General features: G+C 50.3%; 79 protein-coding genes (2 of these 79 only partly in view). 53 read left to right on the top strand and 26 right to left on the bottom strand.

Annotated features, from left to right (window positions below; all coding sequences use genetic code 11):
- The 8 genes from IMY23_RS14885 to IMY23_RS14850 form a co-directional block, all read right to left on the bottom strand.
- A protein-coding gene (locus IMY23_RS14885; protein ID WP_192822854.1) for a gliding motility-associated C-terminal domain-containing protein crosses the window boundary here: on the bottom strand, window positions 1–12,738 show its 5' portion. 1,578 nt of this gene lie to the left of the window's left edge; only the first 12,738 of its 14,316 coding nucleotides appear in the window; the start codon lies at window positions 12,736–12,738; its stop codon lies beyond the left edge, outside the window.
- Window positions 12,739–13,710: 972 nt separating this feature from the next.
- Window positions 13,711–14,532, bottom strand: a complete 822-nt coding sequence (locus IMY23_RS14880; protein WP_192822853.1) for a membrane or secreted protein — start codon at window positions 14,530–14,532, stop codon at window positions 13,711–13,713.
- A 119-nt stretch (window positions 14,533–14,651) separates the two neighbouring features.
- Entirely contained in the window at window positions 14,652–15,065 is a 414-nt protein-coding gene (locus IMY23_RS14875) for a DUF1569 domain-containing protein (RefSeq protein WP_370589864.1), read from the bottom strand.
- 197 nt (window positions 15,066–15,262) lie between these two features.
- Window positions 15,263–15,856: a glutathione peroxidase gene (locus tag IMY23_RS14870; protein ID WP_192822851.1), complete on the bottom strand. Its 594-nt coding sequence runs from the start codon at window positions 15,854–15,856 to the stop codon at window positions 15,263–15,265.
- 187 nt (window positions 15,857–16,043) lie between these two features.
- Window positions 16,044–16,667 carry an SCO family protein gene (locus IMY23_RS14865; RefSeq protein ID WP_192822850.1) on the bottom strand — a complete coding sequence of 208 codons (624 nt, stop codon included), beginning with the start codon at window positions 16,665–16,667 and terminating at the stop codon, window positions 16,044–16,046.
- 20 nt (window positions 16,668–16,687) lie between these two features.
- Window positions 16,688–17,488 (bottom strand): formylglycine-generating enzyme family protein, encoded by an 801-nt coding sequence (locus IMY23_RS14860; protein ID WP_192822849.1) that lies wholly within the window; start codon window positions 17,486–17,488, stop codon window positions 16,688–16,690.
- Between the two features lie 88 nt (window positions 17,489–17,576).
- On the bottom strand, window positions 17,577–19,064 hold the full coding sequence (gene nirK / locus IMY23_RS14855; protein WP_192822848.1) for a copper-containing nitrite reductase: 1,488 nt from the start codon (window positions 19,062–19,064) through the stop codon (window positions 17,577–17,579).
- Between the two features lie 262 nt (window positions 19,065–19,326).
- On the bottom strand, window positions 19,327–21,636 hold the full coding sequence (locus tag IMY23_RS14850; protein WP_192822847.1) for a nitric-oxide reductase large subunit: 2,310 nt from the start codon (window positions 21,634–21,636) through the stop codon (window positions 19,327–19,329).
- A gap of 493 nt (window positions 21,637–22,129) precedes the next feature.
- Here IMY23_RS14850 and IMY23_RS14845 point away from each other — a divergent pair, with 493 nt between their 5' ends.
- Both IMY23_RS14845 and ric read left to right on the top strand, forming a co-directional pair.
- Window positions 22,130–23,392, top strand: a complete 1,263-nt coding sequence (locus tag IMY23_RS14845) for a hypothetical protein (RefSeq protein ID WP_192822846.1) — start codon at window positions 22,130–22,132, stop codon at window positions 23,390–23,392.
- Between the two features lie 311 nt (window positions 23,393–23,703).
- The gene (ric, locus tag IMY23_RS14840; protein WP_192822845.1) at window positions 23,704–24,663 is read left to right on the top strand and encodes an iron-sulfur cluster repair di-iron protein; all 960 of its coding nucleotides are present in this window, start codon (window positions 23,704–23,706) and stop codon (window positions 24,661–24,663) included.
- A gap of 20 nt (window positions 24,664–24,683) precedes the next feature.
- Here the strand turns inward: ric and IMY23_RS20355 are convergent, their stop codons facing one another.
- Window positions 24,684–24,731, bottom strand: a complete 48-nt coding sequence (locus IMY23_RS20355) for a lipoprotein (protein ID WP_225986659.1) — start codon at window positions 24,729–24,731, stop codon at window positions 24,684–24,686.
- Between IMY23_RS20355 and IMY23_RS14835 the strand changes: the two genes are divergently transcribed.
- The 5 genes from IMY23_RS14835 to IMY23_RS14815 all read left to right on the top strand — a co-directional run bounded on the left by IMY23_RS14835 (window position 24,730) and on the right by IMY23_RS14815 (window position 28,222).
- Window positions 24,730–25,224: a hemerythrin domain-containing protein gene (locus IMY23_RS14835; protein ID WP_192822844.1), complete on the top strand. Its 495-nt coding sequence runs from the start codon at window positions 24,730–24,732 to the stop codon at window positions 25,222–25,224. The genes IMY23_RS20355 and IMY23_RS14835 overlap by 2 nt on opposite strands.
- A gap of 91 nt (window positions 25,225–25,315) precedes the next feature.
- Window positions 25,316–26,134: a DUF2249 domain-containing protein gene (locus IMY23_RS14830; RefSeq protein WP_192822843.1), complete on the top strand. Its 819-nt coding sequence runs from the start codon at window positions 25,316–25,318 to the stop codon at window positions 26,132–26,134.
- Between the two features lie 2 nt (window positions 26,135–26,136).
- Entirely contained in the window at window positions 26,137–27,444 is a 1,308-nt protein-coding gene (locus IMY23_RS14825; RefSeq protein ID WP_192822842.1) for a hypothetical protein, read from the top strand.
- Window positions 27,425–27,733, top strand: coding sequence for a metal-sulfur cluster assembly factor (locus tag IMY23_RS14820; RefSeq protein ID WP_192822841.1), 309 nt, complete (start codon window positions 27,425–27,427; stop codon window positions 27,731–27,733). Before IMY23_RS14825 ends, IMY23_RS14820 begins: the two co-directional genes overlap by 20 nt.
- 39 nt (window positions 27,734–27,772) lie before the next feature.
- Window positions 27,773–28,222 (top strand): Rrf2 family transcriptional regulator, encoded by a 450-nt coding sequence (locus IMY23_RS14815; protein ID WP_192822840.1) that lies wholly within the window; start codon window positions 27,773–27,775, stop codon window positions 28,220–28,222.
- A 135-nt stretch (window positions 28,223–28,357) separates the two neighbouring features.
- Here IMY23_RS14815 and pbpC read toward each other — a convergent pair whose 3' ends face one another.
- Window positions 28,358–30,640, bottom strand: coding sequence for a penicillin-binding protein 1C (gene pbpC, locus IMY23_RS14810; protein WP_225986514.1), 2,283 nt, complete (start codon window positions 30,638–30,640; stop codon window positions 28,358–28,360).
- A 451-nt stretch (window positions 30,641–31,091) separates the two neighbouring features.
- The gene (locus IMY23_RS14805; protein WP_192822838.1) at window positions 31,092–36,527 is read right to left on the bottom strand and encodes an alpha-2-macroglobulin; all 5,436 of its coding nucleotides are present in this window, start codon (window positions 36,525–36,527) and stop codon (window positions 31,092–31,094) included.
- Window positions 36,528–36,818: 291 nt separating this feature from the next.
- Between IMY23_RS14805 and IMY23_RS14800 the strand changes: the two genes are divergently transcribed.
- From IMY23_RS14800 to IMY23_RS14780, 5 genes are all read left to right on the top strand, one after another.
- On the top strand, window positions 36,819–37,721 hold the full coding sequence (locus IMY23_RS14800; protein ID WP_192822837.1) for a neutral zinc metallopeptidase: 903 nt from the start codon (window positions 36,819–36,821) through the stop codon (window positions 37,719–37,721).
- A 1,340-nt stretch (window positions 37,722–39,061) separates the two neighbouring features.
- Window positions 39,062–39,958: a PD40 domain-containing protein gene (locus IMY23_RS14795; protein ID WP_192822836.1), complete on the top strand. Its 897-nt coding sequence runs from the start codon at window positions 39,062–39,064 to the stop codon at window positions 39,956–39,958.
- A gap of 6 nt (window positions 39,959–39,964) precedes the next feature.
- Window positions 39,965–41,287 (top strand): N-acetylmuramoyl-L-alanine amidase, encoded by a 1,323-nt coding sequence (locus tag IMY23_RS14790; RefSeq protein ID WP_192822835.1) that lies wholly within the window; start codon window positions 39,965–39,967, stop codon window positions 41,285–41,287.
- Window positions 41,288–42,526: 1,239 nt separating this feature from the next.
- A complete protein-coding gene (locus tag IMY23_RS14785; RefSeq protein WP_192822834.1) occupies window positions 42,527–43,120 on the top strand; it encodes a DUF6088 family protein in 594 nt (197 codons plus the stop codon).
- The gene (locus IMY23_RS14780) at window positions 43,087–44,142 is read left to right on the top strand and encodes a nucleotidyl transferase AbiEii/AbiGii toxin family protein (RefSeq protein ID WP_225986513.1); all 1,056 of its coding nucleotides are present in this window, start codon (window positions 43,087–43,089) and stop codon (window positions 44,140–44,142) included. Before IMY23_RS14785 ends, IMY23_RS14780 begins: the two co-directional genes overlap by 34 nt.
- Window positions 44,143–45,554: 1,412 nt before the next feature.
- Here IMY23_RS14780 and IMY23_RS14775 read toward each other — a convergent pair.
- The 5 genes from IMY23_RS14775 to IMY23_RS14755 form a co-directional block, all read right to left on the bottom strand.
- Complete coding sequence (locus IMY23_RS14775; RefSeq protein ID WP_192822833.1) at window positions 45,555–46,724, bottom strand: hypothetical protein; 1,170 nt, start codon at window positions 46,722–46,724, stop codon at window positions 45,555–45,557.
- A 363-nt stretch (window positions 46,725–47,087) separates the two neighbouring features.
- A complete protein-coding gene (locus tag IMY23_RS14770) occupies window positions 47,088–47,408 on the bottom strand; it encodes an HNH endonuclease signature motif containing protein (protein ID WP_192822832.1) in 321 nt (106 codons plus the stop codon).
- Between the two features lie 226 nt (window positions 47,409–47,634).
- A complete protein-coding gene (locus IMY23_RS14765; RefSeq protein ID WP_192822831.1) occupies window positions 47,635–48,510 on the bottom strand; it encodes a HEPN domain-containing protein in 876 nt (291 codons plus the stop codon).
- A gap of 15 nt (window positions 48,511–48,525) precedes the next feature.
- Window positions 48,526–48,714, bottom strand: coding sequence for a hypothetical protein (locus IMY23_RS14760; RefSeq protein WP_192822830.1), 189 nt, complete (start codon window positions 48,712–48,714; stop codon window positions 48,526–48,528).
- Entirely contained in the window at window positions 48,707–49,426 is a 720-nt protein-coding gene (locus tag IMY23_RS14755) for a hypothetical protein (protein ID WP_192822829.1), read from the bottom strand. The genes IMY23_RS14760 and IMY23_RS14755 overlap by 8 nt, the downstream gene beginning before the upstream one ends.
- A 122-nt stretch (window positions 49,427–49,548) precedes the next feature.
- Between IMY23_RS14755 and IMY23_RS14750 the strand changes: the two genes are divergently transcribed.
- The gene (locus IMY23_RS14750) at window positions 49,549–49,932 is read left to right on the top strand and encodes a helix-turn-helix domain-containing protein (RefSeq protein WP_192822828.1); all 384 of its coding nucleotides are present in this window, start codon (window positions 49,549–49,551) and stop codon (window positions 49,930–49,932) included.
- 626 nt (window positions 49,933–50,558) lie between these two features.
- Here the strand turns inward: IMY23_RS14750 and IMY23_RS14745 are convergent.
- Both IMY23_RS14745 and IMY23_RS14740 read right to left on the bottom strand, forming a co-directional pair.
- Complete coding sequence (locus tag IMY23_RS14745; protein WP_192822827.1) at window positions 50,559–51,035, bottom strand: hypothetical protein; 477 nt, start codon at window positions 51,033–51,035, stop codon at window positions 50,559–50,561.
- 7 nt (window positions 51,036–51,042) lie between these two features.
- Complete coding sequence (locus tag IMY23_RS14740) at window positions 51,043–56,661, bottom strand: DUF6443 domain-containing protein (protein ID WP_192822826.1); 5,619 nt, start codon at window positions 56,659–56,661, stop codon at window positions 51,043–51,045.
- Window positions 56,662–57,207: 546 nt separating this feature from the next.
- On the opposite strand from IMY23_RS14740, the gene IMY23_RS14735 reads away from it, so the two are divergent.
- Entirely contained in the window at window positions 57,208–57,462 is a 255-nt protein-coding gene (locus IMY23_RS14735) for a hypothetical protein (protein WP_192822825.1), read from the top strand.
- Between the two features lie 118 nt (window positions 57,463–57,580).
- Here the strand turns inward: IMY23_RS14735 and IMY23_RS14730 are convergent, their stop codons facing one another.
- Entirely contained in the window at window positions 57,581–60,784 is a 3,204-nt protein-coding gene (locus tag IMY23_RS14730) for an RHS repeat domain-containing protein (protein ID WP_192822824.1), read from the bottom strand.
- 638 nt (window positions 60,785–61,422) lie between these two features.
- Here IMY23_RS14730 and IMY23_RS14725 point away from each other — a divergent pair.
- From IMY23_RS14725 to mobC (IMY23_RS14705), 5 genes are all read left to right on the top strand, one after another.
- Window positions 61,423–62,163: a hypothetical protein gene (locus IMY23_RS14725; protein ID WP_192822823.1), complete on the top strand. Its 741-nt coding sequence runs from the start codon at window positions 61,423–61,425 to the stop codon at window positions 62,161–62,163.
- Window positions 62,164–62,173: 10 nt separating this feature from the next.
- Window positions 62,174–63,697: a T9SS type A sorting domain-containing protein gene (locus IMY23_RS14720; RefSeq protein WP_192822822.1), complete on the top strand. Its 1,524-nt coding sequence runs from the start codon at window positions 62,174–62,176 to the stop codon at window positions 63,695–63,697.
- A 929-nt stretch (window positions 63,698–64,626) separates the two neighbouring features.
- Window positions 64,627–65,037, top strand: coding sequence for a plasmid mobilization relaxosome protein MobC (gene mobC / locus IMY23_RS14715; RefSeq protein ID WP_192822821.1), 411 nt, complete (start codon window positions 64,627–64,629; stop codon window positions 65,035–65,037).
- 44 nt (window positions 65,038–65,081) lie between these two features.
- Window positions 65,082–66,257 carry a relaxase/mobilization nuclease domain-containing protein gene (locus tag IMY23_RS14710; protein WP_370589860.1) on the top strand — a complete coding sequence of 392 codons (1,176 nt, stop codon included), beginning with the start codon at window positions 65,082–65,084 and terminating at the stop codon, window positions 66,255–66,257.
- Window positions 66,258–66,288: 31 nt separating this feature from the next.
- Entirely contained in the window at window positions 66,289–68,304 is a 2,016-nt protein-coding gene (mobC, locus tag IMY23_RS14705; RefSeq protein ID WP_192822819.1) for a conjugal transfer protein MobC, read from the top strand.
- Window positions 68,305–68,541: 237 nt separating this feature from the next.
- Here mobC (IMY23_RS14705) and IMY23_RS14700 read toward each other — a convergent pair whose 3' ends face one another.
- Window positions 68,542–69,243 carry a T9SS type A sorting domain-containing protein gene (locus IMY23_RS14700; protein WP_192822818.1) on the bottom strand — a complete coding sequence of 234 codons (702 nt, stop codon included), beginning with the start codon at window positions 69,241–69,243 and terminating at the stop codon, window positions 68,542–68,544.
- A 369-nt stretch (window positions 69,244–69,612) separates the two neighbouring features.
- Window positions 69,613–70,401 carry a hypothetical protein gene (locus IMY23_RS14695; RefSeq protein WP_192822817.1) on the bottom strand — a complete coding sequence of 263 codons (789 nt, stop codon included), beginning with the start codon at window positions 70,399–70,401 and terminating at the stop codon, window positions 69,613–69,615.
- Window positions 70,402–71,157: 756 nt separating this feature from the next.
- Between IMY23_RS14695 and IMY23_RS14690 the strand changes: the two genes are divergently transcribed.
- The 8 genes from IMY23_RS14690 (at window position 71,158) to IMY23_RS14655 (ending at window position 80,322) form a co-directional block, all read left to right on the top strand.
- Window positions 71,158–71,634 (top strand): hypothetical protein, encoded by a 477-nt coding sequence (locus IMY23_RS14690; protein ID WP_192822816.1) that lies wholly within the window; start codon window positions 71,158–71,160, stop codon window positions 71,632–71,634.
- Window positions 71,635–71,690: 56 nt separating this feature from the next.
- Window positions 71,691–72,356 carry a hypothetical protein gene (locus IMY23_RS14685; RefSeq protein WP_192822815.1) on the top strand — a complete coding sequence of 222 codons (666 nt, stop codon included), beginning with the start codon at window positions 71,691–71,693 and terminating at the stop codon, window positions 72,354–72,356.
- 12 nt (window positions 72,357–72,368) lie between these two features.
- Window positions 72,369–73,154 carry a sensor histidine kinase gene (locus IMY23_RS14680; RefSeq protein WP_192822814.1) on the top strand — a complete coding sequence of 262 codons (786 nt, stop codon included), beginning with the start codon at window positions 72,369–72,371 and terminating at the stop codon, window positions 73,152–73,154.
- A 4-nt stretch (window positions 73,155–73,158) separates the two neighbouring features.
- Window positions 73,159–73,815: a response regulator transcription factor gene (locus tag IMY23_RS14675; RefSeq protein ID WP_192822813.1), complete on the top strand. Its 657-nt coding sequence runs from the start codon at window positions 73,159–73,161 to the stop codon at window positions 73,813–73,815.
- 150 nt (window positions 73,816–73,965) lie between these two features.
- A complete protein-coding gene (locus tag IMY23_RS14670; RefSeq protein WP_192822812.1) occupies window positions 73,966–74,724 on the top strand; it encodes a hypothetical protein in 759 nt (252 codons plus the stop codon).
- Between the two features lie 3 nt (window positions 74,725–74,727).
- On the top strand, window positions 74,728–75,636 hold the full coding sequence (locus tag IMY23_RS14665; RefSeq protein WP_192822811.1) for an alpha/beta fold hydrolase: 909 nt from the start codon (window positions 74,728–74,730) through the stop codon (window positions 75,634–75,636).
- A gap of 379 nt (window positions 75,637–76,015) precedes the next feature.
- Window positions 76,016–76,243 (top strand): hypothetical protein, encoded by a 228-nt coding sequence (locus IMY23_RS14660; RefSeq protein WP_192822810.1) that lies wholly within the window; start codon window positions 76,016–76,018, stop codon window positions 76,241–76,243.
- 338 nt (window positions 76,244–76,581) lie between these two features.
- Window positions 76,582–80,322: an SIR2 family protein gene (locus IMY23_RS14655; RefSeq protein WP_192822809.1), complete on the top strand. Its 3,741-nt coding sequence runs from the start codon at window positions 76,582–76,584 to the stop codon at window positions 80,320–80,322.
- Window positions 80,323–80,873: 551 nt separating this feature from the next.
- On the opposite strand, the gene IMY23_RS14650 is transcribed toward IMY23_RS14655, so the two are convergent.
- Entirely contained in the window at window positions 80,874–82,649 is a 1,776-nt protein-coding gene (locus IMY23_RS14650) for a hypothetical protein (RefSeq protein WP_192822808.1), read from the bottom strand.
- Window positions 82,650–83,127: 478 nt separating this feature from the next.
- Between IMY23_RS14650 and IMY23_RS14645 the strand changes: the two genes are divergently transcribed.
- The 3 genes from IMY23_RS14645 (at window position 83,128) to IMY23_RS14635 (ending at window position 84,607) form a co-directional block, all read left to right on the top strand.
- Complete coding sequence (locus IMY23_RS14645) at window positions 83,128–83,469, top strand: YegP family protein (RefSeq protein WP_192822807.1); 342 nt, start codon at window positions 83,128–83,130, stop codon at window positions 83,467–83,469.
- 354 nt (window positions 83,470–83,823) lie between these two features.
- Window positions 83,824–83,979, top strand: coding sequence for a hypothetical protein (locus tag IMY23_RS14640; protein ID WP_192822806.1), 156 nt, complete (start codon window positions 83,824–83,826; stop codon window positions 83,977–83,979).
- 427 nt (window positions 83,980–84,406) lie between these two features.
- On the top strand, window positions 84,407–84,607 hold the full coding sequence (locus IMY23_RS14635; RefSeq protein WP_192822805.1) for a hypothetical protein: 201 nt from the start codon (window positions 84,407–84,409) through the stop codon (window positions 84,605–84,607).
- Between the two features lie 245 nt (window positions 84,608–84,852).
- Here the strand turns inward: IMY23_RS14635 and IMY23_RS14630 are convergent, their stop codons facing one another.
- The 3 genes from IMY23_RS14630 to IMY23_RS14620 are packed head-to-tail and all read right to left on the bottom strand — an operon-like array spanning window position 84,853 to window position 90,382.
- On the bottom strand, window positions 84,853–86,016 hold the full coding sequence (locus tag IMY23_RS14630) for a tail fiber domain-containing protein (protein ID WP_192822804.1): 1,164 nt from the start codon (window positions 86,014–86,016) through the stop codon (window positions 84,853–84,855).
- A gap of 37 nt (window positions 86,017–86,053) precedes the next feature.
- Window positions 86,054–88,954 (bottom strand): hypothetical protein, encoded by a 2,901-nt coding sequence (locus IMY23_RS14625; protein WP_192822803.1) that lies wholly within the window; start codon window positions 88,952–88,954, stop codon window positions 86,054–86,056.
- Between the two features lie 27 nt (window positions 88,955–88,981).
- Entirely contained in the window at window positions 88,982–90,382 is a 1,401-nt protein-coding gene (locus IMY23_RS14620) for a T9SS type A sorting domain-containing protein (RefSeq protein WP_192822802.1), read from the bottom strand.
- 982 nt (window positions 90,383–91,364) lie between these two features.
- Between IMY23_RS14620 and IMY23_RS14615 the strand changes: the two genes are divergently transcribed.
- The 7 genes from IMY23_RS14615 (at window position 91,365) to IMY23_RS14585 (ending at window position 100,245) form a co-directional block, all read left to right on the top strand.
- On the top strand, window positions 91,365–91,907 hold the full coding sequence (locus tag IMY23_RS14615) for a hypothetical protein (protein WP_192822801.1): 543 nt from the start codon (window positions 91,365–91,367) through the stop codon (window positions 91,905–91,907).
- Window positions 91,908–92,393: 486 nt separating this feature from the next.
- On the top strand, window positions 92,394–93,917 hold the full coding sequence (locus IMY23_RS14610) for a PIN domain-containing protein (RefSeq protein WP_192822800.1): 1,524 nt from the start codon (window positions 92,394–92,396) through the stop codon (window positions 93,915–93,917).
- Window positions 93,895–94,278: an ASCH domain-containing protein gene (locus IMY23_RS14605; RefSeq protein WP_192822799.1), complete on the top strand. Its 384-nt coding sequence runs from the start codon at window positions 93,895–93,897 to the stop codon at window positions 94,276–94,278. The genes IMY23_RS14610 and IMY23_RS14605 overlap by 23 nt, the downstream gene beginning before the upstream one ends.
- Before the next feature lie 136 nt (window positions 94,279–94,414).
- Window positions 94,415–94,693 carry a hypothetical protein gene (locus tag IMY23_RS14600; RefSeq protein WP_192823843.1) on the top strand — a complete coding sequence of 93 codons (279 nt, stop codon included), beginning with the start codon at window positions 94,415–94,417 and terminating at the stop codon, window positions 94,691–94,693.
- 6 nt (window positions 94,694–94,699) lie between these two features.
- Window positions 94,700–95,410: a hypothetical protein gene (locus tag IMY23_RS14595; RefSeq protein WP_192822798.1), complete on the top strand. Its 711-nt coding sequence runs from the start codon at window positions 94,700–94,702 to the stop codon at window positions 95,408–95,410.
- Window positions 95,411–95,590: 180 nt separating this feature from the next.
- On the top strand, window positions 95,591–95,947 hold the full coding sequence (locus tag IMY23_RS14590; protein WP_192822797.1) for a hypothetical protein: 357 nt from the start codon (window positions 95,591–95,593) through the stop codon (window positions 95,945–95,947).
- Window positions 95,948–96,378: 431 nt separating this feature from the next.
- Entirely contained in the window at window positions 96,379–100,245 is a 3,867-nt protein-coding gene (locus IMY23_RS14585) for a TaqI-like C-terminal specificity domain-containing protein (RefSeq protein ID WP_192822796.1), read from the top strand.
- Here IMY23_RS14585 and IMY23_RS14580 read toward each other — a convergent pair.
- Complete coding sequence (locus IMY23_RS14580; protein WP_370589911.1) at window positions 100,242–100,907, bottom strand: TaqI-like C-terminal specificity domain-containing protein; 666 nt, start codon at window positions 100,905–100,907, stop codon at window positions 100,242–100,244. The genes IMY23_RS14585 and IMY23_RS14580 overlap by 4 nt on opposite strands.
- A 369-nt stretch (window positions 100,908–101,276) precedes the next feature.
- Between IMY23_RS14580 and IMY23_RS14575 the strand changes: the two genes are divergently transcribed.
- From IMY23_RS14575 to IMY23_RS14500, 16 genes are all read left to right on the top strand, one after another.
- Window positions 101,277–101,879 (top strand): master DNA invertase Mpi family serine-type recombinase, encoded by a 603-nt coding sequence (locus IMY23_RS14575; protein ID WP_192822795.1) that lies wholly within the window; start codon window positions 101,277–101,279, stop codon window positions 101,877–101,879.
- A 566-nt stretch (window positions 101,880–102,445) separates the two neighbouring features.
- Window positions 102,446–103,711, top strand: coding sequence for a S8 family serine peptidase (locus IMY23_RS14570; RefSeq protein ID WP_192822794.1), 1,266 nt, complete (start codon window positions 102,446–102,448; stop codon window positions 103,709–103,711).
- A 10-nt stretch (window positions 103,712–103,721) separates the two neighbouring features.
- Window positions 103,722–103,955: a hypothetical protein gene (locus IMY23_RS14565; protein ID WP_192822793.1), complete on the top strand. Its 234-nt coding sequence runs from the start codon at window positions 103,722–103,724 to the stop codon at window positions 103,953–103,955.
- Between the two features lie 417 nt (window positions 103,956–104,372).
- The gene (locus IMY23_RS14560; protein WP_192822792.1) at window positions 104,373–104,687 is read left to right on the top strand and encodes a hypothetical protein; all 315 of its coding nucleotides are present in this window, start codon (window positions 104,373–104,375) and stop codon (window positions 104,685–104,687) included.
- Window positions 104,688–104,884: 197 nt separating this feature from the next.
- The gene (locus IMY23_RS14555) at window positions 104,885–105,361 is read left to right on the top strand and encodes a hypothetical protein (RefSeq protein WP_192822791.1); all 477 of its coding nucleotides are present in this window, start codon (window positions 104,885–104,887) and stop codon (window positions 105,359–105,361) included.
- Window positions 105,362–105,503: 142 nt separating this feature from the next.
- Entirely contained in the window at window positions 105,504–106,586 is a 1,083-nt protein-coding gene (locus IMY23_RS14550) for a hypothetical protein (protein WP_192822790.1), read from the top strand.
- Window positions 106,587–106,675: 89 nt separating this feature from the next.
- The gene (locus IMY23_RS14545) at window positions 106,676–107,065 is read left to right on the top strand and encodes a DUF6232 family protein (RefSeq protein WP_192822789.1); all 390 of its coding nucleotides are present in this window, start codon (window positions 106,676–106,678) and stop codon (window positions 107,063–107,065) included.
- Between the two features lie 188 nt (window positions 107,066–107,253).
- Window positions 107,254–107,796 (top strand): hypothetical protein, encoded by a 543-nt coding sequence (locus tag IMY23_RS14540; protein ID WP_192822788.1) that lies wholly within the window; start codon window positions 107,254–107,256, stop codon window positions 107,794–107,796.
- A gap of 151 nt (window positions 107,797–107,947) precedes the next feature.
- Entirely contained in the window at window positions 107,948–108,631 is a 684-nt protein-coding gene (locus IMY23_RS14535; RefSeq protein ID WP_192822787.1) for a hypothetical protein, read from the top strand.
- Between the two features lie 134 nt (window positions 108,632–108,765).
- Window positions 108,766–109,260 (top strand): hypothetical protein, encoded by a 495-nt coding sequence (locus tag IMY23_RS14530; protein WP_192822786.1) that lies wholly within the window; start codon window positions 108,766–108,768, stop codon window positions 109,258–109,260.
- 312 nt (window positions 109,261–109,572) lie between these two features.
- A complete protein-coding gene (locus IMY23_RS14525) occupies window positions 109,573–109,896 on the top strand; it encodes a hypothetical protein (RefSeq protein ID WP_192822785.1) in 324 nt (107 codons plus the stop codon).
- Window positions 109,897–109,920: 24 nt separating this feature from the next.
- The gene (locus tag IMY23_RS14520; RefSeq protein WP_192822784.1) at window positions 109,921–110,064 is read left to right on the top strand and encodes a hypothetical protein; all 144 of its coding nucleotides are present in this window, start codon (window positions 109,921–109,923) and stop codon (window positions 110,062–110,064) included.
- Window positions 110,065–110,420: 356 nt separating this feature from the next.
- Window positions 110,421–110,732: a hypothetical protein gene (locus tag IMY23_RS14515; protein WP_192822783.1), complete on the top strand. Its 312-nt coding sequence runs from the start codon at window positions 110,421–110,423 to the stop codon at window positions 110,730–110,732.
- A 178-nt stretch (window positions 110,733–110,910) separates the two neighbouring features.
- A complete protein-coding gene (locus IMY23_RS14510) occupies window positions 110,911–113,340 on the top strand; it encodes a M4 family metallopeptidase (protein ID WP_192822782.1) in 2,430 nt (809 codons plus the stop codon).
- 290 nt (window positions 113,341–113,630) lie between these two features.
- Window positions 113,631–114,077 (top strand): hypothetical protein, encoded by a 447-nt coding sequence (locus tag IMY23_RS14505; RefSeq protein ID WP_192822781.1) that lies wholly within the window; start codon window positions 113,631–113,633, stop codon window positions 114,075–114,077.
- Window positions 114,078–114,562: 485 nt separating this feature from the next.
- Window positions 114,563–115,343: the beginning of an RNA-binding domain-containing protein gene (locus tag IMY23_RS14500; protein ID WP_192822780.1), read on the top strand. It continues 875 nt past the right edge of the window; only the first 781 of its 1,656 coding nucleotides appear in the window; its start codon is at window positions 114,563–114,565; the stop codon falls past the right edge of the window.

The raw sequence follows: 115,343 nt of genomic DNA, 5'->3' as shown, positions 1-115,343 counted from the left end.
CAGGGTAGACGCTGCGCTGGTGGCGCATGCACTCACTGCTTCCACAGAGATTTGCCCGCCTGTAGTACCCGCTCTAACTCTTACTGAGGCAGACCCTTGGCCTGCCAGTAAGGTCCAACCAGCAGGAACTGTCCAGGTATAAGAGGTAGCCCCATTCACGGCAGGCACTGTGTACACTAAGTTATTGGTACCAGGGCAAGTAGTGGTAATTCCGGTAATGGCGCCTGGTGTTGCCACCACAGCGCTGTTCAATTTCACGGCTAACACTTTGGTGCTGGTTCCGCAGCCATTAGAGGCTATTACACTAATATCACCTTCTGTGGTACCTGCCTGCACTGTGATTTGAGTTCCTCCTTGCCCGCTGATGATAGACCAACCGGCTGGCACAGACCAGGTGTAGGTAGCAGCTGCGGCTGAAGCTGCCATGGAGTAGGTTAATCCTGTAGCATTAGCGCACACGGTGGCTGCTCCCTGTATCTCTGAAGCCAAGACCGGTGCCTGCCCAATGGCCACGGCTACCGTTGCCGCGGCGCTGGTTCCGCAGGTATTGGTGGCGGTGACAGCAATAGTGCCACTTGCCGTACCTGCATTCACCTGTACCTGCGCTGTTCCCTGCCCTGACACAATGTTCCAACCGCCAGGGACAAACCACGTGTAGGTAATGCCTGCCACCGGATTTTGTACGGCGTACTGTACTTGCTGGGCATTGGCACAAACCGTTGTGTTGCCTAGAATGCCTGCCGGTACCGGCACCGCGGCAGGTGTTACCTGCAACTCAACCGCAGGCGTGTCGCCGCAACTGTTAGAGGCAAACACTCTTATAAATCCAGCGCTGTTTCCGGCTTTTACGGTAATTGCATTGGAAGTGCTTCCACTCACTATCGTCCACCCGAAAGGTACTGACCAGGTATAGCCCGTAGCTCCTGTTACCGCATTCACCGTGTAGGTAAGATTCTCCTCGCCACTGCAAGGTGCCTGTTTCCCAGCAATAGCCGACAAGGTCTCCGTGATTGGATCCTGGATGGTTACTGCCAAGGTACGGGCAATGGTTCCGCAACCGTTGCTGCCTTCCACGGTGATTGTTCCGTCAAGGGTGCCTGCATCTACCGTGATGGATGGCGTGTTCTGACCAGACCGAATAGTCCAACCTGTTGGAACAGTCCAGTTATAGGTAGCACCGGCAACGCCATTCACAGCGTACACCAAGGAGGTAGTACCACCACAGACAGACGTTTGACCCGACAAGGCTCCGGTAATAGCCGGCGTACCCGCATTTGGCGCGACTGCAAAAGCAAATGCAGGGCTAGTGCCACAACCATTAGAGGCCGTTACTAAAATATTTCCGGCGTTTGTGCTAGTGTTTACTTCAATGGTAGGTGAATTCTGGCCAGAGACAATGCTCCAGCCTGCTGGCAAAGTCCAGGTATAGGCGATGCCTTCTACAGGGTTCACAACAGAATAAATCAGCCCTTGGCTATTGCCACATGGAGCAACCTGCCCAAGAACACCAGTTGGTGTGGTAGGTGCCGCTTGTGACGGTGTCACGGCCAGACTGCTGATGGGACTATCGCCGCAGGCATTCGTCGCTTTCACGGTGATTTGCCCAATTGAAGTTCCAGCAGTCACTATAATAGCCGGTGAATTCTGGCCACTTTGAATGACCCAGCCATTCGGCACTGACCATGTATACCCTGTAGCACCCGGCACTGCCGAGATGGAATAGGTAACATTGGTTTCGTTCTCACACGGCACTTCATTGCCATCAATAGCTGGCAGTGCGGCCAATGGTTGCGCCACAGTAACAGCCAAAGTATTAGTAGTGGTGCCACATGTATTTATGGCCTCTACCTTAACTGTGCCACTTACGGTACCCGGTACCACGTTGATGGAACGTGAACCCTGCCCGCCAGTTATGGTCCAACCGGTAGGTACTGTCCAGGTATAACCAGCGGCACCGGCAACGGCAGCAATTGAATACGTTTGGCTGGCGCTGGTAGAACAAATAATGGAAGTACCGCTAATAGCACCTACTGCTGACGGCCTTGTACCTGGCTGATTAATAGCCAGGGTGGCAACCGGGCTGGTGCTGCAATTATTAGAAGCCACCACAGAAACGCTACCAGCAGATGCACCCATCTTCACAGTAATGGCCGAAGTTCCTTGCCCGTTGACAAAAGTAGCTCCTGCTGGAATTGTCCAGGTATAGGTAGTAGCCCCAGCTATTACCGGCACAGAATATGTGTATTCGCCATTCTCACAAACTGTGGCAGGTCCATTGATTGCCTGCATGGGCAGTGGTGCGCCCGAGGTGATAATGACTACCAAGCTGCGCGAGACAGTGGTACCACATTGATTGACTCCGGTGACTACTAAATTTCCTGAACCGCTGGTTGGTGCTGTTACAGTGATTTGAGTAGTACCTTGCCCAGAGAGCAATGTCCAGCCCGTTGGTACCGTCCATTGGTAATTTGTAATGCCAGCAGTTGAAGTCACAGCATAAGTAAGCGGCGTGGCAGCAGGGCAAACGCTGGCTGGGCCAGTGATTGGGTTCAAAGCAATTACCCCGGTGGTAGGTGTTACCTGTAGGTTCACGGCTGTTCCAGTTCCACACGCATTGCTGGCGCTTACGGTTACTTGTCCAGTGACACTTCCAACAGTCACTTGCACGCTGGCTGTTCCCGCACCCGAGGTTATAGTCCACCCTGTTGGCACAGACCAATTATAGGTAAGCCCGGCCACTGGGTTGACAACGGCATAGGTAGCCACTGCATTAGTACATGGGGCAGCCGGCCCCGTAATGCTTTGAGGAATGGCTGGCGGATTGGAGAATGGCGTTACGGCCAAGGTTGTGACTGGGCTATCTCCGCAGGAAGCAGAAGTTGCTTTCACAGACACGTTACCAGCAGTGCTTCCGGGGGTGACCGTAAGGCTGGTAGTTCCCTGTCCACTCACAATAGTCCAGGTAGCTGGCACAGACCACACATAAGATGTAGCTCCGGCAACCGCATTGGTGGCGTAAACAACATTTCCCAGACCAATACATGGTGCCGTAGTGCCGGTGATGGCATCTGGTGCCTCAGGGGTCTGCCCTGTGATGGAGACAAACCTAGAAGCTGCGCCATTGCTTTCGCCGCAGCCATTAAGGGTTTTAACCGAAATCAATCCGCTGGTGAGTCCTGGTCTGATGGTCACTTGGTTGGTGCCCTGGCCAGAAACTAATGTCCAACCAGCTGGCACTGCCCAAGTATAACCGGTTACCCCGGCTACAGGTTGAACAGAGTAAGTATAGGTAGCTGAAGAAGAACAGTATTCATCTAACCCAGTAATAGGGCCCGGGTCTGTAGGAGGTGCCGGTGACACCACCACATTTTTTGTAGAGGTTGTCGTTCCACACATATTTGTTCCGACCACAGAAATAACACCACTTGTTGGCCCAGGGGTTACCGTTACCTGTGCGGTTCCTTGGCCTGAGACAATATTCCAGCCAGCAGGGAAAGACCAGGCATATGTATCTCCCGCTACAGTGGCATTCACAGAATACGTCAATTGCCCAGCATTCGCACAAAGTACGTCAGTCCCTTGAATTCCTGTTAAAATCGGAGGACGAGAGGCAGTGACTGCCAAAACAAATGGCTCACTGGCACCGCAAGCATTAGAAGCCACCAATGTTAGGTTTCCTGGGCCAGGTCCACCAGTAATATCAACTTCAATAATAAGTCCAGCATTTGAAATGAAAGTCCAACCAGCAGGTAAAGTCCAGGTGTAAGTCACACCTGCCACTGGGTTAATCACTTTATACGTATTCCCGGTCACACCGCAAATCTGCGCCATCCCATTGATTCCGTCAGGGCGGGCAGGTACACTACCAGATGGGCTGACCACAAGGCTTGCCGCCGGGCTGTTGCCGCAGTCATTAGAAGCTACCACTGTAATGGAACCTGTTGTGCCGCCTGCTTTCACTTGTATAGAAGTAGAGGTAGCGGTTCCAATAATGCTCCAGCCTGCTGGCACTGTCCAGTTATAACCGGTAGCACCAGCTACTGCTGCAATAGAATACGTGACCACTTCATTCTCACAAGGCATAGGTTTACCGCTAATGGCACCCGGCGTCGTTGAGATAGGTCCGTTTACGGTAACAGCCAGTGATTGAGTGGAGGTACCACAATAATTCCAAGCTTCTACAGAGAGAGTGCCACTTTGCGTATTCGGCTTCACCGTAATACTGGTAGAACCCTGACCCGAAAGAAGGGTCCAGCCGGTAGGTATTGACCAGGTAAGGCTCTTGGCATTGGCTACCGGAGAGATGGAATACGTGCGGCTGGCATCAGTAGAACAGATTGTGGTTACTCCTGAGATAGCGGAGATTGGGCTAGGTGCCACTTGTGACAGCTCTACATTAATCTTAGCCACCCGGGTATTTCCACAAATATCCGTCACAGACACCAGCACTTCTCCAGATACAGTTCCCATTCTTACGGTAATGCTGTTCGTGCCTTGTCCAGCTTGAATGTTGGCGGTCAAGGGTACTTGCCAGGTATAGCTGGTAGCACCCGCAAGGGCCGGAATAGAATAGGTTTGTACTTCATTAGTGCAGCTTTCAATGTCACCTGCAATAGGTCCAATGGCCACGGGAAGAGCAGGGGCAACTGTCACCGCCAGAGAACGGCTAGTCGTTTGACCGCAGCCGTTCAGAGCGCTTACGCTGATAGAACCGCTATTGCCTACGTTCACCTGCACACTTGCCGTGCCCTGACCAGAAAGAATGCTCCAGCCGGCGGGCACAGTCCAGGTAATGGCAGAGGCGGAAGCGGAAACAGGAACTGTGTAGGTCTGCGTGGTGCCTTGGCAGAAGCCGCTGGAAGTACCGGAGATGTTGCCCGCCAGCGCTGGTGCATCAGAGGTCACAGTCACCGGTTTGCTAAGCACCGGGCTATTGCCGCAGGTATTTTGGGCTGCAACAGACACCGTTCCTGAAGAGCCGCTCACCGTCAACGTAATCTGCGCTGTCCCTTGCCCAGACACCAAGGTCCAGTTAGCCGGATAGTTCCAATTATAGGTAAGGCCTGACTGAGGATTATCTACTGAGAAGACTTGTTGACTATTGGCACAGATGACAGAAGCGTTTGAGATTCCTGAAGGCTGGGTTGGTGCGGTACCCGAAGGCGTCACAGTCAAACTAGCCGCTGGGCTTGCGCCACAATCATTGTTAGCAGTCACTGTAATGGCACCAGATAAGGAACCTGCTGTCAGAGTAATGCTTCTTGTTCCCTGTCCAGATTGGATGGTCCAGTCGGCTGGCATTGTCCACGTGTACCCAGTGGCACCGGCAATAAAAGGCACTGAATAGGTAAGACCTGTCTCACCAATACACGGCGTTAATTTTCCTGTTAAGCCCGTTGGGGCAGAAGCAATTGCCTGGTTAACCGTAATGCTCATGGTACGGGATGTTTGTCCACAACCGTTAGAAGCAGTTATAGTAGCCACCCCGCCAGTTGTACCAGGCTGAACTTCCACCGTAGTGGTTCCTTGTCCAGAAATGATAGTCCAACCTGTTGGGAAAGACCAAGAATAGTTGGTTGCCCTTGCCACCGTGGCGATAGAATAGGTCTGTGTGGCAGCCGTGGCACAGAAAGCCGAAGCACCGGCAATAGGGCCAACTGGCTCAGGAGCTCCTGGAGATACATTGATGTTCAGGATGGATTCTGCACTAGTGCCACAGCTATTGACAGCTTTCACCGTCACCTGCCCAGAGGCATTCCCCAGTCTCACAGTAATACTTCTGGAAGTTCCGCCAGCCAGAATGGTAGCTTCTGCTGGTACTGTCCATATATAAGAAGTCGCGTTAGCCACTGCGGCTACTTCATAGGTTACTTCTAGATTGGCACAGGCGTTGACCACGCCGGATATGGTGCCCGGTGTCTGTGGGGCTGCTGGTAGAACAGAAACAGCCAAAGTTCGGCTAGGACTGATGGCACAGCCGTTTTCAGCCGCCACAACTACGTTTCCAGGTAATGAACCAGCCGTCACGGTAATGGTATTGGTGCCTGCGCCAGCAGTAACAAGCCAACCTGTAGGAACACTCCACTCAAAGGAAGATGCGTTTGTTCCACTGACAGAGTAGGTATAAGAACTACCAGCACAAACATTCCCTTGTCCAGCTATATTGCTGGTTAAGGCTGGTGAACCAGATGTTGGCGCCACAGTTAAGGAAGCAGCAGGACTAGTTCCGCAGCCGTTGGTTGCGGTTACCGTGATTTCACCACCGGAGGTACCCACGTTCACTACTAAGTCTGCAGTGCCTTGCCCTGAAACTATAGTGATACCCGCTGGCAATGACCAGGTATACGTCATGTCAGCTATAGGATTTCTAACAGAATACGTGATATTCTGGCTGTTCGCACATGGAAGTTCCTGCCCTACAATAGCCTCTGGCTGAACAGGTGGAAATGTGGAAGAAGTCACTGTCTGGGTTCTCACCGGGCTTTCGCCGCAGACACTTACTGCTTTCACGGTTACGTTGCCAGTACCAAGTCCGGTAGTAACAGTAATGCTGGTGGAATTTTGACCGCTCTCTAACGTCCAGCCGGCGGGCACTTCCCATACATATCCTGTTGCACCTGTTACTGCCGCAATAGAATAGGTAACCGTTGTTCCCCTGCATGGTAGTGGATTACCTGAAATGGCGCCAGGCTGTATGGGTTTAACACCCGTGATGGTAATGGCTTGAGATGAGGCAATACCTTCACCACAGACATTGACTCCAGCCACTGAAATAGAACCGCTGTTGGTAGAGGGCCTTACCACAATAGATGTAGTTCCTTCACCTGACACCAAGGTCCAGCCAACAGGAATGGTCCAGTTGTAGGTGGTGGCACCTGCTACCGGTGTAATAGAATAAGTGTATTCTGTATTATCAGCACAGTAGGAGACAGGTCCTGAAATTGACCCTGCAGCGTCTGGTGCATTAGGGAAGATAGTAACATTAGTTGTGCCAGTAGCAGTGCCGCAAACATTGGTTGCCGCCACCGCTACAGCTCCGGAGGTTCCATTAGGCTGAAGGGTGATGCTCAAGGTGCCTTGTCCATTTAAAACAGTCCAACCAACAGGGTATGTCCAGTCATAAGAACTGGCATTGGCAACCGCAGCAATAGAATACGTAACCGGTCCGCCTCCAATACAAAGGCTGGTGGGCCCGCTAATGGCAATAGGACTTTGAGGTGCACCAAGAGTGGCAGTCACAGCAAGCGTTTTGGCAACCCCTGTTCCGCAGGCATTGATTCCAGCCACTGAGATTGTACCACTGCCAGTTCCGGCAGTTACGGTAATGCTGTTGGTCTCAGATCCGGCGGTGATACTCCAGCCATCTGGCAAGGTCCACTGGTAAGATTCTGCCGTAGCTACTACAGGAACGGTATACACCAAGCCCGTGGCACCAGCACAGATAATGCCCGCCCCACTTATATTCCCAGCAAGCACCGGTACTCCGCTACTTGGTGTAATAGGAAGAATGGCACCTGCACTTTCACCGCAACCGTTTTCTGCCTTAACTTCCACAGACCCGGGAATTGTACCTATTGTGATCACCACCTCGGCGGTGCCTTGCCCAGAAGACACAGACCAGCCCGTAGGAACAGACCAATTGTAGTTTACATTTGGCTGTGGGCTCACCACCCGGTACGTTACCTGAGAGCCTACACAAGGTCTTTGGGCGCCTGTGATACCTGCTGGAGTAGCTGGAGGCTCTGTAAATGGAGTGACACCAAATGTTCTGGCAGGGCTGTCCCCGCACAGGTTGTTCGCCATCACAGAAATATCGCCGGGTAGGCTTCCAGCCGTCACAGTGATACTGGTAGTATTCTGCCCTGCGGTAATAGCCCAGCCACTTGGTACTTCCCACTTATAGGAAGTGGCGCCTGAAACTGCAGGGATAGTATAAGTCAAGCCTGGTTGGCCCACGCATGGGTTCGCCGCGAAGGCACTTCCCGCAATGGCCGCTGGCCGCAATGGCGCAGAACCGGTGATGATGACTGCCAAAGTACCATCTGCGGCATTGTTGCCGCAGGCATTGGAAGTCCTTAAGCGCACCTCGCCACTCTGGGTTCCCGGAATCACGCGTAAGGTGGAGCCTGTCTGCCCCGACACAATTTGCCAGCCGGCCGGAACGGTCCAGAAATAATTGGTGGCAAAAGGGACCGGCGTTACAGAATACTCCTGCACCGTATTGGTAGCGCATAATCTATCAGGACCTGATATAGCACCAACTACCCCAGGAGCGTTAGGATTCACGGTGGTGTTGAAAACGGTTTCCTCACTGCCGCCGCAACCGTTAGTGGCCTTTGACTTAAGAACTGAGATTTCACCAGAGGTAGAACCAATGGTCACGACCAACGTGCCAGTACCCTGACCAGACACAATTGTCCAGCCGGCAGGAATGTTCCACTGGTAACCAGTGGCGTTGTCTACCGGTGAGGCTAAAAAGGTATATTGACTTCCTATACAAAGATCGGTAGGGCCCGTAATGACAGGCGGTACCTCTGGTATGTTGGGAGAAGAAATAACTAGCAATTCTTTGGTAACACTGTTCCCGCAACCGTTGACGGCGGTCACAAGCACTTTTCCAGAAATGACGGCGTTCACCTTCACCGTTATTTCATTGGTACCCTGTCCAGCCGTAATATCCCAACCGCTTGGCGTGGACCATGTGTAAGAGGAAATAGCGCCTCCCGCCGGAACTCTATAAGTAAGAACCGCGCCAAGGCAAACGTCATCTTCTCCTGTGATATCACCGCCAATGGCCGGTGGACCGGTAGTAGGCGCTACTGCCAGGCTGGTAGCTGCCGTAATACCGCAACCATTCTCAGCAGTTACCTCTACATTACCTGTATCGCTTCCTATGGTGACGGTAATCTGGGAAGTACCCAAACCAGCGGTAACCACCCAGTTAGCAGGCACGGACCAGTTATACTGCACTCCTGCTACAGCGTTCCGCACGCTGTATATTTTACCGGTCGCGCCAATACAAGGCACGGGATCACCTTCAACAGCCTCAGGCAGTGAGGGGGCAGTGCCAGCGGTTGCGACATTGATGGCAATAGGGGCGCTGTCGCCACAAGCATTGCGGGTAAACACCCTTACCTGTCCGGCTCCCACGCCTGCGGTCACGTTTATGCTTGGCCCGGTTTGGCTTCCTACAATGGTCCAGCCAGAAGGAACAGACCAAATATAGTTAGAGGCATCTGTTACCGGGGCGACCGAGTAAGTAAGGCCTGCTTGGTTTTCACAGGGGAAGCGAGCGGAAGGGTCAGCATTAATAGCAATTGGTGCCGCTGGGGGCTCCGTTCTGACAGTAGTGGTTCTGGTGGAAGCAGTTCCAGAGCCGCATTGATTTTGGACAGTAACTGAAATTGTACCCGTGGCACCTACCCGAACTTGCACACTTGGGCCATTATTGGCTGAAAGCAACGTCCAGCCATTGGGGAGGGTCCAGGTATAGCCGGTAGCACCTGCTACGGGTGCGATGGAGTATGTTTGAATACTTGTAGTTCCGCAGACTTCATCTATGTCTGTAATTGGACCTGCACTTAGTGCACTTGGCACCACCTGTACATTAAATGATGTGGCAGAACTTGTACCACAAGAATTTACGGCCTGCACAGTCAAATTACCTGAGATTGAACCAGTAGCGACGGTAATTTCTCTTGTATTTCCCCCAGAGACCACAGTCCAGTCAGCAGGAATAGTCCACACATAGGAAGTTGCGTTGGCCGAAGCATTAGCTGTGTACGTAGTGGTTTGACCCTGGCAGATAATGGCTGAGCCGGTAATTGCTGAAGGAGTAGTTGGGGCAGCCGGGGATACTACTTGGTTGACAGACTTGGGCAAGCTGTTGCCGCAGGTATTTTCAGCCGTTACGGTCACTTGCCCTCCGGTACTGCCCGGGGTAACCACAATTGCGTTGCTTCCATGTCCAGATTTAATAGTCCACCCAGACGGCACAGTCCACTGGTAAGAACGGGCACCTGTTGCAGCATTTATAGAATACACTATTTCCGGCACACCTGCACAAATTAGCCCGGGAGTTATGATCTCGCTTGAGAAAACAGGAACACCGTTAAAAGGAGTTACTGGCTTTTCGAGGGCTGATGGGCTTGGACCACAACCATTACCAGCCTTTACACTGATAATTCCAGCATTGCTTCCAACGAGTACCGTTATCATAGAAGTGCTATCCCCATTTTGGATAGCCCAACCAGCAGGCACAAACCAGTCATAGAACAAACCTGCTATTGGATTTTCAATCTGATAAGTGATAATACTACCTGCACAGGGAGTAAGATCTCCGAGAAAATTAACAGGAGCGTCAGGCGCAGAGCCAAAAGGAACCACACTAATGCTGGTAGCTGTACTGAACCCACAGCCGTTTTCGGCCTTAATCGTGATTTGCCCCGGAGTGGAACTGGAGGTAGCAGTGATGGTTCTGCCCCCATTTGACCGGTTGGTAATTACCCACCCATCAGGAAGTTCCCAATCATAACTTTGCGCACCAGGAACGCTATTTACAGAATATACCAATCCCGTCTGCCCAATACAAGGCGCTAAGGCCTCTGGGGAAGTAGGAACAAATACTGGAGCAGCTGGCCTAGAATTACTTACCTCTATATTAATAGTTTTTACATCTTGGCCGCAGCCATTTGTAACGGTCAGTTTTAATAGTCCACCAGAAGTTCCTTGCTTAACGGAAACATTAGTCCCTCCTTGGCCGGAAAGAATTGACCACCCAGTCGGAACTTCCCAAAAATATGTTAGCGCATTAGCTACAGGATCAACTGAATACGTTTGTGGTGGATCTGACGAACAGATGGTTAAATCACCGTTTATACTTCCAATTTGAGGAGCAGCCGGTGAAACAATTATTTTTTTGACTCTGGGGGAACTTGGTCCACAAATATTGTTGGCGACTACAAAAATAGAGTCACTAGGAGCCCCTACTTGTAGAGTAATAGAAGTAGTTCCCTGTCCTGACAAAACTGCCCAACTTGTAGGCACAGACCATGTATAATCTATAGCGCCTGCAACTGAATTTATAGAATAGGTAACCGTGCCAGTATTAGCACATAAAATATCATTAGATGCTGTAATACCACCTGGTGCTGGAAGTACGCTTAAAATGACCGTTATGTCTTTCTCAATAGCAGCACTATTACCGCATGGGTTGTTTGCAACTACTCGTATCTTCCCACTAGTGGGCCCAAACTGTACTGTAATCTGCTCTGAACTGTCATTGGTGATAATGGTCCAGTCAGCGGGCACGGTCCAGATGTAATCTTTGGCTTGAGTACCAGAGGGAATAGAGAATGTCTCTTGACTTCCTACGCAATACGTTGAATTACCGCTAATGGGTCCGGCAATGGTAGGTTTAGAGGGGTATAAGTAAACATTGAAAGAAGTAGAATCACTTAAACCACAGGGACTGTCGGCCCGGGCGGAAATGGTTTGCGTACCAGGCGTAGTTCCGGTGGTAACAATAATACTGCTGGCGTTATTGGGACCTATAGCAGTCCATCCTGGAGGAAGATCCCAAGAATACCTGGCGCCAGGAATGGGTTGATCTACAGTAAACGTATAAGGATCTGTTACTCCCGCCTGCAGAACACAAGCAAATTCAGGTCCTGTAATTCCTGCTGGTTTCTTATTAACGGGGCAAATGATCAAGGTGGAACTACTGTTATCCAGATCTACGTCTATGCCAGTTCCTGAAACGTCAGTGGCAGTAGTTATAAAGTTAGCTCTGTTTAACCGAACGGTCACTTCTAGTGTCTCAACTTGCCCCACAGGTAAAACCGGGATTTCCCAATACCCGTCTGCCGCATTGTAAGTGCCTGTGGTTTGCGTGGCACTTATAAAAACCAAGGCATTGTTGGGTAACCAACCAAAGTTAACCTCTACACCTTCCTCATTATCTGGCCCAGTGTTGGTGACTGTAACGGTATAAGTAACAACATCATTTACTACGTATTTTCCATCAGGGGAAGCTGCCGGACTCACCGTTTGAGAAATGGTCAAATCTGCAATGGCCGCCGCTGGGTCAGAGGCAAAGCTATCCAGCAAAGACACGCTGCCTTCCTGGCTGAGCAACTTGCCTTCTACTTGGGCGCCGTGTTCGGCGTTGATGTCACCTTTGGCCAGAATAGACCCTTTTAAGGTGCTCTGGGCGTTCAGTTTTACGTTGCCGTTCACCACCCACACCACATTACGGGAACGCAACCGCTTAGAGAGCTTTACTTGCGCAGACGGTGACAGAATCAGGTTTCCCTCTACTTTAAAGATGTACAGTTCGTCTTTTTGGCCGGTGCCCTGCAGCGTGAGGGTACCTTTTAAAAGAGCACTTCCTTTGATGTGGTACACGCCCGGCGCCAGGGTAGCGCCCGAAAGGTTTTTGCCGTCAAGGGTGGCGGTGGGTTTTGTGGAGGCCAGCTCTGCGTAGAGGCGGTTCACCTGCGCCTGGGTCTGCTGCTGGCTCTTCAGTTTTGTTGTTACCGGAAGGGTCTTGCCGTATTTGGCGGTTTCTACCGCCGGGGCTATCAACTCGCCTTTTACAGAGGAGTTGCCAGAAAGGAGCAGGGGGTTATGGCTAAAAAGGGTTACTTTTCTTAGAGACTGGAGCGGCGACTTCACTTGTGCCCGCACTTCTTGTAAGAAAAGTGTCAGGAGCACAATTAAAAGTAAACGTGTTTTCATGCAGAAGTTAATGAATCGCAGGAAAATCACTTAGCATACCCCGGCAACATACGCGCCTAAAAGCAACAGGCGGCAGCTGGCTCTTTCAACCAACAGTCAATTTCAGGGGGCCGTCTGGTTGCCCAGAACACGCCCAGGGGGCACTACAAGTAGACTTAACGCGATATGTAAAAGCTAAAAGTACTGTAAGCGTAAAATATAAGCGGAACCTGTCAACAGCAAATACCAGCAGGGATCATGCAATAAGGCAGGCTTCTTTGGTTGTGTTCAGTTTCTGGCAACGGGGGAAAGCCAGAAAGGCAATGGTTGATTGGTTGATGTTTTTGTGTGTGGTGGAGGGCAGGTACGGGGAAATTGAATTGTAATTATATTCATAGAATGCCCATACAATTGGTATGTTTTTTAGCCATAAAAATCAATATTGAATTTTCTACAAAGGAAATAAATCTCCTCAAAAGTACAAAAGGCTCATTTTCAGACAACAGTACAACTCCAAAACCAGAACCTTTCCTACTGCGTCTGTCAGGAATTAGCGTGATTATATGCCAGATTTAATTATAAATATATGGTAACAACAAATATAGTATAATAAAATTAACAGTAATACCACCGTAAATAACAAGCGCTTGCCTGCAAGAGTACGTTTCCCAAAACCACAATAGCACTTTGACAATGTAGCTGCCATTGCAAAACTGCCTGTAATCTTTTGGCGTCACCATCTCGGTTCATGCCATAGTTTCTCTAAGGTGCTTCTAAAAAGACAAGGCAACCACGCCAAACCCCTACTTCGCTTAAAATTTCACGCAAACAAGCACAGCAAGACACACACTCACAGGTAGTTTTTGGCAGCAGATGCAAACAAAAAGCCGTTTTGGGGCTCATTTCTGAAAATGAGCCCCAAAACGGCTTTCATGCCTAAGGGAAACAACTTCACTTGCCAAGGCTACACCTCCAGAAAAGGCTGGCTTTGGGTTACTGGGCCAGGCGTTGCCAGACTTCATGAACCGGACTGCCGGTGCTGCTTTGGCCGGTGTGCTGCCAGCGGCCGTCTTTCATCTCAAAATTGAACGTTATCTGCATACCCACGCGGCTGCTGTCACGGGAGAAGAACTCAATGTGCTCGGTGTATTTTCCGTCTTGGGCGGTGTAGGTGCCGCCGCCGGTGCCCGAGAACGCCGCCGTCTCAGAGTTGAAGGCAATCCACTGGAACCGGTCACCAGAAAGAATCTTGATGGTCTTGCGGGGGCCTTGCACCATGGGCCGAAGCTGCCCGTCTTGCCCCAGTCTATGGCTGATTCGCCACGCGCCGGCCAACGGCGAGCGCGCTGTTTTTTCCTTCCCTTTCACCCAGGTCTGCGAAGCCTGAGCCTCACCCGGCAGGGTCAGTTGCCAAGCGCCGTTCTGCTTTTTGACCGTGCCCAAAATGGACTGACCTACCTTGGTGCTGTCAAAGGTGTGGAACTCAAATTTACCCTGGAACTTACCCTCAGAAAGCGTGTAGGTGCCGCCGTAGGTGCCCAGGAATTTCTTGCCGGCCTTGTCAAAATGCGCCACTGAGAAGAAACCGTCGGCCAGGGTTTTGACCACGGTGGCTGTCTGGTTTTTACCGGCGGCAGGGCTCAGCAGTTGCCAGGCACCTTCCAGGTCTGCGGGGGCAGGCGCGGTTTGGGTCTGGGCGAAGTCAGTGCTCAGAAAACCAGAAGAGATGTTCGCATCAGACATGAAAAAACCGAGCCAGCCCAGCAGCACCAGGCCCACAGCGGTTTTCAGAGAGAAGAATTGGAAAACAGACATAGCACAATGAGAATAACGTTACGCAGGCTTATAACTTGCAGAAAATGGAGATGAACTGCGTTTTGGGGCTCATTTCCAGAAATGAGCCCCAAAACGCCGGTATCAAAGATAAACGGAAACTACACCCCAAACTGTTGCAGGTGGTGGTCCAGGTGCTTGTAAAACATGGTGTTCCATTCCTGCGCGGTGAGTTCGCCAAATGAAAGCGAAGGCTTGCCTTCAAAATACGCCTCGCCCAGTTGCTGGGTCTGTTGGATGTACGCAGTGAGCCGGGCTTTCTCCTGGGCAAAATCCTTCGTCTCTTTCATAAGAAACACCGGCGCGGTTCTGCTGTTTTTGGGGTACGGCTTGGGGCCCACCACCGCTTGCTTCACCACCAGTTTCAACAGCAACCGCATAAGAAAAGATGGCCTTGGGTGCTTCTGCTCAAACGCCATTTCGTACATCACGTTGCAATGCGCCAGCATCTGCCCCACCGTCATCTTCCCCCACAAAGGTCTGGAATCTGGCTCTAAACGGTTGATCCGGGCCACCAAGGCCGTGACCGATTCTGACTAAAACACGTTGTGCATAGCGGTCTGTTTATGGGTGTAATAATCGGGCTCGGGTCAAATATAAGAAACCAACCCAACAATCAGTAACCCGCTGGCTATCTGCTAAATCACTCCAAAATAATTTCCGTTTTCGGGCTCATTTCCAGAAACGAGCCCGAAAACGGAAAAATCAGACTTTATTGCTTGGCAGATTGCCCCAGGGCGTTTTTCAATTCATCGCCCAGCGGTGAAACGGCCGGCCCGAAGTAATGCGTGAGCACGCCGTTCTCGTCTAGCAGGTATTTGCTGAAGTTCCAGTCGGGTTGGTGTTGGTTCCAGCCGTTTTTCTGGGGTTCTGTGAGCCAGGCGTACACCGGGTGCTGTCCGTCTTTCTTCACCACCACGCTTTTCTTGGACAACGGGAACGTGACGCCGTAATTCACCTGGCAGAACTGCGAGATGGTCTGGTCATCATCTTTCTCCTGTTCCTTGAAATCATTGGCCGGAAACCCGATGATGGCCAGTTGGTCTTTGTGCTGCTCCTGCAAGGCCTGCAGTTCTTCATATTGGCCGGTGTAGCCACAGTTGGAGGCCGTGTTCACCAGCAGCACTTTCTTGCCTTTCAATGCGCTGAAATCCAGCGGCTGCCCGTTGTTGAGCGTGGCCTGCAAGCTGTGGAACGGCTGCGCCGGGGCGGCTTTCTGCTTGTTCTCCAGCACTGTTCCTTTGGCCGTGCCCTTGCTCAGTTTCATGATGAGCGGGTACAGCCATTTCAATAGTTTCTTTTTCATAGCGGTACAAAATTATCCTTTTTACGGCCGCTCGCCAGTTGTAGCCATCCTGTTTTCGGGCTCATTTCCAGAAACGGAGCCGAAAACGGAAACCAGGTATCTGTTTGTACATCGCCATATGCTGTCTGGTGTTGTTTCCTTCTACTTTTCTGGCGAAAGAAATCGATCTGGTCTCCTAAACTTCTGCTTAGTTGGTTAACAGGCTTTTCATGACCGTAATGGTTTCTTCTGGCGCGGCGCCCAGGCCTTGCTGCTGGTGTACAATTTCGCCTTGGGCGTTCAAAACGGTGATCAGGTTAGAATGCGCGAACTCGCCGTTCAGAGCCTTCCGGTATTTCACGTTCAGGACGGCGGCCAGTTCCTGGGTGGTTTCCTCCGGGGCGGTGAGCAGGGTCCAGCGGTTCTGGTCCAGGTCATGCTCGGCGGTGAACTTGGCCAGTTGGGCCGGGGTGTCGCGGACGGGATCAATGGAGACCAGCACAATCCTGAAATCCTCTGTCGCAAATCTGGTCAGGCCTTTTTCAATGCGTTGCAGATCTGCCAGGGTTCTGGGGCACGCGAACGCGCAGCTTGTGTACACCATGGCCACCAACACCGGCTTCCCCTTTAATTCTTCCAGTTCAACAGTTTCCTGCTTTTGGTTTTTCCATGTTGAGCCGAGGTGGTAAATAGACAAATCTGATAACGTGGGGCTGGAAGCGCCCGCAGTAGCTTTGGTTTTTGCCGGTTCTTGCTGCTCTACGGCAGCATCTTGACAGCCCGTTGCAAAAAAAGCGCCTGCCAGCGCCAGGGAATATAGAATATTTTTCATGACCAGATTTTTAAGGAGATTTAGCGGGAGGCCTGGGGCAGACTTTGGGCGCACCTGAAACCCAGGTTGCCCACCGTGTAATTGGCCTTTAAACTAGACCTGAACGCATAGCGCATAAACGCCACGTAGTTTTTGACGTTGGTAGCCCCGCTGGCCCCGGAACCGCAGAATTCCTGCTTGTCAAGGCTTGCGTTTGACCGGCCTTCGCCCACCAGCAGGGTAGAGTTGTAGTCTTGGGTCCATTCCCAGACCAGGCCAATCATGCCTTGCACGCCGTAATAGTTTTTAAAACTCTCCTGCACCGGCGGCAAGAATTTAGGGTTGGGTTTGCTGTACCACTCCAGGCTGCGCTGGTAGAATTTCTCGTCATTAGTGGCGTTGGCCTTGGTCTCAGAGGCCAGCGCGGCAAATTCCCACTCGTTGGTGGTGGGCAGGCGCTTGCCCTGGCATTCACAATAGGCTTTGGCTACAAACCAAGACACGTTGATCACCGGGCTCTGGCTGATTTTGCTTTTCTCCTGACCCATGGCCGCCCCTGCGCTCCAGTGCCTGAGGTAATTCTGGTCAGAGAAAATACGTTTAATGGTGCTTTTGGCCCACTTTGGGTTGGCCTGGAGAAAGGCCTCAAACGCTGCATTGGTCACCGGGTATTTGTCTAGCAGAAAGGGCGCCACCGTCACCGGCTGCGTATCTGACCCGTACAGCGGCACAAAAGAACCGCCCTTGATAGGCAGGGCTGGTGCGCCGGTAGATTTCTTTTGTCCGGCTCCGGGCAAGGCCAACACCAGAAGGAAAAAAAGGAGAAGAAAATATCGGCCCATTTCAAGTTGACTTTAAGAATCTGAATAAAAAATCCCCATCAGCCGCCAGGAAAAAATTACGTCTGGCAGCCGATGGAAAAAGTATTGCTTAATGATTAGGCGCTTTGGCGCGGGCTTTTTTCACTTGCTCTGGTTTCACCTCACCGCCTTTGTTGCCCCATTGGCTGTAGACGTAAGTCATCACGTTGGCCACTTGCTCATCGGTGAGTTTGAGTTGGGGCATGGTACTGTTGTAAAGTTCGCCGTTGACTTTGATCTGGCCTTCCAGGCCATGCACCACCACGCCAATGGCACGGTCCACGTTTTCGTTCAGGTAATCAGAGTTAGCCAGGGGCGGGAAAGCGCCTTTTATGCCTTGCCCCTCTGCCTGGTGGCAGGCCTGGCAGTTCTGGGCGTACACCGCTTTGCCTAGGGCCACACGGCCATCTTTGGTGCCAGCCACCGGCGCGGCCGGAGCCTCAGAGTCTGGCATGTTCTGAACGGTAGAGCCCTCTGGCTGGTAGATTTTATCCATGATCTGCCCAGAGTAGGTGCGCTTGTCTTCTTTGCCCTGTACTTTTAGCATGCCCAGCGCACCTTTGTTGAATGCCCTGAAAATGGAGTGATCTACCAATACGTAGTTACCCGGCACATCTACTTTAAATTCTGTGATGGCTGCGCCGCCCGCTGGCACCAGCGTGGTCTGCACGTTTTCATTTAATCTGGTGCCGCCCTCTGGGTACACTTTGTCAAAAATTTCACCAATCACATGAAAAGAAGATACCAGGTTAGGTCCGCCATTGCCCACAAATAACCTTACCGTCTCACCCACCTGCGCGGTCAGCGAATTCTCCCCGGACAAGGACCCCACAGAACCGTTGAACACTACATAGGTAGGCTGCTCTTTGAGGGCTTTGGCCATGTCAAAAGGTTGCAGGCCCGGGGCACCAAAATCGCCTTTGGTATAGAAATCACCTTGCATGATGTAAAATTCCTTGTCTACCGGCGGCAGGCCTTCTTTGGGTTCTACCAGAATAAGGCCATACATGCCGTTGGCAATGTGCATGCCCACCGGCGCGGTGGCGCAATGGTACACGTACAGGCCAGGGTTAAGCGCTTTAAAACTAAAGACGGTCTCATGGCCTGGTGCGGTAAAAGTGGAGTTGGCCCCGCCGCCGGGTCCGTTCACGGCGTGCAGGTCAATGTTATGCGGGTTCTTGCTGTCTGGGTGGTTCATGAGGTGGAACTCCACTTCATCTCCTTCTCTGATTCTTATGAACTTGCCCGGCACCACGCCCCCAAAGGTCCAGAAGGTATATTCTACGCCGTCAGCCAGTTTCTTCACCACTTCAGTTACTTCTAAGCGCACCACCACCTTGGCCGGGTACTTGCGCGTAATGGGCCTGGGCACCGCCGGGGCCGAGGTTAAAATGGCATCTACCTGAGGCATGTAGTTCTTGCCTTTTTGCACAGCAGCATCAGCAATTTCTTTTTCTCTGTCCATTTTCTGGCAAGAGACCAGAAAGAGCAGGCCCAGCGCGTAGATGGCCAAGCCAAGGGCACGAAATATTCTGGAAGCGGTCAACGGGCGTATCATGATTTTTAGGATTAGGAAAGGACACTTTATAGTTCTGTAAAGCTCGGGGGTGGGCACCGGGTATCACATGACATTGGTCATTCAAAAACCTGATAAAGATTAGTTTAGGGCCCAGGCAAAAGGGCCATGCCGCAAAAGGCAGCTAAAGAAAGCAGCCCTCCTGTTTTTGGCCTCATTTCTGAATATGAGGCCAAAAACAGGAGGGCTGTTCTGGTACAATTCACAGGTACCAAGGCTGCTTCTGCTGACGCCTGTACAATCCCTAAATCACCGGTGGCTGGGTCTCATCTAAGGGGTGGTGCGCCGGAATGTCTTTGGACACATCCTCCTCTGCATGCAAAGACCGCCCCGTTTTAAGACCAATGACAAACCAGGCCAGCGCCAGCACTCCCACCGCAAAGATGGTGTCCCCAATTACGCGTAGCCAGCGCAAGATCTCCATGGTGTCTGTCTGCAGGAACTCCGCAGAGCGGGCGTACCAGAGGCCGTATTTCACGCTGGCCCAGGTTTGCATAAGGCCAATGGGCAGCACACTGATCAAGACCATAAGCGCAAGCCCAATGTTGATGGACCAGAACGCGAAGCGGATAACCCCGTCTTTCCAGCGTCTTCGGCTAGACAGCCCTTTGAGCACAAACAGCATGAGGCCTATGCCCAGCACACCGTACACCCCAAACAAGGCCGTGTGCGCATGCACGGGGGTGGTGTTGAGCCCCTGCATGTAGTAAAGCGCAATGGGCGGGTTAATCAAAAACCCGAAGATGCCAGCCCCCACCAAATTCCAGAAGGCTACGGCTATAAAGCAGTAGATAGGCCATTTGTACGCCGTGATCCAGGTAGTGGACCGGCTTAGCGTAAAATTGTGGTACGCCTCAAACCCAATCAAGACCAGCGGCACTACTTCCAGCGCACTAAAAGTGGCACCCAGGGCCATGACAGACGTGGGCGTACCAGAGAAGTACAAATGGTGGAACGTGCCAATGATACCGCCAAACAAGAAGATGATGGTGGAGAACAACACGGTGGCGGTGGCCATTTTGGTTTCAAGCAAGCCCATGCGCACAAACAAAAAGGCAATGACCACGGTGGCAAATACCTCAAAGAATCCTTCTACCCAAAGGTGTACCACCCACCAGCGCCAGTACTCCGCAATGGCCAGGTTGGTATGCTGCCCCCACATGAGGCCGGCAGCCCAGAACAAGGCAATGGCGGCAGAAGAGATGAGAAACATGCCCAGCAAATGGCGGCCTTCCGCATCTGTTTTAAAGGCTGGCAGAATGGCCCGCACCATCAAAAACAGCCACAGGAACAAGCCTACCAGCAGAAACACTTGCCAGAACCGACCCATGTCTACGTACTCATAGCCTTGGTGCCCAAACCAGAAGTTCTCGCCGTAGCCCAGTTTCTGCATGACGCCAAACCACTGACCGGCCAAAGACCCCGCCACAATAAGGAGCAGGCAGATGAACAGGAAGTTAACGCCCAGCCGCTGGAATTTAGGTTCATAGCCAGACACCGCCGGGGCTATGTACAAACCAGTAGCCAGCCAGGAAGTGGCAATCCAGAAAATACCCAACTGCACATGCCAGGTGCGGGAAATAGAGTACGGCAGGTAATCTGCCAGCGGAAAACCGTACAAGGCCTGGCCTTCTACGCCGTAGTGGGCGGTGACTACCCCAAGGGTTACCTGTACCACAATAAGGGCTGTCACAATCCAGAAATACTTAAGCGTGGCCCGCATAGACGGCGTGGCCCGTAAGCCCAGCAGCGGGTCTTCTTTGGGAAGCTTGCTGTGGTCCAGTTCCTCTTCTTTGTGTGAGGCGTAATAAAAGGCCAGCAACCCAATACCTGCAATGAGCACAATCACGCTAAACCCTGTCCAGATAAGTAAGTCTGGGCTGGGGCGGTTGCCTACCAGGTCTTCGGCGGGCCAGTTGTTGGTATACGTAATGTCTTGGTTGGGCCGCTCTGTCACGCAGGCCCAGGTGGCCCAGAAGAGGAAGGCGTTCAGCTTGCGCATGCGCTCAGGGTCTTCTACGGTGTAGTTTTTCATGGCATAGGCATCGCGTAGCGCAGCCAGGGCAGGGTCATTCATGAACAGCCCGGTATAATGCGCGCTTACCTGGGCAATGGCCTGGGCCCTTAGGTTAGAGATGGTAAGGGTTTTGGTGGCCACATCATAAGTGTTCAGGCGAATTTGCTTTTGGAGGCGGGCCTGTAACTGGGCTTTGGTTTCAGCATCAAGGGCGTCATAGTTAGTGCCTTTGGCTTGCTGGGCCCAGGTGTCAAGAAAGAACATGGCTTCTTTGTGCAGCCAATCGGCGGTCCAGTCTGGCGCGGTGTAGGCGCCATGGCCCCAAATAGAACCCAGTTCCTGCCCTCCGGTAGATTGCCACACGTTTTGCCCATCCATGATGTCTTGGGCCGTAAAGATGGTTTTGCCAGAAGTAGTGACCACGCGCTCCGGAATAGGGGGCGCTTGCCGGTAAATTTCAGAACCATAGTAACCGAGAACAGCAAAGGACCCGACGATAACGGCCAGGAACCCGAGCCAGAGTTTTTTATACCTCATAATGGTAGGTTTTGGTAAAAGTGTACAAATAGAATTGGGTTAGTTAAAAGCAAAGCGGTGGGCTTTTTAGAGCCTATTTATATTTCTTTTGTGCGCTGCAACTTGCCAGACCGTGAACCTGCGTTCGCCTTTTTATGAAACCGTAGCGTTGCCGTGCTTCTCAAAAAATGCTTCTTAAGAACCTTAATCTGCCCTTCTTGGCCGGCAAAATGGAAATCTCAGCTCTTTGGCAAAATGACGTAGGGCCTAAGCGCTGGTTGACCCGCAGAAACATCAACCCAGTCGGCTTTTTTACCTAGTCTTTAATGGGAACCCCAACAACAGGCCACCTCTTTTTTTAGACACGTGTCTGGCACAAAGGTCATTTTGGGGAGTAGAAAGAAAAATGATATTAATCATAGATAGAAGACACATTTGTCTTTTTATCTGAGGGGATGCAAGGTCTATTTTTGCCTTTTAACAGCGCCCTACCAGGCAAACCGCTCCTTTGCGCATGACCCAACACAGTAAAAGAAAATGGTTTTTGGTCACCCTGGCTAATTTGTTGGTGGTGGCGTTACTGGGGCTTTTTTTGCGGTGGATGGTAGTGGGCTCTTCTGGTGGCTTTACCTACAAGCATGTGTTGCACGCGCACTCACATGTGGCGTTGTTGGGGTGGCTGTACGCGGCGTTTTTTGTGGGGCTGGTGGTGGCGTACCTGCCCAAAGAACGGCAAGACCAGAAAACCTATACCTGGCAATTTTGGTTGTCACAGGCCACGGTGGCAGGCATGCTGGTGAGTTTTGCATGGCAGGGGTACGCCGCCATCTCCATTACTTTCTCCACGGCGCACATTTTGCTGAGCTATTATTTTGTGTACCAATTCTTGAAAGATACCCGCCAGGCCCGGGTAGCCCATGGCAAACACCGGTTGTCTTTTCTATTTGTAAAAGCCGCCTTGTTTTTTCTGGTGCTTTCGTCATTGGGCCCCTGGGCCATGGGACCTATAATGGCCACCGGCCAAACCGGGAGCAGACTCTACTTCAACGCCATTTACTTTTACCTCCACTTCCAATACAACGGCTGGTTTACGTTTGCGGCCCTGGGTCTGCTGGTCTGGCTGCTGGAGACCTACCAGATCATGTTGCCGGCCAAACAACTCAGGTTGGTTTTCTGGCTGTTGTTCTGGGCTTGCCTGCCCGCCTACGTGCTGTCTGTTCTCTGGGTCAAACCTGCTGCAGTCTATTATGGCATTGCGGGCGCGGCCGCGTTGGTACAGCTCATGGCCGCAGGCAAACTCCTGCTGCTCCTTCACCAAAACAGCAAACAGATTCTTGCCTTGTTTGGCCCTTGGGCCAAAGCGCTTCTGCTGTTCTCAGGCCTGGCGTTCTGCTTAAAAGTGTTTTTACAGTTCTGCTCGGCGTTCCCGTATGTGGCAGAATTAGCGTACCGCACGCGCCTTTTTATCATAGGGTACCTGCATCTGGTCTTGATTGGTTTTTTGAGCACGCTGGTGCTTGCCTTTTTCTGGAAGCTGGGCTGGCTGAATTTTAGGTCATGGATGAGCCGATGCGGAATGGGGTTATTTCTGGCGGCCTTCCTGGTTACGGAGGTGGTCATGCTTTTGCAGGGCACTTTTTTCTGGCAAGGCCTGGGCGCCCTTCCGCAGTACCACTCTCTTATGTTCTGGTTTAGCACGCTGCTGCCGCTGGGGGTTTTTCTTTTCTTTCTGGGCCAGTTTACCACTACGCCCGCGTCTGGCACCTCCCGTACCTGACAATCTGTTTTAGGGCTCATTTTCAGAAGTGAGCCCTAAAACAGCGGGTTTCATGACCAGCATCATAGGCCCTGGAGACCCGCATCATATACACCCTTTGTGCTCTCCGTTACCTTTGACAGGCGGGTGGCAAAGCCTAAAAGCAACAGGTTGGCAGCCTATCGTCCCATAAAAAATAATGGACATCCAATGAACCTAACTAGAAGAATCTTGCGTTAAAATAATAAAATACCTCTTTATCTTTTATTTAAAGAAATTGGGTTTTACCTTTCGCTCATTCTTTGATACTTCTTAACCAAACCATTACCACTATGGCAACTACTGCAACCCTTGACATGTTAGATGTGACTGTTTTAGAACCGCGCATGAAGCACCCTACCATCTTTGAATGGTTTGATGCCCTCAGGGCCGGCGAAGGATTCATCATCCATAATGACCACGATCCCAAACCGTTGTACTACCAGCTTTTAGGCGAGCGCGGCAACATCTTTACGTGGGAGTACCTGCAGCAAGGCCCCGAAATATGGGAAGTAACCATTACCAAGCTCGCACTCACAGACAAAGAGAGTATAGGTGAACTGGTGGCCAAAGACTTCAGAAAAGCGCAGGTGTTCAAGAAATACGGCATTGACTTTTGCTGCGGCGGTAAAAAAACCCTAGAACAGGCGTGCCAGGAAAAGGGTATTAACCCTGTAACGGTAGAACAGGAGCTGAGCGCCATTCCAGAGTCCAACACCACCGGTGACACTGACTTTAAAACCTGGGATTTGACCTTTCTGGCCGATTACATTGTGAACATCCACCACAAATACGCGCGGGAGGCCATACCAACCTTACAGGAATACACCACCAAAATTGCCCACGTGCATGGGGCCCACCACCCAGAACTGGTGCAGGTGGCTAAGCATTTCACCAACATTGCCAATGAACTGGAAAGCCACATGCCCAAAGAAGAGCGCGTGCTGTTCCCGTTCATTAAGCAATTGAACGCGGCCAGCCAGAAAGGCGAAAAAGTAGACAGACCGGCTTTTGGAAGCATTCAGAACCCCATAAACATGATGGAGATGGAGCATGAGGCCGCCGGCGGTGAGCTGGAAGCCATTAGGGCCCTAACCAATAACTATGCCTTGCCTGCAGATGCCTGCGGCACGTACCGGGTGGCCTTCGCCAAACTGCAGGAGTTTGAAACTGACCTGTTCCAGCACATTCATTTAGAGAACAACATCTTGTTCCCCAAAGCCATTGCCCTGGAGAAAGAAGTTTTAAAGTAAGCGGAGTGGGGCAGCCGTTGTTACTGGCGGCTGCCCTTTCTCCCACAACCAGATAAAAGTACCGTCATGGAGACCGTCATTATTCCCCAAAAGAGAGACAAAAGTTTGGTTCCGCTTTCAAGGGAGCACCATTATGGGTTGCTGTTCTGCTGGAAACTGAGGCAAGGTCTCAAAAACAACACAGACCTGGCCACCCTGCAAGCCTACGTCAAGTATTTCTGGGCGCAGCTCCTGTATGCACATTGCCAGGAAGAAGAATGGTTGCTACGGCGGTTGCTGGTACCCAACGACGTGCTCAGAACCCGCATAGAAGAAGAGCACCGTCTGCTGCAATGGACCATCAACCTGATTCTGGACAGCAAGCGCCTGGTGCCAGAACAGTTTCAAACGCTGCAGCAAGACCTGGTGGCCCACATACGCTGGGAAGAGCGTGAACTTTTCCCGTACCTGCAGAAAGTGGTGCCCCCCGAAGAACTAGCCGAAGCCAGCCAATTGCTGGAGAAACGTCACCCCGATGACAGCACCCAGGATACTTTTGTCCCCGAGTTCTGGAAGAAGTAGTGCCACCTACAAAAGTATAGACGCAAGCCGTTTTCGGGCTCATTTCCGGAAATGAGCCCGAAAACGGCTTTTTAGTTACCCCTCACCCGCCATGGAACTAGCCCCCGCCACCAAAATTTCTGTTATTCTTAAAGCCAACCCCGCCGCCCTTGAAGCTATTGTGAGCATAAACCGGCACTTTGAGAAACTGCGCAACCCCATCTTCCGGAAACTGCTGGCCAGCCGGGTGACCATTGCAGACGCTGCCCGCATTGGCAACTGTACCGTAGAGGCCTTTTTTGAGAAGCTGGGCCCATTGGGGTTCACTATTCCGACCAAAAAAGTAGCACCAGACTTGGTTAAAGAAACCCTTACCGGTGCTTTCCCCGTGTTGCTGGAGAGCCTGCCCCCAAGCGCCTTTACTTACTTAGATGTGCGGGAAAGTATACGTACCGGGCATGACCCATTTCTGGAGATTATGGCCGCCGTTGATGCCCTTCCAGAAAACAAGGCCCTTGTATTGATCAATACCTTTGAGCCTACGCCACTGTACAAGATTCTACAAAAACGGGGAGTGGCCAGCTTTGCGCACCACAAAGAAGAAAACCTGGTGTACACCTATTTCTGGCGCACCTCGCACACAGATGCTCCAGAAGAAGCGGCGGCTGTTTTTCTTTCTGATTTTGAGAAAGTAAAAAAGACGTTCAAAGGCCAACTGCAGACCCTTGATGTACGCGAGATGGAAATGCCCCAACCCATGGTCTCTATTCTGGAAGCATTGGAGAAATTGCCCGCCCACCAGGCCTTGCTCGTAGCGCACCGCAGAGTGCCACGCTACCTGATACCGCAGGTACAGGAACGGGGTTTTGCCCTAGCCCTACAGGAACTGGGCCCAGACCAGGTGCAATTGCTCATCTATAAACAAACCTGAACATGCCAACCGCCAGTCTTTCAAATTCGCCGGGCAAGTGGGTGGTGCTGCCGCATTATGCCTTTGCCGCCTGCGCTTTTCTAACGCTAAGTGTACTGCTGCTTTTCTCTACAGACGCTTTTGCCGGGCACTACTTTCACCCTAAACTCTTAACGCTCACGCACGTGGCAGCATTGGGCTGGGCCACTATGCTTATTTTTGGGGCGCTCTACCAGTTGCTGCCCGTAGTGCTAGAATGTAGACTGTACAGTGAGCGGCTGGCCTATGCCACGTTCGGCTTACTGGCGGTGGGCACCATTCTGCTGGCGTATTGTTTCTGGTTTTTTAACCTGGGTCTGCTATTGCACGTGGCGGGCTGCTGCCTGCTCTTGTCGTTTACGCTGTTCACCATTAATGTATACCAAACCGCCCGGCAGGCTCCTAAATGGACGATTGAAGCAGACTTTGTAGTGACCTCAGCCTTCTGGCTTTTACTCACTGGTATTCTGGGTCTACTCATGGCCGTTAATTTTACCAATCCGTTTCTGCCGCAAGACCACCTGCAGTATTTAAAACTGCACGCCCACATGGGCATGGCCGGGTGGTTTCTGCTGTTGATTATTGGCGTAGGCAGTAAGTTGATTCCTATGTTTCTGTTGTCACACCCCACCGGCACCCGCAAACTCAATTGGTCTTATAACCTGATCAATGCCGGGCTGGTGCTGTTTTTGGCAGACCAACTTTTTTACCAATCACCGTTTATGCCGTGGTACGCCGCATTAGTAGTAGCAGGCATAGCGCTGTTTCTGTGGCACCTCTATGACGCCCGTAAACTTGCCCTTAGAAAAGACTTGGATCTGGGCATGAAACAGACTTTTGTGGCCTTGTTTTTACTTTTGCTGCCCGTTGTGCTGGTGTTTTTAGTGAGCAGCAATGTCGGCTTGCCGCCCAGGTCGCTTTCTGCGCTGTATCTGGTGTATGGGTTGTCGGTTTTTTTGGGCTTTGTATCAGGGTTAATTCTGGGGCAGACTTTTAAGACCCTGCCTTTTATTGTATGGATGCATGCGTACGAGCCACACGTAGGCCGGTGCAAAACGCCGCTTCCTAAAGACCTGTACCATAGCCGTGTGGTGCAGGCGCAGAACAGCTGTTACCTGGTGGGCTATGCGGTGCTGCTGGCAGGTGTTTTACTTCAGGCACCCTTGGTTATTATGGCGGGCAGTGTAGTGTTTGCCGTAGCAGCGTTGGTTTACACCATCAATGTGTTTCACCTGCTGCTGCACCGTGCGCACCAGCTACAACCTTTCACGCATGCAAACGCACCCGCCTGATACCGGCCAACTTGTTCTTGAAGCCCTGCGGCAAGTCATAGACCCCGAGATTGGAATCAACATTGTAGATCTGGGCCTGGTGTACCAGGTGTCACTAGACCAGGAGGTATTGGGCGTTGACCTCACGCTCACCACTCCTGGCTGCCCCATGAGCAGTACCATCATCACGGCGGTAGAGCATATTCTGGCCCGTAGGTTCCCAGAACTCACGGTGCAGGTAAACCTGGTTTGGTCACCTATGTGGACCCCCGACATGATTACCGACGAAGGCAGGCGGCAACTGCGCTAGAACCACTACCTTTGCGCTTAGAAATCACCCAGAAACGCCATGCTGTCAAAAACCACGGAATATGCCCTTCGGGCGATTGTGTACCTTGCCCTCCAGCAGGAGACCGGCAAGAGAATTGGCATCAAGGAACTGGCGCAAGAACTGGAGTTACCCAGCCCCTTTATGGGTAAGATTCTGCAGGATTTAGTCAGGAAAGGGGTGATTGCTTCTTTAAAGGGCCCTACCGGCGGCTTTTTCCTACACCGGCCGGCCGCAGACATTACCATTCTGGAAGTGGTGCGCACCATTGACGGCCTTGAGGCTTTCAAGAAATGTGGCATGGGCATGAAGCACTGCTCAGATACGCACCCCTGTCCGCTGCATGATGACATTAAAGCCTACCGCAATCAATTACTGAACGTGTTTAGCACCAAGACCATGCAGAACCTGGTTGATGGGGTGGCGTCTGGGCAATATTTCATCACCAACCTGCCAGAGACGGTGCTCTAAGAACTTGCCTTTCACCGTCTCTGGGGCTCATTGACGGCAACAGCGTAGGTAGTGATAAGTGCGCATAGCAGGGGCAGTCATTCCTGTTTTCGGGCTCATTTTCAGAAACGGAGCCAAAAACGGAAATGTACCTTATTACAAGAACTTGACCGTGATGTAGCTGTTGGCATTCCTTCCCTGGTCATCTGTGCAGGAGATTTTGAATTTGCCCGCGCGGTCCGGTTCAAAGAACACGCGTTCATCTGCGGCGGCGGACTGCAGGAGTTTGTCGTTCACGTACCAGTAGACTTTTTTAACCTCGTTGAGGGTGTTGCAGTGCAGCATGAGTTTCTGGCGTTCGTCGCGCTCCAGCAGGAATTCCATGTTGGCCGTGGGCGAGGTGATGACCGGCGAGAACTCCTGAAAAATACGGTTACAGCCGGGGTTGTGCGGCGGCAGCTTCTGGAAAGGGAGGTTTTCCTGGGCATAGAAACTGAGCAGCTCCGGAGCCAGGTTGGGATACCATTTCTGCGTGAAACCGCTCTCGGGCTGACAACTGGTGCAGTAGGCGAACTTTCCGTCCACAGAAACCGTCACCTGTTTTAAATGCGCGCATTTGTTTACCCCAGACGTTCCTGGAATGTAGGTATCAATCACCAAATCTTGGCAGAAGCTGTTCACGGGCAAACCACTTTCGGGGCAGACGCTTCTAAAACCCACACTCTTCGGGGCCTGGTACCAACTTTTGGTGCTGTTGTAATCAATGGTATTGAACAGGGAAAACAGCAACGGCGTGGCCGTCTCGGTGCCGTTGAGTTCGGGCACACCCTCGCCGGAGAAATTACCCACCCACACGCCAATGGTATAGTTCTGGTTGTAGCCAATGCTCCAGGCGTCTTTCCGGCCGTAAGAAGTACCGGTTTTCCAGGCGATTTTAGGCAGATAAGCACTATTCTGGGCATTATGCGGCAAATCGGGGCGCTGCAGCTGGGTCAGAATCTGGTTCACCATAAACGCCGAAGCCGCCGACAGCAACTGCTTTTCCTGTTTGACCGTATCTTGCTGCAACCACCGGAGCGGCGCCTGTTTCCCGCCATTCGCGAAGGCGGAATACAACGCCGTCAGTTCTTCCAGCGTTGCGCCGCAGCCGCCCAGAATCATGGACAGACCCAAGTGCTGGCCACGGCGTTTCATCTCAGAGAACTCGGCCTGCTGCAATTTCTGCACGAAGGCCTCCACGCCCATTTGGTCCAGTACTTTCACCGCCGGAATGTTCAACGACGTAGCCAGCGCGCGCTCAATGGTCACGTTGCCGTTATAGGTGCCGTAGTAGTTCTCGGGCCGGTACCCGGAATAATCAATGGGCACATCAGAGACCATGGTTTTGGGCGTAATCAGGCCTTTGTCAAAAGCGGCGGCGTACAGAAACGGCTTCAGCGTACTCCCCGGCGACCGCAGTGCCCGCACCCCATCCACCTGCCCGGCGTGCATACCATCCGTAAAATCGGCGGAGCCGAGGTAGGCTTCCACGGCCTTGGTTTGGTTGTTGAGCACCAGCACCGCGGCGTTGTGAATGTTCTGGGCCTTGAGGCGTTGCAGGTAATTATAGGCCAACTGCTGCACCTTCTCCTGCACCGCCGGGTTCAACGTAGTTTTAATAATGGCCTTGCCGGGATATTTTTGTAGCAACCGGTACGCGTAATGCGGCGCCAGCTTGGGTACCTGCACCCTAGCTGCATCTAAAGGTTCAAACAGCGCGTCTTCAATCGCCTCCTTCGGGAAGGCGTTCAGTTGCCCGTAAGCCTTCAGCCACTTGTTCCGGAAGGCCACAATGCGGTCGTTCTGCACGCCAATCCGCAAAGACGAAGGCTTGTTGGGAATCACCGTGAGCGCCACCGCCTGCGCCAGACTCAACACCCTTGGCGACTGCTGAAAATACAGCACCGAAGCCGCTTTCACGCCCTCAATATTCCCGCCGTAGGGCACCAAATTAAGGTAAAGTTGCAGAATCTCGTCTTTGCTATAGCGCCACTCCAACTGCAGCGCCCGGAACACCTCCACCAGCTTGTTCACGTACGTGCGGTCTTTGGGGTACAGCAGCCGCGCCACCTGCATGGTAATGGTAGACGCTCCCGAGGTTTTCCGGCCTTTGGTCAGGTTGTTCACCACCGCCCGCGCCACCGCCAACGGGTTCACCCCGGGGTGGGCATAGAAATACTGGTCCTCTTTCAGAAGCACCGCTTTTTTCAGCACTGGGTTTATTTCATCTGGCTCCAGCTGCATCCGCCACTTGTCATCCCGGCTCAAAAACGCATGCACCACGCTGCCATCGGCTGCCGTAATCACCGGCGAGTACGACACCTTCATCTGCAACGGAAACGCCCAGTTCAACAACAGAAATATCACCACTGGAGCAGCTACCAACGCCAATGCACGCATGAGCCACTTCTTTCTGAAAAGTATTTTTAAGTGAAATAGCGAGGATTGAAAAAGCGGCATTCTGGTAAAAGTGTAATCTATAAAGTTAATTTCCGTTTTTGACCTCTATTCTGGAAACGGAGCCCAAAACGCGTCTATGGTATTGCCCACCCAGAACCTGGTGACGCATTCCGTCCCCCTTTGAAGGGGGTAGGGGGATGATTTACTTTTGCTGATTCAAGGCATCCCCGAGAATCACTTGTCTTCTCTTTATAGCATTAGTTTTAAATTTTTTAGCGGGCTTTATCATCCCCCTACCCCCTTCAAAGGGGGACAATCAGATACCGTAAGCTATCATTGCTGCCCCTTAAAATTTGCATTCCGTTTTGGGCTTCATTTCTGGAAATGAAGCCCAAAACGCATTTACAGAATTCCCCCTCTCAATTGGAGAGGGGGTTAGGGGGTGAGGCCCTTACTTCACCCGCACCACGCCGGCACCATGATACGAATGGTACTCAGCATTGTACATGGCATCTGCGCCTATGGGCCCCATCTGAAACGTGCCTTTGCTCACGGCGCGCACCTGGTAGAAGAAGTACTGCGGCTTGGGGCGGGCGGTGGTGTACAGGTTGATGCGGTCATCCCGAATGTCCAGGTGATCTGGGGTGGCGGGGTTCATCTTCTGGAGCCACTGGAATTCGCGGGTGGTCATCAGGCGCGGGTTCTCTATCTCGAAGCCGGCCGGCAGCATGTCGGTGATGGCTACGTTGGGGATGGAGCGCGTATCCAGGGTCTGCAACTCCACCCGCACAATCACCAAATCATTCTGCTTGAAGGTGTTGCTGGTGAGCACTTTTCCGTCGCGGTCAAAGAAGGTTTTGCGCACTTTCAGGTAGCTGTCTTCCTGCTTGAACGCGCCGCTCTGGCTGATGCCTTCCAGTTCCCAATAGTAATACAACAGACCTTTGCCTTTGCTCTGGAGGTTCACGGGTGCTGTATTCAGTTTGTTTGCCACGATGAGGTCTTTGTCCGCATATGTCCCTAGCATTTTACCGTTCTGCAAGAGTTGCGCCGTTTGGGTTCCTTTGCTTCGGCTGGCCAATTTACCCAGGGCCAACAGCGCAAAGGCCCGTTCCTGGGTGTTGAACCAGCGCTTGGACCTGAGTTCCTGCGACAAATTCCTAGACAAGGTGCCCACCTGCGGATGCTCGGGGTTGGCCTCCACCAAACTGTTCAAAGAGATGGCCATGTCCCGCACCGGAGAGTAGAAACTTCCGTCTAAGGCTCTTACTGAGGTCTCACCCGCAAAAGACTTAGGCAAGAGTTGACTGAAGCTCTGGAAACTGCCGTTGAGCGCGTACGTGCTGGCCAACAGGTAGCGGGAATCCAGCGCCAGCAGTTCAGGCTTGGACTTGTAATAGTTCATGGTGGGCCAATCGGGTTTGCCGGCCAGGCTGAGCACGTACAGCGAGTAAGCCGCTTCATGGACGGCAATCAGTTTGCTTTCTACTTTGCGCTGGGTGTTGTAGAATTTGTAGACTTCGGTGGCCTTGGTTTTTACCTTGTTCTGGAGATAAGCAATGGCTTTGTTCTCCACTTGCTGGCTCACCGGATAGCCGGCTTTTCTGGCTTCCAGCAGGAAATGCGCAGCGTAGGCGCTGCTCCACCAATCGGTTTGGGTAGCACCGGGCCAATAAGTGAAACCGCCGTCATACTGCTGCATTAACTCAATTTTGGTGATGGCTTCCTGCACCAGATGGTTCGGATTCACCGCGCGGCCTTTCTGGCCTTGGTTCAGGGCTCTGGCCAAATCTGCGTAGTACAGCAGCGGGAACGCGGTAGACGTAATCTGCTCCAGACAACCGTGCGGGTACTGTAACAGGTACGTGATATCATCGGTGAACTGCGCCAGCGGCGAACTACTCACCACTACTTTAGACGCCACCGAACTCGGAATAAAATCATGGGTAGGCGTAATAGCTGCCGTAGCCGCATCTTTCAGAGAACCGGTTCCAGTAATCTTGGTCAACGGCGCCGTCGGCCGAATGGTCAAGTCAGTGGTGTTGCTGAACTGCTCGCCTAAGGCGTTTACTTTCACCACCACCGACGCCTGCCCAGTGGCCTGCTCCGCCACTACCTGGTAGATTACCTGGGTTTCAGTATTGCCGTTGACTCTGGCGGTTTTGGCAGTAGCACCCACCACGCGCAATGGCCCGGTCACGGAAATGCTGCTGCTTACGTCGGTTGCTTTGGCAGTGGTATTGCTCACCAGCACGGGAACCTGCAAGGTGTCTTTCGGGCTGGCGAAGCGCGGCAAGGCGGCGCTCAGCACAATGGGGTCCGCCACGCGCAGCATCTTTTCGGCAGAGCCGAACGCGTTGCCTTTGTACGCCACCGCCATCACGCGTAGGGAACCCGAGAACTCGGGCACTTTTACATTCACGGAGGCCTCGCCGTTGCTGTTGGTTTTGAGGTGACCGCTCCAGATAGAGACCAACTTCACGCGTTTAGAAGTCAAGGGATTCACCCGTTTCTCCAGGTCATAGCCATCGCCGCCCACGCTGGACCTTCGGTTGCCAATCTCCGGAAACAGGTACGGGTACAAGTCAAAGGCACTCACTTCCAAGGCGCGTTTCTGGTAGAAGAAGCCGTGTGGGTCGGGGGTCTTGAAATCTTTGAGCTGCAGAATGCCTTCGTCTACCACCGCCAAGGTCACCTGGGCATTGGGCACGGTTTTCACTTTTACCTGCTGCGTCCTTTTGGAGCGGGTAAGTTCTGGGGCCAAGACGGCTACGTCTAATTTCGTCGCTTTTTTGGTCACGGCCACGGCTTTGAACCCGCGGGCAATGGTCATGGGCAGGCTGTTGTCTTTGATTTCGCGGAGCGCGATGGCCGAGATGTAGACCGTGGGCAGGAATTCGTCTTGAATGGGCAAGGTGAACGAGGCCGCTTTTTTATCGGTGTCCAGGTAATGATAGCTCAGCACTCTGTTTTGCTCCACGGTCACCAGAATTTTGCCCGCAAACGGCGACTTGAACAGGACTTTGGCTTTCTCGCCCACTTCATAGGTTTCTTTGTCCAGGGAAATCCCCACTTCGCCCTCTTTGCTCACTTCAAAGGAGGTGCTCTGCGTATCACCCCAGCCGTAGGCGTAAAACCGCTGCGCCACGTAGTTGTAGGCGTTGGGCCGCATGATGCGCAGTTCATATTCCCCGGAGGCCGAAGGCGTGAACGTCACCGCTTTCCCGGCGGCGGGAATATCTAGGGCTTCATCATACACCACAGTTTCTTTGCGCTGGGAGTTGTAGCCGTAGTTCTGTTGGTTGCGCTCAATCACAGATTCATAGGTGTAGCGCACCACCTGCACCCGCGCCCGGGCGAAGGTGGGCTTTTCTTTGCTGTTCAGGGCAATGATGGGCACGTGCATGGCGGTTTGGGTACTCACATACGTGTCAAATTTCTTGATGCCATAGAAGCTTTCCTGCGTGCTCACGCTAAACCGGTTGAGGCGGTTCACGGGCCGACCCGTTTCATCAAACACCGAGGTAAACAAAGAGCCTTCCAGCATCCCAATATCGCGGTGGCCCATCAATTCAAACTGTTCCTGGCCGTTGCCCTGCGCATCGGTTTCGCCTTGGCGCACGTTCGTCTGAATCTCCACTTCGCTGGACGTGTTAATCTCGAAGGTATAGTCTGGGTAATTCTTGGGTTCCAGAGTTTTCTTCTTCAGGCTCAGTTGCACTTCGTAATTACGCCCCGCGGCCGGTGGCCCGAAGAGGTTCATCGCGTTCAGATTCACCTGCACTTGTTCGCCGGTTTTGAAATCAGATTTGTTGAGTTTGGTAGTGACTTTGAGGCGGTCTGGCATGAATTCCTCCACGCCAATTTTCTGCGAGTTTAAAAGCACGTCATTGCCGGAATAGACTTCCAGCGTGTACGTCCCGGTCACCGCCGAGGCAGGCAGAACGAAATCTGTGGTACGCGCTCCTTCTTGGTTTAAGGTGCCTTTTTGGCTGCGGTATTCCTTGCCGTTGGGCAGCAGCAACTTGAGTTTGATGGGCAGGCCGGCCACAGTTTTCCAATCTGGGGTGCGCACCAGCGTATTCACGTGCACGGTGTCACCGGGCCGGTACAAATCACGGTCGCCGTAGATGAACGCGTCATAGGTCACGCCTTCCAGCCGCTTGCCACCCACATCAAACCGGGAGGTGTTCACGGTGGTCTGGCTGTAGGGCAGGTAGTTGAAATCCTGGCCCTGGCGCGCGGTAATCAGGCTAACCTTAAAGTCAGGCGCGTTGCGGGCCATGTCTGGGAAGCGGGCCACGCCGTCTTTGTCAGTGGTGGCTTTGTAGACCACCTGGTTGTTGGTACTGATGAACCGGACTTCCACACCCGACAGCGTCTCGGCGGTTTTGATGGAATTGGCGAACACCAGCACTTCGTTCTGGCCTTGTTTGGCAATCAAGCCAATGTCTGAGACCGAAATGATTTTGGAATCCTGCATCCAGATTTTATCGGCACTGGCCACGGTGAGCACATATAGCCCTTTGAACTGACTGTCGAAATCCAGGTCGGCTAGGTCCAGGTTGAGCAGGGTTTGGCCGTCGCCGCGGGGCAGGTTCGCAGCTTCGTATTCCCGTTCATAGATGACTTTCCCGTTCTGCTCGTTGACCTGGTAGGTTTCATAGTCATGGTATTCCTCGGTTTCCTCGTTGTAGAAGCCATCATACATTTTGCCTTCTTGCAAAAACCGGAGGATGTTGTTCTCAAACACCTTGCTGATGGTCACTTTGATGCGCGGTACCTGCGCCAGGTTCAACGCCACGTTGCGGGCACCCTGGCTGCTCAAATACACGGCCTTCTGGTCCACAAAAGAAAGCGTAGGCGTGGTGTTTCCGAAGTCTACTCTATGTTGTGACGTCTGGCCCAGCGGCTGCCCCACCAGGCCGTTCAATTCCCCGGACACGCTCACGGTGTACACTGAACTGCCCGTAAAACTTCCCCGCAGCACCAAACCGTTGTCCAGTCGTTCCACCGTAAAGGCGCGGTACGGGTTCACCGTCACCAGTTGCTGAATATCTGGGTTGGTGACGGGTTGCGAGGTGTAGATGTAAATACTTTCCTGTCCTTCTTCCTGGGTGCCGTACACTTCCCGCACCTGCATTTGAGACCGCGTGGGTAAGGTAATTTCCTGGTCAATGGCCTGAGGAGTGGCATAGGAACTGCCCGCGGTGGTGAGGCCTTTGGCAATGTTCAAGCGCAGCAGAATAGGACCCGTGAAGTTCTGGTTGACCTGCTTTACCTTGAGCGTAAGCTGGCGGCCGTTGCTGCTCACCAGTTCCAGCGGCAAATTGGTCTGGGCCTGGTACACCTTCAGCAAATCTCGCAGCTTGGCATAGGCCACGGGGTAGTTGAAGTTCAGTTCTAGGCTGCCTTCCAGCTCATTGGGGCTGTTGGGGTTGCGCACCCAAAAGGTTCTGGTTTGCTCCAGGGCCAGATAAGGCGTATGGAATCTGATTTCCGGCTCCGCCGAAATTTTGTATTTCTTCTCTGAATGGTTGAGTAAGTGCGGCGTCAGTTCGGCTTTGTAATTGGTAGCTGGCGCGAAGGGCTGCGTGGGTGAAAACACCAGTTCATCGGGCCCGGCCCACTTGAATTTGCCTTCTACCTTGGGCGTGAATTTGATGTATGGCACGGTGTCCCATTGGTTCAGCAGGGAATCTGCCACCAGCCGTTTGTCAAAGGTGAACACCAGGTTCTGCTCCTGGGCAATCTCCTGCTCAAAGTTTTTCTGTTCTAGCGCCAGCTCGTCACTTTTTCCGCGGCAACTGAACGTGGCCAACAAAACAAACAGTGCCAGCCCTTGCAGCAGTGCACGGGTAAAAGTGGCGGTGGGGGTGGATTTCATGCAGTTTGGGCGGGTAGAGGTTTCCTTCTCTAAACTTACACAACCTGCGGTTTATTTGATGGGAACTATATAGAAATATTCATTTTAACGAGGTGGTAGCGGGCGCGATTTTCCGTTTTCGGGCTCATTTCCGGAAATGAGCCCGAAAACGGCTTGGGCCGCCCTGAGAAATTGGGCGCATCTAAGTGAGGCTGCCCTCCGTTATAGGGTTCGGGCACATGGTGAGATTTCCAGGGAAAGACGTTACAACTGCTCAACATACTATCCTTCACTTCCTTAAAAGAGACTCTTATGAAATGGCTAGGCAGAAGAAAAAGCAGTAATGTAGAAGACCGCAGAGGCCAGGGAGCCGGCGGTTTTGGCGGCGGTGGTGGCATCAATCCCATGCTGTTGATTCCCTTGTTCCGGCTCCTTTTCTCCAAAGCGGGGTTGGTGGTGCTGGCCATTGTGGCGGCTGGCCTGTTTTTAACCGGCACCAATCCGCTTACGCTCCTGCAGCAGTTCATAGGCGGGGAGCCGCAATACGCACAAACCTCTTCCCCTGCCCAGCACAGCCCCGAAGAACAGCAACTGGCAGAGCAGACCGCTATTGTGCTGGCAGACACCGAAGATGTCTGGAATACCTTGCTGCAAGGGTACCGAGAACCTACCCTGGTGTTATTCTCCAACCAGGTGAGTTCGGCCTGCGGACAGGCCTCGTCGGCCTCCGGCCCGTTCTACTGCCCCGGCGATGAAAAACTGTACATTGACCTGAGCTTCTTCGCCGAGATGGAGCATAAGCTGGGCGCCGCCGGCGACTTCGCGCAGGCCTATGTAGTGGGCCATGAAGTGGGGCACCACGTGCAGAAAATCACCGGCACCATGGATCAGGTGAACGCCATGCGGGGCCAACTCTCTGAAGTGGAATTCAACAAACTCATGGTACGCGTGGAATTGCAAGCCGATTTTCTGGCGGGCGTGTGGGCGCACCACACCCAACGCACCAAAGGCGTGATGGAGCCCGGCGATCTGGAGGAAGCCCTCAATGCCGCCAGCGCCATTGGCGATGACCGCCTCCAAAAACAATCCACTGGCCGGGTGGTGCCAGATTCGTTCACGCACGGCACCTCGGCCCAGCGCGTGCGGTGGTTTAAGAAAGGCTTTGACACCGGCGACCTGGCGCAGGGAGACACGTTCAACGCTACCGTGTTATAGCGTCACAGCCGCTTAGTAGTCGTTCAGAATAGTACCCAAAGCTATTTTCCCATGGTTTCGTGGGACTGTCCTTCCGTTTTCGGGCTCATTTCCAGAAATGAGCCCGAAAACGGAATTTTTTGAGACAAGTTAATGGCAGGTGACGAGTAGTATTAGCAGACACCTATATTTGTTCTTTGCAGTTAAAGGAGCCAGAGTTTCCTGAATGGTTATTTTATCTGTCAGGAAATTGCTTGACCTTCTTCAAGGTTGCTTCCAGACTCTCAATTCCAAAAATCCCTAATTCTATAGGCGTAAACAAAAGCAATGCATTCAAGAGAATGCATTGCTTTTGCTTTTTTTCAACTATAGTCAGGAACTTCACTTAAATCCTTCTGAAGTGTTTAAGTGAATTCCTCAAGTAAAAGCTGGTTTAAATCTTAGTGTTGCAACAGAAAGCCAGGATAAAATTCTCTGGCTAAGCGCTTTTTTATCACACCATATTGGTCCTCTCCAGTGACCAAAAAGACGAAATCAGGTTCTTTGCTTATCCATCGCCAGTACGAAGCAGGAGTTTAATCACGGTCTTAATAGCAGACGCTATTAAGTCTCTAATAATAATGTTATTTATCTTGTAAATAATTATAGTTACTTATTAGCGTAAGTTTCCTTTTTAAGGGTTATTAATTCACCCATCTTGGCTTATATTCTTTAATTAGCTACAACACCTTAGAAAAACATTTTAACAACAAAACTTAGGTGAATTTTCTATTGAAGAACTGAAAACCAACCTAGTACAGGAGTTCGCTTTAGATTATAGACTACACCAAAACCACTTAAAATTACGATTCATTGATTTAGCTTTTTTTCTGCTTTAAACTTAACACGTTTTACACATGAAAATCCTTCCGTTTAAAGTAGCTAACTCCACTTTATTATCACGCTCAGGCCGAGCTTTATCTCTTTATTCTCCACAAGAGGATTTCGCCAAGAAGGAACCGCCCAATATCACGTCATCCTCCTTGTCTACTATAGTAGGCGCCACCAGGCACATGTGAAGAAATGCCCAGGCAATGCACACCTTTACCCGCTCTTTCCTACACACCTAGAAAATTCCCTTTCTAGCCACAAACCCTTCTTACCAGTTTATTAAAGTGACATACAGGCAGCAATAGTACTGCTTGGCGCAGGTCTTTTGACATTGGCAATAGCCATAAAAGAGAGCGCTCAAAAATCACCGTATAAGCAGCTTTTCAAAGATTCACAGCGCTGGCACAGTTCCTTAATTCTGTCCCATGGCTGCGTGATTAGTCTATTCCGCTTTTTTTATTATTTAACCTTACCCCTAACCAACAAACAGTATGATTCTAAAAAAAACATTCAGTTGTTTAACCTACCTGGGTTTATCACTAGGTAGCGTGAGCCTCCAGGCACAAGCGCAGGCACCGGCCTTGCAGAACGTGCGGGAAGTCACCTCCGGCACCAACGAGTACAGCAGCCCGGTGTGGTCGCCAGACGGACAAAGAATTCTGTTCACAGACCACCACAACGACGCGCTCTACATCAAAGATGTGGCCGGCAATGGCGCCGTGCGGAAGTTAAAAAGTGGCCAAGGCATTGGCTACAAGGCCCGCTGGACCGCAGACGGCAAGGACATAGTCTTCTATGAAAAACAAACCTCTCCTGCCGGCGCCAGAACGCTGGTAGAAAAAAGCATTGCCGTGAGCGGCGGCCGGGAGCGCGTGCTTTCAGAGGCGAAAGACACAAAGGCCAACCGTACTTTCTCTGCCAGAAAAAGCCCTTCGCTGAAAGTGTACATCAACCCCGAGACCCTCAAGCTGGAGGCCAGAAAAGGAAACGGTGAGCCTTGGGTTATCACCAAGGAGGAAGGCCAGTTCTACAGCCCCCTGGTGTCGCCAGACGGGAAATCGGTTATTGTGAACGAAGGTGCCAACATGTACCTCTACTCCATTGACGGCAAAGCCAAACGCAAAAACCTTGGAATGGGCCTTCCCAGCAGCTGGCTTCCAGACGGCAGCGGCATCCTCACGTTTGAAGACGAAAGCAAAGACGGTCACTCCATCTCCGGCTCAGAACTCTACTTTGTGGCTGTCAGTAACGGCGCCAAGACCAAGCTCACCAACACCCCAGACAGAATTGAGATGTGGGCAGACGTCTCGCCGGACGGAAAGCGCATTGCTTTCTCCGATGAAAAGTCAGGCAAAATCTATGTGGCCGATTTAAAAATCAAAAAGTAACATACTATGACCAAACATATACAAAACAACTTCCTACGGGTGGCATTGACTTTCTGCCTGGCTTTTTTCACACTGGCCGTTCAGGCGCAGATAGTGGTAGTGATTGACCCGGGGCACGGCTACGCCGCAGACGGCAGCAACCCAGACGGCCGTACCAGTACAGAGATTGCCACCGCCCTTTCTGTAGGTCTTAAATTGCGCGACCTGTTAAACAGCCAATGCGCCAGCTATTCAGTGAAAATGACGAGAACTACCGCTAATGGCTGGATCTCTGTTACGCAGCGCCGTGACATGTCTAACAGCTGGGGCGCAGACCGGTTCCTGAGCATTCACTGCAACGCCGGCGGCGGAAGCGGCACAGAAACTTTCTGGTGCAACAGAAGCACGTCAGGCACCACTGCCAACAGCAACTTCTCTCTGGAAGTCCAGAACCGCATGGCGGCAGGCGGCAGCTGGACCAACCGGCGTTCTGTGGAAGATGCCACCTATATCTATCATTTGGGCGTTCTGAATGGCAACAACGCCATTGGCGTACTAAACGAGATAGGCTTTGTGGATTCAGGTGACGCCACCAAACTCCTGGACAATACCTGGCGAGACAAGTTTGCCACCGCTTACCTGACCGCGCTCAAGAACAGCCTTGGCACCACCACCTGTACCCCGCCAGTAAGCACCGGCACCCTCATACAGGCAGAGACTTACTCTTCTGTGCAGGTTGGCGCAGTGCAAACAGAAACTTGCTCTGACACCGGTGCCGGTCTGAACGTGAGCCATATTGATACCGGAGATGAGTTCTCTTACAGCAACGTCAGCTTTCCAACCGCAGGCAACTACACAATTGAATACCGGGTAGCCAGCTTGAACGGCGGGGGCACCATAGAGTCCATCCTCACTGGCGTGAAAGTGCTTGGACGCGTGAACGTACCTTCTACAGGGGGTTGGCAGACAGGCTGGACAACCATTTCCCAAACGGTTAGCATCACAACGGGCGGTACCTTTACGCTGCGCCTAAAGGCCATTGCGGGCGGCTGGAACCTGAACTGGCTAAGAGTAACCAAACAAACAACGGCAAGAATGGCGGTTGCCAAGGCTGAGGCAGATGAAGAAGTTGTCGCTTACCCTAACCCTGCTGAAAATGAGCTGTCCCTTCGCTTCACCGGAACTGCCACCAACGCAAGGGTTCTTAACACCGCAGGACAGACCGTCCTTGACTTGCCCACCTTAACCAGCGACCAACCTATTGATATCACTTCCCTCAGTAGCGGTGTCTATATCTTAGACATGGTCATTGACGGCAAGAAAGTCTCTAAGCGGTTCATTAAGCGATAATGTATGAAAGCAGTCTTTGGTGTACTTTGGTGCATCAAAGGCTGCTTTTTTTATCTTCCCGCTGGTGCAACTTGATTCTCTAGGATCTAACTCAGCGTTATTACAAGCTTTCTTTCCCACAAATAAAAAGGCCTTCTATATAGAAGGCCTTTTTTATAAATCAGCATTTTCCAAGTAGCATGTTATGGAAGCAAGGCTGGGCACTATCCTTTTCATTTTATCGGGTGCTTGTGTATTTATAGAAAGTGCTGCCTTGAAAATGTGGCCTTGAGCTTCTGCCTGAAATTTTAAAGGAAGCAAAAAGCAGTAATCCGGCCGCAAAAAAGCAGGGCATTAGCAAAAAGGGTAATCCAGATTTCTATAGTTTGCCTATTTGTGCAGTTTGTAGCTAAGTAAATAAACCAGTCTCGTTCTGTACTTTAAACAAGTTGTGCCGGGAACAAATACAGGTGCGGCCTTTCTAAGCAAGACACTTCTGTTTTTGGCTTCGTTTCCAGAAATGAGCCCGAAAACGGAAATTCCACTACCTAATGTACCTCACAAAACACAAGAAATTGTCATCTATTTGGTCACCTGTAAAACGAAAAAAGCCTTGCAAGTTTCCTTACAAGGCTTTTTCTTTATCTGAGGTAGACCCTACAGTACATATTTCGCACCATTTTATGAGGTCTTTAGAGCTCTTGGCTCTGCTGTAAACTTGCTAAGCCCAACTTTTAACTTATTTTACTTCCTTACTCAAAAATCACACTATGTCAATACGTTAAATTTTCAGTTGCCTCCATTCTTGACCACATTCCATTGGAAAGCTTTGGGATTGACATAAAATAGGTTTTGGTTAATGGCTGTAGCCCTATTCGTATCCGTATCAAGGAGAGAGCAGGTCTATTTTCAAGAACTAGATTCAGGATTACCCAAGGAAGCGATTCTGGACTCCCAGTACATGCTCAGTGCTTCCTGCTGCATTAAACATGTACTGAAAGTAGGTGTTGTGACCATCTACCTTTCAATGGAAGCAATTAGCACATAGCCAGACCTCCTCTGAGAAGGTGACTTCTCTACGCTTCAAAGCCCGATGCTGCTGCTCTTTATTACATACAGCAGTGCCTCCCAATTTATTAAGTCTATCAATCCCTTAAAATATTTTTTTGTCACAAATATTGACAACTTTTGTGACAAAATTATTGTAAAACTTGTCACAAATATTGATTAAATTTGTGACAAGTTTAAATATGGTTCACGATGGAAAGCACAGAGAAGCAAATTGAACGATCCATAAAGAGAAGACCAAAGGGGACATTGTTTTTCCCTGATGATTTTAGCAAGTTTGGTTCGTCTGATGCCGTCAGGAAAGCTTTGGAACGCCTCACTGCTAAGGAGCACATTATTCGGGTGGCTCAGGGAATTTATGCAAGGCCTAAGGAGAGTAAATACATCGGCGTTGCTATGCCTTCAGCTGAGGAGATTGCCGAAGCCATTATTAAACGAGACAAGCTACGGACAGTTCCCACAGGGATTTATGCTTTGAACGCCTTGGGGTTAAGCACACAAATCCCGATGAAAATTATCTTACTTACAGATGGTTCCCCCCGTGAAATAAGAATAGGGAAAAGGACGATTAACTTCAGGAAGACAACCCCGAGCAATTTATTGGCAAAGGGGAAAATCAGTCGCCTGGTTATCCAAGCCCTGAAGGAGATTGGGAACGGAAATGTGAGTGAAAAAGAGGAGTTTAGGATTATCGATCTATTGAAGAAGGAAGACAGGAAAGATTTGGAACATGACATCTCACTAGCCCCAGCATGGATACAAAAAATAATGAAGAAAGCTTTATAATGACTGACTTTCACAGAATAGAGCCCGAAGAGAAAAGAAATATTTTCAACGCAATTAGTAACAAAACAGGCATGCCTGCCTTTGCTGTCGAAAAAGATTGGTGGGTCACGCAGACACTTGCCATCATATTTGAAATGGAGGCTGGGAAGCATCTGGTGTTCAAAGGCGGTACTTCTCTAAGCAAAGCATGGAAACTAATTGACCGGTTCTCAGAAGACATAGATTTGGCAATTGACCGAAAATTTTTGGGGTTTGCAGGGGAGCTTTCCAAAAAAGAACGCACTAAGCTAAGGAAAACTGCCGGCGAATACACAACAGGAGAATTTCTTGAGGAATTGAAAGAGCGTTTCCAAGAGAAGGGGTTCGCTAATGTTGACCTGGTCCCTGTGGCTGCCATTGATAGCGACCAGGATCCAAGAATCATTGAGGTACACTACCCTAACGTGACGGAGCACCCTGATTATGTTCGTCCAAGGGTCCAAATTGAGATAGGCTGCCGTTCGTTGATAGAACCCTTTTCCGTTAAGGAGTTTGGTTCATTAGTAGATGAAATATACCAGGACCGTCCGTTTGCCTCACCATATATCCATGTGCCAACTGTAGATGCGAAGAGAACTTTCTTAGAGAAGTTATTCCTCCTGCATGAGGAGTTCAGCCGCCCCGCCGAGAAAATCCGGGTAGACAGGCTGAGTCGCCATATGTATGACGTTTACCATTTGTCACAAAATGCAGATATTTTAACCGCCATGGAAGACCAAGACCTTTACGAGACGATTGTAGGCCACCGTCATAGATATGCCAAAGTTGGCGGGGTGGACTATAACTTGCATAATCCCAAAACTCTGAATCCCACGCCGCATCCCGACTTTGTAAAGGCGTGGGAAAATGATTACAAGAAAATGCAGAGCGAAATGATCTACGAGCAGACACCACCTACTTTTGAAGACCTGATTATAAATATTGAACAACTCAAAAACAAACTGCTATCGCTTTCCTGGGTATTCTCCCTCAAGTTTGAGTAGAGAATGAAGCCTTATGCGTTGTTGACCCGTTTCAGGTGCAATTATGTTGGCTAGCTGCTTGACCAGCACCAGATGCAGTGTCAACGCTCTCGATGGGAGGCCTTTACTAACGTGTGGGTATAACCCCTTGAGCATATGTTCTAAGCACGGGAACAGGATTACGTATTGGGTTTTGCACTGTTCAACCTTACTACAGTTCATTTAATCCGGCTATAAAATTAAATATTGTCAACATGGACATGGTTCAGTTTTAGGGAACTGCACAGCGCTAGAAGCGTATCTGAAGAAGCCTGACAAATTGAGCAGTTTGTAAACCTGATTGACAGACCGATTACTTGGCACTCAGATGGAAGTAGACAAATTTTAGTGACAGCGTACATGCAGGCAATATGACATTATACCATTCTTCAACTATAGATTACCCAAATAACTCTATCATACCCACTGGTAATTGGGGGAATTTTCTTTTTAAAATCGGCCTTGAACATCAAAGCTGGAATAGGGAAATGGCTTTAGAGGCGGTAAGAGCTTGGCACTTTCCGCATAAGCCTTCTAGGTTGAAGTCCACCTTTGCCTGTGATAATTTAGAGACTATGAAGTGTTACCACTCTAAGAATAATCCCGATGGTTTCATTTACGAAGTTTCAATTGAGGATAATACGGCACCGGTCCATAAAGGAGATTTCAATGCCATCGAGCCTTTGTCTAGTGTCTCCTATAATATGTGGCAAATAGCGAATCTATACTGGGAATATGGGCTTAAAACATCGGTAGAAACTTGGGAGAACATCGAATGCTCCGAGATAGTACTAGCCTCCCCGTTAAGAGTAATCAGGAAGGTCACAAGGTAAATGCAATGTTGTCAATCGGAAGACGCGGTTTCCTTTCATGAGGTTACCAGATTAGTCCAAGTCAGGCTAGAATAATTTTCTCCCGCAGTGTACTTTCAATTGTCTATAAATGTTGTGGTGTCACGGAAAGAAAGACCAAATCCCGTTATGATATTGGTACAAGCACTGCGCTATTTTGTTTTGGGAGTTCTGAGGGTGGAAGGTGCAGTTGGAGACTTGGGAATCCTAGCCCAATCAAGTGTATAGAATTTCAGGCGTGTGAGGCTTCACCCAAAGATTGGCGCGTAAACACCAAAGTAGCAACCGCTCACCAGATGTGCCTGCATTACACTAAGTCTCTCGTGTACCAGGAATTGAGATACACAATATTTACCAAGACGGTAAAGCAGCACAAATGGAAGCTGTTGGAGCCATCTCCCTACTAAAGATTTCCAACAATAGTAGAAGGCCATTTTATTAGTCAAGGCCTAAAACCCACTATTAACCCTGCTACCTCCTACACTATGGGCAAATAGATATTTTTCGGCAAATGCTAAAGGCTGGTAATAATCCATTTTCGCTTTACTGATCAAGGTGTTTCACCTTAGGCAACTCTAAACTAGGCACCTCCACTGCAGGTGTTTTCACTTTGACGTTTTCCCTTTTGAACTGGGAGATGGGTATTGACAACCCTACCCTTACCTGCACCGGGCTCAGGTATGGCGTCTCACCACTTTGGTGTAACACGTTGTACTGGGCAAGCAGGTAGCCCTGCAGCGGTCCGTAGAGATCAAAGGTCTTGCCTAACCCCAACGCCAGCCCCTTCACCCATTCCCTGTTTCCAGCCTGCAGCGGCTCGGCCCCGTCTTGGGAGACGGGCGAGTGCAGGTCCTCGTAGTGCAGCCTTCCGAAGAAGCCCTTCTTGATTTTGTGGTCAGCGAAGAGCACGTAGCCCAGCACCCGGTCAGGGCCCCCTACCCAGGGCCGGGCCCCGGGGTCTATGGAGAGGCGGTACTGAAAACCGACGCCCAAGGAGAGCAGGCTGTAGAGCCGCCAGGCCACCGTGGGCGTAAAGTCCACGTTGAACCGCTCGCGCTTACTGAACTGCCAGAGCGAACCAATAACGACCCGTTCCTGCCAAGGCCTGCCCTTGAACTCATTCAGCTTAGGGTATTGCCAGGGCGCATCTTTGAGCTGCTCCAGCCGCTCCAGGGGGCCTGCATATTTGACCGCCTCCTTGGCAGCATCTTTGGCTTTGGCAATTGGTTTTCCGGCTGCGGCATTAACCGCCGTGGCGGCGGCTGACTTCAGGGAGGCAGGGTCAAGCGCAGAACTGATCTCACTTATCAGAAGCTGGGCCTCCCGTGGCAGAAGACCGGCCATAGCGGCCTCCTTTGCCTTGGCCAGCTCAGCCGCCAACAGCCGTTCAGCCTCTTGGTTGGCTCTCATGGCGAGCTGTTGCTTGGCAAAAGCAATAGTGAGGCTGTCCCGGTACTGAGAGACTATGGCCGTGTCTAGCCCTTTGGCATTAAGACTGTCTAAGGTTGTTTTTAAGGCGAGTGAGTCCCGCACCACAGGCGGCGCGGCAAAGAGGCTGTCTCGCTGGGCTTTTATCTGCGTCAGTTCGCGTTTCAGGCCCTCCAGCTTCTGCACCCACTCCAGCGCGCCCAAGGTCACCTGCGCGCGGGCTGCAGTTACCAGGAGCAGAAAGAATGACAAGAATAAGGCACCGGAAAGAAGGGTTCTGGCCATAGTAACAGCAACTTACAAATTAAACAGTTACTATGCCTGCACGGGCACTAACCAAATGTCAAAAAAACATACTGCCCAACTTCTGGAGAGGTCATCTTGATGTAGGTGAGACAATGGGAATAGCCCCTTAAAAGTTACAATACCACTAAGTTCCCGTTTTCGGGCTCGTTTCTGGAAACGAGCCCGAAAACGGGAATGGCCTTGCCTGTGGCACCCAATTGCCAAAACGTGTGTAGAAGGTATCAGAGGCGCTACGTGGCAGTTCAGGAATGCACCTGTGCTGCATCTGGTTACGGCTATACTGCCTGCCTATTGGCCATTGCCCTTTCTCCAAAAACTTAGTGTAGGTTGATTGTAGCTAGTTTATCTAGTAGTGACTATACAATAACCAGAGGCCGGATAAGCATCTCCTTTATTCCTGTTATTTTGCCACTGGAGGGGCTGTAGGTTTGACAGTTCATCACCCCCGCCTGCGGCCACTGGCTTGATGTGGTCAATTTCCCAGCCAGTGCCACCATGTGTTACATCCCCGTACTTTTCCCACTCAATCCAGGCATTACAGGCATCCTTCCTGATAAAGTCTGGATGATAGCCAGGTACTATTTGGCCTTTGTTCCAAACGGCACGTTTTGTTGCCTCTGAAAAAGCCCCGCCACGCGCACTTTCATTAAAAATTCCGTACATACGTTCCCTTTCTGTTTAATTGCTTTAAGAAACAGAAAGGTGGTAGCTTATGTATGATTTGTCAAGCGTTCTGTGGAAAATCACATAAGAAAGCAGCTGTGATTATTCACAGGGGAGCCAAACAATTCCCTAGAAAATAGGTGACTCCCAAATTGTACATTCTTACTGACTACGGAACAGACCTTTTGTGATGCTGCCCCTGCTTTCACATCATCAATAAGGGATTTTAAGGTACGATTCCATTTATGTCCAAGAGCCCCTCTATTACTAGCATCCTCTCCTCAAACACCTCCTGCGCCACCGCCATCAATTTCTTCACCCTGGTCAGCAACTCTTCCATCATGGAATCCTCCAGCCTAAAACTGCTCTCGTAGCGGCTCTTGAGGTAGGCTTCCTCCAGCAGGTGCACCAGCTGGCGCTCTGCGTCTGTATCTCTGGGGAATACCGCCTGTACCGCCGGGGCCAGCACGCGGGTGTGGCGCAGGAGCACTTTCAGGGAATGGGTGCGCTTCTCACGGCCCAGCAGCGACAGCAGAATGGCCCGAAGCGTGAGCTCCGTGGCCTGGTGCAGCAGAAAAGGCACCAAATCCTTGTTCCCCTCAGCCCAGAACCGTTGGGCGGTGCCGTAGAAAGCAACGGCCCTGGAAAAGTTGGCGTTGAACTCCTGCAAGGCGTCTGCCGTTAGCTTTAAAAGCACTTCTGGCGGGGTAGGAATAAAGTCTGGGCTCCCGTCTGTGTACACCAGGTGAGTGGGCAGGCAGCTGAGGGAGTAGAAAACGTCCCCCACTGTGAGCATCTGCTGCACATGGTCTGCCTTGCAGAGGGTGCACGACACGCGCGGGTTGCCCAGGCAGGCGAAGGCTGCCAGTGGCTCCAGGTCTGCGAACGACCGCGGGTGACGGGTGGGCAATACCACTAGCAGCTCCAGATACCTGGTGGCCGTGCCTCCGGTGCCTCGGTAACCCAGCAGGTAGATTTTCTCCGGTTGCACCGCCTCAGCTAGGAGCCGCACAATGGCCTGCACATCGCCGGGCAGGATTTGTTTCTGCCTAACCCAAGGCTCCGGCTGCTCTCCCCCGGGTTTTGGCCCACCGCCCGCCAAATAATGGGAAAGCTCCTATACAAAGCGGTGCATGCGGGCAGGCGCACCTGGCGCACTGCCTGGCGCGGCGCTGGCCCAGCCCCGGTAGAGTTCCCAGAGCAGGTCAGCTGTTGAATAGGTCTGCAGAATGCTGCGCCCGCGCTCCAAAGGTTCCTGTGTGCCGTGGTCAACTCCCCAGCCTGCTTGGTTCCGGGGCTCAGGCATGGTGCTGCACTGGGGCGGCGGGGACTGCGCCGTTTTCTGGGCGGTGCTGCGGCGCGGCCATCTGGGGTTGGGCGGGTAGCAGCTCAAATTCCTTGCGGCCCATTGAATGGGAGATATAGTACGCTGCTTCCAGCAGTTTCTGGAGGTGCTCGTAGCGCAGCACCAGGTTCGGGTCATCGGTGTCCTGGAGAAGGCTGGTGTAGCAGAGGGCGTACTCGGTCCAGGCGGTGAGCAGTTCCCGCCAGGCAGGGAGTGACCCCGCCAGGAAGAAGTCTTTGAGCACCAGGTAAGGGTTGTCCAGTTCTCGTTGCCGAAGCAGCCGTATGCGGCCCCCGTGCGCTTCCTGTAGCCAGTGGTACTCCCGTAGCTTGGCGCGGTTGTCCTCTAGTCTGGCCAGGGAGTCTGGGGGAAGGCGGAAGGGCGTGACCTCGCCGTGCCTGAGCTCCCGCCGCTGGAGCAGGAGCCAGCTGGCCTCCATCAGCCTGCCCAGCCAGTCTTTTACGGCAATAGCATCATAGGGCTGGTCTAGCTGGAACCAGGCGTGCTCAGAGGTGGCTGCCTTAAAATACTGCCACACGTCTTCGCGCAGGTTCTCCACAGAGCTCTTGTCAAAAAGCCAGGTAATCACCTGATACGGCGCCTCTTGCTCCGCGGCGGTAAGCTGGCACAGGGCGGGCTCGGCTGGGGTATTGGTTGGGGGGTCTGTCTCCATGGCGCTTTTTCAATGCTGGTGCGGGAAAGTAGGCCGCCCGCCCCGTGTGCCCCACCCGGGCCATGGGTAAAATACCGGTGCCCCTGTTTTTCTTACTCGCGCAGAAATTCTATCTTAGCGCCATGGAAACCACTAGCAGACCCGTGCACCTTGGGAGGAAGATAAGCCGCATACGCGAACTGCGCGGCATCAAGCAGGAGGCCCTGGCCCACGAGCTGGGCCTGAGCCAGCAGACCGTGAGCCGCCTGGAGGCCAGCGAGACCATGGACGAGGAGATGTTGGGCAAGGTGGCCAAGGCGCTGGGCGTCTCCCCCGAGGCCATCAAGAACTTCAGCGAGGAGGCGGTGTTCAACATCATCTCCAGCACGTTTAATGATAACGCCTCCATTAACACTTACTGCACCCTGAACTTTAACCCGATTGACAAAATAATAGAGCTCTATGACCAACTGCTCAAAAGTGAGCGGGAGAAGGCGGATTTGCTAAAGCAAAAGAGCGGACAGTAAACTAATAAGCCATCGTATAAAACAGAAAGCCCAGCCAAAAGCCGGGCTTTCTGTTTTTGGCTTCATTTCCGGAAATGAAGCCAAAAACGCATTGGTTTTCTTCCTGTTTCAAGGTGTGCGCCGGATAAACTTTTGGTGAAGAAGAATATGGGCTGCGCCAAAGTAGGGCAGAACGCAACACAAATAAGCCAGAAGCCAGCCTTGTTTTGTGACCCGCCTGAACTAAGTGAGCAGCGCACAAACACCGCTGAACTTACCTAAAACTCGTGAAGTGGTAATGGCTCTGGCTATCGAATAAAGGCATGCGTTTTCGGGCGCATTTCCCAAAACGAAGCCAAAAACAGCATCTCCTGTAAAAAAAAGCCAAACCCGCTGAGTAAGTCACTTTTTGCTACTTTGAAATGGGAATACAGCTTCATCGGAACGGAGTTCCTCTTGAGTACATTCAATGACAGTAGTCACCTTTGGGAGACTCAAGAAAGCGGGAGCATTGGGTTTAGAACTGGGGAAGGCGATTGTCTCTGACCACTTTTCAGAATTATAGACCGGAACCGAAATCTTTTCAGTCATAATTTTAAAGTTTACAACCTCCATCTAGAAAACTATACCCTTGGCAGGGTACCAGCTTACAGCTTTGTTTTAATATCGCTTTTTTTCTTATAATTATTTATAAAGTCTCGCGTATAACAAGCTTTATCTGTTTTAAAAAGACCTTTCTCAAATGCTCCTTTATGAATTTCTGGTAGCTTCTTAAAACTTTTCATTCGAAGTTTATCAACTTTTTTTAGAGAAATAAAATCATAAGTACCGCTTAACATCATAACAACCTCTACTTCATTACATTTATCTATAAGCTCTACAGATGCTAAATCTATTCCAACGGTAATAAATGATATCTTTTTCACGGTATCAGGTATCTCTATTTGAAAAAAACCATTTAAATCTGTCCTTCCAATTTTAACTGTGTCATTGATCACAATTGATACGTATGGCAAAGTTACCATACGATTATCAATCACTCTTCCTTTAACTGTTTTATTCTGAGAATAAATATTACTTGTAGAAAAAACTAACACAAGGAATAAAATTAATATTTCCTTCATTTTTGTATTACTTTTTAGGTATATATTCATGAGTATAATTGTATTCCTCTGGCCTCTTCTGACCTGAAATTTTATACAATATAATAAAACTTGCGTTAGGAATTAGCGGTTTATCTCTTTGCAGGCCATCAACATCATCGGAAAGGTGGGGTGCAGATTGAGTTGCCCCTAATTTACCATCCGGATGAGTGTGAAATTCTTGCAAAACATTATTAAATGAAAAACTATCTCCATATTTTTTCTGAAGTGCGGAAACTGAACCATAAGATTTCATAAATGTGTTGTCACTATAATTTCCTAATACCATATCTGTAACATTTCCAGAACCATCAGATGAGTACGAAAAGCCTTTGATTTCCTTTCTTAAATACTCTGATAACTGCAATGTAAAAGATTTAACTCCATCAACGGATGGTTGACCTTCTCCACCTACACTTATTACTTCGTCTTCATTTTTAAAGTTCCGGCCATTCTCGAGAATTCCTTTTTCAATACCGCCAAAAGCTGTTTTTGCTTTTCCTACATTTTTATCCTTAACTAAAAAACCTAAAAATCCCTCTCCCTTCCTTTTGACATTCCCGTTCTTATCTGTCTGTACAACTCTATCTGTTGCATCATTATTTGAATCACCAACCTGTTCCACAGCTCCGGTCGTTTCGTTTATTTTAAAGTCTGTCAAACCAGTAGGGTCGATTCTATTAATGGGATTATTGCTCACGAAATGAAAAGGAGATTTATTAGGAGCTATATCTGCCATCAGATCTATAGCGTGCCACCTTCCCAGTTGCGCATCGTACATCCTGGCCCCGTAGTCGAGCCAGTTAAGTCCCAACTCTTCCTGTTTCTCCTTCCCGTTGTACTGGAACTTGTGGTCGGGCGCATTAGCTTTCTCAATGCCTGCCAGGTTGAGCCCCCACGGGTCGTAGTGGTTCTCCTGCACAATCTCTGGCTCGGAGGCCGTCACCTCTATGTCGTCGAACCAGAGGCCCATAGGCTCGTAACTCACCACGCTCACCTCCGCGAAGCCGTCCTGCTCGGCCAGGTAGCCCAGCTCCAGTTTCTCCCAGCCCTCTTTCGCCTCCTCCGTCACGGGCTTGCGGCCCGAGGCCACCAGCACCGAGTCCCTGTCATACACGCTGTACACTAGGAAGGCCTTGGGTTCCTTGTTGTTTCTGCCGTTGAGCACCGGCGCGAGCGCCAGCCCCACGCCCAGGTACGGGGCGTACTTCCTCAGCTTTCCGCCTGCGCTCTCGCCTATGGCCGCGGCACCGGCCGCGCCCAGGCTGCCCACCGCCAGCGGCACGGCCGTGAAGGCGGCATTCGTTTTGTCATTTGGTTTGGCGTACATGGCGTGGGCCACGGCCCTGAGGCTGTCGCCCCGCTGCAAGGTCACGCGGGTGGTGGGCCCCAGCTGCCGCCCGTTCAGGCCCAGCAGCGCGGCGTGGCTGCCCGAGCGCGAGCGCCCCCGGTCCAGGTGCCTTGTCTCGCCCACCTGCTCAAAGCTGGCCTCCTCGGTCTGCGCCTGGCTCGGCTCCATGGAGGCCATCATGGTGGTGCTCGCCGCCTCGGCCACGCTCACCCGCAGGTTACCCAGATGGTCCTTGAGGTGGTACTCGTAGCGCCACTTGTTATCTTTATCAGGGGTGTGCAGCGCGCGCCCCTCTCCCGTGTGGGCGAAGCGCAGCGTGTCCCGCTCGTACACGTAGCCGCCCGCGTAGTCGGTCACCACGGGAGCAGAACTGCCCGTGGCGTACACCGCCTTCCTCAGCTTCCGCCCGTCGGCCGCGTAGGTGTACTTGATGTACCCTTTCGTGGCGCCCATGTGCACCGAGTCCGGCAGGTTCAGCAGGTTGTAGCGCACCTTGCCTATGCCCTTGTTGGCGTCTGAGGTCATGTTGCCGTTGGCATCGTAGCCGTACTCCCACACCGCGGTATTATACTGCTTGCTGTTGTTGTCCCTAAAGTCGCCCGCGCCGCCCGTCGCCGTGCTCGCGTCGTCCACCGCCCGCAGCCGGTTGCCCGCGTAGGCGTACCTGAGGCTGTCCACCTGCCCGAAGGTCTTGCCGGCGGACGCGTACGCATCATGGCTGGTGAGACCGTTGCGCCGCATGCCCTTTATGTTGCCGTTGCCGTCATAGGTGAGGCCCGTCACGGAGAACTGATCCACTTCCTGGTCCCAGCCGCTGCCACCCAATGCTTTATAGAGACCGTCCTTAAGGCGGTTAGCCGCATCATAGGTGTACGCATAGGCCCTGAGCTGGGCGTCGCCGCCTGATTTCCAGAGCATCTCTGCAATGTTCCCGTTGAACTGCGCCTGCCCCCCGCCCACTTCCAGGTCTGTGTTGTACTTGAGCTCCATCCCGAACTTGTCGTTCCCGTCATCATTGGTGACTTCGTCGTTGTTCAGGTCCCGGTTATTGATGTGGGTGAGCCAGCCGCGTATGTTGTACCTGAAGTCAACGCTTTGGATGAAGGTGAGGCTGTCGCGGCTGTGCAGCCCCTTGTCCACCAGCTGCCCCAGCGCGTTGTAGCGGTGGCGGGCCAGCAGCACCTCTGGGTCACCGTCCATCTTTTGCCAGGCCTCCGTCAGGCGCCCCGCGTGGTCGTAGGCCATGCGCTGCGCCGTCACCACCGTGCCCGTGGGCGCCGTGTGGGTGGCCTTGGAGGAGAGTGCCTTGCCCGCGAAGTCATACACGGTGGTGGCGCGGTCAGTGCCGCCCAGGTAGTTCTGTGAGATAGCCTGTATTGGCTGGTAGTCCTCGTCAAAATACGTCACCGAGGTGAGCCAAGTACTGGTGCCCAGCACCCTTACTTTTGAGCCCGTGGCCTGCCCCCGCACCTGCGCAATAGCGTCAGTTGACGCGTAGCCGCTCTCCGGCGTGAAGGCCAGTCCAGAAAGCGCCGCGTGGGTGTAGTCATCGTAATAGGTCACGCTCAGCAGCTTGGCCGTGTCGCCCACCGCCGGGAAGGATTTGTCCAGCGTGTAGCCCAGCGCGGTGGTGTTCCGCTCCTCATGCAGCTGCTTGCCCGTTTGGCTGGGGAAGGCGTCGGCCGCGGCCTGCATGCCCGCCCTGCCGGTGGTGTCGGCCAGCTCGCCCGCCATCACCGGCCGGCCCAGCGCGTCGTACTTGGTCAGGGACCAGCGGCCCTTCAGCGCCTGCTCCGCGTCGCGCTGCAGCACCGGCTGCCCCAGCTTGTTGTAAACCATCTCCACCGCGCCCGCGCCCGGCACCCGCTTCTCGGAGAGGCGGCGGTAGGCATCGTACTCGTACCTAAAGCACCAGAGGTCGGTGAAGGTTCTTTCCAGCGTGATGCGCCCATTCGCGGCAGCGGGCAGGTGGGTTGCGTAGCCCTCCGGCTGGATCACCAGCCTGAGGTTACCATAGATATCGTATAGGTACTGTGTGACTAGGAAACCCAGCTCAGGCACGGTGCTGGAGATAGCCCCGTACTCCTGCACTTTCTTCATCAGCACCCGCCCATCCTTGTCCTTGTACTCCACGGTGTAGGCGTGGTTCTCGTCCCGGGTCTCAGACACCAGCAGCTCGCCCGCGGCGTAGTGCCCCTGGGTGTAGAAGAGGCCGATGGCGGCGTCCAGGCGCCACAGCCTTACCTCGCCGGCGGCGTTCGCGCGCTGGTGGGGCTTCACCGTGTGGTCATCGCTCACGGGCGCAGGGTCGGCGTCCGGCTGCCAGGCCAGCCCCGGGGCGCCCTGCTTGGTCACCTTCCCCAGCGGCGAGGCCTCGTACACGGCCACCGCGTAGGGGCGGCTGTCCTTAATGGTCAGGGGGTCAGGGTTGGCGGCCTGGCTGTAGAAGAGGCCCTGCGCGGCAACGGCACCTTGCTGGAAGAGCCCGCCCGCGCCGTTCACGTAGGGGAGGTAGGTCGTGTCGGGCCTTCCGAAGGCGTCATAGGTGACGGGCGTCACGATGTCCTTCTTATTGGGCGACGCCTGCACGAGCACCGTCTGCATGCCCCAGCCGAGCCCGTTGAAGTAGGTGACCTTCCGGGAGGCGGAGTCAGCGTCCGCGCCGGCCAGGCCCGCGGCGGACCTGTAGCCCTCCCGCAGCACCGTGGTCTCGGTGACGTAGTTGTAGTCGTTGCCCGGCACCGTCACGGTGGCCTGCGCGGTGCAGTCGCCCGCCCCGGTGGCGGTGACGGTGTAGGTGGTGGTCTGCAGGGGCGAGGCGTTGACGGAGGCGCCCACGGTGGAGCTGAGGCCAAGCGCCGGGTACCACTGGAAGGAGGCGGCCCCGATACCGGAGGCTACCAACTCAACACCGGGCTTCGTCCCCCTGCCCCCCTGCGTTGAGACGGACACCGTGGGGGTCGCCACGACGGTGACGTCCACGAAGTTGGAGGTGTGGCACGTGCCCCCATTGTCCCAGCAGAAACCGCAGGAGTTGCTGTTGCGCACGTGGTAGCGGTAGGTGCCAGGCTGGGTGGGCGTGTGGGAGAAGCTGGTCTGCCCCCCGTAGGCCGTCTGGAAGACGTCCCACTCCTCAGGGGTATCCATATTGTCGCCCCAGAAGTAAGGCGTGCCGGTGCCGCCGGAGACGGAGATCGTCACCGCCTGCCCCAGGCATATCTGGGTCGCGCTGGCGGTGATGGCCGCGTCCACCGGCCTCGGGTTGGCCGTGACCTGCACGGCGGCCGAGGTCGCCTGGCAGCCCTGGGCGTTGTAGACCGTGACGGAGTAACCGCCAGACGCGCCCACGGTGATGCTCTGCGTGGTCGCGCCGTTGCTCCAGAGGTAGGAGCTCGCCGCTCCGGCGGTGAGGGTCACCGTCTCCCCGGCGCAGAGCGTGGTGGAGCGGCTGGCGGTTATGGTCGCCGTCGGGACGGGGTTCACCGTGACGGTGGCGGAGCCTGACATCAGCCTGGCGCAGCCGGTCCCCGTGGCCGTGGCCATCACGGTGTAGGTGCCCGCCTGCGTCTGGGACCCGAAGGAGAGTGCCCCGCCGCTGCCGGTCAGCGCGGCGCCCGCGTTTGAATTGTTCCTCCTGAGCTGGTAGCTGACGCCGGTCTGGCTGCCGCTGAGCCCCACGGCCACGCCCGCTCCCTCGCCGCAGATGCCGCCCCCACCTGTCATGGCGTAGGCTACGGGCAGCGGGTTAACCGTCACCGTGGCCGAGCCGGTCATTGCCCGGGCGCAGGAGGTGGCCGAGGCAGTGGCGGTGACGGTATAGGTGCCGCCGGTCGCCTGGCCGCCGAAGCTGAGCGAGGAGCCAGTGCCCGCCACGGGGCTGCCCACGTTGGCGTTGTTTCTCTTGAGCTGGTAACTGACGCCGGTCTGGCTGCCGGAGAGACCCACGGCCACGCCCGAGCCGCCGGAGCAGATACTGCCCCCGCCCGTCACGGTATATAAATTGGGTAGCGCGTTCACGGTCACGGCCACGGAGCCGGCCATGGGCTTGGCGCAGCCCCCGGTGCCGTGCGTGGCGGTGACGGTGTAGGTGCCAGCCGCCGCCTGGCTGCCGAAGCTCAGGGCCGAGCCGGTCCCGGCTACCGGGGAGCCTGTGTTGACGTTGTCTTTCCTGAGCTGGTAGCTCACGCCGGCCTGGCTGCCGGAGAGCCCCACGGCCACGCCCGAGCCGCCGGAGCAGATACTGCCTCCGCCGGTCATGGAGTAAACGGTCGGCTGGGGGTTGACGGTGACGGTGACGCTGGCCGTGGCGGAGCAGCCGGTGGTGGCGCCGGTCACGGTGTAGGTGCCGGTGGCCGTGGGCGTGACGGTCAGGGTGCCGGCCGTATGGGTGGTGATGCCCGGGCCGGACCAGCTGTAACTGGTCGCGCCCCCGGCGGTCAGCGTCACGGAGGTGCCCTGGCACACCGTCGTCGCGGTGGCTGATAGGGTGACGGTTGGGTTCTGCTTCACCGTCACCGCCACGCCGCTTGTGGCCGAGCTCCAGGAGGTGCCGCTGCGCGCCACCAGGAAATAGGTGCCGCTGCCCGTCACCGTAAGGGTGGCCGCCGACCCCAGGGCCGTGGTGTAGGTGCCGGAGTTCTGCCAGTACCAGGCAACCCCGGAGGGGGGCGTGCCCGAGTGGGCGAGCACCGAGGAACCGCAGCCGCTGGAGGAGATATAGGGGGTGGCCGTCGGGGTGGGGACGCCCACCGTCACCGGGTGGTAGTAGGTCTGGGAGGTGTTGTAGTCATCGTAGTTCACGGAGTGGCTACCAGCCGTCGTCCATTCCACCTGCACGTACTGCCCCGTGCCGTCATTGGTGTAGCCCTGGCCCACCACGCTGCCGCCGGAGACCATGAAGCTGCCGCTGGGCAGCGAGGCCGGCCAGGTCTGCTCCCCGTAGAAGGTGTAAGTCTGGGACCCGTCGCCCACCTGGGCGTAGCTCGGCCCCTGTATCCCCTGGGCGAGGGAAGCCGCCGGGAGCAGCATTGTGATCAGAAGGGTGAGCAGCAGGCGTAGGCCCGGCGCCTTGGGTTTCCCGCCCTTGGTATTGGGCTGGCTATGGGTGGGGTATTTGTTCTCCATGGAGGGTGGTTTCTGGCTGTTGGGGAAATGGGGAATCGGAAGTTCGCAGGCCTTACTGCGCTTGCTCCTTCAGGTGGTATTCGTAGTGTTTCAGGATGTTGCCCTGCCGATCCCTGGCCAGCTTGAGCCGGCCCTGCGCGTCGTACTCGAAGAACACCGTCAGCCCGTTCGGGTCAGTCTTCGCGGTCACCATGCCTATGGCGTCCCCGTAGACGAAGGAGGCCATGTGCGTGCCCCTGGGGTGGAGCCGCAGCTCGTCCAACAGCCCGGCGCCCGTCACCGTCATGGAGGCGCCGCCCGCCGTGAACTCCGTCTCGAAGTACTCCCACCCCCCCGGCAGCGGCGGGCCGACCCTCGTCGCGGTGGCGGTGCCACCTGAGAGGGAGACGGCCCCGCCCTTGCGGTAGCCGGCCAGCACGTAGGCCTTTCCCGCCGTGAGCCCCTGCTTGGAGAGGGACTGCCCGTTCATGCTCAGGGAGCTGCCCGAGGCGAAGGCGTCGGTGGAGTAGCTCGGTTGGGCGCCCACCGTGAAGCCGCTGCCCCCTATCCCGTTGAAGGAGGAGAAGGCGATCTCGCCGTGGGACGCGTCCGCGCACTGCGCCGCCACCTCCCCCCGGGGGGTGTAAACGGAGGAGACCCGCTTGACCCCGTCCTCCAGGATCTCGACGGGGTTCCATTGGGCGTCATAGGCCACCACCTCCATCTGCCGCCGCTCCGGCCCGCCCGTGGGGCTGAGCGTCTCCCGGCGCGCGTGGTACTTGCTCTCGCTCGGCTGGCCGGGCACGGGGAAGGCCCCGTAGAAGACCTGCCGCTCGTAGGTGGGCACCCCGCCCACCTCAGTCCGCTGCCAGAGCGGGGTGATGACGTTGGCCGCCACCAGCCCCTGCACCGCCGCCTGTTCCGCCGGGGAGTACCCGGCCGGCAGCACTGGGGAGTTGGAGTACTTGGTGTACTCCGTCACCACCGTGCTGTCGCTCTGGAGCCTGCTCACGGCGGAGGGCTGCACCAGCTCCGGCTCGTAGGCGTAGACCGTCTCAGCCTTCATGGGCACAGTGGCGGTGTCCGGGTAGCTCCTGCTGACCGTCTTGGTCAGATAGAGGGGCACCAGGTCCAGCCGGTAGTCCCGCTGAAGGTACACCCGCGGGAAGCAGACGAAGAACTTCAGGCCGGGTTCGTCGGGGGTACCCTCGAACACCAACTCCATGTCGGGCCTCACTTCCTCGATCTCCTTGTAGAAGAGGCGGACGTCCCGCGGGCCGTCGGGCTGGCTGAAGTAAACCGAGTCGATCGCAGAGTTATTGGGGCCCGAGTCAACCGGGACCTCGTAGAAGCTGTCCTCAGACTGGACGAGAGCGTACCCCCCGCCGGGCAGCCGGCGGAAAGTCTCCTTGGAGGTGAGTGTGGAGGGGATGTTGAGCACCGCGGTTCGGCCCTTGTAGTCGATGTGCGTGTTGTAGCGGTAGACGGTCTTGCCGCCCAGCCCCTGCCCCCCGGCATCTGGCCCGTCGAGGTACTCGGTCACCCGGCAGTAACCCAGCGAGTTCTCGAAGTAGGCGGAGAGGGAGTAAGTGGGCGTGGACTGCTCCTTGATGACCGGGCACCGGTACAGCCCGCCGCCGCTCCATGTAGTCTCTAAATTGCAATCGGTCCCGGTCTCGGAGATGAAGCTGAAATAGGTGTGGGCCGTGAAGGGGACGAAGTTCACGCTCCCCTCCTCGTAGACGAAGGATCTCCTCTTGAGAACTGTCCCGTCGGCGTCCAAGTCCTTTATCTCCCGCACCCGGAGGCCGCCCCACCCCCCCGTGTTGAGCTCGTAGGCGAAGGAGGTGCTCCCACCGGTCGGGTAGGTGATCTTCTCAAGGACAGACGCCTTTGTGTTATGGAAGGAGGAACTCCTGAACGACTGGCTTGGCAGCAGTGAGGCGTTGCCGTTGCCCCCGTTGTAGAAACCCATGCTATCGATGTCATAGGAGAGCCTTGGTGGCAGTTGGGTGGCATCGTACTCGAACTGGTGGTATTCCTCCTGGGCAGCGTGCCGCAGACCAGGGAGCTGCGCTCCGGACTTCTTCAGCCCGGTGAGCTTGAGCCTCAGGTTCCCAGTCTGTGCGGTCCCCGAGCCGAAATAGCCCGCGAGCAGCTCGTACTCCTGGAGAGTGGCATAATAGCCTCCCCGCATCTCCTTGAAAATAACCTTCTCCAGCCGCTCTCGCTCCTGCACGTCCAAACGCGAAGCATATTGAAAGACCACCTTCTTGCCGTTGGAGGCCACTATCTCGGTAATCACTAGCTCTACTGCGTGGGCGTAACCGAGGTCGTTGAGCTGCGAGTATTCCTTCGGGAGCTTAGTCCTGCAGGGCTCGCAGTTATCGTCGGACATCCGCTGCCGCATCTCCTGCCCTTGGGTGCGGTAGTGGTGGCTGACCGTGTCGTAGGCAAAGGTGAGGTGCTCGCCCAGGTACGTGTCAACCCGGGTGAGGGCGTAGGTCGGGTTGAGGCTCAGCGCCCCTCCGGGCATGTTACTGGAGGAGACCGCCTGCTTGGCGAAGGTGTAGCGGTTCCCCTGCGTGTCCAGCGCATAGAACACCAGATGGCCGTCGGGGCCGTTCTCGGACCAGATCCTGGCGTCGGTAACGGGCACCGTGAAGTACTGCTGGTCCCTCTGCATGAAACGGGCGCTCAGGCTGGGCGTGTTGAGGTAGAAGATGTCGGGTTTTGACAGCCCCCCCGTCGCGATTAGGTTCTCGGCCTCCATGATGTCTGCCAGGTTGGTGAAGTTGTCCCCGTTGGGTCCGCAGACAGAGACGAACCCTTGTCGGTAATCCACCTTCGTAGTGAGGTTCATGAAGCGGTCCACCGACTGCCCACCTCCCCCACCGACCTTGGTCGAGATGAAGCCGCCAGCGCCCAGCGTCCAGCCAAGGCCCACCGAGGAGGCGAAGTCCTCCACTTTGTTCCCCCCCGCGTGGTAGCTCAGGCCAATGGGCCAGGAGAACCCCTTCAGGGCAAGCTCGCCCAGCGGGATTTGGATGTTGGGCACCCCCGTGTTGTAGCTCACCGGCACGTCACCGTAGCGCTGCATGGCCGTCATCTCCGGGCTGGACGGCGTGAAGGACTTGACCGCGCCGTACCCGGTGGGCGTGACCGGCACGCCCATGGGAGTGCCCGGGGTCTGTGCGGAGGAGCGGTTGGACAATGACATCGTCAGCGTGAGCAGGAAAACGAGACGCAGGAGGTGGAGGGGGTAGCGGTGTTTCATGGAGGGGGCCGGCAGTGGAGGGCCGACAGTTAACGGTATGGATTTCGGCAAGGATATTCAATAAGCTATGTAATCACCATTTGACGGCCCGAGGTTGTGATAGGCTACCAGAAAGGTCGTCCTAATGTAAAGAAAAAAGTAATCCCGATAACTACCTTTAGATTTTTATTTTATTGAGCATCAAGAAGAAATAACGGTAAGGACATATCAATGCCTAGCCTCCTACTTTTTCACCCTGGAAACTGGCGGGAGCAATTTGCCTATTGTCAAAAGGTAAATGGTAACCAGGGGAAGCGCTTGCGGAAATTTAAAACATTCGGTAGCTTACCCAGGCATACCACTCACCTCTCATTACCGCCGACTACGGGTTTTGCTTAGACAGGCAACAGAAACAAACAATGGATTTCCGTGCTTAAGGCCCGGCTTTGCCATTCATATTTTACCCGCTTACCTGTCAGCGAAATGGACATCCCCCATGCCCTTTTTCTTCCCGTTATCCTTGCCAGCCACTTAGGCCCTGTCAAGGAAATAGCCGTGCACAATTTCAGGCCTCCCTGAACCTCCCTCCCCTGAACCAACATCATTCATTATATCCTCCACTTTTTATTATATCCTACAATTTTAAATACACGCTGCATATGAAAAAAATTACATTGGCTGCCGCGCTGACGGTGGCCTTCACGGTGCTGACGGCCGTCGGCTTATCCGCCCAAACCCCTTATGCGTTCCCGGTGAGGCCGGGGACGGAGGCTTGGAAGACGCTCAAGACACATAGGGAGAAAGTGGCCGTCTCCCAGATTCCCCAGCATGCGCTCCGGAGGCTCTCCACCCCGGACCTTATCGCCTCCCTGCTGGACTATCCCCTGCTCGTGGACATGTTCCTCTTCAACGGGTACAGGGAGGGGTTCACTACTATGACGACCCGCTTCAACGGCTTCCAGGAGCTGCAGGGCCGGAAAGACCTGGGCCCCGCCCTGCTGAAAGCCTACCGCCGTCACCGGCCAAGTATTTTCAAGAATGCCTCCCCGGAGGAGATGGGGCGCCAGGCCCTGCTGCTGACGGCAATGGAGATGACGGTGGCGGACGACCGCATCCTGTCCAAAGTGGGACAGCGGGAGAAGGAGGCCTTGCTACGGGAGGTGCTTGCGGTGAAAGCCGAGAAAGAGAGAGGCGGCCCCACGTTCGGCGGACGGGCCAGGCTCGTCTCAGCCTACTGCGCGGCGAGCCTGCTGACCTCACTTCCCCGGCCGCAGTCTAGGATGGCAGATGCCGCCGGGTACGCCAGGATGAAGGCGCTTGTGGCCAGGATGGAAGCCGCGGACCCGACCATCCCGGACCTGGTGTTCAGGGAAGCCGCGGAATACCTCAAATCACTTTAACTGGAACGCCATGAAAAGACATACCACCATCATCGCCCTGCTGTTACTGGCAGCGCTGGAGGGCTTCGGCCAGCTGACAGAGTGCGGCTTCAACCAGGTCTCCTACAACGGAGTCTCGGTCACCACCCCCATGGGGACATCCATCTCGGCGGGCACGGCCTCCTGCGAGCTCTCGCCCGGTGAGAAAACGGCCCTGGCCAACATGGCCACCGCCACCTACCCTAACGCCTTCGTCATCGGGGAGGCCACCAACACCTACAACTGCCATGCATATGCCTGGCACATGTCCGAGGGTGGCTCGACGGTCTGGATCGGGGTGGCCAACAGTAGTGCTGAAAACGCCTATATGACGGACGGTAGTTACATCCCATGGTGCGCCGAGACGTTCCCCTCGAAGGTATCCTACACCGCAGACGATCATTCCGCCGTATCGGCGGGGCAGACGAATATACTCATCTCTAAGTGGGGCAACGGCCCCTTGATGCAGCACCACCGGGACGACACTCCTTACAATGACGGGTACGCCTACTATATAAAGGACCCCAAGGTGTCAGGCCCTTCCGAGTTGTGTGCGCCCGCTCAATATTCCATCCCCGACCTCCCGCAGGGGCTCACCGTCACCTGGTCGGCCACAGGCGGCATCTCGGTGCCGGCCAACGCCACCGGCGGGTTCGTCACGGTCTCCAAAACGGGCAACGGCACCGCCGGCACCCTGACCGCCACCATCACCGGCCCCTGCCAGACCCTGGTGCGCACCAAGCAGGTGCAGGTGGGTTTCCCTTCCTCGCCGGGCGTCGCCCTCTCCGGGCCCGCCAGTTTCTGTGGCGGGAGCCAGGCGTACTCGGTCACCAACGTGCCCTACGGCAACACTGTCACCTGGTCGGTGTCCGGCAACCTGTCCATCTCCGGCGCGAATGGGGGCACTTCTGTGACGGTCACCACCTCCGGCTCCGGGCCCAGCGGGACTCTCACCGCCAATGTGGGGGGCTGCCTTGTCCTTTCCAAGTACATCTCCCCACCCACCCCGGCTGCGCCGGAGATATACGCCGAGTCGGAGGTGTATGCCTATACCTACCGGATCTACGTCTCGGCCGAGGAGATGCCCGGGGCGACCTCCTACAACTGGTACTGGGCGCCGGGACCGCCGGACGTGGTCATGTACGGCAACGGCACCAAGGACATGCGCTACTACACCGCCACGCCCGGCTCGTACTACCTGTACGTGGAGGTGCCCACCTCCTGCGGGACGGCCTACTCCAACCTGTTCGCCGTGCAGGTGCTGGGTGACCAGGAGTGGGGCTACTCCGTCCACCCCAACCCCTCTGATGAAAGGCTCACAGTGCAGACGCCGGCTCCCAACGAGGACTGGGTGACGGTGGAGGTGTACAACCTCTATGGGCAGCTGAAGAAGAAGGTACGGGCCAAGGGCCCTGCAATCGAGGTGATTACCGCTGACCTGCCTCCTGACCTCTATGTGCTGAGCATCAATGATGGCAGGAAGACGGTGAAACGGAGGATAGCGGTGCGCCGATGATGCCTGGCCCGGCTCTCTACCTTTCCCGGTGAGCCAGGTTGTCGTCCTATCCGCAACTTAACTTTCAATACCCCTAAGATGCCTTAGGGGTATTTTTTACCCAAGCCTTTACTACTGATTGTCATCAGCTCTATGCTCAATAAGAAGCAACTACTTTAGAAACCGTGGATAAAACGGGAATAGCTGGCTGGTAGGTATTCTTTCCATTCGGTAAACTTAATCCTGACATACTCTCATCTGTTGACGCGTAAATGACGATGGGCAACCTGTATGAAAGTACTTTTACTATAGAACAGACCTGAAAATTCCATACCTCAGAATTAGCCCTACAGAAGCTATAGTTGTGGAAATTTGGGCAACGCTTTACTTCTAGAGAATCCGTAAGATGGCATAGGTTGATTTGGATTTGCCGCCTTTAATAGTGGAACTGCTGGTAATTTCATTCCTCACCAAGTCTATTGTGAAAAAACGCCTTCCAAAGCGGCTTATGTCCTGTAGTTGAATCCTTTTTCTCATCGTTCTTAGTTGCTGCTAACCCTACTGCACACCCGACTATTTTAATTCTTCTTGTTTTCCCGCATTTCCAATTGGACTAAAAAGTACAAGAAATCTAGGACTCTCTGTGCCTGTCGCACATCCAGCGTAATTCCGTTACGGGTCAGTACCTCTACCGCTTTCTCAGCTGTTACCTTTCTTACTATCTGTGGGTAGGTGCTCATAGCGCTCTTTCATCCGGGTGCAGTGGTAAGTTCGGTTCATTTTCAGTGACAGAATGACAACAGTTCAGGTAGGCCCCTCTTTTTTCTTTCTCACCACCCTTTGTGGTTGTCATCCCCTTACTGAATCCAATGTAATCTTTGCCTACTACTCCTAAAAGCCTGAACGCGCAGGAAGTGCAGTGGAATTTAATGTTTTAAAAGAGGGAACAGATGGCTAGAAGAAAAGAAAAGAATCAGGAACTTCTGTTGAAGTATCCTATTCGCACCAGGGTGACCGAGGCAGCCTTCCAGAAATTGGAGAAGATACGGAAGGGAAGCAATTGCCACTCCATCGGAGAGGTGGCGCGCAGGATACTTTCCCAAGAGAAAATTCTGATGCTGCATCGGGACATCTCGCTCTCCGGACCCATGGAGGAACTGGCGTCAATAAGAAAGGAGTTGAGAGCGATTGGGGTCAATATCAACCAATTGACCCGCAAGCACCACGGGAGTAAGCTAGACACCCAGCAATCGTTTTATGCCTTAAAGATAGCGGGGCAATACCAACAGGTGGAAGAGAAGGTCAACCGCCTGCTTTCAATAGTGGGCCAGTTGGCGGAGAAATGGTTGCGCGAATCATAAGCCGAAAGAGTATCAGGGGACTGCTCCATTACAACGAGCGGAAGGTGGCACAGGGGAAAGCCCAATTGATCTTGGCCTCCCGCTTCGGTGCGGAGGTAGGTTCATTGGGCTTTCCCCAAAAGCTACGGCGTTTTGAGTACTTGACCCTGCTCAATGCCCGCGTCAAAACGAATGCCCTCCACCTGATGTTGAACTTCGCCCCCACGGAGAAACCCAGCCTGGGGCTGATGCAGCAGGTAGCCTCCTCGTATATGGAGAAGATCGGATTCGGGGAACAGCCCTATCTGGTATACCGGCACTTTGACGCTGCCCACGCCCACCTCCATATCGTGACCACGAATATCCGGGCAAACGGTTCCCGCATAGACCTCCATAACATCGGCAGCACCCTGTCAGAGAAAGCCCGCCAGGAAATAGAGTGGGAGTTCAAACTGGAGAGGGCGGCAGGAAAAAGCCAAAGCCAGGAATTCAGAGAACTGCAGCCGGTAGAGTACGGCAAAGAGCCAACCAGACAGGCCCTCTCCAACATCGTCACTTTCGTGACAACACACTATGCCTTTACCTCCCTGGCTGAATTGAACGCTGTACTCGGCCTGTACCGTGTGACGGCAGACCCCGGTTCGGAAGGCTCCGAAATGCGAAAAAAGAAAGGGTTGGTGTATGCCATATTGGACGAAAAAGGTACCCGGGTAGGCGTCCCCTTCAAGGCAAGCGCCCTGCCTGGCAAACCCACGCTATCCCTTCTGGAAAAGAGGATGGACCGCAACAAGGCCAAAAGACAGCCATTCAAAGAAAGCCTGGCGACCGCCATCACCGGCGCGGTGGCCTTTGGGGTATCCAAAAAAGCATTCGCCCACCGGTTGGAGACCCTTGGCATTGGCACGGTGTTCAGGGAGAATAAGCAGGGCATCACCTATGGTGTCACTTATATTGACCACCGGCACAAGACCGTTTTCAACGGAAGCTCCTTGGGAAAGGCCTTCAGCGCATACTCCCTCATGAAACGATTCAAGACTACCGAGGAAACGCAAATAACGGATGTAGCTCCTTCCATTGGCTTACAGACCGATCAGCAGACAGTGAAATCTGCACGACCTCCTCATCAGACAGAAAGCGGCAACAGGCTCCTGGAGCGCCTCTTTACATCACCCGTTGACAGCCAATCCCCTCTTCTGGGCAAGAAGAAAGGAAAAAAAAGGAAAAGGAGATTCGGGCTGTAAACTTATTACAGCGCGCTTAAAAAAATACCGCATGCAAACCGGGGAGAATTTACAGGGGCTAAGGAATGTATCCGACTTCACCAGATTCGTCAGCATCTGTGTGGTCCTCCTACATTTCTACCTTTCCAGCCATGATGCATTCAGGCACTGGGGGTTGACGTCAGTGGAAGTAGACCATATCCTTACCCCTTTCTCCCAAACCGGCTTGTTCACCTCCCGCTTGAAGCCAAAACTGATGGCTCTTCTCCTGCTATGTGTATCTCTCTTAGGGGTGAAGGGGAAGAAAGAGGAAAAAATCAGAGGTTCCACCGTCCTCCTGTATCTTCTTTCCGGGATACTCTTCTATTTTGGGAGTCACCTCCTACCACTGCCCCATTCCGAGATAGCCACCCTCCTGTACCTGGTCGGTTCTGCGGCAGGGTACCTGCTGTTGCTGGCAGGGGGAACCCTCCTTTCCCGGCTCATTTCCATCAACCTCCAAGGTGATATCTTCAATATGGCCAACGAGACGTTCCCCCAAGAGGAAAGGCTGCTGGAAAATGAATTCTCGGTCAATCTCCCGGCTAAGTACCGGTTGCAGGACAGAGTGCGGTCAAGCTGGATCAATATCATCAACCCGTTCCGGGCGCTCCTTGTATTAGGGACGCCTGGGGCCGGCAAATCGTATTTTGTGATCAGACATGTCATCACCCAGCACCTGCGCAAGGGATTCTCCATGTTCCTGTATGATTTCAAGTTCGATGACCTCTCCCTTATCGCCTATAACACATTATTAAGGAACATAGGGAGCTTTCAAAAGAAGCCCTCCTTCTACGTCATCAACTTTGACGACCTATCCAGAACGCACCGGTGCAATCCCCTGGCACCTGACGGCATGGAGGACATCACCGATGCCACGGAGGCGTCCCGCACCATCATGCTAGGCCTGAACAGGGAGTGGATCAAGAAACAGGGGGATTTCTTCGTGGAGTCCCCGATCAACTTCCTCACGGCCGTGATCTGGTTTCTCCGACGGTACCGGGACGGGCGCTTCTGCACCCTGCCGCACGTGATTGAGCTGATGCAGGTGGAATATGACCACCTCTTCCCGGTCCTTCGGACACAGAAAGAAATAGAGGCTCTGATCAATCCTTTCATCTCCGCCTATCTTAACAAAGCCCGGGAGCAGCTGGAGGGCCAGATTGCCAGCGCAAAGATAAGCCTTGCCCGCTTGGTATCCCCGCAATTATACTACGTATTGTCTGGCAATGACTTCACCCTGGACATCAACAATCCCGTAGCACCTAAAGTTGTCTGCATGGGGAACAACCCTCAGAAACTGCAGGTGTATGGGGCGGTGCTGTCCCTGTACGTCTCCCGGGTGGTGAAACTGGTGAACAGGAAAGGACAACTCAAGAGCAGTTTGGTGTTCGATGAGTTCCCCACCATCTACTTCAATGGCATAGATAGTTTGATCGCCACCGCCCGGTCCAACAAGGTGGCCACCACTCTGGGTGTACAGGACATCAGCCAGCTGAGGAAGGACTACGGGCGGGAACAGGCGGAGGTAATCATGAACACGGTGGGAAACATCATCAGTGGCCAAGTGACGGGCGACACGGCCAAACTGCTGTCTGAGCGACTGGGGAAGATCCTTCAGGAACGCAAAAGTGTCAGTGTCAACAGTTCTGACACCTCGTTCAGCAAATCCACCCAGCTGGATTTTGCAGTACCGGCCTCCAAAGTGTCTGCCCTCTCCTCCGGCGAATTCGTGGGAATGGTGGCGGACAACCCAGATACGAAAATCAATTTGAAAGCTTTCCATTGTGAGATCCAGAACAACCATGAGGCCCTGAAGCGGGAGGAAGCCAGCTACTCCCCCCTGCCTGCCATCAGGGATATATCCCAAGAGGAAGTGCTGAGCACCTATGACATGATCAGGGAGGATATCAGAACCTTGGTACAGGAAGAACTCCAGAAGCTGCAAGCCAGCTCAGAGAAAATACCTGCCGAGGGTCAACCCAAGAAAAAAGACGCGGAGAGCCCTGGTCAACCGTTATCTTTCTGAATAGTCAAATCAGCGGACATGCCTCTTCCTAGAGACAGGTGCAAGTATAGGAACCGAAGTCACTCTTGCGCTAAGCATAAAACAACAAGGGAAATAAGGGGAAGACGTCAAAACAATGGAGATGGCCCATCGTGGGCAATCATTCCATTTACAGCCTAACGCAACAGTAAGACCCTATGGACAGGAATATATCCTACCCAAGGGGCCTGACAATCAGGAGCCTTGTAAGGTTGGTATTTATTTGGTCAGGATCATCCGTTTGGTGTCCACCTCTTTCCCGTCCGCATAGAGGCTGTAGATATACATGCCGGCACTTAACTCTGAACCATAGATGGTGACGCTGCCCTCGCCCCGACCGGAAAGCGGCATGGTCTTCTTAAGGCCGCCCTGCATATCGAAAATATAGAGCAAGGCATTCTTCGTCTCCAGGGGCAGGAAGTATTGAACGGTGGTGGTCTGGGAAAAGGGGTTGGGGATATTCTGCCCAAGGGAGCCCGCGGATTGGTCTTGGGCCAAGAGGTCCTGGGCGGAACTACCGCTGGTGATGTCCGGTGTGCCGCTGCCGGTGCCCTTCTGTCCGCTGAGTGCCGTTCGCAGCGCCTCAATCTGCGTCTGCTGCTCTTTCAACGCCTCCACCAACACGGGGATGAGGCCAATGTAATTGATACTTAGATAGCCCTCGGCGTCTTTCGCCACTAGTTCCGGCAATACTTTCTCCAACTCCTGGGCGATGAAACCAATCTGCTTTTGCTGTACCTGGTCCCTTTGTTGCCATGCACGCAGCTGAGCCTCTGATTTGGCTTCCTTCTCACTGACAGAGCCTCCGGCTGGTTCAGCTGAGTTCCCTGCGGCGTGTCCCCTCGGAGCGAAGTCATAGCTGTGTATCCTGATAATCCTCAGACCCATTAATACGCTGGAAAATATTGAAATTAATTTCAATGACTTTCACTGGCGAATGGTGCAAAGGACTCACGCCACCCTTTGGAATCCAAGTTGTTAAAGTGTTATAGAAGTCATAAGTTCCAAATGAAGAAGGGCCACAGATAGTCCCTAAGGGTATTGGTGAAGTATCTGGGTTAGTAGAGGGTGTAGCACAGAAAGGAGCCTCAGTCTGGGCCAAGACTGGCATAAATCCAATCCAACACAAAGGCAGGAAATAGAACTTTCTCATAATTTAATGATTTTTTGTGATACCTGCTTTCTAGCCCCTACCCGAATCTTAAAATAATAGACACCAGATGGTAGGCTTTCCATAGGAAGGTAAAAGCTGGCGCCAGTAACATTTGTATGAAACAAAGGCAGCTGGAGTTAGTCAAATAGCCATAATTCCGCTGTTTCATTTCTGGGGTTATCAAAAGTCACTTGCACCACCTCCTTGGCTGGGTTTGGGAAAACCTTTAAAGCCAGACGATTTTTTTCATTTTCCACACTTAAGGTATTGATGTCACACTCTCCCTTAGCCAGCTCACCGCTATACACCCTCTGACCGTCCTTAAAATGGCATAACAGGTAAGAGCCCACCACGTCACCAAACAGTGATTGTGGATAAAACAGCCCCACGTTTGGCCCAGTGCCCTCAATGAACTCTAGGGTGTAGTCACCATTTAGACCGCAGTTCGGGTTTCTGTTGAATAACTTCTTGAACTTTATGTGTTTCAAGCTGTTTTTGTAATACACCTCCTCTACGGTGAACTCAGTGGCAGTATACTCGTTTGACACATTGAATTTGTCACCAACCGCCAGAGTCAAATCCATAAGGAGCACTTCCGCATCCTTATCGCTGTCAAACACCCATACGCGTCCGGTCTGTCTTTCCTCCCGTACTGGCCCTATACCGTACCCAAAAGCTAAGATGGGGAAGTCAAGGTACTCTTTCCCCTTTTTGGTAACTGTCCCTGATGGAATTAAAGTAAAAGTTGTAGTCAAATCACACTCAGCCCTTGGAATCATGTTCCATTCCGTGGAGGCCTCACCAAAGATGGACTTGTAAGGTGGTTGCTGGCCAACGGCTGTTCCCACTGACAGCAGCAGGCATAGGATAGCACTTAGTACCGGCAATGGGTGAAGGAGGGAAGACAGAGGGGGGAGGTTTCTCATATTACAATCGGTTAGGATAATGCACCTGCCGTACAGACAAACACCAAACACACTTTTAGTCATCAGGAATTAAAGGATGCACCACTAAAGTGATTTTCACAATTAAGGTCTGGAGAGGCAAAAAGAGAAACTGCCTTCGAATTCAAGCGCTGGAAACAAGCACAAAAACCATGTTCAACGTGGATGGAGCCGCCTCGAAAGAATGCCTTTTCCTAAATATAGCATTTCCCTCGCACGTAGAAAGCCGTGATTTTTCACAGGTTACTACAGGTTACTACGTGTCTGAAGCATCTGGCTTTCCATAAGGCATCTTCAAACTTCCCTGGGGCCATTGCAGGCAGCTGAACTTCGCACAGCCCATCCACGCCTGGCATCCTAGCTGGGAATAGGTGATGCTCTGTTAAGAAACCCAAGCCCACTATATAGTCGGAGTCATAACAGGCCACGAGGGATATAACCCAAGAAATAGCCACCCGTTCCCTTAAAAGCAATTATGTTTAACCTTTGCAATCCCTCTCCGCTGTTTTTACCCATGTCACCGATGGGATTATTCACGCCGAACGTCATAAAAAAACCCGTTCTTCAACCGTGAATATGCACACATTTTGCGGGAATTTCACCCGGAATGGGTTTACAACCCATTCTCTACCAAATATTTGCAGTTAACATAACATTGGCCTTTCCAGCAGTATGTTGCTTCCCCCCTCCATTCCCCTTCACTTGGGTCAGTATTATTCACTAACCTATCTAAAACATATGGCGATTTTAGTAACAAGAAGGCTGGAGGATTCCCAAAAGCAAGCAGATCCCTGCAATTTCAGCGAGCCCACCGCGAATGTGATGGTGGAGCAGCAGATACCCATCGAGGATTTAAAGCTCCGGTGTGACAGGTACAAGGACTACCTGGCCGCCCTGCAACCCCCTCAGGACAACCTCATGATCCGAGCCTCCAACTTCACCACCGATTCCGTGCTGCAGCTGATACAGGCTAATCCTGGAAGTGCGTTTATCCGGGTGTATTACGGCATCAAGGAGGATGGGCAGCACGTATTCTTCATGGGCGCGGTGGAGGACAGCACCAGCCTCCTTACCCAGGACACTTCTGTGTCCTCCGTTGAGAGCACGGACACAGGAGGGGAGACACCGGGGGATCCCACCTACATTGATGATTGCTGCTCCTGCCCACCGAGGGGAGGTTGCCAAGATGATCCGCTGATTACTTGGGAACCTTAGAATAATTTACTGAAATTGAGGCACAGTTTAAAACTGTGCCTCAATTTCATTCGGTTATGTGGGATGTATACGTCTATTTTTTCCTGATCGCGGCAAGCGTTGTCATCTGGGCCTTGAAATACAGGGGCTTGTCCCCTGGGGTAAGGGCTTTGGGCGTGATCCAACTGATTACCCTGGTGTTTGAAGGGTACGCGGCGTACCTCATGGTGCGGAAGACGGTCAACCTCCATATCTACCATGTCCTGATCCCCGCCCAGTTCCTCTTCTATTCCTACGTGTACGCGCGGGAGCTGACCGGCTCCAACATCAAAAAAGCCATCTTCTATGCCATGCCCCTTTATGTGGGGTTCGCCTTCCTGGTCCTAATCGGTTTTCAGTCCTCCAGTGAGTTCAACTCCTACACGAGGGTAGGGAAGAACGTGCTGATCACCTGCTGGGCCCTCCTATACTACAAGGAGGTGTTCCTGGGGCTGAAAGTGAAACGGCTGGTGGAGGAACCCATGTTTTGGATAAGCACCGGCCTTTGGTTCTATTCTCTGGGCAACGTCTTTGTGGAAGGCCTCATGAACCACCTGTTGAGCCAGTCCAGCAGATGGGCCGAGACGATATACTATGTGAATGTCCTGTTGGGGCTACTACTCCACTTGCTGTTCGTGGTTGCGTTCTGGGTCTCCGGGGGAAAGCCGGGTTTCAGCAACGGCCTGTTCCGCACCTCTCATTAAATTCCCGGCCTGATGCATGACGTAGAGTTGATCATCCTGGTGGGGACAGGCTTGCTACTTCTGCTGGCGGTCTTCATCGCGTTCATGACCATGAGCTACCAGAGCCGGCGGCTGGAGCAGCAGCAGCAGCTCAAGGATTTGGAGGAGAGCTACCAGAAGGAGATACTGAACGCCCAGCTGGAGATGCAGGAACAGACGTTCCTGGCCATCTCCCAGGAAATCCATGACAACGTCGGACAGATCCTTTCCCTGGCCCGCCTGAACATGAGCCTCATGGAGGCAAAAGTCCTGCCGGAGGCGAGGCAGAAGCTGACCGACAGCAAAGAGCTGATCGACCAGGCCATCGAGGACCTCCGCAGTCTCTCCAAAAGGCTAAACAGCAATTATGCCTCCCAGCAGAGCATCTCCGCCCTTCTGGCGTTCCAGCTTCTGCTGATGGAAAGGACCGGCGTGCTCCAAACCTCCCTGAAAATCTCCGGGGAGGAGGTAGGGATAGAACCGGACAAGAAGCTGATTATCTTCAGGATCGTCCAAGAATCATTGAACAATGTGCTGCGGCATGCGACGGCAAGCCGCGTGGATGTCCAGTTGTTTTTCTCGAAAGACAGGATGACCTTGAAAGTCACAGACGACGGCATTGGGTTCACGGCGGTCGAAAAGTCAGGGGGGGGCGCCCTTTCCCCGGGCACGGGAACCTACAACATGCAATACAGGGCGAAGCTGATCGGGGCCACGCTCGAGCTCGTGGGGAAACCGGCCAACGGCACGGATGTCATTTTACAGTTACCGCTTACTTAAAAATATGCAACCAGGGAACACCACTAAAATCGCGCTGGTCGATGACCATAAACTGTTCAGGAAGGGAATGCTTGAACTTATCACGGGGTTCAGCGGGTACTGCGTATCGCTGGAGGCGGACCATGGCCGGGACCTCATCAACAAACTCGCCTTCGTCGAGGCCCCGGATATCGTGCTGCTGGACATCGGGATGCCGGTCATGAACGGCTTTGAGACTGCCGCCTGGCTGCAGGAGAACCACCCTTCGGTGAAGATTTTGGCCCTGACCATGAGCAATGAGGAGGATACCGTGCTGAGGATGATCAAGTCAGGGGTGGACGGGTACATCCTCAAGAACGCAGATCCCTATGAACTCAGAATGGCCCTAGAGGCCTTGGAGGCAAATGGCAGCTATTACACCGGCGGCATCAGTGAGATATTGAAGAAGGACTTGGTGGCCCCGGCCAATGAAAAGCTCCTCCTCACCGCCCGGGAGGTGGAGTTCCTGCGGCTGGCGTGCACGGAATTGCCCTACAAATCCTTCGGGCCCATCCTGAGCATCTCCGACAGGCTGGTGGAGTCCACCCGCGAAGCCCTCTTCAAGAAACTCGAGGTTTCCTCTAGGACGGGGTTGGTCGTCTATGCCATCAAGAAAGGGATTTTCAAGGTGACGGAGGGGTAAAACCCAGGCCTGCACCCGGGGCTGCGTCCTAGAGTCAAATGGAGGAGAAGCCCAGCCACGGAACATATGCGCGATAACTTACCGGTAAGGCAAACGCCTTACCCAGAAACGTAACACAATTTATCCTATGCCACCCTCAAACCTAAACCCATGGACTATCTGAGATTGGAGCTTCCCGAAATCCTTGATTCCTTTATCGCGAACATCCTGGCCTACGCCCTCATCCTGGCCACTGTCGCCACTATCACCATGACCTTCCTGGAACTTCTAAAGGTAGTGCTGGAACTGCGCCTAAAATACCACCGGCGCAAACTCTGGAATTGGATCCAACATGCGGCGTGCCGAGAGGAACTGCTCCTGTTGACAGTGGCCGAAGTGGATTCGGCGGATGCCCTGCTTGACCAGCCCACCGACAAGATGATGGGGCAGATTCAGGCGGCCACCAATGTCGCGATCGATTTCCCAGACGTGTACCCGCACCTATTCCGATTCCTCACGAAAATGCCCACTTCAGTAGCCGCTGCCAGGGAGACAGGGAGAGATGGCACGTCCAGGCCCATGGACGATCCCTCGGATGCGACAGTTTGGGAAAGGTTCATCACTAAACCCGCCCATGACAGACAAGCCTCTTATTCTGAGGCGGAGATCCAGGAGGCGACCCGTGCCCGGGCGCGAATCGATCATTTCGTTGCCCGCAAGCTGGACGCTTTCCAGACGAAGGCGGAATATGAGTGGGCCCGGAGAAACCAATACTGGGCTGTCGGCACCGCGGCCCTTTTCCTGTGGGCCCTCCTTTTCTATATAGGCGTCCCGCCCATCCCCGCCACCATCCTGGCCCTATTCGGGGGAATGATGTCCCCCTTGGCGAAGGATGTCGTTGCCGCTTTGTCCGGCTTACGCACCAAATAGGTTATGGAGAGCTACTACGCGCCTTCCGTCTCCTATTGGGATGGGCGGGGCACCCGGGTGAGGGACAACGGGTTGCTAAAGCCGTCCTCCGCCTTGAACCAGTCCAATCCGGTTCTTTTCATACATGGCTATAACAACGACCAGCGGGACGCCTCCGCCGCGTACACGCGGTTTATGGGCCTACTGGGCTCCCCCGCCGGTCCGAACGCCAGGGTGGTGGGGGTGTACTGGCCGGGCCATAACTGGGAGGGCGCCTTATTCTACATGCAGGCCATCGGCAAGGCCAAGGAGGTGGCTCCCAAGCTCGCCCAGGACCTTTACACCCAAGCCAGAAACCGGGGCTACCTCAAGGTGGACATAGTGGCGCATTCCCTGGGGTGTCGGCTCACGCTGGAGACCGTGCGTGAGATTCTGGCGTTACGGAGGCGGGACGGAGAGCGACATATTCTGCCTGCCTGCCTGGTGGTCGGCAAAGTCGTCTTCATGGCGGGGGCGGTCCCCACCGCGTATCTGGATGATATCGCCAGGCTGAAAGCCGCCTTAGGTTCTTTCGAGGGGTCACTAAGCCTGTACTCTGAAAATGACACCGTTCTCCGGTATGCCTTCCCGGTGGGCCAGTCCCTAGTGGGGGAAAGGTTCTTCCCGACAGCTTTGGGGCGGCAGGAATGGACTAGGGGAAACCGGCTCTTCCCCGGCCTGCGGCAGGCCCGCAACCCAGGGGCCGGCCACTCCGACTATTGGGGGGATGGGAAAAACGCAAACAGCAAAGGGTTCGCCGCTACCGCCGTGAAGAGCTTTTTGTCCCTGGACTCCCTTGCCCCGAGAGCCACCGCCTCCCGGCAGGCGGCCGCCTTCCGCACAGTTGCCGGGGCCCGGCATATCGATGAGAGGAACGTGGCTGCGCGGCCTTAGCGGACATGGGCTCTCCTTCGTGGGTTCGTTCCCACCGTGTCCCTACTTTGCTCCGATGCCCACAGCAGGGCCTTCTTCATTTCCACGGGCCGGACGCCCCTCCGCCCGCATCCCCAGAGAGAGATCGTGACATGGCTTGCCGGGCTGCACCTGACCTACCATGTCGGGGGAGCCGCGTGTGTTTTACGGGAGGAAGGGGCTCATGTGAAAAATCACAAGTGCCTGAAAACTAAGGAACCAGTATATTTATCACCGATAATCGAAGCCCCGTCCCATCGAGGCTTGGCCTCCCGGTGCACCGCCCAGTGTTTTCAGGAACGATTCCAATCAAATTTATCTGCCCGGGCCCAAACAGGGCTGGCTTTTAACCAGAAATAGAATGAAATATTACAGAAATCTAAGCTGGGTGTCCTCCGTTTTCGCCTATGAGATCGGACAGGATTCCATTTCCGTCGAATATGACAGCGGGGCCAGGTACCTCTACACGTTTGCCAGTGCGGGGCGCAACAACATCGAGACCATGAAGGCCCTGGCCTTGCGCGGGGAAGGCCTCCGGAGCTTCATCAGGAAACAGGTAGAGGGCAAGCACGCCCGCGTGGAGGATTGAATCCGGGCGCCTAGGGACTGCGCCTTAAGAAAACACAGGGCCGTACAGAGGCAGCCCCCTCCTAGGCTGGGTTTCCCTAAAAGGGGCCTATCACGGGCAGTTCCCCATGGTAAGACCCACCCCGGGAGAACTGCCCGTGCACCAAGGCGTACATTCCGGACGGAGAACAGGATGGTAACCCTCTTTGGCATGGGCCTTCGGTACGCTTGGAGAGTGAGGTTGGGAGCACGCCACTGAAAAGCCCCGATGGCTTTTTCGAATATCACCCATTCTATCCGGACTTCCGACAGGGACTTTCCACGGGACCCTAAGAATACTTATCTTACTGAAGCTGTGCAATGACGACAAAGATAGACTATATAAAAAACATCAAACTAAAGATTGACAACCAAAGAATGTCAGTTCTTGTGGGAGCGGGATTCAGCAAGAATGTAAGCCCTATTTTTCCCTCATGGTGGCAACTCTTGTACGATATGACCTTATACCTGTATAAGGCTGAAATCGATGAAGCTTACGAGGATACCCTCTCTAAACTTACCGCAGGCTCTGTACTTGACACCACAAAGTTTTACGAAAATAAAGTTGGCTATTACATAACCAAGATTGGATACCTCGATATCGTCTCGGAGTTTATTGCCAGGAAAGGCTACCAAGAAGCGATTTCCGCTTATATAGAAGAAAAAACCCCTAAAATCATCAGGTCCGGTAAAAGCAGGTTTCTTGTAAACAGCATTACAGGTGTAGAGAACAGAGTAGTTCTCACGGATGCAATGCTGGCTTTACACCGGTCTCTCCTCTATCTCCCATGGAACAATATATATACCACTAATTACGATGAGATGCTGGAAGAGGCCTATGATGCCACCACAATGAAAATCATCGAAAAAGAGATTAGGGTTATCCAAGCGGAAATTGAAAACTTATTGGAAGAACAAAAAGCCGCTACTGAAGAGATAGGAAGGAAGTCCATTATAAAGCGTCTTGAGGATAAGGAGAGGGATTATTCTTTATTGCTAAGTGCTCTGACTGAATGCCTCTCGGTGGTAACAGACTCATCGCAACTGGGTTTAAAAAGAAACAAAAATATCATCAAGCTCCATGGCACCATAAGGAAAAAAGAGGATGCTTATGGTTTTGACGGAGATAATAGGAAACAATATGTAATTGCGAGGGAAGATTATGAATCCTACCCTGCAAAACATGAGGCTTTCACCCAACTAATGAGGATATCATTGCTTCAGGAGTCCTACTGCCTTATTGGGTTCTCTGGGGTAGACACAAATTTTATCGGGTGGATCAAATGGGTAAGAGACATAGTTGAGAGAGGAAAGGGAGCCAAACCAACCGCAGACTATAAAATTTATTTTATAGATGTCTCCTTAAACCCAAACCCGTTAGATGCGGACAAAGAACTATTCTTTGAAAACCACAGAGTCCTTCAACTACAAATCATGGAGGGCGCAATCATTGATTTCCTAGAGGCGGAAACGTCTACTGTGGTGGTTGACAGAAACGCACCAAGAGAAGTCCTAGGCCTTTTCTTTAAATATCTGGCAAAAAGCACCCCAATAAGCTTGCCCAATGCAGCTATTGAAGTTATTCATCAGAATAAGTATAGAAAACTCTGGGATAAGCTTGACTTGCTACCTACTTCTAAGGCGGACGTGAAGGATATCTTTAAAATTGTCAAAGATATCGCCAAATTAAAATCGCATAATAGAATCCCTTCAGTGCATTTTGCTTATGCAAACAATAAAATCAAACTACTAGCTTGGGCGGGAGTGTTTATTGAAGGTGCCGCTCAAGACGAAGCTGTCTTAAAAGACGTGCTCAAATCCATATTCATTGCACTCAGTGACACTTTCCTCACCTTCCGTTTCTCGTTGGAGAAGGCAACGGAAGATTCAATTTATGCTAATTTGCCTGATGACAGGGAACTAAGGCTGTGTTTTGACTTTTTTAAGTTGAGGGAGTGTACGCTTGCGGTAAACAGGACATCTTTTGAAAGCCTTCATGAGGCAATTAGAGCAAAATTAATAAATGGGGGTGAGGATGCCCTAACGTATGAGTCAATCCTATACTCCGCTTTCTCGTTTGATTTCAGAACCTTAAAAGAACAATTATCAGATTGGAGGCCAACTTCCCATTGGCTTCTGAAAAAAGCCGGATTACTGTCTTTTTTCCAAGAAGAGGCAGCAATTCTGCTGGTCAATGAATATATAAACAACGTCCGGTATGAACACCCGCAGGAGCACCTATATGCCCTAGAACTCCTCCAGTACCTGGAACAAAACCATCATTACGGATTCAACAAGGTTCTAAGCAACCATATAAGCCAATTTAAGAATCTGGATTTGAAGGGCGTGAAGGAGAATTTGGAATCTATCATAAAGGACGTTTCCGAAGCGCCCAAAAAGCTGGAACATTATGGGAAAAACCGCTTGCGTGTCACCACTCAAAACATCTCCCTATCGAACGATTTCACGGCTCCTCAGAAAGGCTTGCAATATTTACAGCTCTTGCTAGAATCCGGGTTGCCCGCCTCCCTTAGCAATGTACATCTCAAGAATCCGGAGGCTTGGTATAAGGTGCAACAGCTTATTTTTGAACACTACCCATTCCCCTCATTATTTTTCACCCTCCAATACTCCAACCGTGAGATTCTGAGGAGGATCGGGCAAGATTACGCGTACTCAGACCATCTACAGGATGACAATGCTATTATTTTACCCCTGCTCCTAGAAAAATTGCTACAGAAGGAGACTCCCGCCCAATACAAGAGGAGCATGGTATCTTTTATGGCAAGCCTGTTCATTGCCGTTGATCCTCCTTTATGGGAGGACAATCTCTTAGAGGTAGTCAAGGATAAAGACTTCAGGAGATCCCTTTTCGCGAACAGGCACCTTCCTGAGGTGGAGCTTCTCATGGAAGCCCTCCCATTTATTAAAAGCCGTGACGTACTCCGGTTTATTCTAAAAGAAATTTTAAACCATCATTCTGGCCATGACCAATCCATCAGCTATACTTATGGCCTTTCACAAAACCCAATATTTGAACAGGAAGGACAAAGCTTACAGGATGCAGAATTGGCCGACCATCTTAACCGGCTCATCCAGGACCTTGGGACTGAGAAAAACGCTTGGTTCTTAATTGGTAATTTAACCCCGATGCTAACCAGCGACCAAAAGGAGTCAGTCGTTAAAAAGATCCAAACCATCAACACTGACACAATTACAACTGAAAGGATATGGAAAATCTTCTTAGTCTTCGGCGAGCAGGACCCCAGAATAAAAAACAAAATAAAGAAATCGATTCTTGATAGCGTGCGACTTTGGGATGCGGGTTTCACCGCAAAAGGCTTATCATCCCAACATTCATTCATACGATTGATTAATTTAGAGAAAACACCCTATTCCCCTAACGGCATTTCCTGGTCCAAAAAAGAGGCAGAGGAAATTTTCAACAAATTGGTGGCAGAGGTCCATAAGATTGAGAATTGGCTCTCGACAAAGGGCGGACTTCATTTCCAATCGATACTGGAAGAAATGAAATACTTTCTTGAGCGTCAGGAACCTTTATTACATACCGTCCACAATTTCACAAGCCTAAAAGTAAAAATCAATCAGCTTTACGAACAGCACAAAGGATACGGCACTGTAACGGAAGGCATCATCTCCCCAGACCGCTCCCAAGTAGTTTGGGCGTTGGGAGAGCTTGACAAAATCATGCATGAAGACTTTAGAGAGGCTGAATTACCGTTGGATATCCTTTTAAACAAAGTTTTGCTTCAATCAGGCGAAGGGTTGGAGGAAAGCCTCTACTTTTTAGCGGTTTGGTTGCAGGAAAGCTCATTAAAGACAGGGCTTACCCCTTTTATCCCAAAGATGATACTGATTCTGCGGCAGTACCTGACGCATGAGCTATCAGAGCACGAAAAACCATTCGTACAGGAGCAATTGATTATGATAGCGGACACACTAAAAGATTGGGGGGCTGCAAGCCCCCATATTGACAAATGGCTGAAAGTCAAGAAATCCTCCTACTTTAACAACATCAAGAACTTAAAAACAATCAATTGAAGCAATCAAACATCTCATCATGCACCGGGATGGGTAGTTTCTTGGTCTCGCATACTACCACAGACCTACTTTATTAATAGAATATGGGATTCTACAGCGACTTGAGCGTCAGGGTAAATTTGAAAATCCATCTCATCCAGAAAAGGACCGTACTATTACTTACCAGTTCGAATTATCTGAAATTAGAATCTTAAACAATCCATTAAGGGAGATACAAATACTCAGTAATTGTATAAACCATGGTAGCCCTTAAATAAGTTAGAATTTGGCTTGCAAAGCAGGGGTGGCCTTAAGCTCAAATATTCCAAGGCCATATACCTGAAGGGTTTTCCTGAGTCACAAACCACTTTTATTAGTGTATTCTCAGAAAAGGCCATCAGTCAACCCCCCAAGTCTGACCTTTTCAGGCCTTTGCTAGGTGTTTCAAGAAATCTACCCAAGCCTGCCCTATACCCAGTGGCCCATAGAAAAAAAGAGGTTTGAAATGGATTTCCCGTTCCAGGAATGACTCTCCTTGGGTGGTAAGGGTGGGCATTGCCATGTGCCCAAACTCAAAAGGTGTACTCTTTCTTCAGGACGCAATTGCATCCGACATGGCAGGGAAGCATGGGTGGGCTGGCCTTGGGGAATATCTGAGAGCGCAGTTCCCTGGCGCGGGGGCACAGGGCGTCCTCCCGTTTCCAGTTGTGCACCAGGTAATGCTTCACATAGGCTTTGTCCTGCAAGGTCTGGACAGCGAAATTGCTGTTCCTAAACGTTTGGACCAGTAATTCCACCACCACAAACGTATAGGCCCAAGAGTCCGCCAGTTCCTGAAGGTTCAGGTGCCGGTATTTCTCTGGGAGGGGCTGTAACTTGAACAGCTCCCGCAAAGACACTTGCTCCCCAACCAGCTCCTCCAGGTTCGGCAAGGTGCAGATATGGTCAATGGCCAAGTTCTTCCTTTTGAATTCCTTCCCGGCAGGCTGCGCCAGTTGGTTGAGGTCTTTCAGGGTAAGGGTACTGAGGATCTCCGCCACCGGAATGGCGCTCCCCCGCACGGCCAACCCCAGCTCCACCAGCTTCTCAAATTTGGGCCGGTTATAATTATCGCTCTGAAGCACGCGCACTTTCTGCAGGTTATCGGCGAACCTAAGGTAGGTTCTCATGTTGTCAAACCCAAACTCTTTGATGAGTTCGTCATCGAAGGTGATGTCATGCGGCTCCTTTTCAAACAATGTACGCAAATCACAGTCGGCCTGCTCATAGACGGCCCCCAAGGCAACCTGCCGAAATTCCTCCTCTAAGTCTTCCCTGTCACGTGGGCCCGCCTGTTGCCACTCCGCTGAGTTGCGCCTGAGTTCCTCCAGTTTTTGAAGATAGACAGGACCGTATTTGGCTTTATAGGTTTCCACTTCTTTCACCCGAAGGTTATGCTCCGCGAAAAGGGAGGCAAGCTGGGTCAATTTGTTTCCACCGGTGTACTGCCCTTCCTCCTCCTCCAGCAGCTTCCTAACGGTGCGGGCCACCTGATCACTGCCGTGTACCAACGTCAGGGCAAAAGGCTTACCCGGGTTCAGCACATATTCCTTCCCTGCTTGTGTCCCTTTGTCCCCCGCCCTTGCAGGCCATGGTTCAGGTGCCTGGGCTTGAATCTTACTTGAGGCCAAGGCTGGCCCTGCCGCGCCTACCCCCATGCCACTTTCTGCCAGGGCAGCCTCCAGTTCCTCTACCTGAGCCATGACAGCTTCAAAGGAAGGGGCAGCCGCACACTGCGCCTGCAGCTCCTGCCTGGCGGTGGAAATTGACTCCATCATCTTCGCTTTCCTCCGGGTTTTAGCATCCTCCCGTTTGAGGAGCTTTATTTCCTCTGCCTGGTCCTCTAAGCCTCTGCGCAACCCATGGGACAGAGCTTGGCAATAAAACTCCGGGAGATTGAATTCCTGGGGCTTCAGGAGCAAGGCTAGCTCATGGGCATTGGGAAGGCGGTCATAGTACATGGCTTTGTACCTATCTATGGCCACCTGTACATCAGTGACGTAGCGGGGGTGTCTGTGAATGGAGGCTAGGTCCTGGCAAAGCTCCCGCAGCAAGGCATACCGGCCCTTGATAGTATCAAGGGCTTTGGAAGTGCCTATGATGCTCACCGTCTCCAAGGCCTGCACCCCCACCCGGTGCACCACCTCCGGGTGGTACCTTCCGTTTGTTACCCCAGCCTTGGAAGCCTGTGCCTTGCCTTCTTCATGCTTGGCGGCGCCCGGCTGGAAAGGCGCCTTTGTGGAAGCCTTCTTCTTGCCAAGGAAATAGAGCACCACCAATCCAAGGAGAATAAATAAGAACACAGTCATGGGAAGAAATTTAGGAGGACAGGTAAAATACTGTCTAAATTAAGGGTTTATGTGATTCCCTGGGCAGAATGACCATGCGTCATCCATCAAGTCACCGGCCCTGAAGAAAGGGCCAGCCGGTGAAAGGAAGGCAATCACCTGCAGGAAGGCTGCCCATGGCCCAGAAATAAGGATAATGGACCTCTCCCTGATAGGTTTCCCCACAGGACCCTGTGAAAAATCACGGCATCCCAGAACCCTCCGTTCCCACTATATCCTTTCTGCTGAAAATCACACCACTGGCATGTGGAAATTCCCATGGGTTGGAGACGAACCCAATAGCAGTGAAATCCTATTTTTACGGGTTGGTTCATGGAAGGCTGTCAAACCGAGGTATTGCTTCCTTACCCCTGATTGTAATTAAAGGCTTTATTCTTGGTTGCAAAGCCCCGCGTGCGGAAGCTTCACATATTTTTCCACCATTTCACTATTTCGTACCATGTCAATTTTCCCAAAGTTTCAAATCTCAAAAAGCACCTCCAACAACCAATATTACTATCGCCTAAGGGCCAAGGGGAATGGGGAAATCATCCTCAGCGGAGAAGGGTATACAACTAAGCAGTCATGTCTAGGCGGTATCGCCGCGGTCAGAGTTAATGCGCCATATGATAGCCGGTATGACCGCCGGAATGGGTTGAGTAATTTCACTTTCAATCTGAAGGCTCCAAATGGGGAGATTATTGGACGCAGTGAGAACTACACCACTTCCTCAAACCGTGAGAATGGGATAGAGGCGGTAAAGCGGGATGCCCCCAGTGCGCCGATAGAAGACTTGACCTAAAAAAATTGTCCCTGGCGTAGCCTAAATAGGTTACGCCAGGGACAATTCTGCTACGCGGCATTTGTGATGGTTTCATTGGCAACTCTGTCTATAGCTCCTGCTGAGGGCGGATTGGACTGTTTGAACAATTACCTGTAAACATGTGGCACACAGGAAGGTCTTCAGGGTTTCCGCTTTCACTCAGATTAGGAAGCAGGCCTTTCTTTGAAAAAGGAACCGTCGCCTACGCTTAAACGCTGAAGGGTTGAATTAGGGAAATGCCTCTAAAGCACTCTTGATTAATGGAATTGTAGGGGATGGCGTCTGGTCGATTGCACTTCATTGATTGCCTTTGTGCCTTTCGTGACTCTATGCATGGCAGATATGTTCAGCAGGAAGACAAGCTTGAGTTATCTGCAGCTTTCAGGAATCAAAAGGTTCTTCACAGAGGCAGCTTTGAGCATGGGCGCGGCGCTGGCCAAGGCAAGCTTTCTGGTTGTATTTCATATCAAGGACAGCAACACGGAATGAATCAACAGCAACGATCACTTTTCTGTGTAAAGCCTGAATACCCAAAGGCTCTCTTATAAAACACTGTCTAGCAAAGCATTATATCTCTATTTCACAATCGTGGTTTCCCTACAGGAACTTGCGGGAAAATTCAATTAACAGCATTCTTAACACGTTATTATAACGACTGTTTATTATTAGGGGGCGCCCCGTCAGTAGGTAAAAGTGGGACCATCTTCAGGCTTGCGTTTCACCTAATCTCGAAAGGCTTTGTTGACACGTTAGGGCATGCGCCTGCAACTTTCGATGACTTCAGAACTGTCCTGGAAGGAGTGGATGCAAATGGCAGGAAAGTCAGGATTGTGGTGAATTCAGCTACCGACTCGGTGCCCATCATCAAAGGCTTCAAGCGATTCCAAGAGGTACCTCTGATATCCTAATCAGCTCCATGCGGGACGGGGGCTCCTGGCTGAGGGGAGAATTCTTCTCCATTATGGGGCTGAGCAATGCCGGCCATACCATCATTGAAGTCCCGTTGGCGAAAGTCACGCGCAGAAGGGCCAAAGTAATCACTGGCCTCCGCTGGTATGAAGACAAATTAGATGCCCTGCTGGACCAGGTCTTTAAAAGCAGTCCCTTCGACTTGTGATTAATTAAGAGAATGGTTGAAAGGGGGAAGACTGGTCAATCGGACCATCACCCTTTTATCTTAAGGGTAAGCATCAATTCCAGAGAATATATTGAGTGATTGCCTCACTCGTCATGCACGGCGTCCCTCACCCGTACCTGCACGCTGCAAGAGGAATACCCAAAGCCCCCTGGGAAGAATACTCTCCCTCCCCAGGGCTTCGGATGCTCCTGTTTGAATTTTTAAATAGAGGTAGCTCGAGTGGTTTACTTGGTGAGGATCATGCGTTTGGTGTCCACCTCTTTGCCATCTGCATATAAACTATAGATGTACATGCCCGCGGCCAGCTCTGAGCCGTGGATGGTGACGCTCCCCTGCCCCCTTGCGGAAAGTGGCAGGGTTTTCTTCAGGCCGCCCTGCATGTCAAAGATGTAGAGCAGGGCGTTCCTGTACTCCTGCGGCAGGAAGAAATTAATGACCGTGCTCTGGGAGAAGGGATTGGGGGCGTTCTGGGATAGGAAAGCCACCGACTGGTCTACCGCCTGAATGTCCTGGCCGGCGCTGGGGCTTCCTGTTCTCAGAGTACTGGTGCTGGAAAGCTTGCCCTCTAGCTTGGCCACGGTCTTCTGTAACGTCTCTATCTGAGCCTGCTGCTCTTTCAGCCCCTCCACTAGCACCGGGATGATGCCAATGTAGTTAACGCTCAGGTAGCCATCGGCGTCCGCTTCCACAAGGTCTGGCAATATTTTCTGCATGTCTTGAGCGATAAAGCCCAACTGCTTCTTTGCTTGTTTCTTCTGCTGCTCAAATGCCTCTAAGTTGGCTTTATCCTTTATCTCCTTACCGGATGGGCTGCCACCCATGACGCCTGTGGCTGCTGATGGCTTTTCAGCCGAGGAGGATACCAGGGAGGAATTGAAATCATAGCTGACGCCCTCGAGCTTTCTGAGTAACCCCATCGCACCGTTCAGCCGAGTCACATTGGATTTGTAGCGCCCGTCTGACTGGAGCAAAAGCCCTTGGGCATACACTGGGCAGCTGAATTCGAACTTGTTTCCGTTGGCAAGGTTGTATGACCCAATCGTTTGGATTGCCCCGCCACTGCCGTAGGTGAGAAATACCCCGTTCTTGCCATGCAACCACAGCTTGTCAGTGTCCGGGTCTGTCTCATACTCATACTCCCCTACAAAAACATTCATCCCAAAATTGAATGAACCGAAGTCACCGAACGCCAATTTGGCCCCTGCCCGATAGTCTCCGAGTTTACCGAAGACATGACCTGATAATAAATCTGATGGATCTGACACCAAGTTAGGCTCTGGCCCGAGTATCAACTTGCCCGAGGCGGTCTTTACCTTAAGTTGCGCCGTTGCCTCAAAAGCCAGGCCAGAGAGCAAAATCGCAGTTGCCAGCGTGTATAGTTTCTTCATAAATTAAGTTGATGTTCTGTTTATGGTTTTGTTATGATTATTGTTTCTTGATTTCCAATCCTGCCCCGGCCTTCACCTCAAAGCCACCCTCCAAGACAACCTCTTCCACCGCTTTCAAGACAAGCGTGGCATTGGGATTCACTATCACAGGGCCCTGTGGTCTGGCGGTGGTCACCGCCTCCCCTGCTTTAATGATAAGGCTGGAGAAAGCGGAGTTGACCGTGAACAGCTCGTTCTGGATGTAGAGCGTGCCGCTGTTCACCTTGCCGTTACCGGTGAAAGCAATGGCATTCGCAGAGGTGAGGCAATAATTCGGATTGGGGATGGCGGTGGTATTCACCCCCAACAAGCTTCCCGTGTGCAGGTTAATGACGTTGACTTCATCTTGCAGGGTAATCTGGGCGGTGCTGCTGACACAAAGAAAACCGCCGCTCTCTACTGAAATGCGCCCATTGCCGGTGACGCTGACTACCGCGTTGGGCGGCATGACTAACGTCCCCCCGCTTTTGACCACAATGCGGTAATTGGAGACATTGGAGTTTCCTATCTCCAGAATCCCCCCATTGTAAACCACAATTTCTTGGTTCTGAGAAGTAAGGCTAGTTGACAGGGTTCCTCCTAAAATCAGTTTGCCGCCGGTCTTGATGGCAATTTGACCATTATTCAATGTCAATGCACCCGCATTGGAGGAGAGCAAATTGACGGTTGTGTTCTCCATCTCCAGGAACGCCCCGGAGTTCAACAAAAATTCACTTCCAGCCGCCAAAGTCAATAAGCTTCCTTCTTTGAGGAAAAACTTAGCATTGTCCTTTAGTTGCACCTTGGCACCAGAGTGTACCAGGAACTCACTTGCCTGCTGCACGGAAACAGTGGAGTTGGCCTCTTGGTGAAAAATGCTTCCAGTGGCACAGGTAAAGACAGTTGGGTTGATGAAATCATTTGCGCCTGTCTTTGTATGGCGATTAGGGGTGCCGCTCTTATTTATAGTTAATGTGTTGTTCGATTTGACATTGATGTCGTAATCGGAAGGGGCTCCATCGACATTGTTAAGGACTATGTCTCCCGTGAATCGCTGGTTATTCTTGATGTCCGTATCTGTGTAACTGATTTCGATGTCATATTCCTCCCCTGCATTCTTCCCGCCAGCATCAGGCCTTTTAGCAATAATCCTCACCGATAGTCCATTCAGGTAGACGGGGGTAAGGCGGAAAGTGTTTGCTTCATAGGTCTGGAATGGTATAATGACAGTGTTATGGGTGATTCCCGCCCCTTGCCCTATTTGGTTGAAGCTAATCGAGGTAGAGCCGGGCACATTGGGATCATAAGCACCGTAAAAACCGTAGGTCCAGCTATTTTCCTTTTTAATAATGGGAACACCTTCAAACCCCCTACCACCAAAAGGTTTATTTGCTTCAGGGTTATAAAACAAAATACTCTCATTGTAAGCAGTACTTACATCGTGGTTGCCAATAAACCATCCATTGTCTGAAGCCCCGCTGACAGGGTTTGGAACTTGCAACAGTGGCAAAGTAGACACATAGCTACCATAGAATGAAGTTTCTCTGATAGTATATAAAATGGATGAATAGTCGAAATTACCCGCGCCATGCAATTGTCTTATGCTATTAGCCTTGTTCCAAACTAAATTTATGTCAGGGTTGGAACGGGAGGGGCCAAGATCTGAAATAAACATATGCAGTCCAGGTAATGCCTCCGGTATGGCTTGACCATGGGTGTTGTGCAAAAACAAGGAGCGCTTATCAAAGATGTTAATCATCTGCCTGTTCTCCACCCAAAGATATTGGACAGGATTGGTGTGGGGGATGGCAATTCTAACGGGTTCCTTATAGCTGAGAAAGTCACGGATCGTCACTGTTTTTGTGGTAGAGGACTTAGCAATATCTTTGTCAGGTGCTAAATCCAACCAGCCTAGGTACCATGACTCCCAAGCATTGGCACTGGAGGTCATTTCCCCATAATTCACAAGACTGGAAATTGAACTTACTGAGAAGCGTTTACCGATCACCCCGTTCTGACCGGAGAAATGGGGGCTGCTGAACAGCTCATGGGCTAGCTCATGGATGAACAGCTGCTTCCAATGCGCCATGCCTTGCTGAGCACCTGTCATAAAAGTAAAACCGGCACCATCAAAACTATAACTGCTTGAATTGGTGCCTTGGATAGTAACAGGTTGGTCAGTGTCCAATATAGAATATCCATCAGCAAGCCAGGGTATTGGCCAACCTAGGTGGGGGGGATTTCTCCAGTCAGATTTTAATCTGTAGACGATTATGACATAATCTGGTTTTAAGTCAGCAGAGGAGGTGCTGTTATCAGAAGCGAAATTAGGGTGGTTCTTTCTCTTGTCATATTGTGACCAATCTATTTGGCCATCATACAACTGCTTCACTTTTTCCAAAACCCTCCTGTTTGCCACTGAGAACCCCCCGGAGAGATCCGTCGGATCTATATTAATCCGGACAGGGGTTTGGGAGCCCGGGTCTTTGAGTATGTCTGCCGTGACCCTAAACTGCCCGTTTGACATTTCGTAGAAAAAACGAGATATTGAAGTATTGGAGGGGTCGTTGTTATTAGGAAACTGGGAATTGCTGGAAAAGAAAAAATTATCCAATGCGCCTCCATTGCTGCTGTCAAAATCTTTAGGTATTGCGGTAGCAGGGAAGGCTGGCCAAAGGTCAGCTTGCTGCGTTCCTTGAGAACCCTCAAACCCTGCGAAAATAATAAGGAATTTTATGTCTCCTTTCGGGGTGAAGACTTTCCCATTCCTTGAATCAGGGTTAGCCAAAAGCCCTATTTGGTTGGATTGCGAGACGGGGTTAACGTTATAGCCACAAACAAGCCCCCCCATCTCCTGAGCCAAAGAATTTAAGTATATTAGAAATAAAAAACATAAAATTAAAATGCTTCTTTGGTTCATAGTTTCGATTTATTGCAGGGTATTATCCTAGTTTATTAGAAGCCTATAAGTTTTTAGATAATTTTCGGTATTGGATACTTTAATTAAATATACCCCGTGGCGTAAGGGAAGCAACGTCCCTATCTTGATTTCTGAGGTATTCCTAAAGCTTGATTCATAACAGAGTTTACCCACCTGATCATAAATTTGAATCCTGCCAGAAAAAGCTTTGGCAAAAGTCATGACAGCTTTACCGTCACTGCTTGGATTGGGATATAGGGAAGCTTCTGCACTGGCATGGCCGGAGTCCTTGGTGGAGCTAAGTATCACACCCTGTGGGTCTGTCTTTACCAACCGAACCTCATCACCCCGTTGCAGTAAGAGCACGACGCTTCCATCCGGCGTTACTTCTTGTGCCTTTAGCTGCGCACCTTCCATTTCTGGGTAGTAATGTTTCCAGACTTGGTTACCGACTCTATCAAGTCTCAATAGGAAAAGGGATCTGGTAGAGGGGCCAGACGGATAAGAGCCCGATACTAGGATATCGCCCCCAAACAGCATTTTTGGGGATTGTGGCGTAGGTGCATTCCGGGTCTCGCCAGAAGCCAGAGAGAAAAAGCTTTCCGGAATAAACGCGAGTGGGTCTGGGGTGTCGGCAAAGATATAAAACCCACCCACACCATCTACAATGCCCTCAGTCAGGATTTCCCCGTTAGGTATGGCTGACAGTAAGGCGTGATCCTTAAGGCCTTGAATAGTGATCCCGCTCCTGTCTATGATTTTGTGAAAGATGGGGTATTCAAGCGGGGATGAACCTTTGACGTAGCCAGTGTTCAGGAAAAGGTCCCCCGCAGCGGTAGAGACGAATTCCAAATGGGGGGGGAACCATGTAAAAATCTCAAGGCCATTCTCCCGAACGAAGTTTCCCCGTTCGTCGTATTCCTCCAATAGAAAAGGGGCTCCTTCCTCTTGGTTTGGTCTGATCCCAAAGACACGGTCACCCTCCGGACTGCCATGCAGGTATCTCAAGTTGGAGCCGAGCGTGCCCAGAAAATATTCGGTATAAATTGAGTCCCCTGTCTGGATGCCCAAACGCTGTACAAAGGCTACCCCTTCCGAATTCGGGCCCTGGGTCGCCTGATAGCCTCCCCCCAGAACCCAAATATCCCCGTTTCCCATTTCATTGAGAGCCTGGATACTGTTGTGTACCATGCCCGCCCGCGGTTGTGTGGGACGTGACCAAAGCAACTGGCCTTGACCTGTGAACTTGGAGATGTAGGCCATTTGGGGATTTCCCTCTCCTTTCAAACCCAGTACAATGAAGCCTCCGTCCCTCGTGGCCAGTAATTTTATAGCTGATTGGTTCTCCGGCACAACTCGGTTCCAACTCTTCTGGGCCTGGGCAAAAAATGGGGAGAGAAGCAATAGAAATAGCAAGCGTATTTTCATACTGGGGGATTAAATAAAAATTAATTTGACACGGAGACAACTGCAGCAAAAACCAGAATTCCAGTAGGAGAAGAACAGAAATGTCGCGTGTTTAGGGCTATAGAGTAAATCAAAAAAATATAAGCTATCTTTTTAGGTGGATTATATATGATTTGTTATATATAACTATAAGTCAGCAAATTAGGACACCTAGTTATGGATTGTATTTCAGGACTCCAATTAAATTTACTTTGGAAGCTAAAATCCTCCAAAAAAACTCTTGACGCATCCCTTACTGGGAAACTGTTTCCTTATTAGCATGATTTTGTTAAAGGCTCATCATCGATTCCTATGATGAGCCATCCAGATATAGACTTTGAGTACCATAAATTCTAGCTCTGGGATTAGAAGATCACATGGGGCTAGACTGTACGGGTCCAAATGGTAGTTAACCGGAGCCTGTTCTCACCTTCACCAAAGGTAAATTTTCCTTTAACATTTCCGCGGTGTGATTTTTCACACTTTCTCCAAAGGTTAGGGCGTTTCTCAACCCGTGTATCCCTATATGATACTGTTGATGCTTTTTGGCCATAAGCGATTCCCTGCCATTACTTAAAGGTATCCCTTGCCTGTCAGTCCGTTCCAGTCTCACTTCCTCCCTCTCTTCTGAGTGCCTTGATGCTCCCTCTATCAAATGCTGCTTTTGGCCTGATTGACCCGTGAAAAATCACAGCAGGCCTTAGAGCCTGTCCGCTTACTATTCTTTCTATCTTTGGTAATTGCCCATTCCGCCTCCCTATCGGTTCCGGTATTTGTAGTAAACCATAGTCCCTCAGCGGACCGCTGTCTATTGGCAATCAGGAAAGTTATTGCCATACGATCGGATGTCTCGGCTGTTCTTGGCTACTGGTTGCCTAGGAAGCCCTCTGTCTGAGAGAACATGCGACTGTTGTGGAGGAAGGCCCAGGCCCTCCTGTTGGAGTTAAACCATTTACACCCTTTTATGAAAAAACTTTTACTGATCGCTGTAGTATGCATTTTCACCCTTTCCGGTATTTATGCCCAGGAGAAGAAAACTGACCAAAGCAAGGCGGATCTATTTTCAGCTAAGTCTGGGACCCTGATCGAGAAAGAGTTCCTGGACGTCGGGAAGGTCAAGGGCGTGGAGGTGCAGGTAATCGTTCTGAAAGATCTTATCCATGCCGCCAAGACAAGCGCGGTCAGGTTCGCCGCCGTGACGGGCAGCGGTTACTCCGCAGGCACAAAGATAGGCTCTGTGGATGCGGATGAACTCGAAGGCCTCATCAAATCGATCAAGTTGATCCAGTCCAGCCTGCTGCCCAGCTCCCCGGCCAATTACACAGAGGTCTCCTTTACTAGCAGAGGAGGGTTTGAGGCAGGTTGCTATTACAGCCAGGACAAAAAAAAGTGGTCCGCCTACCTGAAACTGTCAAAGTTTGACTCCAACTCCATGGTGTTCATGAGCCCGGAGGAGCTGGTGCAGGTGCTGGCCCTGTTGGAGCTGGCAAAGGCGAAATTGGTTTAATCAGCTTTCCCTTACAAAAGTGAAACTACGGGCAAAATGGAAAAGGAATTCACCTTGTATTCCCATTACCCAACTATTCCAACCACTTAAAGCAACCCTTCTGGTTCTACTTACAAAGACAAACAGCATTTTATCACTTCCTGCAGTGCAAAGAATAATAACGTATGGAAAGCTTAAGACCTGGCGATTGTCAGAAATGTTAAGAAGGCAAACTTATATACACATATTCCTGAGCAGTGTAATAAAAAGGCCATGCCGAAGCCATATGCCTTTAAGGACAGGGTGGTATTCTTAATTTCCTGGTGGAATAGGAATGGGGAGCCAGGGCAAATCATAAAAGAATATATCGTGGGAAGATACACCGAAGTTCTAACGGTGTATTTAAGAGAGTACTTTGAATGGCTGGAAACAAATAAATAGAAAGTTGAAAGCTTAGGTCTTTATTATTCCCTTAAAAAGTTATTAGGCAGGATTTACAGAAATGCTATGAAAGCACTATTAGACACAAATATTCTTATCCATAGAGAGGCCGCCGTTGTAAGAAATGAAGATATAGGCCAATTATTCAGCTGGCTGGATAAACTCCGCCTCCAGAAGGTTATTCATCCCATTTCAGTAGAAGAAATCAATAGACATGGGGAAGAAAAAGTGAAAAAATCTTTTGCCATCAAACTGAGCAGCTATCACCTCATTAAAGCACTTGCTCCAATCCATGCAGAGGTGACAAAGGTCTCTAAAAAGCTGGACCACACGCCTAATGATATCAATGATTCCCAGATTCTTAATGAGGTATTTACGGGCAGGGTAGATATACTTATTTCTGAAGACAAAAGAATACATCTTAAAGCGAGTGAATTAGGGATCTCAGACCGTGTTTTCAAGATTGAGAAGTTTATTGAAAAGTGTTTGGCAGAACATCCTGAGCTGACAGACTATAAGGTGCTGGCTGTTAAAAAAGAGCTCTTTGGACATATAGAATTGCAAGATGAATTCTTTGATTCTTTCAGAAGCGACTATGACAACTTTGATGGTTGGTTTAATAGAAAAGCAGACGAGATAGCCTATGTATGTTATGCTGACGGCAAAATTTGCGCATTCCTTTTCTTAAAGACTGAAGGGACAAATGAGCCTTACTCTGATATGACTCCTCCGCTACCCCCTAAAAAAAGACTGAAAATTGGCACATTTAAAGTGACCTTAACAGGTTTTAAACTGGGGGAACGTTTTCTTAAGATAATTTTTGACAATGCTCTCTCAAGGGGAGTAGATGAAATCTATGTCACTATTTTCCCAAAACGTCCGGAGCAGCAAAGGTTGATAGACCTCCTATCTGAGTGGGGGTTTGTATTATGGGGTGTTAAGAAAACGAAGACAGCAGAAACAGTGGAGGAAGAAAACGTTTACGTCCGCAATTTCCGGCCACACGTAGACCATAGCAATCCAAAATTTTCTTTCCCTTATATTTCAAGAAGAGGGAAAGCTTACATTGTTCCAATTTACCCAGAATACCATACAGAACTTTTCCCAGACTCTATTCTAAACAATGAATCAAGACAAGACTTTGTTGAAAATGAGCCACATAGAAATGCATTAAGCAAGTCATACATTTCCCATTCCTATATCAGGAACTTCAAAAAAGGAGATGTCATCATTTTTTATAGGACCGGGGGATATCATAAAAGTGTGGTGACCACAATCGCAATTGTGGAGGAAGTGCTAGCCCCAGTTGCAAGTGCGGCGGATTTAATTAAAATTTGTCGAAAAAGGACTGTTCTTACAGAAACAGAACTTATGGCATATTGGGACCGAAACCCCAAAAACAGGCCGTTTGTTGTCAACTTCCTCTATACCTACTCATTTCCAAAGAGGCCGAACATGGCAAGGCTCATTGATTTAGGTGTGCTTGGGGGCGTTGATGATGCACCGCGCACTTTCACCCAAATTTCTTGGGAGAAGGTTGACCACATATTAAAAGCCTCTGAAAGTAATGAAAGTATTATTATCGATTAAACCTGAATATGCAGATAAGATTTTTGAAGGCGAAAAACGGTATGAGTATCGGAAGACTCTTTTTAAAAACACCTCCATCACTACCATTATCGTTTACGCCTCCTCACCTGTTCAAAAGGTGATTGGTGAATTTGAAATCAAAACAATTTTAAAAGGGGACAAGGAAGAACTATGGCAAAGGACCAAAAAACATTCAGGTATCTCAAAATGCTTCTTTGATACATACTTTGAAGGCAAACATGAGGCCAATGCCATTGAGATTAAATGCGTAAAGAAATACAAGCAGCCAAAATGCCTGAAAGATGACTTCAATATCCATTTTGCACCGCAGTCCTTTCTTTATTTGCATGACCTAGGGTGAATAAAAGGTGTAAAAAAGCTTATTTCACTAAGTTTAGAGTTGAACAACATAACCAAAAGAATAAGTGTTAATTAATCTTTGATGGTCTGAGAGAAAATCTCTTACTTCTTAAACTGTGTCCTAAAAGCCTGTTACAATGCCCCGCAAGATAAGATCAGACATAACCATTGGAAACCTTGAGAAGAAACTGGGGCTTGACAAGGGAGCCATCAGGAATCCAGATGGTTCAGATGCAAGAAGTGACAAGAAGCTCGGCACGTTGAGAGAGGAGTACCAACAGCAGTTTGGTGGCCCACCGGTGCGTAAAAGCAAAACCGCTCCCAAGACAGCTGTTAATGCTAAAAATAAAGCAGCAGCCAAGAAACCTAAAGGGGCACCGTCCGCAAAAAAGGCAACCCCAAAGCGCAAAAAGTAGGTCATCATGGCTAGTGGAATAAAAACTAAAAGGTCCTCCCGCAGGAAGCGTGAAAAACATGGGGATTATGATTTCAATGTGTTCATCAATTGTCCTTTTGATGATGAATTCAAACCACTTTTCCACGCTATCGTTTTCACCCTTCATGACTGTGGCTTTATAGCCCGGTGTGCCTTGGAGGGTAGTTCACAGAACATCAGATTTTCAAGAATTCTGGATATTATAGGGGAATGCCGCTATGGCATACATGATCTGTCTAGAATAAGCCTTGAGGCCAACGTTATGCCCCGGAACAACATGCCACTGGAGCTTGGCGTCTTTATTGGGTGCCGGGAGTTCGGCACGGCCTATGACTATGAAAAGGAATACCTTGTTTTAGACAGTGTCCCTCACCGCTATAAGGAACACATCACAGATTTAGGCGGGGAAGACCCAAGTATTCACTTCAACAGTCCCAAAGAAGCCATCAAATGTGTACGGGACTGGATATTGCACCGGGCGCCTCCAGTTGAAAGAAAGCTTATCCCTAGTCCTAGTATACTCTTTGAACGTTTAACACTCTTTTTTGCCCAGGCTCCACTTCTTTGTTCAGAGAGAGGTTTAGTATTTGAAGAGCTGCAATTTTCAGAATATGTGGAGCTGGTAACTGAATGGATCATCAGTGCACGCGAGAAAATGGAGAACTTTGACAGGCTGGCGGCAATGGCTACAAAATGATGTGAAATTGGGATTATTTAGTCATCATTGCCAGATTTTCTGAGAGGCTTACTTTGCTGGATTTATGGAATTGAGCAAATACGAATCATTTACCCTGCTTTTGTCACTGAGGGGCTTCCAAACAAACTTTGGTTTATAAGTGACTAATGGATTTAAAGGTTGCCTTCTACAATTTACAAGATGGATTTAAAGATTTTAAATGGGCAAGGTTTACAAAAGGAAGTGGAATCTTTTCTCAGGGAAGAGATAAGCTCTGAGGACAACTCAAACAACCATTTGATAAAGAATTTTTTTGGTGCTCGGATGTATGATAAAAAAGACATAGAAATCAAATCTCTTATTATTAAGATTACGGCGTTAGGTATTGGTGCTGTCAAACCATTCGGGGTTGAGAAAATAGAAGGCTTGCTTGGGATGGAAGGTAAATACCGGCTAGAATCTGGTGGCGCGAAGGGGTTCTTGGTGAATGTGAAATTCAGAATGGATTTGGACCAGGAATCTTCCAGTTTTAAAAATCTACTTTTCCAAAATACATAAGCCCTTTGACAATGCCAGCAAGTATTTCCTTCCTCACATATTGGTCACAATAACCGCTACCCTTTCTTTTGCTTTCAAAAACCCACTTGTAGCTGAGTTATAAAATGTTCTAGCCTAACTTTTTCTAAAAATTACATATCATTATGTGAAACTTCACAGACCGCGAGCAAGGGAGAGGTCTGTATTTCCTTCTATCTTTGATAATGGCTTAAGGCATCATTCACTTCCCTTAGAACTTAGCAATTTTTTAAAAACTGTCACCATTCAAACAAGGGATAAACTAGATACTTCTATATGTTTCTTGTTGCTTATAACTGTTCCTTTTGGGTAACTACTTGCCCTGCTGTTCTATTGCTCCCATCCTGTGAGAATGCATATCCGCGCTACTTTTTGTATCTTGCTAGTCACTGGATTCTACGCTTCTCCGCAACATGGTAATAACCCACACTGAGCTGAAAGACAGCCTGAACAAAGCCTATCGCTTAATTAAACCCAAACGACAGGATCTCAACACTTTCAAAGCTAATCTCAAAACCCTGCTAAGCCATATAGATGAAAAGGAAAGAGAAGAGAATGTGAAAAACCATTTGATGACATTCCTGCGCGATACTTTCTATCAAACAGACTACCTCATCAACACCAAAGAGCTCACAGACTTTGTCATTCATTTGGGCAAGGATTCCAAAGCCCCCGCCGGAGTGCTTTTCGAGGTGAAGAAACCCACCAATAAGGCGGATATGATCACAAAGGATAACCTCAACGCAAAAGCAATGCATGAGCTGATCCTTTACTTTCTGCGGGAACGTCTGAATAACAACAATAACTCACTTACGCATCTGGTCATTACAAATGTGTATGAATGGTTTGTATTTGACGCACAGCTGTTTGAACGGGTTTTCAGAGAGAGCAAGCAACTCCAGACAGCCTACAAAGATTGGGCAAGCGGCCAGAAAGTAAGCAACAAGACAGACCTGTTTTACAAGGAGATAGCAAAGCCCTTTATCGATCAACTTAAGGAAACCATCACCTTCACGTATTTTGACATACGCACGTTCAAGAAACAACTTGACAGCACCAAGGACAAGGATGACAACAAACTAATCCCCCTGTTCAAGTTCTTCACACCGGTCCATTTACTCAAACTCTCCTTCCTGAACGACAGCAACTCCTTAGACAAAGGCTTTTTCTCTGAGTTGCTCCATATCATAGGCTTAAAGGAAATCAGAGAAAAAGGGGGGAGAAAATTCATTGACAGGATGCCGGAGCGGGAACGGCAGCCCGGCTCCATGATTGAGAACACCATCAATATCCTGGAGGTGGAGAACACCCTAGCACGCATTCCGCACGCACAAATGTACGGAAAGACCAGGGAAGAACAATTGTTCCATCTAAGCCTGGAACTGTGCATTACGTGGGTTAACAGAATCCTTTTCCTGAAACTGCTGGAGGCCCAGCTGATCAAATACCACCAAGAAGACAAAAAATACAGGTTTCTAAACTCACAAACCATCAGTGATTATGATGAGTTATACAAGCTTTTCTTCCAGGTGCTGGCACGCCAGAATGAACAGCGGTCAACACTCATACAACAGAAGTTTGGCCATATCCCTTACCTGAACAGTTCCCTGTTTGAAATCTCCCCGTTGGAGGAGGCCACAATTAAAATCAATGGCTTGGACGGAAACATGGACATGGAGATATACGCCACTTCCATTCTCCGCAAGCGGGTACACCAAAGGGAATTAAGCCAAACCCAAAATACGCTGCACTATTTTTTCCAGTTCCTGGAGGCTTATGACTTTGCCTCGGTAGGGAAAGAGGAAGTACAGGAGGAAAACAAGACTATCATTAATGCCGCAGTGTTGGGCCTGGTGTTTGAGAAGATAAACGGCTACCGTGACGGCTCCATCTACACCCCAGGTGCCGTGACCATGTTCCTCTGCCAGGAAACCATCAGGAAGGCGGTGGTGAAGAAATTCAACGACAAATACACCTGGAACTGCTCCACCATTGCCGATGTCAAAAATTACTTGTCTGACCGCCGTAAAACGGAAGAGGTTCTGGCAGACAATAAACTAGTAGACAGTGTTAAAATAGTAGACCCAGCGGTTGGCTCAGGTCATTTCTTGGTTTCCAGTCTGAATGAACTTATCGCCATAAAAGGGGAGCTAGGCATCCTAGCCGACGCAAACGGAAACCGGCTCGCGGAGATAGAGGTGGGGATTGCCCAAGATGAATTGGTCATCACCTACGCCCACTCCGGGAATTTCTTTGAATACTCTGTGAAAGAGGGACCCGGAGGCACCCATGTGATCCCACAGCCGGTACAGCGTATTCAGCAGACCCTGTTCAATGAAAAGCGGAAAATTATTGAGAATTGCCTATTTGGAGTGGACATCAACCCCAACTCAGTTAAAATATGCCAATTGAGACTGTGGATAGAGCTTCTGAAGCATGCCTATTACAAGACAGAGACAGAGTATAGAGAACTGGAGACGCTGCCCAACATTGACATCAACATCAAGCATGGGAACTCCCTGCTGAGCAAATACTCCCTTCAAGAAGACCTATCTGAAGTTTTCAAAAAGCAGGACTTCGGACCACAGGAATACCAAAAGGCAGTGCACGACTACAAGGAGGCACATAGCAAGAGCGCGAAGAATGAGTTACAGGCGTTCATTCAGAAAATTAAGAAGCAGTTCCATGAGACAGTGAGCCGGCGAGACCCACGGCGCAAGAAACTGGCGGATCAACGCGGGCAGCTGGCCCTTGCCCACAATAACATTGATCTGTTCGGGAAAAAGCGATCTGAGAAAGACATGGAGTTGGAGGTGCGCCGGATCACCCTCAACATTGAGAAGCAGGAGATGGAAATCCATACTGCTGAAAGTAATATCATCTATAGAAACGCCTTTGAGTGGCGCTTTGAGTTTCCGGAGGTACTTAATTCCAAGGGAGACTTTGAGGGCTTTGAGGTAGTTCTGGGCAACCCACCGTATATACAACTTCAGAAAATGGGATCGGACGCTGACGCGCTCCAGAAAATGAAGTATGACACGTTCGTAAGGACCGGTGACATCTATTGCCTGTTTTACGAGCAGGCCATCCGGCTGCTCAAGAAAGATTATTTCTTTGGGTTTATCACCTCCAACAAGTGGATGCGCGCCAATTACGGGCAGGCAATCAGGAAGTTCTTCTTGGAGAAGACCAACCCGCTGCTTCTGGTGGACTTTGGGGGATACCAAGTGTTTGAGTCTGCCACCGTAGACACCAACTTACTTATAGCCCAAAAATCCCCATATCTTGGCCAAACCCAGACATGCCTGCTAGATAAAACCCTAGGCAGTCTAGAAAAAATGAGCGATTACGTTAGTCAGAACAAGGCGCTGGCCACCAACTTTTCTGGCGAAAGTGGTTGGGTTATTCTGAGTGAGATTGAGACCCGCATTAAGCAAAAAGTTGAAGCTATCGGCACGCCGCTAAAGGAATGGGACATTCAAATCAATTATGGAATCAAAACTGGTTTCAATGAAGCTTTCATTATTGACGGTCAAAAACGCGCTGAATTACTAGAGAAATGCCCTAAAGCTGATGAAATTATTCGTCCGATTTTACGTGGCAGGGATATTAAAAGATATTTAATTGAGCCTGTTGACTCCTGGATACTATTTATTCCTTGGCATTTTCCCTTGCAAGGAGATCCTTCAATTAGAGGAGCTTCTAGCGTAGCAGAGCAAGCATTTAAAGAATCTTATCCTGAAATTTATCAATATCTCTCACAATTCAAAGATGCCTTATTAAATAGGAACCCAACAGAAACAGGCATAAGATATGAATGGTACGCGTTACAAAGGTTCGGCTCAAATTATTATAAAGAATTTACTAAACCAAAAATAACTTGGGGGAACCTCGCGACTAAACCTCAATTTTCATTTACAAAAGAGCATTTTGTAATTAATGCACCTGCTCCTTTTATAGCAACTGATAACCTTTATCTTCTCGGTATATTAAATTCTAAAATCGCAGATTTTTATATTAAACAACTTGGAGTAACTAGAAATGGCGGTTATTTTGAATATAAGCCAATGTATGTTGAACAACTACCAATTCCTAAACCATCTAAAGAAATACAAGAACTAATTTCAGAGAAAGTACATGAGGTTCTAAAACGGAAAGAGTCTGGCTTAGACTCTTCAAATGAAGAAATAGAACTTGATGAGATAATATTTAATTTGTATGACTTAACAAAGGATGAAAGAAGCATAGAAAGTTTTAAACAATTGATAGACAAGAATTAAAGTTCTGCACTTATTATTGTTTCAATCTCTAATACATCTAAGTTAAAGACTTTGTAAAAATAAGCATCTATCTTTTCTAAATTCTCATTGCTTTGGTTTTTAATCGCATTATCAATTAAATCATTAATATCACTCTCGTTTTTCAAATCCGGTTTGGGTGCACATATTTGATCTATATAAATCTTTATCCATCTTCTTGTACCAGCTCCAGAAGTTGCTGCAATTTTATCAAAATGCCATTCACATAAGCGCGAATTTAAATATGAAAGTAAATACTTTAAGTGATTGCCAGTCATAAAGAAAATTGTGTTGTTAAGGTAGTAACCATTAGTATCGATTGCGAATTTTGGAGAATTAGTTAGCTCTATCCATACTATTTTTTCTTTATTAAAATCTGGCCAATAATTAGATCCGAATCTTTGTAAAGCATACCACTCATATCGCTTGCCTGTCTCAGCTGGGTTCCTTTTAGATAGAGGTTCTTTAAATTGAATTAAGTGGTTATAAATATCCGGATAAGAATCTCTAAAAGCCTTTTCAGCTTCATTAGAAGAACCTTTTACGGAAATGTCATTTTGTAAAGGAAAATGCCATGGGATAAATATCATCCATTGATCTGCAAACTCAGCTTTATACTTCTTGATATCCCTGCCACGTAAAATCGGACGAATAATTTCATCAGCTTTAGGGCATTTCTCTAGTAATTCAGCGCGTTTTTGACCGTCAATAATGAAAGCTTCATTGAAACCAGTTTTGATTCCATAATTGATTTGAATGTCCCATTCCTTTAGCGGCGTGCCGATAGCTTCAACTTTTTGCTTAATGCGGGTCTCAATCTCACTCAGAATAACCCAACCACTTTCGCCAGAAAAGTTGGTGGCCAGCGCCTTGTTCTGACTAACGTAATCGCTCCAAATTCTACCTTCTTATTTGTCGGAAAAATTATTTGAGCAGTCTTTAACTTATACAGGCAATCATTGACGTTTCCAATCCTAGTTCATTTCTTGCGTTAAACAATTTTAACCAATACCATGAACTACGGCTACATCCGGATCAGCACTGACAAGCAAACCACAGAAAACCAGCTCTTCGAAATCAAGAAATTCACCCAAAAACGGGAGTTTACTATAGATGAATGGATTGAAGAAACCATCAGCTCTACCAAAAAACTAGAGGTGCGAAAATTCGGCGCACTCCTATTTAAGATGAAGAAAGGTGATGTTTTGGTAGTTTCAGAACTTTCACGCCTGGGCCGGAACTTAATGCAAATCATGAAAATCCTCCATGACTGCATGGAGAAAGACATTATGGTATACACCGTCAAAGAAAATTATGAGTTGGGCAACAACATCAACTCTAAAGTATTAGCCTTTGCTTTTGGGCTATCTGCCGAAATTGAACGTAACCTCATCTCTCAACGAACCAAAGAAGCCTTGGCACGCCGCAAAGCAGAAGGAAAAATATTAGGACGCCCAAAAGGCAGTAAATCTCAGACCAAGAAACTCACTGGAAAAGAAGAGGAAATACAGCAACTACTCAGCAAAAAGATATCCTTCAGCGCTATAGGCAGAATATTAGGGGTCCATAGATTGACAGTGTCCTCTTTTGTGAAGGAGCAGGCTATTGGTCAATGAATTGAGTGAAGTAGTTCAATAAAACTCCCCTAAATCCATTGTACACCCCATATGTTTCCTGTTTTAGGGAAGCACCTCCGTTATACTTATACAATGAAACGCAGATATGGCTCTGTAGTCTCTTCAACAACCAAATATGCGCCTTGGTCCCATTGTTCACTTTCACTGGTATATACTATTTGTTATCGTCCCAATTCTCTCTTACCGAACTTATAACTGATTTCAGCATCGCATTAATCCTTTCAAGATGTTAGGGCTTTTGTTGGTCCTTTAGGCTACACGATTACTGCCAACTTTCATAGTAATCAAAGATATTAGAAGTTATAAATAGCACTTATCATCAGGAGGGCATACACTTTGATTACTTTTTATAAAGACAACTATTCCTTAAACATATATCTTATGATGAAAGCTTCATTCCCGTAGAATGGCGCTAATAAAAATCAAGAAGGTGAAAATACCTGTATTAACTTGTGAATAATCCCATGATAAATACTCTCATCAACTCCTGGTTAAATTTAAATTAGTATTCATATATGGATATTTAACAACCTCAACTTCCAGCCATGAAAAAGCCGATACTTGGGTCCCGCACCTTTCTTGCCGAAAACAATCAACGGCTCAGGTCATTTGAAAAATTTGTAAATGAAGTTTACAACCATCCTCAAGACACCTCCCCGCTTTATACAGGAAGGTACTTTGTAATTTTGAAGGATGGAAACAGGGATTTTTCCAGAGTAGAGCGCCTTTTTGAATCAAGGATGGGGATTCAAGTAGCTAACACAAAAGATTTCGACCTACAGGCATTTGATGAAAGCCAAATTGAAGGTGCTGATGCATTAATATTCGAGGATTTAGGTGTTGCATTGGTTGGGGGAGAAGAAGACCAAGTACAGCTCCTAGAATCTGATACTTCTTTAGAATACATTGTAGTGCCTGAAAAGGTGGTATACATCCCAGAATCTATTCCCGCCAGCCTTAATATCCCAACCACTTGGGGATTGCAGGCTACACGTGCCGCAAATTCTCAGTTTACAGGGAAAGATATTAAAGTAGCAGTTTTAGATACAGGTTTTGACCTTCACCATCCAGATTTTACAAATAGAAATATAGTCTCAAGCTCATTTGTTCCCAACGAGACGGCACAAGACCAACACGGCCATGGCACACATTGCGTTGGAACGGCATGCGGCAACTTGGACAGGACAGGCCAACGCTATGGGGTTGCAAAAGAAGCCTCTATCTACGTTGGCAAAGTCCTAAGCAATCAGGGCAGTGGTGCCCAGGCCTGGATTCTGGCTGGCATGGAATGGGCTGCCAACAATGGATGCCATGTCATTTCCATGTCTTTAGGCTCAAGAACCTTTCCGGGACAGAGCCATGATATTGCTTATGAAAGAGCTTCCAAAAGTGCTATGGCTAAAGGTTCCGTAGTAATAGCGGCGGCGGGAAATGACAGTAGACGTTCCTGGAATCATTATGACCCCGTATCAAGTCCAGCAGACTGTCCCTCTGTCTTAGCGATCGCAGCACTTGACTCTGGGTTGAATATTGCTGACTTCTCCAACAGAGCCATAAACCCGATGGCTTTAATAGATATTGCCGCTCCAGGGGTACAAGTTTATTCTTCCTGGCCTTTGCCAGCCAGATATAGAACCATCTCTGGGACTAGTATGGCCACTCCGCACGTAGCAGGTATTATTGCCCTTTTGAGGGAGCAGTATCCGCATGCTACACCTAGTCAGATTATCTCTACTTTGCAAACTATTGCACAGAAATTGCCGTTGTTATCCATCCAAGATGTAGGGGCCGGTTTGGCTACGGCTCCATAAGCCAGGAACCATGCGCAAGAACATTGTCATCACCATCACAGAAGATTGTTTGGATCGTTTGCACATAATTGCAAGCACATTAAAGCAGGACGGCCTGCAAATAACCAATATATTTGAGTATGGGGTGATCACAGGTAACGTGGAGGATAAATCAATAGAAAAGCTCCGAAGTTATGATGAGATTCTTTCTTTAAAGGAAGATCAATCAATTCAAATTTCTCCCCCAGATTCAGAAATACAATAACTCAAAGGTAGTACCCTCTTTGCAAACGTATGATGCGTAGAAAATGGAAAACGCTAAGCATCATAAGCATAGAATTAAAGTATTTATATCAACCGTTGCAAAAGATAATCTTACGATAAGCAAACATTTGAAGATTTGAATTTATTGATTATTGGACTTCTATAATTTCATTCTAACAAAGGACTTTAATGAATCATTGAAGTCCTTTGTCTTTGTAAATGGACCTCCGCCCACTGTAATCCCAAAAACGTTTTAACCTAACCTAAAAATGTGATTTTCCACAATTTAAAAGTGAAAAATCACTGAAGCCCCAAAGCTAGCTCCAGTCCCAATTGCCCTATCTTTGAAAGCTGCCTGTACGTCCTCCCCCTACCATGCATGGCACTGCAGTAAATCCTCTCTTTCTTAAAAAGCCAGATGAGCCCTACTGCAGTATTGTACCTAGACACCAAACTCAGACAAATGAAAAAGCACCTGCTCACCCTGTTGCTGGCTCTGCTCACCGTGTACGGCTACGCCCAGACTAACCAGGCACCAGCCAAGCAACCCACTACCAAGACCGCTGCTGCCAAAGCCGTCAAGGTTTACATCTGTAAGGGTGGCAGCGCCTATGCCTTCCACAGCTCTTCCTCCTGCAGCGGGCTCAACCGGTGCAGCCACACCATCTCAGCGGTCACCAAGGCAGACGCCGAAAGCAGGCATGATAGAAGGCCCTGCAAGAAATGCTACTAACCGTTTTTGGCCTTGTTTCTGGAAATGAGGCCAAAAACGCGAAACCTATTTTTGGCGATGAATAAGGAGGTAACTCAACAGCAGGAACCATCACACAGCACTCTTCCAAAACCCAATTTATTACCCTAGGCAAGCACGCAGGCCAGCCACCTATTTAGGCGGGTTCGCTGAATCATTGAATTAAAAACAGACAGATAATGGCAGATTTCATCATCATCAGAGGAGGCCAGAACAGCGGCAAGACCACCACTACCGGGCTCGTTTACCATGAGCTAGTACAAGTAGCAGAAAAGGAGCACATCTTCAATAGCAAAACGGTCACAAAAGACAGCCTGAAGTACAGCAGCAAGGGAGAGATATGGGACTTTACCTCCATTCTGACCATCAATGGCAAGAAAGTAGGTATTGTGAGCGCAGGCGATGTTGCATGGCAGACAAAAGAGCAAATTACCATACTAATTAACATTCAGGTGGAGGTGATTATATGCTGCGCGCGCAGCGTGAACAGACGGGGCTCTACCTACAGAATGCTGTTAGATGATTTTTCAAAAACCCATAGAATTACCTTGGAGGTCTTCACTAAATTCAGTGACAAAAATGAACGGAAGCATGACATTAAAAAACCCGTAGTGGAACAGGTAGTGAAAGCCACATTAGACTGTGTCTATAGATAGGGTACTAATAGAACACCAAACATACCAGATACAGACCTCTGAACAGCAACCACAGATTACTTAAAAGAGGTTAAAGAAATTTACCCTACACCAATTTATGTCTACAAAGTTCAGCCTTCTTTTCTTTCTATTAACCTGCACAATGGTTGTATATGCACAAGAACCAGTAGACGTGTCTGAGCAGACTATAAAAGTTGGTGGTTTTGCAGAAGAACAGCTCTTCTACGGGTTTTCTGAAGGTGACAAAATCATTTTCAATTATAAAGAGTTGGGCGGCAAAGAACTCAAGGAAATTGAAATAGCGGAGTACCCCAGCAACTCCAAATTTAGCGACTATAAATCAAAGCAGATTGAGAACAAGTCCATCACCGTGGGCAAGACCGGGGTATATGTCTTCCGGTTCAAGAACACGGCCATGGCGGCCAGGGTGTGCAAGATCAAAATCCAGAGAATACCCAAAAATGACGCGGCCAGAAATTTCAATTCCGCGGTAACCTGGGTCACAAAGCAAGACACCACCTGGCATTCTTATACCAAAGACGTGGTAATAGGCTATGATACCCTATACACACAGAAGGTGAGAAAGGAACTGGTGAAAGTAGACACCGTAGCAAAACCACTTTTTGACAAAATCTTACGGGTGCACTCAGAAACGGCGGCAGGGAAAACCCAGCATACTTACGCAACAGTAGAACTACCCAGAAATTCCTATGCCCCCAACCAGGTGAACCCCTACCAGACAACAGAAGTGGTGGCGTGGTCCTATTGGCTGGGAGTGGGGCAGAAATCAACCGAAGAATATGAAAAGGCTAACCGTCTATTACGCTCTGGCTTGCAGGCGGTAGGCTCCTTGACCGGGTACGGGGCGCTGGCGTCACTGGCGGTTACCGGCATCTCCTTGTTTACCCCACCCTCCATGGGTGATAATGTTCACTTCAAATTCTCAGGGCTCAGGGACAGGCAAGAGGTGGTGATTGACCAAGGCAATGTGGTGTCTGCCTCAGGCAGGAATGAAAAAGTGAGGCAGGGTGCCTTTTCAGTCCATCTCTTCAATGACAATTTCAGGGAAGGTATAGATGTGAGCCTCAAGATGGTGGTAGTGCAGGTATCCAAAACTTGGCAAGACATCCCTTACAGAGAGCAAACCATTAGCCCCCGCACGGTAAAGAAAATATTCAAAGACCCGATTATAAGCGCGAAGAAAATACCCCTCCTGAGTGAATAACCTTATTCTTTTCCGTTTTAGGGCTCATTTTCTGAAACAAAGCCGAAAACGCCATCTCTTCAACTAAACAAACCAGTAAATACTTACCCATGGAAACCACCATTACCCAACCGCAACAAGAAACTGTCTTTTTTCAAGACGCCAACGTGACCGTGACCCAGTCAAGGTTCATCTCAGGGGGTCAAACCTTTGCCATGCGCAACATCTCCTCCGTGTCTAACTTCCATATCAAGAAGAGCCGGGCAGGAGCCATTTTATTACTCATGTTAGGCATTTTAATGCTGTTCTCTGAGGCCACCCGTGGCATGGGCATTGCCTTAGCCCTGGCGGGTGGTGTTTGGCTCTACTTCACCAAAGACAGCTACGCCGTGCGCATCAATAGCAACTCCGCTGAGGCGAATGGCTTTGTGGCCAAAGACCGCGACTACATCCAGAAGATTTTGGACGCCGTGAACGAGGCCATGGTGTTTAGGGGGTAATTAGGGCATGTTATCGGTCTCGTTTTACAAATACAGGCCAAAAACGCAAAATTTACCAAAATTTTATATTTATGGTTTAGTAGCTTATTAGCAATGCCCCTGATGGATATTACCCTTTACCTCAACTGATTATTAATCCCACAACCCTGATGTCTGCGGGGTCATAATTTTACTCCTTAAACCCTTTTATGAAAAAACATTTAATTATTGCTGCCTTATGTGTTTTCACCCTTTCTGGTGTTTGTGCCCAAGAGAAGAAGGCTGACCAAAGCAAAGCTGATTTATTCTCAGCTAAGTCTGGGACCCTGATTGAGAAAGAATTCCTGGATGTTGGGAAGGTGAAAGGCGTGGAAGTGCAGGTGATGGTGTTAAAAGACCTCATCAATGCCGCCAAGACCAGTGCGGTCAGGTTCTCTGCCGTTACAGGCAGTGGTTATTCTGCGGGCACAAAGCTGGGCTCTGTGGATGCAGATGAACTGGATGGCCTCATTAAATCAATCAAATTGATACAGTCAAGTCTGCTGACCAGCACACCAGCTAACTACACTGAAGTTTCCTTTACCAGTAGAGGAGGGTTTGAGGCGGGTTGCTATTATAGCCAGGACAAGAAGAAATGGTCTGCCTATCTGAAATTATCCAGGTTTGACTCCAATTCAATGGTGTTCATGAGCCCAGAGGAACTGGTGCAGGTGCTAACCCTGCTGGAACAGGCAAAGGCGAAATTGGTTTAATCAGCTCTCCTACTAATACCAAATTGTGGGCAGAATGGAAACAGAATTCAATTTGAGTTGCCATTTACAGACTAAACCAAACCACTTTGAAGGGCCTTTCTGGTTCTACTTAAAAAACTGAGTCTAAGACAGTACTTAATTACAGCCTATTATGCACCGAATTACCATAAAAGAATTAGTTGAATTCAGGAGAAGGTCTGATAAGAGCAAGAAGAACTTTGCGCTCAAATTAAGAACGAGGCAAGCCAAAGAGAAAGCGGAAGATGACGACAGCGGAGGCGATTACTGGATTTCCAGCACCAGTTGTATCCAGAATGTATTCAAATCTGACAACCCTGAGCTCTTTGACAACAAGATAGACGAACTACAGGCAAAGCTTGCCGCAACCAAGAATAATGGCACCAAATCAATGTACCAGCGCAACATAGATATCCTTACTAATTTCAAGGATTTTGAGTTTACGGATCTAAAACCAGGAATTGGCCTGAAGTACGAAACTCTGCCTTCCTTCCAAAAAATCCTGACCATAGATGGATACCCATTATACGTGAATCCGAGCCTATTATTCTCCTTCAATCATAATGGGAAACGTGAGATAGGGGCCTTATGGTTGGTGGCACAAATCAATGGCTTCAGGAAAAACGAACTGGGCATATTTTGTGAAACCCTTTACAGACATTTGGTTGACAACTACGCAAGCAAGTACCAGATCTCTGAAAACCACTGCATTGTTATTGACACCTATAGTGTCCAGAAGGTGGCTTATTCAGAATTTACCAAAGGTTCTCTATCTCCCTTGCTAGATAATACCATTGCTGAAATTAAAGCAGCCTAAACTTCTGCTAATACCCATTTCATCTAATAACTATTAAAGGCCAATACCTTCTTGTTTAGGTGGAAGCCTCATCAAGAAGGATATATTGCATGTTCTAAGCTAGCAGGTAAGCCTTATTACAAGAAACCTAAAATATGGATAATTTAGTTGTAGCCGTACTTGGACTCAGGAATTCAGGGAAGTCCACCACCTGGAATGGCTTGTTTGGGCGAACGGTCCGGACAGGGTCTGATGTAAGGCGGCTTTACCTGAGGGCTGGTGAATATGTGGAGGTTTTTTTGGTTAGTGGCAGTCCTGAAGAAAGGGCAACGTATGTGGGTGATATAATTGGAGATCAAAAACCAAGGATTGTTTTATGCTCCATGCAATACAGGCAGGATGTTACCACAACTATAGACTTCTTTCTTGCAAATAGTTACGCTGTCTATTGTCAATGGCTAAACCCCGCCTACTCTGACCCATATAACTACCAGGCTTTTGACCGTCTTGGGATATTCAATTACCTGCTATCTAATGGCGCTATGGTTACCATCCAAAATGCAAAAGTAAATCCAGACCCAAGAGTACAACTTATAAGAGAATTTATTTACGGGTGGGCAAAATTCAGGGGTTTAATTCAGAACGACTAAAAGACCAGGGCAAGGCCCAACGTTTTCATCTGTGAGGGTGACAGCACCTGGCCCCACCCCAACTCCTGCAACCGATACAGCCTAACATTTAACGGTCTCCAAGGCAGACGCAGAGAGTAAGCACGGCAGTAGGCCCTGCAAGAAATGTTACTAATTGTTTTAGGCCTTGTTTCTAAAATTGAGGCAAGAAACAGGGGATTCATTTGTTCTGAAGCTTATTTTTCTGCTTCTACATTATTCCTTTCCTGCTTGGCCTAGAAAGAATTATCACAAATACAGGCTATAACCCAACATCACTTAAAACCTGACATCATGGAAATACACGCCATTACTGCTAAGCCAGAAAGCTTGATCAAAGCAATTAATAAAGCCATCACTGATGGAAAGCTCAGGACTTGGGCAATTGTCACAAACGACAAGAAGGAAAATTTATACACCCATATTCCCGAACAATGGAATGGAAAAGCTATGCCCAAACCCTATATTTTTATTGACAAGGTTTCATTTAAAATTTCTTGGTGGAACAAGAATGGAGAGCCTGAGGAGAGTACCAAAGGATATATTTTAGGCAGATTTACTGAAGTTCTGATGGTTCATTTCAGAGATCACTTTGAGCACTTGGAAACTTATAAATAGAAAATCACATAATAACCAAACTAAATGGAAACCACCATTGCCCAACAACAGGAAGCCATTTTCTTTCAAGACGTGACCGTGACCCAGTCACGGTTCATCTCAGGTGGTCAGACCTTTGCCATGCGCAACATCTCCTCCGCAGCTAACTTCCATATCAAGAAGAGTTAGTCACAGAGCATTTGACTGTGGGGATCTTTAGTAAAAACAGAACAATGGATGTATGGAATGCTGAACTTTAAAACCTAGGCGAAAATCAGAGCACGACACTTGACAATATCTATCCAATTTTTATTCAATGAGGCCTAAGCAGAACAAAAGAATTAGCCTTTTTATAAAAAATGGCATACTTTTTCATAGGCAAGGTTTGAATATCAAAAAGAATAATTTCATTAACATTATAGGAAGCAACAGCAGATCCCCATATTATGAAAAGTCCATTCAAGTTAATTTGTCTTCTTCCCCTTGTATTAGCAATTATCAGCTGTGACAAGGAAGATATAAAAATCAGTCCCAAGAAGGCCATCTTGGGAAAGTGGGAACTGCGTCAGGAAGGAGTGTCCCTTGATAATCTATTGGATGTATCACCAAGTGGGTACACTGAATTCCTGAATGACAGTTCATACAGAAACTATGACTACGATTCCAAGAAATATACTTATGGTGACTATACCCTCAATGACTCCATGCTGGTTTATTATTACTATGCCCTTGATATTGACCAGGTAGACACCATAGCTGAAAGCTATTATTATTCATTTGACAAAGAGTACAAAACCTTGACACTGGATATAGACGCACTAGCCATGTTTGATTATTTTGTTTATAGGAAGAAATAGCACACAGGGTAAAGAGAAGCTTGTACAGTTCAGTATACCCTTTTTATTACTTGCCATCATCTGCTAAAAGGGGCTTTTGTTTAATACTTCCTGTATAATCCCCTCTTAGGTCAAATATATTAAATACTAGCCTGCCTTACTTTCTATTCAAAAATTTCACCACCATTATAATCACTTTATGAAAAACTTTTTTGTCTGCCTACTAGCAGGCCTTTCTTTTTCTATCCTGTGCCATGCCCAAGAGAAAGACCAGCCACCAATCATACAAAAGAAAAAAAATGGCACCATCGGCTCAGTTGAGTTCTTTGGCGACGGGAAGCACGTCCCTACTTCGGCCAAGGTTTTTTTCCAAGATTATCTAGGGGCTCAACTGGATAACCAGTTTAAGAAATCACCACATAAGTCGAATAATGATGGATTTATGCATGAGCATTTCGACCAGTATCACCAAGGTGTCAAGATAGAGGGTGCAGGATATAACCTTCATTTCAAAAATGGCAAAATATACTTTGCAAATGGCCACTATGTTATAACTGAAAACCTTAACGCCACACCCTCCATTTCTCAAGAGGAAGCGCTAAATACGTTTTTGACGATTAAAGGGATTGAGCAGAAGGCAGTGGCAGAAACAATGTTAAGCCTTATTGTGAAAGAGATTGCGGGAAAATCCAAAAGTGACTCAACTACATCAGTGCAATTGGTTTACCGCATCTACCTTGAGTCAGACCACCCTAATAACAATGAAATCGGTTTTGTGGACGCACATACAGGAAAATTGGTAATGACAGAATCCAGGATGTTGGATTTGGAAGGAACATTTGCCACACGCTATAGCGGTACACAGACTGCAGATACTAATCCCTTTTCCGGCGGACATAGGCTTTTTGACAACACGCGCGGCGCCACCATTCATACCCGCAACCTTCAGAACAGCGGCAGTATCTTGTCTAGTGCGGTGGAACTTACAGACAATGACAATAACTGGACAGCCTCTGAACATGCCCCCAGTGCAAATGACATGGGACTGGATGTCCACTGGGCATTACAGAAAATTTATGACTATCTGTATAGCACTTATCAAATCAACAGCTTTAACAACCCTGCAAGCGGGGCTGGCCAACCTATAAATGCTTATGTAAGATTTGGCAATAATACAGACAATGCCTATTGGAATATATCTTCAAGTACTCTTGTGTTTGGTCAAGGTGGATCCAATTACCACCCTATAGCAAGTTTAGACGTTGTGGGTCACGAATATGCCCACGGTATAACTCAATACCAAATAGGCTGGGGAAACTCTGGTGACCAGAGGGCTTTCAATGAAGGCATCAGTGATATTTGGGCAGCCATTTTTGAGTATAGGATAAAATTGAATGCACCCTGGCAAATGTCAGAGCAGATCACTAAAAAAAAGCCCTACCTAAGAAACCTTCAAAACACCAACGATCCCAACGCGATTACCCAAATAGCTAACACTTATTTAAGTGCGCAATACAATTCAACCGGCGGCGATTATGAATATGTAAGAAGTGGGGTATTATCGCATTGGTTCTATATATTGGTTAATGGTCAAAGTGGTGTGAACGGAATTGGCAATAGCTATTCAGTGACTGGGATTGGGTTGAATTCTGCTGAGCAATTGATAGTTGAGGCTGTTTTTAATAACTACTTGGACGGTACAACAACCTACCCGGCAATCAGGACTTCCATGATTAATGCAGCTATTGCAAAGTTCGGCGTGAACTCTTGTCAGCATTCTGCGGTCATGAACGCCTGGCATGCCGTTGGGGTGGGTGAAAAATATGTCTTACCTGCTTCAATCACAGGCTCAAATGAATTATGCTATAACCAGCAGAAAACCTTTACCATAAGTGGCCCTATCACTGGCGCCACATGGGGCACGGTCCCTTCAAATGTAACGGTTGTGGCTTCTTCTACCAGCGCCATTACCCTCAAGGCAACGTCTTATTCAGCTGTACCTTTCACCTTGACCGCTCAAGTAACCATAGGTGGGTGTGTCTACTCGATTACAAAAACTATACACATGAATTATGAGGATTTTCCCTTTACGGCGAGGGTGGCAGATCTGAGTAACGGGAACATCCCTATCAACACTTCGAATGAGGACATTGATGTTGAGCCTGGGATGGTGAATGTGCTTTTGTTCCTTCCTTCTAATAACACGGTGACTCAAGTAGATTGGAATCTGGTCTATGGTGAAACCTCCTATTTTTCCCCAAATGGAGCGGAACTTAATGTCGTGGTTCCCTACCATGACCCAATTTTTCTGGAGATAATTGCCTATACCAATTGCGTCACCTCCACCATGATTCTAAACCTTCGGCCAAGGCAATATGGGGATGGTGCCTATGCGGCCTATCCTAACCCAGCCGAGGACCAGATGACAGTATCAGTGCTTCCAAGCGAGACAGAACCAGCCACCCTTGACCTCTACAATAACAAGGGTATGAAAGTGCGAACTATACTGGCAAAAGCTGGCCAGAGCAAAGTCTACATGGATGTACGGGACCTTCCAAAGGGTAATTACATCCTACATATCATTCACCACGGGAAGAATTTCAGGCGCCACATACAAATAGGGAAATAGGATATCCCATATTCAATTAGAACAGCCCATATACTGCAAAGCGCTTTGCAGTATATGGGCTGTTCTAATTGAAAAGCAAAGAAATTATTTCCAATAAAGGCTCCTTTAGGCAAGAGGAGTTGCGGGTGGACAAGGTAGGCCTTCACTCGGTCTATACAACTAAACCAAAGCCCAAGGAAATCCTTTCAGCTGGCTTGACCCTTTTCATCAGGCAACGGGAGTCTCTATTTCCACGTCCGCCATCACCCGCTGCTTCCTTCGTCCTTAACACTCCAACCGAAGCCAATGGCATGCCAGTAGTAGTGGTACAAAGAATCTTCTTTGTGCAGATGGCGAAAGGGAAATGGCTACTATTGACAGTGCAGGTGATGGTGTTAAAAGACCTCATCAATGCCTCCAAGACCAGTGCGGTCAGGTTCTCTGCCGTAACGGGCAGTGGTTATTCTGCGGGCACAAAGCTGGGCTCTGTGGATGCAGATGAACTGGATGGCCTCATTAAATCAATCAAATTGATACAGTCAAGTCTGCTGACCAGCACCCATGCCAATTACACTGAGGTCTCCTTTACCAGTAGAGGAGGGTTTGAGGCAGGTTGCTATTATAGCCAGGACAAGAAGAAATGGTCTGCCTATCTGAAATTATCCAGGTTTGACTCCAATTCAATGGTATTCATGAGCCCAGAGGAACTGGTGCAGGTGCTAACCTTGCTGGAGCAGGCAAAGGCGAGATTGGTTTAATGACGTGCCGTGCGCATCAACAGCAACTCTGGTGAGACCAACGGTTTCGTGGACAAAGATAGGGCTATATCCAGAAAGTAGTGGATGCCGTGAACAAGGTCATGGTCTTTAGAGGATTGGCATAGTTGCGTTTTTGGCCTCTTTCTGGAAAATGAGGCCAAAAACGTAAAATCCCGTTTTGCTTGTCTACTCATGTTAGCGCGGAAATAAGCAGCATACAAGTGCAATTTAAATTAGGATCTGGGTATTCTAAGAGAACATTATACCCGATATGCGAATTACTACTACAAACAAGCTTTGGTTGACAAAATACTCTTACTCCTAAAGGAAACAGATTTCACAATACTCTGTTAATTGTAAAAACCAAGACCTATACTGCCAATAGTAGAGTTGCTTCCCAATTTTGTGTAGTCACCTTTGGCTACCTTTACCAAAAGGATAGCGCATGAGTAAGGTAATGTAGGAAACAAGTAGTAGTATTGCTTATGACCAATCAGCAATTAGAAGCCATACTTCAGCAACTTCGTAGCCTTGGGGCAGAAACAGAGATAGTAGAGTTCAAGGAAGCGAAGTCCAGTTATGATTTCTCTAAACTCGGCAAGTATTTTTCTGCGCTGAGCAATGAGGCGAACCTGAAAGGAAAACCATTCGCTTGGCTGGTGTTTGGGATTGAGAATAAACAACACAACATTGTAAACAGTCAATACAGGGCTATCAGAAAAGACTTAGACAGCCTAAAAAGTGAAATAGCCAATAAGACCACTAACCGCATCACGTTCATGGAGATCTATGAAATGATGTTCCCTGAGGGGAGAGTGGTGATGTTTCAGATCCCAGCTGCCCCTAAAGGATTCCCGATTGCGTTTGATGGGCATTACTATGGCAGGGATAGTGAGGAACTGGTCCCGCTAAACCTAGAGGAGATTGAGCGTATCAGGGCACAAGCCACCACTGAAGACTGGAGCGCAGCTATTGTGCCAGATGCTACCATTGATGATTTAGATAGCCAGGCTTTACAAGTAGCCAGAGAGAATTTCAAAAACAAACTGCCGGAAAAGGCACAAGAGGTTGATACTTGGGATGACATCACCTTTCTTAACAAAGCCAAGCTTACCATTAAAGGCAAGATCACCAGAACGGCTATCATCCTGCTGGGGAAAGAGGAAGCAGAGCATTTCATAAATCCTGCCGAAGCTAAAATAAGGTGGTTGTTGAAAGACGCGAATGGCAATGACAAGGATTACAGTATCATTGGCCTCCCTATGC

This window comes from Rufibacter sp. LB8 (assembly GCF_014876185.1).
In the GTDB taxonomy this organism is placed as follows: Bacteria; Bacteroidota; Bacteroidia; order Cytophagales; family Hymenobacteraceae; genus Nibribacter.
Note: the sequence above shows the minus strand (reverse complement) of the source record. Positions and strands in the feature narration are given on the sequence as shown.

Excerpts from the sequence above, each read along its gene's own strand:
- IMY23_RS14880 (WP_192822853.1), bottom strand. The coding sequence starts at position 14,532 with ATGTCTGTTTTCCAATTCTTCTCTCTGAAAACCGCTGTGGGCCTGGTG.
- IMY23_RS14870 (WP_192822851.1), bottom strand. The coding sequence starts at position 15,856 with ATGAAAAAGAAACTATTGAAATGGCTGTACCCGCTCATCATGAAACTG.
- IMY23_RS14865 (WP_192822850.1), bottom strand. The coding sequence starts at position 16,667 with ATGAAAAATATTCTATATTCCCTGGCGCTGGCAGGCGCTTTTTTTGCA.
- IMY23_RS14860 (WP_192822849.1), bottom strand. The coding sequence starts at position 17,488 with ATGGGCCGATATTTTCTTCTCCTTTTTTTCCTTCTGGTGTTGGCCTTG.
- nirK (WP_192822848.1), bottom strand. The coding sequence starts at position 19,064 with ATGATACGCCCGTTGACCGCTTCCAGAATATTTCGTGCCCTTGGCTTG.
- IMY23_RS14850 (WP_192822847.1), bottom strand. The coding sequence starts at position 21,636 with ATGAGGTATAAAAAACTCTGGCTCGGGTTCCTGGCCGTTATCGTCGGG.
- IMY23_RS14845 (WP_192822846.1), top strand. The coding sequence starts at position 22,130 with ATGACCCAACACAGTAAAAGAAAATGGTTTTTGGTCACCCTGGCTAAT.
- ric (WP_192822845.1), top strand. The coding sequence starts at position 23,704 with ATGGCAACTACTGCAACCCTTGACATGTTAGATGTGACTGTTTTAGAA.
- IMY23_RS14835 (WP_192822844.1), top strand. The coding sequence starts at position 24,730 with ATGGAGACCGTCATTATTCCCCAAAAGAGAGACAAAAGTTTGGTTCCG.
- IMY23_RS14830 (WP_192822843.1), top strand. The coding sequence starts at position 25,316 with ATGGAACTAGCCCCCGCCACCAAAATTTCTGTTATTCTTAAAGCCAAC.
- IMY23_RS14825 (WP_192822842.1), top strand. The coding sequence starts at position 26,137 with ATGCCAACCGCCAGTCTTTCAAATTCGCCGGGCAAGTGGGTGGTGCTG.
- IMY23_RS14820 (WP_192822841.1), top strand. The coding sequence starts at position 27,425 with ATGCAAACGCACCCGCCTGATACCGGCCAACTTGTTCTTGAAGCCCTG.
- IMY23_RS14815 (WP_192822840.1), top strand. The coding sequence starts at position 27,773 with ATGCTGTCAAAAACCACGGAATATGCCCTTCGGGCGATTGTGTACCTT.
- pbpC (WP_225986514.1), bottom strand. The coding sequence starts at position 30,640 with ATGCGTGCATTGGCGTTGGTAGCTGCTCCAGTGGTGATATTTCTGTTG.
- IMY23_RS14805 (WP_192822838.1), bottom strand. The coding sequence starts at position 36,527 with ATGAAATCCACCCCCACCGCCACTTTTACCCGTGCACTGCTGCAAGGG.
- IMY23_RS14800 (WP_192822837.1), top strand. The coding sequence starts at position 36,819 with ATGAAATGGCTAGGCAGAAGAAAAAGCAGTAATGTAGAAGACCGCAGA.
- IMY23_RS14795 (WP_192822836.1), top strand. The coding sequence starts at position 39,062 with ATGATTCTAAAAAAAACATTCAGTTGTTTAACCTACCTGGGTTTATCA.
- IMY23_RS14790 (WP_192822835.1), top strand. The coding sequence starts at position 39,965 with ATGACCAAACATATACAAAACAACTTCCTACGGGTGGCATTGACTTTC.
- IMY23_RS14785 (WP_192822834.1), top strand. The coding sequence starts at position 42,527 with ATGGAAAGCACAGAGAAGCAAATTGAACGATCCATAAAGAGAAGACCA.
- IMY23_RS14780 (WP_225986513.1), top strand. The coding sequence starts at position 43,087 with ATGGATACAAAAAATAATGAAGAAAGCTTTATAATGACTGACTTTCAC.
- IMY23_RS14775 (WP_192822833.1), bottom strand. The coding sequence starts at position 46,724 with ATGGCCAGAACCCTTCTTTCCGGTGCCTTATTCTTGTCATTCTTTCTG.
- IMY23_RS14770 (WP_192822832.1), bottom strand. The coding sequence starts at position 47,408 with ATGTACGGAATTTTTAATGAAAGTGCGCGTGGCGGGGCTTTTTCAGAG.
- IMY23_RS14760 (WP_192822830.1), bottom strand. The coding sequence starts at position 48,714 with ATGCCTGAGCCCCGGAACCAAGCAGGCTGGGGAGTTGACCACGGCACA.
- IMY23_RS14755 (WP_192822829.1), bottom strand. The coding sequence starts at position 49,426 with ATGGAGACAGACCCCCCAACCAATACCCCAGCCGAGCCCGCCCTGTGC.
- IMY23_RS14750 (WP_192822828.1), top strand. The coding sequence starts at position 49,549 with ATGGAAACCACTAGCAGACCCGTGCACCTTGGGAGGAAGATAAGCCGC.
- IMY23_RS14745 (WP_192822827.1), bottom strand. The coding sequence starts at position 51,035 with ATGAAGGAAATATTAATTTTATTCCTTGTGTTAGTTTTTTCTACAAGT.
- IMY23_RS14740 (WP_192822826.1), bottom strand. The coding sequence starts at position 56,661 with ATGACCGGCGGAGGCAGTATCTGCTCCGGCGGCTCGGGCGTGGCCGTG.
- IMY23_RS14730 (WP_192822824.1), bottom strand. The coding sequence starts at position 60,784 with ATGAAACACCGCTACCCCCTCCACCTCCTGCGTCTCGTTTTCCTGCTC.
- IMY23_RS14725 (WP_192822823.1), top strand. The coding sequence starts at position 61,423 with ATGAAAAAAATTACATTGGCTGCCGCGCTGACGGTGGCCTTCACGGTG.
- IMY23_RS14720 (WP_192822822.1), top strand. The coding sequence starts at position 62,174 with ATGAAAAGACATACCACCATCATCGCCCTGCTGTTACTGGCAGCGCTG.
- mobC (WP_192822821.1), top strand. The coding sequence starts at position 64,627 with ATGGCTAGAAGAAAAGAAAAGAATCAGGAACTTCTGTTGAAGTATCCT.
- mobC (WP_192822819.1), top strand. The coding sequence starts at position 66,289 with ATGCAAACCGGGGAGAATTTACAGGGGCTAAGGAATGTATCCGACTTC.
- IMY23_RS14695 (WP_192822817.1), bottom strand. The coding sequence starts at position 70,401 with ATGAGAAACCTCCCCCCTCTGTCTTCCCTCCTTCACCCATTGCCGGTA.
- IMY23_RS14690 (WP_192822816.1), top strand. The coding sequence starts at position 71,158 with ATGGCGATTTTAGTAACAAGAAGGCTGGAGGATTCCCAAAAGCAAGCA.
- IMY23_RS14685 (WP_192822815.1), top strand. The coding sequence starts at position 71,691 with ATGTGGGATGTATACGTCTATTTTTTCCTGATCGCGGCAAGCGTTGTC.
- IMY23_RS14680 (WP_192822814.1), top strand. The coding sequence starts at position 72,369 with ATGCATGACGTAGAGTTGATCATCCTGGTGGGGACAGGCTTGCTACTT.
- IMY23_RS14675 (WP_192822813.1), top strand. The coding sequence starts at position 73,159 with ATGCAACCAGGGAACACCACTAAAATCGCGCTGGTCGATGACCATAAA.
- IMY23_RS14670 (WP_192822812.1), top strand. The coding sequence starts at position 73,966 with ATGGACTATCTGAGATTGGAGCTTCCCGAAATCCTTGATTCCTTTATC.
- IMY23_RS14665 (WP_192822811.1), top strand. The coding sequence starts at position 74,728 with ATGGAGAGCTACTACGCGCCTTCCGTCTCCTATTGGGATGGGCGGGGC.
- IMY23_RS14660 (WP_192822810.1), top strand. The coding sequence starts at position 76,016 with ATGAAATATTACAGAAATCTAAGCTGGGTGTCCTCCGTTTTCGCCTAT.
- IMY23_RS14655 (WP_192822809.1), top strand. The coding sequence starts at position 76,582 with ATGACGACAAAGATAGACTATATAAAAAACATCAAACTAAAGATTGAC.
- IMY23_RS14650 (WP_192822808.1), bottom strand. The coding sequence starts at position 82,649 with ATGACTGTGTTCTTATTTATTCTCCTTGGATTGGTGGTGCTCTATTTC.
- IMY23_RS14645 (WP_192822807.1), top strand. The coding sequence starts at position 83,128 with ATGTCAATTTTCCCAAAGTTTCAAATCTCAAAAAGCACCTCCAACAAC.
- IMY23_RS14640 (WP_192822806.1), top strand. The coding sequence starts at position 83,824 with ATGGCAGATATGTTCAGCAGGAAGACAAGCTTGAGTTATCTGCAGCTT.
- IMY23_RS14635 (WP_192822805.1), top strand. The coding sequence starts at position 84,407 with ATGCGGGACGGGGGCTCCTGGCTGAGGGGAGAATTCTTCTCCATTATG.
- IMY23_RS14630 (WP_192822804.1), bottom strand. The coding sequence starts at position 86,016 with ATGAAGAAACTATACACGCTGGCAACTGCGATTTTGCTCTCTGGCCTG.
- IMY23_RS14625 (WP_192822803.1), bottom strand. The coding sequence starts at position 88,954 with ATGAACCAAAGAAGCATTTTAATTTTATGTTTTTTATTTCTAATATAC.
- IMY23_RS14620 (WP_192822802.1), bottom strand. The coding sequence starts at position 90,382 with ATGAAAATACGCTTGCTATTTCTATTGCTTCTCTCCCCATTTTTTGCC.
- IMY23_RS14615 (WP_192822801.1), top strand. The coding sequence starts at position 91,365 with ATGAAAAAACTTTTACTGATCGCTGTAGTATGCATTTTCACCCTTTCC.
- IMY23_RS14610 (WP_192822800.1), top strand. The coding sequence starts at position 92,394 with ATGAAAGCACTATTAGACACAAATATTCTTATCCATAGAGAGGCCGCC.
- IMY23_RS14605 (WP_192822799.1), top strand. The coding sequence starts at position 93,895 with ATGAAAGTATTATTATCGATTAAACCTGAATATGCAGATAAGATTTTT.
- IMY23_RS14600 (WP_192823843.1), top strand. The coding sequence starts at position 94,415 with ATGCCCCGCAAGATAAGATCAGACATAACCATTGGAAACCTTGAGAAG.
- IMY23_RS14595 (WP_192822798.1), top strand. The coding sequence starts at position 94,700 with ATGGCTAGTGGAATAAAAACTAAAAGGTCCTCCCGCAGGAAGCGTGAA.
- IMY23_RS14590 (WP_192822797.1), top strand. The coding sequence starts at position 95,591 with ATGGATTTAAAGATTTTAAATGGGCAAGGTTTACAAAAGGAAGTGGAA.
- IMY23_RS14585 (WP_192822796.1), top strand. The coding sequence starts at position 96,379 with ATGGTAATAACCCACACTGAGCTGAAAGACAGCCTGAACAAAGCCTAT.
- IMY23_RS14575 (WP_192822795.1), top strand. The coding sequence starts at position 101,277 with ATGAACTACGGCTACATCCGGATCAGCACTGACAAGCAAACCACAGAA.
- IMY23_RS14570 (WP_192822794.1), top strand. The coding sequence starts at position 102,446 with ATGAAAAAGCCGATACTTGGGTCCCGCACCTTTCTTGCCGAAAACAAT.
- IMY23_RS14565 (WP_192822793.1), top strand. The coding sequence starts at position 103,722 with ATGCGCAAGAACATTGTCATCACCATCACAGAAGATTGTTTGGATCGT.
- IMY23_RS14560 (WP_192822792.1), top strand. The coding sequence starts at position 104,373 with ATGAGCCCTACTGCAGTATTGTACCTAGACACCAAACTCAGACAAATG.
- IMY23_RS14555 (WP_192822791.1), top strand. The coding sequence starts at position 104,885 with ATGGCAGATTTCATCATCATCAGAGGAGGCCAGAACAGCGGCAAGACC.
- IMY23_RS14550 (WP_192822790.1), top strand. The coding sequence starts at position 105,504 with ATGGTTGTATATGCACAAGAACCAGTAGACGTGTCTGAGCAGACTATA.
- IMY23_RS14545 (WP_192822789.1), top strand. The coding sequence starts at position 106,676 with ATGGAAACCACCATTACCCAACCGCAACAAGAAACTGTCTTTTTTCAA.
- IMY23_RS14540 (WP_192822788.1), top strand. The coding sequence starts at position 107,254 with ATGAAAAAACATTTAATTATTGCTGCCTTATGTGTTTTCACCCTTTCT.
- IMY23_RS14535 (WP_192822787.1), top strand. The coding sequence starts at position 107,948 with ATGCACCGAATTACCATAAAAGAATTAGTTGAATTCAGGAGAAGGTCT.
- IMY23_RS14530 (WP_192822786.1), top strand. The coding sequence starts at position 108,766 with ATGGATAATTTAGTTGTAGCCGTACTTGGACTCAGGAATTCAGGGAAG.
- IMY23_RS14525 (WP_192822785.1), top strand. The coding sequence starts at position 109,573 with ATGGAAATACACGCCATTACTGCTAAGCCAGAAAGCTTGATCAAAGCA.
- IMY23_RS14520 (WP_192822784.1), top strand. The coding sequence starts at position 109,921 with ATGGAAACCACCATTGCCCAACAACAGGAAGCCATTTTCTTTCAAGAC.
- IMY23_RS14510 (WP_192822782.1), top strand. The coding sequence starts at position 110,911 with ATGAAAAACTTTTTTGTCTGCCTACTAGCAGGCCTTTCTTTTTCTATC.
- IMY23_RS14505 (WP_192822781.1), top strand. The coding sequence starts at position 113,631 with ATGCCAGTAGTAGTGGTACAAAGAATCTTCTTTGTGCAGATGGCGAAA.